Here is a 112,159-nt window from a genome sequence, read left to right as displayed (position 1 = left end):
CGCGAGGTCACCCCGGAGGAGGCGCCCGAGCTGCACGGCGTCGTCGACCGGATCTGCGCACTCGCCGACATGCCCAAGCCCAAGGTCGCCATCGCCGACAGCGACGTGCCCAACGCCTTCGCCACCGGCCGCAGCCAGAAGGCGGCCGTGGTCTGCGCCACCACCGGGCTGCTGCGCCGCCTGGAGCCGGACGAGCTGGAGGGCGTCCTGGCCCACGAGCTGTCGCACGTGGCGCACAAGGACGTCGCCGTGATGACCATTGCCTCCTTCCTCGGTGTCCTGGCCGGGCTGATCACCCGGATCGGCCTGTGGGGCGGCTTCGGACGCGGCGGCCGCGACCAGAACGCGCAACTCGTCGCGATCCTCATCCCGCTGGTCAGCGCGGTCGTCTACGCGATCAGCTTCCTGCTCACCCGGATGCTGTCCCGCTACCGCGAGCTGTCCGCCGACCGCTCCGCCGCGCTGCTCACCGGCCGCCCCTCCTCCCTGGCCTCGGCGCTCACCAAGGTCACCGGCCAGATGGCCAAGATCCCCACCAGGGACCTGCGCAAGGCCGAGCCCTTCAACGCCTTCTACTTCGCCCCGGCCTTCTCCTCCGGCGAGTCCCTGTCCAAGCTGCTGTCCACCCACCCCACGCTGGAACAGCGCCTCGAACAGCTCGGGCGGATCAGCGTCGAACTGGGCCGCCGCTGATGGGCCTGCTCGATGTGATCCTCGGCCGCAGCAAGCCCGTCAAGCCCGACCTCGACCAGCTCTTCGGGCTGCCCTCGGCCGCGGTCACCCTTGAGGCCGCCGCCGGATTCAGGCCCACCGGGCTCGGCTCGGTGTGCTTCGCCGCCGTCGAGGGCGGCGCCTTCGCGGAGGTCCAGCAGGACGTACGGGCCCTGCTCGACATGGACACGGCCGAGGGCGGCGCGCCGGTGGAGTCCAGCCGGGACGCGTACGGCTACACCTGGCTGCTCCTGCGCCATGCCCCCGACGACCTGACCTCCCTGGTCACCGACCTGCACGCGGTGAACTCCGGGCTGGAGAGCCAGGGCTTCGGGCCGCAGTTGCTGTGCTCGCTCGCCGGTTTCCGGGACGCGGACGGCCGCCCGCTCGCCCTGGTCTACCTCTACAAGCGCGGCGCCTTCTACCCGTTCGCGCCCCGGCCGGGGGAGGGCGAGAAGCGGGACAACGCGCTGGAGCTGCAGATCAAGGCGATGATCGGCAACGACCTGCGGGTCGAGGAGGACCTGTCCCGCTGGTTCCCGGTCTGGGGCGCGCCCGGGCTGTGAGGGCCGGGCGCGCCCCGGAGCGGGCGTGCGGGGGTCAGGACGAGAACACCCCGATCGCGTTCGGCACGGGCCGCTCCGCGCCGCCCGACGGATGGTTGCGTACGGTGACATGCGCGGCGCCCGCCCTGCGCGACACCAGGGTCGAGGAGCCGCCGCCGTCGAGGTCGACGGCGCCGGTCGCACCGATGTCGCTCATGAGGGAGGCGAGTTCGCGGACCGTCAGCCCGGCGCCGGTCTCGGTGTTGCCGTCCAGAGCCAGCAGATACAGCGTCCGGCCCGCGTCGCCGAAGCCCGCCGACGTGCGGGTGGCCGCCGTGGTGTCGTTGAGGCCGGCGAGCGGGCTGCCGTCGCGCAGGATGGGAAAGCCGCCGATCGCGAAACGGTAGGGCGTCCGGCTCCCGGTGGCGACCAGGGACGTGCTGACCGAGACCCGGTCGCCGACCTCCAGCTGGCGCAGGTCGTCCGCGCCCGCCTCGCGGCCGACCAGGACGACCGCCCCGGCCGGGATCGCGCCCCGGCCGGGGGTGGTGGCCACCCGGGACACCTTCCCCGCCCGCACCGTCACCTCGTACGTGTCGCCGCTGCACGCCGCCGCCCGATCGGTGTCGGTGCCGCAGATCGCCCGCACCCGTGAGGCCGTGCCCCAGGCGGGGGTGTAGGCGCCGACGCCGCCGACCGGGATGGCGTACTGGTTGAACCCGCGCAGCCGCAGCGTGCCCAGATCGGACGCCACGGTGCCGCTGAGGGTGAGCCGGTCGAGCCGCGCGGTCCGGTCGGTCCCGACGCCCAGCACGTCCTCGGTGGTGGTGCCGGGCGGCAGCGAGGGACCGAAGCGCTGGCCGTTCGGCACGGCGGCCTTCAGCTGCTCCCCGGAGGCGATCGCCGGGCCTACGGCGGCGCCGGTCGCCGCCACGCCGGGGTGCTGGGTCTCGGTCATGTCGAAGAAGTCCCCGTTGACCGCGCCCTGCGCGCCCCGCGCGTCGGCCAGCCGGGAGACCGGCAGGCGGGCCGCGACCGCGCCCGGCGTGAGCAGGTCCACGGAGACATGGCTGCTGCGCAGGTCGACCGTCAGCAGATGGCCGTGCGCCTGTCCGTGCGACGCGGCGAAGGTGAACTCCCGGTACTGCACCCCCGGCGCGAGCGCCGCCGCCCGGCTGTCGTAGCGCAGCGCCGCCGCCTCGGCGGTTCCCGTGCCCGCACCCCCGACCAGGGCGCCCCACGCGAGCAGTACCGTCAGTGCCGTGCGCGCCGCGCCGCGGTGGTGCCGGGTCACATGTTCCCCCAGATTCGACGATGAGTTGACGGAGCATCAATCATCGGCGGCGGTCGTGCGACAGGCCTGGCGCCACGCCGTTTCCAGCCCCGCGGTCGCACGGTGAACAGATGACTGATTACGACGAGAACACGGTGAAGCCCAGCGCGAGCGCTTGGGTGGCGTCCCACCGGAGGAGTACGTCCGGGACATCCCGGTGGCGCGGCTGAGCCGCGCCGGCGGCGGTACGCGGCAAAGTGCACGTAAACAACCGGGTTGTCCCATCCCTGGAGGGGTCCCGCGACGTACGCTCGCCATATGGCGGAAGCGGCGGTGGCGGTGAGCGGCCTGCGCAAGACCTACGCGGAGGTCGAGGCGGTCCGGGGGATCGACTTCGAGGTGGCGGCGGGGGAGACCTTCGGTTTTCTCGGTCCGAACGGCGCGGGCAAGTCCACGACGATCGGCATGCTGTGCACGCTGGTCACCCCGACCGGCGGCTCCGCGACGGTGGCCGGCCACGATGTCGTACGCGACCGGGGGACCGTACGCCGCAACATCGGCCTGGTCTTCCAGGACACCACCCTCGACGGCTATCTCAGCGCCGAGCAGAATCTGCGCTTCCACGCCGAGCTGTACGGGGTCCCGCGCGCCGTCCTGGGCCCGCGGATGGACCGGGTGCTGGAGATGGTGAACCTCGCCGACCGCCGCAAGGGCAAGGTGATGACCTTCTCCGGCGGGATGAAGCGCCGGCTGGAGATCGCCCGCGGCCTGCTGCACTCGCCGCGCGTGCTGTTCCTGGACGAGCCGACGGTGGGCCTGGACCCGCAGACCCGCAGCTCGATCTGGGAGTACATCGACGAGCTGAAGCGCACCGAGGACATCACGATCTTCATGACCACTCACTACATGGACGAAGCCGAGTACTGCGACCGCATCGCGATCATCGACCACGGGACGATCGTGGCGATCGACACTCCCGAGGCGCTCAAGGCCAGCGTGGGCGAGGACCGGGTGCGGGTGACGACGGCCGACGACGCCGCCGCGGCGACGGCGCTGCGGGAGCGCTTCGGGATCGAGGGGCGAGTCAGCGAGGGCCAGCTGACCTTCCATGTGGCCTCGGGGGAACAGTTCGTCCCCAAACTGTTCGACGGGCTGAATGTTCCGATCAGATCGGTCAGCGTCTCCCGTCCCTCCCTGGACGACGTCTTCATGGCCTACACCGGCAAGACCATCCGGGACGCGGAGTCCGCCGGCGGCGGTGACGCCTTCATGCGGGCCATGATGGCCAGGGGGAGGCGATGACCATGGAGGCGGTCGTCGCCGATGTCGTCGCGGTCGCCGTTCCGCGCGGCGGCTTCAGCAGCGGGATCAGGGCGGTGCGGATCGTCTGGCACCGCGAGCTGCTGCGCTTCTGGAGCGACCGGCTCCGGATCGTCACCGCGCTGATCCAGCCGCTGCTGTTCGTCTTCGTCCTCGGCACCGGGCTGGGCTCGCTCACCAGGGGTGTGCCCGGGGTGGACTTCAAGACCTTCGTCTACCCGGGCGCCCTGGCCATGTCGGTGCTGTTCACGGCCGTGTTCTCGGCCGGATCCATCGTCTGGGACCGGGAGTTCGGCTTTCTGCGGGAGATGCTGGTGGCCCCGGTCAGCCGGACCGCCATCGTCATCGGCAAGTGCCTCGGCGGGGCGACGACGGCCACCGCGCAGGGCGTGGTCGTGCTCGCACTGGCCGGGCCGGTCGGGGTGCCGTACGACCCGCTGCTGATGCTGAAGCTGCTCGGCATGATGGCGCTGCTCGCCTTCACCCTCACGGCCTTCGGCGTGATGATGGCGGCCAGGATCGCCACCTTCCAGGGCTTCATGGGGCTGACCCAGATGCTGCTGATGCCGCTGTTCTTCACCTCCGGCGCGATGTTCCCGCTCTCCGGCCTGCCCGCGTGGCTGACCTGGGTGACCCGGCTCAACCCGCTGACGTACGCCGTCGATCCCATCCGCCGTACGGTTTTCGATCACCTCGACATCACCGCCGCGGCGCGGGCCGCCTACGCGCCGGGCGTCAGCTGGGGGAGCTACCACGTGGCGGTCTGGCTGGAGCTGATGATCGTGGCGGCGGTGGGGCTGCTCATGCTGGGCGTGGCGAGCCTGGAGTTCCGTCAGGCGGAATGAAGCCGATAGCGCCGGGGCAGTGCGAAGCCGCGCTCGGCGAGGATCGCGCGCAGCCGGTCGGGATAGTCCGTGATGAGACCGTCGACCCCGTCATCGATCAGCTTGTTGACGGTCGGGGCGTCGTCGACGGTCCACGGGATCACCTTCAGGCCGAGCCCGTGCGCCTCGTCGACCATCTGCCGGGTGACATACGGAACGTAGCCGGGGTCGGTGACCTTGCCGTTCTGCGGGAAGCCGTGGACGGGCGAATAGGCGCTCGCACCGAAGGACTTGACGGCCTTGAGCGGGTCTCCGCCGAAGTCGTCGATGTCGATGCCGCCGAGCCACGGGGAGGCCCCGGGCAGGCCGGTCTGCAGGAAGTCGTGGTTGTCGAGGGCGACCAGCGGCAGCCTGGGCTCGACCTCGTGCATGCGGATCAGCGAACCCCAGTCGAAGCTCTGGACCGTGACCTGACGGATCATGTGCGCGCGGCGTATCTCGCGGGCGGTCACCTGGACGAACTGCTCGCGCGGCGCGGTCTCGCTGGGCGCCCCGGCCTCGACCTTGGTTTCCACATTGAGCTTGACGTCGTGCGCCCGGTACCGCTTCACGAGGCCGAACACCTCGCTGAGCAGCGGCATCCGGGCGCCGGGGGCGGGCACCTGCTCGGGGAAGTCCGTGAGGGTGAGGGTCCCGCAGTCCAGGGTGCGGACCTGGGCGAAAGTCAGGGTGTTCACGTACTTGCCGACGTAGGGATACTGCGGATCGCCGACGAAGGCGGGGCCGGTGTCGAGGCACTTGCGGCCGTCGACCTTGCGGTCGTGGGTGACGACGGCCTGGCCGTCCTTGGTGATCTGCACATCGAGTTCCAGCGTGCTGACCCCGGTCTCCAGGCCGTTGGCGAAGGAGGCGAGAGTGCTCTCGGGACGCAGGCCGAGTCCGCCACGATGGGCCTGCAGGTCGAATGCCCTGTGCTTCGCGGGCTGGTCGGAGGCTTCAGCGGGAGCTGTGGCCATGAGTCCGAGCGTAGTGCAGGCGACAGCCGTTGCGGTCAGAACGGTTCGTAAGCGGATCATCTGGGGGCAACCCTTCCCGATCGGTCCCGTCACGAGGGTCCGGGCGTCGGACCCGGGCAACAGCATCGGGCGGCTGGGCTGCGCGGGGATGGTGCCGGGGTGAGCGGCGGGCGAAGCCGAGGTGTCAGCCTGCGGCCTCGGCTTCGTCGGCCTCCGCCTCCAGCTGCCGCACCCGCTCCGAGTCGTCGATGCGCGGGCAGGTCAGGCAGGCCTCGGCCGGCCGGATCGCGTAGAACAGGCAGCAGCCGGTTCTGGTCCGGACGGGGTACGAACGGCCGGAAGGGCCCCGCAGGGTGCGGAATCGCGGTCCGTCGGGCACCAGGGCCGCCGCCTCGCGCATCGTCTGTGCCTCCTGGCCGATGGTGCGGCCGAGGTAGCAGAGCGCCGAGACGAGATCGTCGGCGGCCATGCCCCGCAGCGCGTGCGGGCCGCGCCTGATCTCGGGCCGGAAGGCGGTGAGCAGGGGATCCACGAACTCGTCGAACGCCCGGCGGAGTCCGTCCGGCGAGCCCGGCTCGCCGGGCGGGGAGGCGAAGCCGTCGGGGGAGACGGTGAAGCCGCCCCCGACGGGCTCGAACCACAGTCGTTCGGGCCGGAGTACGGGTATTCGGCCCTCCAGGTACCAGGGGCCGGCGAACAGCAGCCCGACGGTCCACAGGTAGTCGTGCAGCACACGCGAGGCGGCCACGTGGCGGCGCGCGACGTGCCCGTATTCGGCCAGGATCCGGGCGGCCTCGCCGTCGACGGCGGCGCGCAGGGCCTCGGGCCGGGTGGCCAACTCGGTTGCGTCCCACCATGTCCCGCCGAAGGTGCCGAAGGAGTCGGCGGGGTGTCTGTCGTCCGTGACCTCCACGGCCAGGGCGTCGCACAGTCCGGCGAGTCGCCGGTAGGCGTCGGCGGCCGGGGTGGGCACAGCGAGCATGGTGCTCCGATCAACTCGCGGGAATCAGCAGGTAGTTAAGGTGAGGCTAACCTTATATATATGCCCGGAGGAAGCAACTTGACACTGCAAGGTATGGCAACCCTAAGTTGATCTCGTGTCAAACCCCCGCAGGCGCCTGTATCTCATCGCGCTGAATCCCACCGACTCGGTCACCGAGGGCTTCCTCCCGGCCGCCGTCCGGCTCGGCCTCGATGTCACCGTCCTGACCGAGCCCGGCTACGCCACCGCCCACCGGCGGGCGTACGAGGCCGAGGGACTGGAGTGCGAAGTCCTGGACTGCGAAGTCCGGGACTTCCGGGAGGTGATCGGCCTGATCTCCCGGCATCAGGCCCCGGACGCGGTCTTCTCCAACAGCGACCACCTCCAGACCCAGACCGCCCTGGCCGCCGGCTACTTCGGCCTGCCCGCCAAGGAGTGGAGAGCCGCCCTGCGCACGAAGAACAAGGCGCAGATGCGCCGCCACCTCGCCGCCACCGGCGCGGATCCCGTCTGGTCCGTCGAGCTCGCCCCGGACCAGGACCCCGCCGACCTGACCGCGCGGGGTGTGCCCTGGCCAGTGGTCGTCAAGCCCCGTGAGGGCGTGGCCAGCGAGGACGTCGTACTGGTGGCGGACACCGCCGGACTGCTGCGGCACTGCGCCGGAATACGCGCCCGCCGGCCGGGAGCCGCCCTGGTCGTCGAGGAGTTCCTCGAAGGGGAGCTCCACACCCTGGAAACCCTCGGCGACGGCGACCTGCTGCACGTCCTCGGAGGCTTCCGCACCGAGCTGTCCGACCCGCCGTACTTCATCGAGGAGCGGCTCGACTTCGTGCCCGTCCACGACCCCGTTGTGACCGGTGCGCTGCTCGACCGGCTCAAGGCCCTGGGGGTGGGCCTCGGCGCCTGCCACACCGAATTCGTGCTCCAGGCCGACGGACGCCCGCGCATCATCGAGGTCAACTACCGTGCCATCGGCGACCAGTGCGACCTGCTGCTCGCCGAACTCCTCGGCATCCCCTACTTCGAAACCGTCCTGCGCACGCACCTGGGCGAGCCGCTCCCCGCGGACCTCGGCGCGCGCACCGACGGCCGCGCCCGGCTCGACTACCCCCTGGCCGACCGCCCCGGGACCCTGACCGCCGCGCCCGGAGCGCAGGAACTCGTCATCGGCGATGTCCGTCTGACGTACCGACCGCTGCGCGGCATCGGCGAGCGGCACGAGCTCCACCACACCAACCGGGACTTCCTCGGTGTGGTCCGCGCCACCGGAACCGACCAGGAACGCGTCAACCGAGCCGTAGCGAACTTCATCGCGGCCCAGCACTGGGAGATCACACCGTGACGACGACCGCCGAGGAGCAACTGCTCCTGCGCGTGCTCAGTGCCCTGCTCCGCGAGGACGCCGTGGGCCTGCGCACCCGCAGCACACCCCTGCGCCGCCCCGACGGACTCTGGCTGCGGCTGCCCCGGCCCGCCGGTGGGGCGCTGCTGCTGCCGGTCGCCGAGGACGGCTTCCAGTGCGAGTACGCCGCCCGTCGGCCCTTCCTGGAACGCGAGCCGGACGGAGCCCTGATCGCCGGTCTCGACCGCGTCATCGGCGCCCTCGCGGAACTCGCCGGCCCCGAGGACCGGGACGGCTACGCCGAATTCGCCGACGAGTGCCGCCAGGCGCTGGCCTGCATGCGCATGCAGGCCGAAGCCGCGGGGCCGGTACGCGACCGGCTGGCGGACGCGTACGGCGACGACCCGGCGGACTGGACCGGCCATGCCGCGTCGCTGGCCTTCGACACGCTCGCGGCCTACCAGGACCACCCCGTCTACCCGGCATCGCGCGGCCGGGCCGCGCTCGACGAGGCCCAACTGCGGGGCCATGCACCGGAATTCCACCCGTCGTTCGAACTGCGCTGGGCAGCCGTGCCGCTGGCCGACCTCACGCCGCGCGCCGTCCCGGCCCTCCCCGGCCCATGGCCCACCCCCGGCGCCCTCGGCCTGCCGGAGCTGGACGGCAGCCACATCGCCCTGCCCGTCCACCCTCTCGCCTTCGGCCATCTCCCCGAACGGGCCGTCCGCGCCGGACCCGCCCGGCTCACCGTCGTACCGACCCTGTCGATGCGCACCGTCGCTCTCGCCGACGCCCCGTCGCTGCACCTCAAGCTCCCGCTGCCCACCGCCACCCTCGGCCTGCGCAACCGGCGCACCATCAAGGCGGGCGTGCTGGAGGACGGGGCCACCACCCAGCGGCTCCTGCAGACCGTCATCGACCGCGAACCGCGCTTCGCCGGCCGCATCCTGCACGCCGACGAACAGCGCCACCTCCACGCCGGCCACGAACTCCTCGCCGTGCTCTGCCGCCGACTTCCGCCGGGCCTGGACGACGCCGTCATCGTGCCCCTGGCGGCACTGCTCGCCGAAGGACCGGACGGCCGGCGCGTGCTCGACCGGCTCGCGGACCGCTTCTACGGCGGCGACGTACCCGCCCTGTTCGACGACTGGCTGACGCCGCTCATCGACTGGCAGACCACCCTGTTCACCTATGGCATCGCCCTGGAATCGCACCAGCAGAACATCTCGCTGGTACTCGACCGCCCGGCCGGCCGGACCCGGGTGCGCCTGCTGTTCAAGGACAACGACGGCCCCCGCATCAACGCGCGCCGCCTGAAGGACACCCTCGGCGATGTCCCGGACTACGCCGACCCGCGCACCTTCACCGACGGGGACGGACCGCTCGCCGACCTCTTCACCACCATCACCGTGCACCTGTGCGCGGGAGCCTTCGCCTTCGCCCTGCCCGAGCACCGCGACCGGCTCCTCGCCCTCGTACGCGACCGCATCGACGCCCTGGCCGGCCCGGGGCTGCGCGCGCGTGTCCTGGAGACCGAACGCCTGCCCGTCAAGGCGATGGTCACGGCGGGCACGCTGCTCACCAAGGAGCGATCGGGGGCGTCGGACATCAACAAGCACTACACCACCGGGCCCAACTATCTGAGGCTCCCGCAGGGGGCGCGCGCATGAGCACCACAGCGCCCACCGGGCTCCCCACCGCCGGCCACGCCGTCGCGCACACCCTCCTCAACTGCCTGCTGCGTGAGGTGTGCGGGCCCGAACACCGCACCGCCGTCACCGACGGGCACCTGCTGCTGCGGCTGCCGGCGACCGGGACGCTGCTGCGCGTGGCCCTGCGCCGCACCTCCCTCACCGGGGCCCACCGCTTCACCGGGCCCGTGTTCGAGGAGCGGCACGGCGGCTGGACCGAGCTGGGCCGGGAACGGCTCGCGATGCGCGTGCACGCGGAACTGACCGCGCGCACCGGTGTCGCCAATGACGAGTTCCTGGAGCAGCTCGCCTCCAGCCACGAGGGTGTCGCGGCCGCCCTCGACCGGCCCGCCGCGCCACCGGATTCCGGCTACCTGGAGTCCGAACAGGCCCTGGTCTTCGGCCACCGCTTCCACCCCACGCCCAAGGCCCGCACCGGCGGCCGGGACGCCTGGTCCGCGTACGCGCCCGAGGCCCGCGCCGCCTTCCCGCTCCGTCATCTCGCCGTGCGGGCCGGGCTGCTCGCGCAGGACAGCTCCGAGCCCTGGGCGCCGGACGCGCTCGACCGGCTGCGCCCGGTGCCCGACGGATACCGGCTGCTGCCCGCCCACCCCTGGCAGTACGAACTGCTGAGCGGCCACCCCCGGCTGCGCGCCGCCCTCGCGGCCGGGGACATCCTCGATCTCGGTACCGGCGGCTCGCTCTACACGCCAACCTCGTCGGTGCGCACGCTGTACGGGGACGGGATGTTCCTCAAATTCAGCCTCAACGTCCGCATCACCAACTGCCTGCGCAAGAACGCCGCGTACGAACTGACCGGCGCCGTCGCCCTCACCCGGGCCCTGGCACCGGTCCTGGAGCGGCTCGCCGGGCGCTTCCCCGGCCACGCTGTGCTGCGCGAACCGGCCTACCGCAGCGTCGGGCTCGGCAACGATCTGCTCGAAGGCCTGGGGGTGATCGTCCGCGAGGGGCCCGCCCGTCACCTCCCGCCGGGGGTGACGCCGCTGCTCGCCGCCGCGGTCGCCGACGAGTACCCGACCTGCTCCGCGCACATCTCACGGCTGCTGGAGGGCGCCGGGCCGCAGGCCGCCCTTCAGTGGTGGTCGGCGTATCTCCGGCTGGTGGTGCCGCCGGTGCTGGCGGCGTACTTCGACCACGGGGTGGTGCTCGAACCCCATCTGCAGAATGTGCTGATCGGGGTGGACACCGACGGCTTCCCGGTCCGGGTGCTCTTCCGCGACATGGAGGGCGCCAAGCTGCTGCCCGAGCGCCATGCCGGGCTGCTCGCGTCGCTGCCCGCCGACGTGGCCCGGCCGATGACCTACGACGCCCGGCGCGGCTGGGACCGGGTGGTCTACTGCCTGTTCGTCAACCACCTGGCCGAGCTGGCCGCCGCCATCGCCGACCTGCACCCGCAGCTCGAACCCGCCCTGTGGGGCCGGGTCCACCGGACCCTGCGCGACCACGCCTCCGAGAACGGCTGCCCGCCCGGCCTGCGCGCCCTGCTCGACGGCGCCCCGCTGCCCGCCAAGGCCAACCTCCTCACCCGCTGGCGCCGCCAGGCCGACCGCAGCAGCGGGTACGTCCCCATCCCCTCGCCGCTGTCCTGGAAGGACGCATGATCACCGTCCCGGTCCGCGACCGCATCGCCGGGCTCACCGCCGACGACCTGCCCGCCTACCTCTACGACCTCGCCGCGCTGCGCGCGCATGCCGCCTCCGTACGGGCCGCGCTGCCTGCGCGCGTCGAGCTCTACTACGCGGCAAAGGCCAACCCCGAGCCGCCGGTCCTCGCGGCGCTGAGCGGCATCGTCACCGGCTACGAGGTCTCCTCCGGCGGCGAACTGGCCCATGCGCGTGCGGCCGTGCCCGGAGCGCCGCTGGCCTTCGGCGCTCCCGGGAAGACCCCCGCCGAGATCGCCACGGCGCTGCGGCTGGGCGTGGAGCGCTTCCACGTGGAGAGCGAGCACGAGCTGCGGCTGCTGGGTGCGCTCGCCGCCCGGCTCGCCCCGGAGCGGACCGTGGACGTGCTGCTGCGGGTGAACATCCCGGTCGCCCCGGAGGCGCTGGACGGCGTCGCTCTGGCGATGGGCGGCCGCCCGACCCCGTTCGGCATCGACCCGGCGGACATCGGCGGCTGCCTGCGTGTCCTCGATGGCCCGGACTGCGCCGCGCTGCGCCTGCGGGGCATCCACGCCCACCTCGCCAGCGGCCTTGACGCGGCCGCCCAGCTGGCGGTGGCCGGGCAGATCACGGACTGGGCGGCCGGCCTGTCCGCGCGGCACCGGATCCCGCTGCCCGAGGTCAACGTCGGCGGCGGTATGGCCGTCGACTACGCCGACCCGGCCGCCCGCTTCGACTGGGCGGCCTTCGGCGCCGGCCTGGCCGGGATCCTGGACCGGCACCCCGGCCTGACCCTGCGCATCGAGCCGGGCCGGGCCCTGACGGCGTACTGCGGCTGGTACGCGACCGAGGTGCTGGACGTGAAGCGCAGCCACGGCGAGGACTTCGCCGTGCTGCGCGGCGGCACCCACCACCTGCGCACCCCAGCGGCAAAGCAGCACGACCAGCCCTTCGCCGTACTGCCCACCGAGGACTGGCCGCACCCGTGGCCCCGGCCCGGCGTGCGGGACGCGAGGATCACCCTGGCCGGACAGCTGTGCACGCCCAAGGACCTGCTGGCACGGCATGCGCGGGTGGCGCGGCTGCGGGCCGGGGACCGGGTGGTCTTCGCGATGGCGGGGGCCTACGCGTGGAACATCTCGCATCACGACTTCCTGATGCACCCCCGCCCGGGGTTCCACTACCTGTGACCGACGGGCCGTGCCGGACAGGCCCTAGAGCTCCCGGCGCCGGGCGTTGAGGAAGTCCTGCGTCCGGTTCGCCGAAGGGGCCTGGGCGCTCATCCGGTCCAGGGCCTCACGGAAGGTCGACACGTCGTTGCGCTCGTCGAGGTAGATGGCGCCGACCAGGCTCTCGACGTAGACGACATCGGGCAGTTCGGGATGCTCGAAGCGGAAGACGTGGAACGGCCCGTACATCGCGGGGTGCGGTCCCGAGGCGAACGGCAGGACCTGGAGCCGCACCTGCGGCATGTCGCAGGCCTCGATCAGCCGGGTGATCTGCGCGCGCATGACGCCCGGGCCGCCGATCGGGCGGCGCAGGACCGTCTCGTCCATCACCACCCACAGCATGGGCGGTTCCTCGCGGGCCAGCAGCGCCTGACGCTGCCTGCGCAGGGCGACCGAGCGGTCGATCTCCTTCTGCGTCGCGCCCGGACGGCCCGCGCGCAGCACGGCCTGGGCGTAGTCGTCGGTCTGCAGCAGCCCGGGCACGTAGTGCGGCTCGTAGGCACGGATCAGCTCGGCGGAGCCCTCCAGGCTGACGAAGGCGCTGAACCACTCGGGGAGGACATCGCGGAAACGGTGCCACCAGCCGGGGCGGTTGGCGTCCTTGGTCAGGTCGAGGAACTTCTCGATCTCGAAGGGCTCGGTGACGCCGTAGGTCTGCAGCAGCTTCTCGACGTACGGCAACCGCAGGCCGACCTCGGCCTTCTCCATGCGGCGGATCGTGGCGTGGGTGACATCGAGAGCGCGCGCGGCCTGCTCGTAGGAGAGCCCGGCCTTTTCCCGGAGATCCTGCAGACGCCTGCCGAGCACCACTCTCAGGACGGTCGGCGCGGCGTTCGCCGGACGCGCATCGTTCACGACCCACTCCTTCAACTGCCCTGGTCCCGCTGCAGTCTGTCATGACGTGAGTACGGATCGCATCCTGCGCATACGATTCTGTAAATTGCAGATCGCATCTTGCCATCCCTTTGGCACGCCGCGCATAGTAGCGGAGTGGCTTCCTCCCATGACGCGTTCCGCCTGACCGCGCAGGGCGCCGCGGTCGCCGAGGCGCGACGGCGCGTCCAGGCGCGGCTGTGGGAGTGGGGTGTGGACGACGAGCTGTCCGATGACGCCGGGCTGATCGTGTCCGAACTCTTCACCAATGCCCTGCGGTACGGCGACAGCGAGAAGATAGCCTGCGCGGTCCGGGTCTGCGACGGCGTAGTGCGGATCGAAGTAACCGACGGGGGAACCGGTCTGACGGTTCCTCAGCCCAGGGTGGCGGGGCTCGACGAGGAGTGCGGCCGCGGACTGCTGCTGGTCAGCGTGCTGTCCAAGGCCTGGGGCGTGCTGGCCGGGGAGGGCGGCCGAGGGCGCGTGGTGTGGGCCGAGTTGGGACCGGCGGACCCGTGCCAATAGCATGGTCCGGGGCGGGGCCGTGATCCCATAGGATCCGGCAATGATCTTCAGAAAACGGCTGGCGGCGGGCCTGTGCGCCCTGTCCGCCACGCTGGCGGCGGGGCTCTTCCCGGCTGCGGCGATAGCGGACGAGACACAGACGGAGTCCCCCAAGGTCGAGCTGGTGCTGGACGTCAGCGGCTCGATGCGCACCGCCGACATCGACGGACAGTCCCGGATGTCGGCCGCCAAGCAGGCCTTCAACGAGGTCCTGGACGCAGTGCCCGACGACGTACGCCTCGGGATCCGCACCCTCGGCGCCAACTACCCCGGCAAGAGCAAGACCGAGGGCTGCAAGGACACCGAACAGCTCTACCCCGTCGGCCAGTTGGACCGCACCGAGGCCAAGACCGCCGTCGCCACCCTGGCACCCACCGGCTGGACGCCCATCGGCCCCGCGCTGCAGGCCGCCGGCAAGGACCTGGCGGGCGGCGACGCCACCCGCCGGATCGTCCTCATCACCGACGGAGAGGACACCTGCGCCCCGCTGGACCCCTGCGCCGTCGCCCGTGAACTGGCCGCCTCCGGCACCAGCCTGGTCATCGACACCCTGGGCCTGGCCTCCAGCGACAAGATGCGCGAGCAGCTCACCTGCATCGCCGAGGCCACCGGCGGCACCTACACCTCCGTCTCCCACAAGGACCAGCTCGCCGACCGCACCAAGCAGCTGATCGACCGGGCGGCCGACGCCCCCGCCGTGACCCCGACCGCCGTCGACGGCTCAGCGAGCTGCTCCACGGCCCCGCTGATCGGCGCGGGCGTCTACAGCGACCGCGAGAAGTTCGCCGAGCACCGCTGGTACCGCCTCAACGTCGCCGACGGACAGGAACTGCGCGCCTCGGTCAGCGTGGGCGCAGACCGGGCCGTCAACAACGACTACGGGGTGCTGCTGCGGGCCGTCACCGGCGACCGCGAGCTCGTGCGCGGCAGCGACGCGGACAGCGGGCGCACCGACGTGATCTCGGCCGGGCTGCGCTACGCCTTCGCCGAGCAGGACGACGCCGACACCCCGGCCTCGCACATCGTCTGCCTGGAGGTCAGCAACTCCTTCTCCGCCCCGGCCTCCGTCAAGACCACCCCCGGTCTGCCGGTCGAGCTGACCGTCGGCCTGGTGTCCGCCCCCGACGACGCCTCGGACGTGGCCTCGTTCGGGCTCGGCCGCGGCTGGATCCTGCTCGCGGTCCTCACCGTCACCGGTCTGCTCGCCGGACTGCTGTGGGGCTGGCTGTCCCGCATCCGCGTCGCCGTCTGGAGGACCAACTGATGCGTACCACCTCTCGCCTGACGGCCGCCGCCCTCGCGGCCGGCGCCGCCCTCCTCGCGGGCGCCGGACCGGCCCTGGCCGACGACACCGCGAGCCCGAGCCCCAGCCCCAGTGGCAGCGCCGCCGCGCCCACCGAGGCCGGGACGAGCTTCCGTACCGCCACGGCCGTCCAGCAGGGGCAGGCGGCCACCGCCACCGCCTCCACCGGCGACTACCTGTACTGGATGGTCCCGGCCGCGGCCGGCCAGAACGTCACTGTCAAGGCGACCGTCACCCTGCCCGAGTCCTCGTCCCGGCACGGCTCCGCCACCTGGCGGCTCGACGTCTACGACGGACTGCGGCGCCGCCAGGCCTGCGCCGCCGGCCACCCGTCGCGGACGGCCGCGGTGGACGACACCACCGTCGAGCTGCGCTGCAGGCTGCGTACCGTACGGCCGTGGTCCGAGGCCTGGGCCAACGACCCGCTGCCCGGGGCGTACTACGTGCGCCTGACGGTCGCCGACCTCCCCGACCAGGACCTCGGCCTCCCCGCGAGCGCCGAGATCCTGGCCACCGCCGCCGACGCGGGTGGCTCCAAGGCGGCCGACGGCGAACTGGCCGCCCCGCTCACCCCGGTCGAGCAGGCGGGTGCCACGCTCGACCCGAGCACGGAGACCGCTGCGTCCCCGTCGGCGAGCGCCTCCGAGGCGCCCGCCTCGCTCGCCGCGCCCGACGGCGGCTGGTCCCCCGGCTGGTGGTCCGACCGCTGGATCTGGACCGTGGCCGGGGGAGTGCTCGGCGCCCTGGCGGGCGTGGCCGGGTACACCTTCACCCGGCCTGCGCGCCGCCGTCAGCCCTAGGGCCTGTCCGGCGGATCTCCGTGGCGTCGCGTGCCCTGGCACCAGCGCTCGCGGCGTTGCCGGAGCGCCCACAGGAAACCACCCTGTGGGCGCTCCGGCGCCTTGCGATCGCAGGCACCAGACCCCGCTCCTTCACCCACGTAGATCCGCCGGACAGGCCCTAGGCGAGCAGATCGATCGCGTCGACGGAGACTCCGGGACTGAGATACGCGGTCCCGGAGGATCCGCTCGCGACATAGATCCTGAGCACGTTGTACTGGCTGGTGTCCGTCAGCCACGCGCTCGCGGGGACCGAGTACGTGAACGTCACGTTGTTGCCCCGGTAGGAGCCCACCGTGAGCGTGCGCGTGCTCGGTTCCGTCGGCGGGGAGGGGACGGACGAGGTCCAGCCGTTGACGGTCACCTGGGGGCGGCCGTTGATGTAGTTGGTGCTGATGCCGATGCGCAGGACGTGCGCGGCGGCCGCCTGCGCGGCGGTGAGTTTGAAGTAGACCGCTATCCCGTTGTTGACGTCCTTCCAGATGTAGGCGGGGAAGCTGCCCGCCGACGACGAGCCGACGGTGAAGTCGCCGGTCCAGGCACTCGCCCGGATGTCGGAGGGGTGCGCGTAGGTCATCAGGCCGGCGTTCTTGAAGCCGGCCGGGGTGCCGTTCCAGTCGCCGATCCGCCAGATCGCGGAGGCGGTGGCCGGGTCGTTCACGACCGCGATCGTGTTGAGGACGGTGGTCGCGCCGGCCGTCACCGTGACGCTGCCGGTGTAGACCCCCAGCTCGCCCTTGAAGACCGTGAGGGTGTACGTGCCGGGCAGCACCTTGGGGATGGAGAAGTAGCCGCTGCCCGCGTCGGCCGTCCCCCAGAACTGCGCGTCGGAGTTGGCCAGCCCGACCGTGTACGGATACGCGCTGTCGCGCCCCGAGATGCCGACGCCCGCGACCCTGCCCCGGCCGCTCGCGCCGGTCCAGCCGGTGAGGCCGAGGGAGTCCGCCCATGAGGTGTCGATGTTCCTGGCGTAGAGCGCGGAGGCGGGCGCGCCGCCGTCGGTGAAGGCGATGACGTACGGGCCCTGCAGGCCGAATCGCTGGGCCTCCGTCTGGTTCTCGCCGTAGTAGAGGATCTCGTACAGGCCGCCCCCGCCGTCGTTGTGATGGCGGAGCAGCGAGCGGTAGAACGGCCCGCCGGAGGCCTTCTCGTGGTTGCTGCGGACCATCCACAGGCCGACCGAGCCGGTACTCCAGCCGATGTAGTCGTAGTCGGTGACCCGGAGACCGGAGTAGTGCTTGGAGCGGGTGGTGCCGTCGGGCTTGACGAAGACGTCCGCCGCCTCGATGACGGTGTCGGTGGTCGAATCCCACGCGTCGGGATCGGTGTTGGGGAACAGGCCCGGCTTGACGCGGACGATGTACCGGGTGGCGGAGACCGAGGTGTCCGCCTTGTTGGTCCACAGGTAGACGTTGTTCTCGCCGCTGCGCGCCGCGTAGTAGTGGATCAGCGTCCCGTGGACGACCTTGACCAGGATCGTCGTCCCCGACTGCGAGATGGTGACGGTCGATGCGCCCAGGCCCGACTCGACGTGTGAGTTCTTGCCGTCGAAGCCCTGGTATTCGGTGCCCTTGTAGGCCAGCGAGGTCAGGTCGCCGTTGACATGGCTGACCTTGAACACCAGGCTCGCGCCGGTGTCGATGACGTAGTTCGTGCCGTCGTCGCTGTAGCCGAACGCCGCGGCGGACGCGGTGCCGGCGAGCGGCCCCTCGATCATCGCGCCCGCGCCGATAGCGCCGGTCGCTGCCAGTAAGGTGCGCCTGCGCAAGCGGGGCTCGCGCGTGCTCTCCTGCTCGCTCATGGTGCGGCTCTCCTTTGTGGTCGGCCCCCTCCTGAGAGGCTGTGGCCGGTCACGTCGGAAAGGTTGCCGGTCTAGCGCGAGAATTCCAGCCGCGCGATGCGGCCCAGCTCGCCCGCGGCCCAGCAGCCGCCGTCGGGGGCGCAGTCGACGGTGTCGAACGAGCCGGTGTCGAAGGTCCGCCAGGTGAGGCCGCCGTCGGTGGACAGGTCGCTGCCGGTCGGCCCGACCGCGACGGCGGCCGAGCGACCGTGCGGGTAAGGGGGAAGCCAGCTGACGCCCGAGCGGTACGTCTGAGGGGGCTGCCGTGAGGTGGTCCAGCTCGCCCCGCCGTCCCGGCTGACTGCGGCCGCGTCGGGTGAGGCCTGGTCGGCCCGGTAGTCGCCGCCGACGGCGATGCCGTGGCGCGGGTCGCCGGCGCGGAAGGCCAGGGCGAAGACGCCCTTCGCCGGATCGCCCGCCGGGACGGGGGTGCCGGCGGCGCTCCAGGTCAGGCCCCGGTCGCCGGAATGCAGCACGCGCGCGGTGGCGCCGCCGCCGGTCGCCAGCCATACGTCATGGCTGCCCGCGCTGACCAGGCACTGGCCGCTCGCCGCGAAGGACGCCTCGCCGTCGAGCGCGGCCGGCATGCCCTGCGCCGGCAGGACCGTCCAACTGCGGCCGCCGTCCCGGGTGGACAGGATGCGGTACTTGCCGTCGACCGGGTCGCTCACCGCCAGCCCGTGCCCCGGGTCGAAGAAGGTGACGCAGTCGTAGAAGGCCCTGGGATCGGTGTTGCGGAAGGTCTCCGTCCAGGTCGCGCCGCCGTCCTCGGTCCGGAAGATCCGCGAGGCCTCGCCCTCGCCGATCGCCAGCACCACGGCCCGCCTCGCGTCGAACGCCTCGATGTCGCGGAACAGCAGGTCGCCCGCGCCGGGCGGGGACACGTCCTGCCAGCTGCGCCCGCCGTCCAGCGTGCGCAGGACCGTTCCCGCCGAGCCCGCTGCCCACGCGGTGCCGCGGCTCACCGCCGACAGCCCCCGGAAGCGGGCGGTGCTGCCGGTGTCGCGGATCTCCCACGCCGGTCCTGATCGCGCATGCGCATGCGCCGGAAGGACGTTCAACGCCGCGAGCGCCACCGCGCACAGCCCGACCGACACCGCACGCGCACGCCGCAACATCCCCGTCCCCATCCCGCCGGCCGCCATGGCGCTGGAACCTAGCAGGTGTCAACCCGTCATGGACACACCACACTTCGCCAAGCCGGTCCGGTCGGTCAGTGATAGTCCGGCGTCCAGATCCGCACCTTGTAGAACTCCGCGCCGGGCCGCGTGCGGGAGAAGGCCTTCTCCCCGTCGGCGTCGAAGAAGTCGATCGTCGGCCCGCCCCAGTCGCGGGGGCCCGCGTAGTCCGCCATGGCGCGTACCCGGATGCCGGTGGGCTGGCTGATGTACGCCTTCACATGGTTCGCCGCGTCGACCTGCTCGTAGGTGTTCTTCGTGGCGTCCAGCCGGTAGACCCCGTACGAGTCGGTGAACCACAGCGCGTCCGGGTCCCCGTACACGGGCTGGAGGTCGTGCCCGGTGCCCTTGAAGCTCACGCGGCTGTGCACGGAGATCTTGGTGCCGGAGCCCTCGCCGGACAGGCTGTAGCGGACCAGCTGCTTGTCGCCGATCGCCCACAGGGCGGTGCGCTCCGGGTCGTAGAGGACACCGTGCGCCTTGGCGAGGCTGATCACCTTGAACGGGACGGTATGGGTGGAGTCTGCGTAGAAGCGCAGCCGGCCCGGACTGGTGCTGGCCGTGACGATCACGCCGCCCGGAATCCGCTCGATTGCGTGCGGATTGTCCTGCGGAGTGCTGACCTGCCACACGACGGTCTTCTTGTCCTTGCGCAGCATCGCGGTCTTCCCGCCGGAGGCGGCGACCAGCACCACCTTTCCGTACGCCTTGGTGTCGCGCAGCCGTACGTCGGACAGGTTGTACCAGACCGCCGAGCCGGCGGGCGGGCTCCAGCGCCAGGTGACCGACGACGAGGAGGACCAGTCGCCGTCCTGGTCGAAGACGATGATGTCGTTCGTCGTCTGTTCGGTCGTCGCTATCGGAAAGGTCTTCGACATGGTGCCCCCGTGTCGTCGAACTGCTCAGGAATATTCGGAGGATAGCCACGGCCGCCTCTGCCACGATGGCGCTGTGAAGGGATCAACACAAACTTCCGCGGGCTGGCTGGTCGCCCCGCTGGCCGTCGGGGACCCCGTCTCGGCCGGCCTGCTCCGGCAGTACTTCGAGGACATCGTCGGCCGCTACTACGACCGCCCGACGACCACGTCCGAGATCGACGGCATCCTCGCCGAATTCACCAGTGACGATCTCGCCCCGCCCGCCGGGCTGTTCCTGGTCGGGTACTACGACGGAGCCCCCGCCGGATGCGCGGGCATCCGCGTCCTGGACGCCGCCACCGGCACCGCGGAGCTGAAGCGGGTCTTCGTCCGGGGCTCCGCCCGCGGCACCGGCGGCGGGCCGGTCCTGGTGGCCGCGGCCGAGCAGGCGGCGCGCGAGGTGCTGGGCGCGGTGGCGATGCGGCTGGACACGAGAAAAGACCTGGTGGAGGCCAGAGCGCTCTACGCGAAGATGGGCTATGCGGAGATTCCGGCGTACCACGAGGATCCGTACGCGGACCATTTCTTCGAGAAGAAGCTGGACTGACCGCCCGGGCTGCCCCCGTCCTCGCGGCACTCGGCGATAATGCACGGGTAGTCCAGCGAGAAAGCAGGTCAGTACATCGTGACGATGTCTGTTCAGGGGTCGGTCGAACGCAGGATCGCCGAGGAGCTCGGAGTACGGGAAGGCCAGGTGCGCTCGGCCGTCGAGCTGCTCGACGGCGGTGCGACGGTGCCGTTCATCGCGCGGTACCGCAAGGAGGCCACGGGCACGCTGGACGACGCGCAGTTGCGCACGCTGGAGGAGCGGCTGCGCTATCTGCGCGAACTCGACGAGCGGCGGGCGGCGATCCTGGAGTCGATCGAGTCCCAGGGCAAGCTCGACGACGCCCTGAAGGCGCAGATCCTCGCGGCCGACTCCAAGGCGCGGCTGGAGGACATCTACCTGCCCTTCAAGCCCAAGCGGCGCACCAAGGCGCAGATCGCCCGCGAGGCGGGCCTCGAACCGCTCGCCGACCGGCTGCTCGCCGACCCGTCACTGGACCCGCAGGCGGAGGCCGCGGGATACGTGGACGCGGACAAGGGCGTCGAGGACGCGGCGGCGGCCCTGGACGGGGCCCGGGCCATTCTCACCGAACGCTTCTCCGAGGACGCCGACCTGGTCGGCTCCTTGCGCACGCGCATGTGGGAGCGCGGCCGTGTGGTCGCCAAGGTCCGTGAGGGCAAGGAGGAGGACGGCGCGAAATTCGCCGACTACTTCGACTTCGCCGAGCCCTTCACCAAGCTTCCGTCCCACCGGGTGCTGGCGATGCTGCGCGGCGAGAAGGAGGAGGTCCTGGACCTCACCCTGGAGCCCGAGGAACCGGTCGAGGGGCCGTCGAGCTTCGAGCGCAGCATCGCGCACACCTTCGGCATCACGGACCGGGGCCGCCCCGGCGACAAGTGGCTGGCCGACACCGTGCGCTGGGCCTGGCGTACCCGCTTCCTGGTCCGGCTCGGGATCGACCTGCGCGTGCAGCTCCGCCAGCAGGCCGAGGACGAGGCCGTGCGGGTCTTCGCCACCAACCTGCGCGACCTGCTGCTCGCCGCCCCGGCCGGCACCCGCGCCACGATGGGGCTGGACCCCGGCTTCCGTACGGGCGTGAAGGTCGCCGTCGTGGACGCCACCGGCAAGGTCGTCGCCACCGACACGATCTACCCGCACGTCCCGCGCAACAAGTGGGACGAGTCCATCGCGGCCCTGGCCCGGCTCTCGGCCGCCCACAAGGTCGACCTCATCGCCATCGGCAACGGCACCGCCTCCCGGGAGACCGACAAGCTCGCCGCCGATCTCATCAAGCGCCACCCTGGGCTGAAGCTCACCAAGGCGGTCGTCTCGGAGGCCGGGGCCTCGGTCTACTCCGCGTCCGCGTACGCCTCCGCCGAACTGCCCGAGCTGGACGTGTCGCTGCGCGGCGCGGTGTCCATCGCCCGGCGGCTGCAGGACCCGCTGGCCGAGCTGGTGAAGATCGACCCGAAGTCCATCGGCGTCGGCCAGTACCAGCACGACCTGTCCGAGCTGAAGCTGTCCCGGTCGCTGGACGCGGTGGTCGAGGACTGCGTCAACGGCGTCGGCGTGGACGTCAACACCGCCTCCGCCCCGCTGCTGCGCCGGGTCTCCGGCATCACCGAGGGCCTGGCCGGCAACATCGTCGCCCACCGCGACGCCAACGGGCCGTTCCGCACGCGCAAGGCGCTCAAGGAGGTGGCCCGGCTCGGGCCCAAGGCGTACGAGCAGTGCGCGGGCTTCCTGCGCATTCCGGGCGGCGACGACCCGCTGGACGCCTCCAGCGTCCACCCGGAGGCGTATCCCGTCGTGCGCAGGATGAGTTCGGTCGCGGGCACCGACATCAAGGCCCTGATCGGCAACGCCTCGGTGCTGCGCACGCTCCGGGCCCAGCAGTTCGTGGACGACAGCTTCGGCCTGCCGACCGTCACCGACATCCTGGCCGAGCTGGAGAAGCCGGGGCGCGATCCGCGGCCCGCGTTCCAGACGGCCACCTTCAAGGAGGGCGTCGAGGAGCTGAAGGACCTGCGGTCCGGGATGGTGCTGGAGGGCGTGGTCACCAATGTCGCTGCCTTCGGGGCCTTCGTCGATGTCGGCGTGCACCAGGACGGTCTGGTGCATGTCTCCGCGATGTCGAAGACCTTCGTCAGCGACCCGCGGGACGTGGTCAAGTCCGGTGACATCGTGCGGGTGAAGGTGCTCGACGTGGACATCCCGCGCAAGCGGATCTCGCTGACGCTGCGGCTCGACGACGAGGCCGCCCCCAAGGGCGCCGCGCCCCAGGGCGGCAACGAGCAGCGCGGCGGGCGGGGCGAGCGCGGTGAGCGCCGCGAGCGGCGGGGCAATCCGCCCCGCCAGGCCCGCGGCGGCGGCTCCTCGCAGCCGCCGGCCGGCGGCGCCATGGCCGAGGCCCTGCGACGAGCCGGTCTGGGCGGCAACGGCCGCTGAGCGGCACACAGCCCGCTGTGACGGCAGGCCTTAGGCCTGGCCGGGGCCCGCGCGCCCCAGCCGTCACAGCGGGCTCACAAGTTGACCGAGAACCTGCTGTTGGCATGGCTTCGCCAACCATTAGCCTCCGCCCGTGCTCTCACACGCGCGGGGGAACCGCACCCACTGGATATCCGTTGTGGCGGCGCTGGTCGCCGCCCTGATCGCTGTCATGACACTCCCGGCCGCCGCCGCCCAGGCCACCGCCAAGACCGCCACGACCAGCGGGACCGTACGCGGCGGACTGAGCCGGCCGGACTATTCCTACGCGGACGCGATCCGAGAGGCGGTCTGGGTCGACACCGGCCTGGACGGTGACGGCGACGGGAAGACCGACCGCGTCGCCGCCGACATCGTCCGCCCGAGCGAGCCCGCGAAGGCCGGCCGTAAGGTCCCGGTGATCATGGACGCCAGTCCGTACTACTCCTGCTGCGGGCGCGGCAACGAGAGCCAGCTCAAGACCTATGACGCCGACGGCAATGTGCTGCAGGCCCCGCTCTTCTACGACAACTACTTCGTGCCGCGCGGATACGCCGCCGTTCTGGTCGACCTTGCCGGCACCAACCGCTCCGACGGCTGCGTGGACATCGGCGGACCCTCGGACATCGGGTCCGCGAAGGCGGTCGTCGACTGGCTCAACGGCCGCGCCAAGGCCTATCGCACCCGCACCGGGGACACCCCCGTCAAGGCGAGCTGGTCCAACGGCGCGGTCGGCATGATCGGCAAGAGCTACGACGGCACCATCGCCAACGGAGTCGCCGCGACCGGCGTCAAGGGCCTGAAGACCATCGTGCCCATCGGCGGCATCAGCTCCTGGTACGACTACTACTTCGCCCAGGGCGCGGCCCTGTTCGACTCGGGCCCCGAATGGCTGTCCGCCGGCATCGAGAGCGACGCCGCGCGCGCACGCTGCGACGCCGTCCAGCAGAAGATCGTCGACGGCGCCCCGCGCAGCGGCGACTGGACCTCTTTCTGGTCGGAGCGCGACTACGTCAAGAACGCTGGCAAGGTCCGCGCCAGCGTCTTCGCAGTCCACGGCATGCAGGACCTCAACGTGCGCACCAAGCACTTCGGCCAGTGGTGGGACGCGCTCGCCAAGAGCGGCGTCGAGCGCAAGGTCTGGCTGTCCCAGAGCGGTCACGTGGACCCGTTCGACTACCGCCGTTCGCAGTGGGTGGACACCCTCCACCAATGGTTCGACCACTACCTGCTCGGCGTGCGCAACGGCATCGACCACGAACCCGGCGCCGATATCGAGCGCAGCCCCGGCCAGTGGACGCAGGACGCCCGCTGGGAGCCGTACGGCACCGCGCAGACCAGGCTGAGCCTGCGCGCGGGCGCCACGGCGGGTCTCGGCACGCTCGGCCTGAAGGCCGCGAAGCCGGGCAGTACCGAGTCCTTCACGGACGACCCCACGCTGTGGGAGGAGGACTGGGCGGCTGCCGCCGACACCGCGACCCCGGCGAAGACCGCCTTCACCACCGGGACGCTCACCAGGAACCTGCGGCTGTCCGGCAGCGGCACGGTGACACTCACGGCGTCCTCGTCGACCAGCAGTGCCCACCTGTCGGCGGTCGTGGTCGACCTCGGCCCGCAGACCATCCGCAACTACCTCGGCTACGAGAAAGGCATCGTCACCCTCGACACCCGCTCCTGCTACGGCGAGAGCACGGCGGGCGACAGCGCCTGCTTCCTCGACACCGTCCCCGACTCCGAGACCGTGGACCACCAGGTGGTCAGCCGCGGCTGGGCCGACCTCGGCCACTACGCCTCGGCACGGCACGGCAAGGCGCTGACGCCCGGCAAGAAGTACACGATCACCATCCGGCTGGCCGCCACCGACCATGTCTTCCCGGCCGGGCACCGGCTCGCGGTCATCGTGGCCGGCACGGACGGCGGGCTGATCGAGCCGGCCGACACGACCCCGGCCGTCACCGTCGACCTGGCCCGCTCCTCGGCCAGGCTCCCGCTCGTCGGCGGCTACGGCGCGCTGGCCACCACTGCGGCGACCGCCGCACCGACGGCCGCCGCACCGACCGCCGGAGACCTGACCGCCTCGCTAGCTCCGGCCCCACACCTCTTCGGCGGTCTCGACGATCAGTCCTAGCTTGGCGACCTGCTCGTCATAGGTGAGCGAGTTGCCCTCCGAGGTCGAGGAGAAGCCGCACTGCGGGGACAGGCACAACTGGTCGATGTCCACGTAACGGGCGGCCTCCTCGATCCGGCGCTTGAGGGTGTCCTTGTCCTCCAGCGCGCCGCGCTTGGTCGTGACCAGGCCCAGGACCACGTGCTTGCCGGGCGGGACGAAGCGCAGCGGCTCGAAGCCGCCGGAGCGGGCGTCGTCGTACTCCAGGAAGAAGCCGTCGACGTCCAGCCGGGAGAACAGCTCCTCGGCGACGAAGTCGTAACCACCCTCGGCGGCCCAGGAGGAACGGAAGTTGCCGCGGCACATGTGGGTGGTGACGGTCAGGCCCTCGGGCCGGCCGGCCAGCGCCGCGTTGATCTGGCTGATGTAGCGCTCGTGCTGGTGCTCGGGGTCGCCGCCCTGCTCGGCGACGAGCTTGCGCTGCCTCGGATCATTGAGATAGGCGAGGCTCGTGTCGTCGAACTGCAGGTAGGTGCAGCCCAGTTCGGCCAGCGCGCGCACCTCCTGGGCGTAGGCGGCGCTCAGGTCGTGCCAGAAGGGCTCCAGGTCCGGGTAGACCTGCGGGTCGATCGCGGCGCGGCCGCCCCGGTAGTGGACCATGCTGGGGGAGGGGATGGTCAGCTTGGGCACGGCGGTGGTGACCGTGTCGCGCAGGAAGCGGAAGGCGTCGGCGAAAATCGTCTCGCGCAGCGAGATGCGGTCGTGCACGCGCAGCGCGGCCGAGGAGAAGTCCAGCTCGCCCTGCTCGTTGTAGAAGTGGACGGCGAGCCTCTCGTCGGTGGGCCGGATGCCGCCCAGTTGGTAGATGAAGTCCATGTGCCAGGACGCCCGGCGGAACTCGCCGTCCGTCGCGGACCGCAGGCCGGCGTTTTCCTGCATGTGCACGACGTCCCGCACCGCCTCGTCCTCGACGGCGCGCAACTCGTCCTGTGTGACCGTGCCTTTGGCGTGCTCCTCGCGGGCGCGCAGCAGCCGTTGCGGCCTGAGCAGACTGCCCACATGGTCGGCACGGAAGGGCGGCTGGGTACGGGTGGTCATGGCGCCTCCTGTTCACTCGCACGAGTGAATCGCGTTGACACGAGCATCGTTGGTGTCCAGTGCCTGCCTACGTTTGACCGTATGACTCGAATACGCAGACGTGAAGAGACCCGCCGGGCATTCCTGCGCACAGCGGCCTCCCTCGGCGCGGCCGGCATGGTGGCGGCCGTCGCTCCCCTCGCCATGGCACAGGACGCGGTGGCGGCGGACCTGCCCGGCTTTCCGGACGGCGCCGGGCTCTACAAGTCCGCGTACCGCAACTGGGTGGGCGAGATCAGCGCCGACGGGCTGTGGGCCTGCGCGCCCAGCACCCCGGACCAGGTGGTCGCGGTCGTCAACTGGGCCCGGGAGAACGGCTGGACGGTACGTGCCCGGGGTTACGCCCACGGCTGGTCGCCGCTGACCATCCCGGCCGGGACCGGGCCCGGGGCACCGCTGCTGCTCGTCGACACCACCGCCCATCTCACCGGCCTGGCCCTGGAGTCCACCGGCCCCGCCGCCGTCCGGGCGGGCGCGGGCGTCTCGATGGAGACCCTGCTCGGCTACCTGGAGGAGCACGGCCTCGGCGTCACCGCCGCCCCCGCGCCCGGCGACATCACGATCGGCGGCGCGCTGGCCATAGACGCCCACGGCACCGCCGTACCGGCCGACGGCGAGAGCCGGCTGCCCGGCCAGACCTACGGCTCCCTCAGCAATCGGGTGCTGTCGCTGACGGCGGTGGTGTGGGACGAGGACAGCGGTGCCTACGCACTGCGTACGTACCAGCGCGACGACCCGGACTGCGCGGCGCTCCTCACGCACCTCGGCCGGGCCCTGGTCACCGAGGTCGTCCTGCGCGTGGGGGAGAACTCCAGCCTGCGCTGCCTCAGCCGCACCGACATCCCGGCCGCCGAGCTCTTCGCGGCCCCCGGCGGCGACGGCGACCGCACCTTCGCGAGCTTCCTGGACGAGTCGGGCCGGGCCGAGGCGATCTGGTTCGCCTACACCGAATTCCCATGGCTGAAGGTGTGGAGCGTGGCCCCGCACCGCCCGCTGACCTCGCGCCGGGTCACCTCGCCGTACAACTACCCCTTCTCCGACAACGTCCCGACGGCCGTGGCCCGGCTCGCCGGGACGCTGGTGTCCGACGCCGCCTGGTATCTCGCGCCGGTGCTGGGCCAGGCCCAGCTCGCCGCGTCCGTCCTCGGCCTCACCACCACCGTGTCCGCCGACATCTGGGGCCCCTCCAAGAACACCCTGCTCTACATCAAGCCGACCACCCTGCGGGAGACGGCGAACGGCTACGCCGTGCTGACCTCGCGGGACCAGGTGCAGCGCGTCGTAGCCGAGTTCACCGCCTTCTACCGGGAACGGCTGGCCGCGTACACCGCGCAGGGGCGCTTTCCCGTCAACGGCCAGGTCGAGATCCGGGTCACCGGCCTCGACGACCCCGCCGAGGCCGACTCGGCCGGTGCGCTGCCCCCGCTGCTGTCCGCGCTGCGGCCCCGGGCCGACCACCCCGAGTGGGACACCGCGGTATGGCTGGACGTGCTCACCCTGCCCGGCACCCCGGACGCGCCCGCCTTCTTCCGGGAGCTGGAGCGCTTCCTGCTCGACACCTACGACGGCGGCCACGCGCTCACCCGCGTCGAGTGGTCCAAGGGCTGGGCCTATACGGCCGAGGCCGCCTGGGCCGATCCCGAGGTCATCGGCACCGCCGTGCCCGCCTCGTTCACGGACGGGCAGGGCCCCGGGTGGGACGAGGCGGCGGAGATCCTGGACCGGCTGGATCCGCACCGGCTCTTCCGGAACCCCTTCCTCGACCGGCTGTTCACGTGACCGGTACTGTCTGCTGGGTCAGCGGATAGGTGTAAGAGGAAGCAAACGAAGTGCCAGTGGACGCGACGGCGGATGACGAAACCGACATAACACCTCACGAGGTGCCCAAGCGCTCCGGATGGCGGCGGTGGGTGATGGACACCCGGCCGCTGAGACATCCCGCCTACCGCCGCCTGTGGTCCTCGACCACCGTCACCGCCGTCGGCAGCCAGCTCACCGCCGTCGCCGTCCCCAAGCAGATCTACGACATCACCGGATCCTCCGCCTGGGTCGGCTACGCGAGCCTCGCCGGCCTCGTCCCGCTCGTCGTCTTCGCCCTGTGGGGCGGCGCGGTCGCCGACAGCGTCGACCGCCGCAAGCTGATGCTGGTCACCAACGCCGGTCTCGCCGTCACCGCGCTGCTGCTGTGGGCGCAGGCCCTGGCGGGAGCGCGGTCCGTGGTCCTGCTGATGGTGCTGCTCGCCGCCCAGCAGGCCTGCTGGGGCATGAACGCCCCTGCCCGCAGCGCCTCCATCGCCCGCCTCGTCCCCGCCGCCGAACTCCCGGCCGCCAATGCGCTGGGCTCCACCGTCATGCAGACCGGACAGATCGTCGGACCGCTGCTCGCCGGAGTGCTCATCCCGGTCATCGGCCTCGCCGAGCTGTATCTCATCGACGCGGTCGCGCTCTGCGTCACCGTCTGGGCCGTCTGGCGGCTGCCCGCGCTGCCGCCGCTGGGCGAGGCCGTCGCCCGCCGGGCGGGCTGGCGCGAAGTCGCGGACGGCTTCCGCTACATCACCGGCCACCGCATCCTGCTGCTGTCCTTCCTCGCCGACATCGTCGCCATGGTCTTCGGCATGCCCCGCGCGCTGTTCCCGCAGCTCGCCGACACCACGTACGCGGGCTGGGGCGGCGGCTTCGCCCTCGGTCTGCTCTACGCCGCCATTCCCATCGGCGCCGTCGCGGGAGGCCTGCTCTCCGGCACCTTCTCGCGGGCCCGCCGGCACGGGCTCATGGTCATCGCGGCCGTCGTCGGCTGGGGCGCCGCCATCACCGGCTTCGGGCTGAGCGCGGGCCTGTGGTGGGCGGCGGGCTTCCTCGCGCTCGCGGGGGTCGCCGACATGGTCTCCATGGTCTTCCGCGGCGCCATCCTCCAGTCGGTCGCCACGGACGACATGCGCGGCCGCATGCAGGGCGTCTTCACCGTCGTCGTCGCCGGCGGCCCCCGCCTCGCCGACCTCCTCCACGGCACCACCGGCTCCGCCCTCGGCCCCCGCACCGCCGTCACCGCGGGCGGCCTGCTCGTCGTGGCCACCATGCTCGGCCTCGCCGCCGCCGTCCCGGCCTTCCGCCGCTACCGGGCGGCTTAGGGCCTGCCGGGTGAACGTGTGCCGCGATCGGCGTACGACCGGCGGCGCCGGGGGCCGTACCCGGCTATGTGTGGAGGGTGCCGCCCGCCGCAGTCCGCCGCCGCGCAGTGCCGGTCCTGACCCCTCTGGGGGCGGGGGCGGTGCTGCTCGCGGCGCTCGTCTGCCTGCTGCACGCGTTGTGCGGGGGAGCGGCGCCGGGGGCGGGGCACGCGCAGGCTCCGCGGGTATCCGCGGTGGTCGCCGCCGCTGATCACCAGCCGGACGCCGGCTCGCACCAGCATCCGGCCTCCCTGGCCCGGCGCCCCGCCCCGCACGCGGGGCCGCAGCACCGAGCCCTCCTGCCCTTCGGGCACGCCTCCTGCGCAGGCGCCCGCATCCCGCACGCGCCCGCCGGATCGCCGCGCGCCCCCGGCCGCCGGGCCGCGCCCCCGGCCGGATCCGCTCTCCCGCACACCGTCCTGCGCTGCTGACAGGGCCCGGCCGCACGGCCTGGAGCAGCCCACACAGTCAGCAGGACGACACCGCAGGAGACACCCCATGCCCCTGGACATCTACGCCGCCCTGGGCGCGCTCGTACGCGCCGAGGCCACCCGTGAAACCGACCACGCCTGCGCGCCGCGCACAGCGGACGCCCCGTGCCACACTGAACGTGAGGCGCCAACGGCCGACGGCCACCCGGCATCCGCGGCCGACGCGGGCGAGTGAGCCGAAGCACTCAGCGCGGCGGAGGCGAACTCGCCTCAAAAAGAGGGAGTCCGGAGATGTCCAATCGCGCGAAGTACGCAGTGGGCGGGCTGGCGGTCGCGATCCTGCTGTTCGTCCTGCTTCCGAACTGGCTCGCCCTGCTCATCGTCATCGGCGTCCCGGTGGTCGGCTATGTGGCGCTCGACCCGTCGCAGCGGCGCCGCCTGCGCAAGTCGGGCCGGAAGCAGATCGACCGCTGAGGGGTCACCGCGCGAGCGTCACGTGGCGGAGCCGACGCCCGCTCCGGTCGCGCGGTCCGCGCCCCATCGGGCGACGTCCGCCCGGAGGTCGAGCGGGCGCGGCCGGGTGTCCTGCTCGCCGGTCGGCCAGTCCTCGCGCGGGACGCGCCACATGACCTCGAACTCGTTGCCGTCGGGGTCCTTGGCGTAGAGCGACTTGGAGACGCCGTGGTCGCTGGAGCCGACCAGGGCGCCCCGTTCGGTGAGCCGGCCGGCGGTGTCGCCCAGTTCGCCGAGCGTGGCCACCTCCCAGGCCAGGTGGTAGAGGCCGACGTGGCCGTGCTCGGGGCCGGGCGCGTCGGCGCCGAGGGCGAAGAGGCCGAGGTCGTGGTCGTTGTCGCTGCCGGGGGAGCTCAGGAACGCGGCGCGGCCGGGGATCTCGACGCTGATCTCGAAGCCGAGGGTGTCGGTGTAGAACTCGACGGAGCGGGTGACATCGCGGATGTAGAGCACGGCGTGGTTGAGACGGCGGACAGGCATGGTTCTGCTCCTTCGAGTGTGTCTGCTGCCAGCGTACGAGGCTTTGGTTGAAGATTCAAGAAGCGTGCTCGACGGGCTGGACGCGTAAAGGGTTGCCCTTATTGCCCGGCGGGGCGCGTCACCTGCGACTACCGTGCTGTTATGGGCGTCACGGGCACGCGCGAGCCGAACGGGGCCGGAGGTTCCGGCGGGCTGACGGTGGCGCGCTCGCCGCTGTGGCTGCGCGCCCTTCCGGTGGTCCTGCTCGCCGTACTGATCGCCGCCCAGGCGTTCACCCCGGGGGATGTCGAGCTCGGCGCCTACTACGCGGCCGTGCCGCCGCTGGCCGCGCTGGCCTACGCGGTGGCCGGCACGGCGGTCCTGTCGGCCACCGTCCTGGTCGTGATGCAGCTGCCGCTGATCGGCGCGGGCAGCCTGGCCGCGAGCGACACCGGAGCCGTGGCCCTCATCGGGGCCCTGAGCGTGGTGATCTCCTGGGTCCGCAGCCGCCACGTCGGCCGCCTGGTGCGGGTCAGCACCGTCGCCGAGGCCGCCCAGCTCGCCGTACTGGCCCCGCCGCCCGCCGTCGTGGGGCCGGTGCGCTGCGCCGCGCTCTACCGTGCCGCCCAGCGCGGCACGCTGGTCGGCGGCGACCTGTACGACGTGCGGCCGTGCCCGTACGGGGTGCGGGCCCTGGTCGCGGATGTGCAGGGGCACGGGCTCGCGGCCGTCGGCTCGGTGGCGGCGCTGCTGGGGGCGTTCCGGGAGGCCGTGCTGGACCTGCCGGACCTCGGCGAGGTGGCCGGACGGCTGGAGCGCAGGCTCAGCCTGGACTCGGCGGGCAACGGCGACATCGAGCTCTTCGCCACCGCGCTGCTGCTGGAGTTCCCGGTCGGCCGGGCCGAGGTCCGGGTGGTCTGCTGCGGCCATCCGCCCGCCCTGCTGGTCCGGGACGGCCGGGCCCGCGAGATCTGCAGCGAGCCCGCCCCGCCGCTCGGGATGGGCCTGCCCGGTCTGCCCTCGCCGGTGGCGGTCACCGAGCCGCTGCTGCCCGGCGATCTGCTGCTGGCCTACACGGACGGTGTGACCGAGGCCCGCGATGCCTCCGGTGCCTTCTACCCGCTGGCCGACCGGCTCGCGGCGCGGCTCAAGGACGGCACCCCGGCTGCGCCGGGCGCGGTCGTGGACGCGGTGTGGGAGGACCTGGCGGGGTACGCGGGGGCGGTCGCCGACGATGTCGCACTGCTCGCGCTGGCGGCGCGCTGACGTACCGCTGGGCGGTTGAGCGGTCGGCGGTTCAGTGGCGGCCCTGGAGCCGGGCGGCCTCCGCGCGGATCGCGGGCAGCTGTGCGTAGAGCTCCTCGCCGGGGCAGTCGGTGAAGAAGGCGTCCCGGTGGCCGGAGATGGCGTTGAAGTCCTCGTGGGTGCCCTTGCGGAAGCGGGACTTGTTGTTCGACGAGCGGAGCTTCTGCGTGCTGCGCGGATCGATCCCGGCCAGCCCGAGCTTCCAGGCGGAGAGCTTCGCGATGGCCTCGGTCATGACGTGCGGCACGCTGCCCGCCGCGTCGTAGCTGCCGATGGCGGCGATGCCCACGGTGTCGATGTTGAAGCCGACGGACTGCGCTCCGACGACCGGCCTGGTGACGCCGCCCGCCCGGCCCTCGTAGATCGTGCCGCACTTGTCGACGAAGAAGTTGTAGCCGACGTCGTCCCACTTCTGGTCCTTGACGTGGCCGGTGTAGATGCCCCGGATGATCTCGGGCACCCTGGCGCAGTCGTATCCGTTGCCGTTGTCGGTGTGGTGCAGGAAGACGACCCGCACGGCGTGCCCGTAGCGCGGTGCCTCGTGGAGCAGTGACTCGTCCGCGCCCCACCCGGCGCGGCTGACGATCGCAGGCCGCGCGGCCCCGTACAGCGAGACGGGGTGGGTGAGCGTGCGGTGCGAGAGGTCGGCCAGCGGCACCGGGCGGGGCTGGGGGCTGGGGCGGGGCAGCCGCCCGGCGGCAGGCGGCGGGTACGGGGCGGCGTGGGCGCCCCAGGCGGCGACGGCTGCGAGACCGATGATCCCGGCACCCGCGGCGCAAAGTGAGGCCGCTTGAATGGAGCGCATGAACGCATCGTCAGTTCATATGCCCGATGGTTATGGCGACACGCCGGGCGGGGCCGGAGCCTCACCCGGTCGTACGCCTTCCTTTTGCCTGTCCGAAATATCGGAAACCGCCTCAGTAGTAATCACGCATCAGTTCGGACGCCCAAGCGGGCTGGGATGCCGCGTCGGCTGTCGGCAGTGGGCCGAACTCGGCCATCCAGGGCTTGATGTCGAGCACGGGCGTGCCGTCCACCGCGTCGAGCCCTGAGACGTGGACAGCCAGGCCGTCCACTTTCAGGAGCCGGCAGCGCGAGACGCCGAGGCGGTTGGGACGGTTCTTGCCGCGTTGCGCGAAGATCCCGACAAGCGGCCAGTCCGTGTTGCCGCGCGGGTGCCGCGCCCCCGTCTCGATCTTCGCGGGCGGCACGCGGTCGAAGTGGAACACCACCTCGATGTGCGAGAAGCCGTCCAGTCCGTACAGCGCCTCCGGTCCGAACCGCTCCCCGTCCAGCCGGATCACCGCTTCGACGCCGCCCCATTCGTCGTCCTCGACGGGGACGCGGCCGCCCACCACATGGCCCACGGGGCGGACTTGGATCTCGGACATCCTGTGCCTCCAGGCTCTCGCTCATTCTCGTCTGTTCTCGCTATATGAGATATGAGTATCACGCTATGGACACGGGTGGGTAGCGTACGTCCCATGCCAAGGGAATGGGACGCCACGACGTACGACGCGCTGCCGCTGCCGCACCTGGAATGGGGCCGCCGGACCCTCGACCGCCTCAGCCTCTCCGGCGACGAGCGCGTGCTCGACCTGGGCTGCGGTACCGGCCGCGACACCGTCGCCCTGCTCGACCGCCTCCCCGGGGGCCGGGTCGTCGCCCTCGACGGCTCGCTGCGCATGCTCGACCAGCTGCGGGCCCGGCTCGACGGACGGCCGGACCGGGACCGCGTCGACATCACGCACGCCGACATCACGCGGCCGCCGCTGCCCGTGCGGGGCCTCGTCGACGCGGTCACCAGCGTCGCCACGTTCCACTGGATCCCCGACCACGCCGCGCTCTTCGCGGGTGTCGCCGCCGTACTGCGGCCCGGCGGGGCCTTCGTCGCCGAATGCGGCGGCCTCGGCAACATCGCATCCGTGTCCGCCGCGGTCGATGACGTCCTGGGCCCGCAGCCCGCCGTCTGGAACTTCGCCGGCACCGAGGAGACCGAACGCCGGCTGCACGACGCCGGCTTCACCGATGTACGGGTCGCCCTGCTGCCCGACCCCGCCCGTCTGGAGCCCGGCGACCAGCTCCTGAGCTATCTGGCCGTCGTGGTCCTCGGCGGCCAGCTGGAGCGGCTGCCCGCCGACCGGCACGAGGCCTTCGTCAGGGCGGTGGCGGACCGGCTGCCGGAGCCGGTCGTGGACTACGTCCGGCTCACGATCTCGGCCACCCGGGCTCTCGGATAGGCGTCAGGCGTCAGATGTCAGGCGTCGGGCAGGGCTGCCGGGACCTCCGGCGCGTTCGGCAGCACATTGCGTACGTAGTCGTCGACGGCGGCCTCCAGGCCGACATCGCGCTGCGCCTGTTCGGACATGAACCACCGGTGCTCCAGCAGCTCGTGGTAGACCTGCGCGGTGTCCAGGGGCCTGCGCAGCTCCAGCGGCACGGCCCGGACCGTCGGGCGGAAGACATCGCGGACCCAGCGGTGGGCCAGCACCTCGGGGCGGGCGCCGAGGGGGTCGCCGGGGGCGTAGTCGTCCTGGGTGGCCATCCAGGTCTCCAGGTCGTTGAGGAGGCTGCGGGCCTGGTTCTCCTCGGCGTCGAGGCCGGTGAGGCGCAGCAGCTGGCGCTGGTGGTGGCCGGCGTCGACGACCTTGGGGAGGAAGGTGACCTGGTCGCCGTCGGGCGACTTCTGGATCTGCATCTCGGCCACGTCGAAGCCGAGTTCGTTGAGGCGGCGGATACGCCGGTCGATGTAGTGCCGCTTGTCCACCGGGTAGACGGACTCCCGCGTGAGCTCGTGCCACAACTCGCTGTAACGGTCGGCGATGGCCTGGCCGAAGGTGATCGGATCCACTGACGGGTGCAGCGAGCCGCCCGCCTCCAGGTCGAGCAGCTCGCCCGCGATGTTGACCCGGGCGACCTCGATGTCGTAGTCGCGCTGGCCGCGGCTGAGCTGCGGCTGGATCTGGCCGGTCTCGGCGTCCACGAGGTAGGCGGCGTAGGCGCCCGCGTCACGCCGGAAGAGGGTGTTGGACAGCGAGCAGTCGCCCCACGCGAAGCCGGTGAGGTGCAGCCGTACGAGCAGCACGGCGAGCGCGTCGAGCAGGCGGTTGACGGTGCCCGGCCGCATCGTCGTCTCGAACATCGAGCGGTACGGCAGCGAGCCGCCCAGGTGCCGGGTGATCAGCACCGGCTCCAGCGGCTCCCCGGCGGCGTCGGCGCGCCCGGTGACGACGGCGAGCGGGTCCACGGCGGGTATGCCCATCCGGTCCAGGTCGCGCAGCAGCCCGTACTCCCGTACGGCGGCCCACTCGCCGACCTCCTTGACCGCGACGACCTCGTCGCCGGCGTTGGCGAACCGCACGACGTGCCGGGAGATGCCGCGTGGCAGCGACACCAGGTGTTCCTCCGGCCACTCCTCCAGGGGGATGCCCCAGGGCAGGTCGAGAAGGGCCGCCGGGTGCTCGGGCGAGGTCGCGGTGATCTGCAGCTCCATGACGCACAAGTGTGCGGCATGCGCAGGGCCGCATACGCTGCGGGTATGACGGAACGGTTGGTGGTCATCGGTGGCGACGCGGCGGGTATGTCAGCGGCCTCCCAGGCGCGCAGACGGCGGGGGCCGGAGGACCTGGAGATCATCGCGTTCGAACGCGGCCACCACACCTCGTACTCGGCCTGCGGCATCCCGTACTGGATCGCCGGGGATGTCGACGACCCGGACGCGCTCGTCGCCCGTACCGCGCAGGAGCACCGGGCCCGGGGAATCGACCTGCGGCTCGGTACCGAGGCCGTCGGGATCGATCTCGGGCGGCGGCGGGTGCGCACGCGCATGACGGACGGCGGCGGCGAGTCCTGGACCGGCTTCGACCAACTGGTCATCGCCACCGGCGCGGTGCCGGTCCGCCCGCCGATCCCGGGCATCGACGCGGACGGTGTCCACGGGGTGCAGAGCCTCGACGACGGCGAAGCCGTCATGCGCACGCTGGACGCGGGCGGGGTGCGCGACGCGGTCGTGGTCGGCGGCGGCTACATCGGCGTCGAGATGGCCGAGGCCATGCTGCGGCACGGACTGCGGGTCACCCTGCTCGAACGCGGCGAGCAGCCCATGGCCACGCTCGACCCGGACATGGGCCGCCTGGTGCGCGAGGCCATGGAGGGCATGGGCATCCGGGTGGAGACCGGCTCCGCCGTGCGCGAAGTGCTCACCGGCGACGACAAGCGGGTCCGCGCGGTGGCCACCGACAAGGGCGAGTATCCGGCCGACATCGTCGTCCTCGGCCTCGGGGTACGGCCCGAGACCACCCTCGCCCACGAGGCAGGGCTGCCGCTCGGCGCGTACGGCGGCCTGCTCACCGACCGCTCCATGCGCGTGCGCGGTACGGAGGGGATCTGGGCGGGCGGCGACTGCGTGGAGGTCCTCAACCTCGTCTCGGGCGCCCTGCAGCACATCGCCCTGGGCACGCACGCCAACAAGCACGGCCGGATCATCGGCACCAACATCGGCGGCGGTTACGCGACCTTCCCCGGCGTCGTGGGCACCGCGGTCAGCAAGGTCTGCGCCGTCGAGATCGCCCGCAGCGGCCTCAAGGAGTCGCAGGCCCGGGCCGCCGGGCTTCGCTATGTCACCGCCGTCATCGAGTCCACCAGCCGGGCCGGCTACTTCCCCGGAGCCGCCCCGATGACCGTCAAAATCATCGCCGAGCAGGTCACCGGACGGCTGCTCGGGCTGCAGATCGTCGGCCGCGAAGGCGCGGCCAAGCGGGTCGACATCGGCGCCGTCGCCCTCACCGCCGGCATGACGGCCGAGCAGATGACAGCGCTCGACCTCGGGTACGCTCCGCCGTTCTCCCCGGTGTGGGACCCGGTGCTGGTCGCGGCGCGCAAGGCGGCGGACAAGGTCGGTGCGGCGGCGGCAGCAGCGGCAGCGGCGTCCGGCTGACGGTCGGTCCGGCTCTCAGTCGGGCCGTACGGCCAGCTTCTCCAGTGCCTCCAGCAGCCCCGGCAGTTCCGCACCCCGGCCGACCGGCAGCACCTCGCCCGGATCCTCGTCCAGCAGCACGAACGCGATGTCGTCCGTGCGCGCCACCATGCTCCAGCCCGGCCCGTCCACGCGCAGCGTACGAGCCCCCTCCCCGGCGGGCGCGGACCGTATCCGGCCGACGGGCGGCGGCGTACGTACGTACTCCTCGGCGGCGTCCAGCGCTCGGCGTACGCCCTTGTGGAGGCCGGGACCGGAAGTGGCGGCGGGGCCGTCGGCCCCGCCTTCGGGCTCCGCACCGGGTCCGGTATCGGCACCGGGTTCGCCCAGCTGCTCCCGCCACACCCGCCACTGCAGGGCGATCTCGTCCGCGCCCAGCCGTCGCTGTGCGGGCCCCCAGTCCGCGGTGTCCGGCGGTGACAGTGCCGGCCGGCCGCCGTCCTCCTCCGTGGGGTCGTGCGGGGCGGGGACGCCCGGCGCGGTGACCGCGACCGGAAGCGGCCAGCCCGGCAGTGCGGCCACCACCGACCGGTCGTCAGGCGACAGGTCGTACTCCAGTCCGCAGTCCCAGGCCGCCAGCGCGCACGCGACCAGGGCCGTGTCGCTCACCGCCACCGTCCACCGGGCCCCCGCCCCGTCCTGCCCGAATACCAGCCCGTAGCCCTCCGACGCAGGCTCCAGCCCGAGTTGCGCGCATGCCGCCGGATAGTCGTCGGCCAGAACGCCCGGGAACTGCGCGGGCGTCAGCATCGCCGCGGTCAGCACATACAGCGCGTCGTCATCGTCCGTCGCGGTCACGGGCCTCCCCTTCCTGCTCCTGTCGGTGGTCCGCGCACCTTAACCAGCCGGTAACCCCCGCGTCGAGAGCCGCAGAGCACGTACGGAAGAACGGTTCGGCCACGGCGCGGTCAGGCGTTCGTGGGCAGCGTCGCCGATGCCAGCGCCAGGAAGCGGTCGTCGGTGTCCGTGTATTCGGTGAGGGTCCACCCGGAGGCGGCCAGCAGCGGCCGCAGATTGTGCTGCGCGCGCAGGTCGTCCTCCGTCAGTTCGCGCCCCTGGCGGGCGGCCAGCGCCGCGCGGCCGATGGGGTGGAACAGTGCGAGCAGACCGCGGGGCCCGGTGACCCGGGCCAGCTCGCGCAGGGCGGCGCCAGGGTCGGGGAGATGGCCGATGAGGCCGGCGGCGAAGACCGCGTCCACCCCGCCGTCGCACAGCGGCAGCCGCGCGACATCGGCCAGGAGCAGCGCCCCGTACCGGTGCCGGCCCTTGCCCGCGGCGGCGGCCAGCATCTCGGGCGTCAGGTCGGCGCCGATCACGAGACCGTCCGGCCCGACATCGGCGCGCAGGAAGGGCAGTGCCCGTCCCGTGCCGCAGCCCGCGTCGAGCACAGTCATGCCGTACCGCAGCCGCATGGCGGAGACCGCGGCCTCGTAGGCGGGTGCGTCGTCGGGATAGCGGGTCTCCCAGTTCGCGGCCCGGGCGGCGAAGAACTCCCGGACCTGTGCGGGGTCGGTGTGCACGGGGCTACCTCCGGGTTCCGGGCAGTGGGCGGGCATCATGGTCGCATGATCCCGCTCCGCTCCGTCGCCCTGTTCGTTCTCGCCGCGCTGCTGGAGATCGGCGGTGCCTGGCTCATCTGGCAGAGCGTCCGCGAGCACCGCGGCTGGGCGTGGGCGGGTGCGGGCATCGTCGCCCTCGGGCTGTACGGATTCGTCGCGACCCTGCAGCCGGACGCCGACTTCGGACGGATTCTGGCCGCGTACGGCGGGGTGTTCGTGGCCGGTTCGCTCGTGTGGGGGATGGTCCTGGACGGCTACCGTCCGGACGGGTTCGACGTGGCGGGCGCTCTGGTGTGCCTGGCGGGTGTGGGCGTCATCATGTATGCGCCACGTAGCGGCTGAACTACGCACCGTGCGCACAGGTTCGGGCGCTGGGTGATCGCATCGGACCGCAACCTGCCATCGCGCTGTCAATTTCCGCAGGGTCCGGTCATGCCCCCGGGCCGCTCCGCTGCCCGGACTAGCGTCCCTTGGCCATGGGACACATGGACCACGCCAGCTTCGGCTGGCTGACCCCGACGCTCTCGTACGCGATGGCATGCGTGGGCGCGGCCCTCGGCCTGCGCTGCACCGTACGGGCCCTGGCCACGACCGGACCGTCACGGCGCAACTGGCTGATCACCGCCGCCAGCGCGCTGGGCACCGGCATCTGGACGATGCACTTCATCGCGATGCTCGGCTTCAGCGTCTCCGGAACCGAGATCCGCTACAACGTGCCGCTGACCGTGCTCAGCCTGCTCGTCGCCATGCTCGTGGTCGGCGCCGGTGTCTTCGCCGTCGGCTACGGCAGGAAGCGGGCCCGGTCACTGGCCCTGGGCGGACTCACCACCGGGCTCGGCGTGGCCAGCATGCACTACCTGGGCATGGCCGCCGTACGGCTCCACGGCCGGGTCGGCTACGACCCCTGGCTGGTCGCGCTGTCCGTGCTGATCGCCGTCGCCGCCGCGACCGCCGCGCTGTGGGCGGCGCTGACGATCCACCGGCCGGTCGTCGTCGCCGGCGCTTCCCTGGTCATGGGCGCGGCCGTGAGCAGCATGCACTACACGGGAATGTTCGCGGTACGGGTCGCCGTCCACCCCTCGGCGGCGGGACTGCCCGGCGCAGGAGCGACCGCCTTTCTCTTCCCGCTCGTGGTCTTCCTCGGCTCCTACCTCTTCCTCACCTCCGCCTTCGTCGCACTGTCGCCGACCGCCAGGGAACGCGCGGCCTCGGCGACCGCCCAACGGCTCCACGAGGGGGCGATATGACCACCCAGCGCGATCGCGACATGACCGTGCCGCGCGGGCGGCGCGCGCATGCCGGACTGCCCGCCGACGAAACCCCGCAGCGCCCCGCGCTGGCCTCGGCGGTCTCCGACCGGGGGCCGGTGCCGCACCTGCGTCCGGGCCCGAGGCTGGTGCTGCGGCCCAAGTCGGTCCGCGCCAAGATCGTCTCCGTCCTCATGGTCCCGGTGGTCTCCCTGATGGCGCTGTGGGCCTTCGCCGCCGTCACCACCGCGCAGGAGGTCTCCGGCCAGCTCCGCGCCCAGCGGGTCGACCGCACCATCCGCCAGCCGGTCACCGCCACCGTCACCGCCCTGCAGGCCGAGCGTCACGCCGCCGCCCGCTACCTCGCGGCCCCCAGCACCGCCCGCGCCGACGAACTGGAGCGGCGGGTCGACGACACCGAACGCGCCGCCGCCCCGCTGCGGCTGGACAGGACCCACACCGTCGCCGACGGCACCGGCCTGTCCGCCCAGGTCACGGGCCGCGTGCGGACCTTCGTGGACGGCGTCACGGCGCTCACCTCGCTCCGGCCGCGCATCACCGCCCGGGCGGCCCGCTGGGAGGAGGCGTACGCCGACTACAACGCGGCCGTGGAGAAGGCCTTCGCGGTCGCCGGGGCGCTCGCGGCCACCCCCTCCGACCGGGTCGCCCTCGACATCGCCAGGTCCGCCGAACTCCTCTCCGCCGAGGACGCCCTGCTGTCCGCCGCGCAGACCGGCAGCGACTTCCCCGCCGACCGCCGCCGCGACTTCACCGGCGCGGTCAGCAGCCGCCTGCTCCTCCTGCGCGCCTCGGCCCCCGACCTGCGCGGCACCGACCGGGCGGCCTGGGACAGGCTCAGCCGCTCGGGCCCGTACGAGGACCTGCGCACCCTGGAGGAGCGGGTGGCCGCGGCCCCGCCCGGCCGGCTCGCCGCGCAGGCGGTGTCGGCCGACGTCTGGGAGCAGGTCTCCGCCCCGGTGCTGACCGGCCTGCGGGACATCGCGGCGTCCGCCGGCTCGACTGGACGCGCCGACCCCGTCACCCACAGCGTGCTCACCAAGTCCGGGGCCGCCGTGCTGCTGGGACTGCTGGCCGTGCTCGCCTCGCTGCTGATCTCGGTGCGCATCGGACGCGGCCTCGTCATCGAACTGGTCGACCTGCGCAACACCGCCCTGGAACTCGCCCGCCGCAAACTCCCGCGCGCCATGCGCAGGCTGCGCGCCGGCGAGGAGATCGACATCGACGCCGAAGTGCCGCGCGGCCGCCACGGCAGCGACGAGATCGGCCAGGTCGGCGAGGCGCTGGGTACCGTGCAGCGCGCCGCCCTGCAGGCGGCGGTGGAGCGGGCCGAACTGCTCAGCGGCGTCTCCGGGGTCTTTGTCAACCTCGCCCGCCGCAGCCAGGTTCTGGTCCACCGTCAGCTCGCCCTGCTGGACAGCATGGAGCGGCGTACGGAGGACCCGAACGAGCTGGAGGACCTCTTCCGGCTCGACCACCTCACCACGCGCATGCGGCGTCACGCCGAAGGCCTGATCATCCTGTCCGGGGCGGCCCCCGGACGCGCCTGGAGCCGGCCCGTGCCGCTCACCAATGTCGTCCGGGCGGCGGTCGCCGAGGTCGAGGACTACGCCCGCGTCGAGGTGCGGCGACTGCCGCAGGCCGCCGTGGCCGGCTCCACCGTCGCCGACCTCACCCACCTGGTCGCCGAACTCGTCGAGAACGCCACCCAGTTCTCGCCCCCGCACACCAAGGTCCGGGTCTACGGCGAACAGGTCGGCAACGGCTACGTCCTGGAGGTCGAGGACCGGGGGCTCGGCATGGGCAAGGAGGTCATGGCGGAGGCCAACCGCCGCATCGAGCAGGCGCAGGCGCTGGACCTCTTCGACAGCGACCGGCTCGGGCTCTTCGTGGTGAGCCGGCTCGCCAAGCGGCACGGTGTCAAGGTGTCGCTGCGCCCGTCCCCGTACGGCGGCACCACCGCTGTCGTCCTGCTCCCCACCGCCCTGCTCGAACTGGGCGCGCCGGAGGCCGACGCGGCCCGCAACGTCACCGGCCGGACGCCCGTCGGCGCCCGGCCCCGGCCCCGCGACGCCGAGCTGCCCACGCGGACCGCCGCGCCGCCACCGGCGGTCCTGGGCGCCGGGAGCGGCAACGGCGTGCCCCGGCCCGCCCTCCAGGTGCCCGACACACCGGCCGAGCCGCCGCCGGCGCCCGAGCCCGCCGCCGAGCACTCTGCCGGGCACGCCGCCGGGCCCGAGCCCGCGCCTGCCCCCGCCGCGCGCGCCGGCCGCCCCGAGACCGGGGAGCCGGCACCCGACGGCGGTGAACTGCCGCGCCGCGTGAGGCGGGCGAACCTCGCCCCGCAGCTCATGGACCCTCCGGCCGCACAGAGCCGGGGCACCCGGGACGTCGAGCGGCCGCCCGAGCCCGAGCGGTCGCCGGACGAGGTCCGCGCAACGATGGCCGCGTACCGCAGCGGCTGGATCCGTGGCGGCGGACCCGAGGCCCGCGACGCCAGGCCCGAACGCCGTGCGCTGCGCGTGGCGTCCCGCCGCGACGGCGGCCGGGACGGCGACCCCGACGACAGCACGGACACTCCGCAGACGCAGTCGCGGATCAAGCCGAGCGAAGGAGACCACGGATGATCGACACATCGCACCGGTCCGGAGAGCTCGACTGGCTGCTCGACGAGCTCACCGAGCACGTCGCCCAGGTACGCCACGCCGTGGTGCTGTCCAACGACGGCCTGGCGGTGGGCGCGTCGCAGGGGCTCAGCCGGGAGGACGCCGAGCACCTGGCGGCCGTCGCCTCGGGCTTCCACAGCCTGGCCAAGGGTGCCGGGCGGCACTTCGACGCGGGCGCCGTCCGCCAGACCATGGTCGAGCTCGACCGCGGCTTCCTCTTCGTGGCCGCCGCGGGGGAGGGCTCCTGCCTGGCCGTGTTCACCACGGCTGCGGCCGATGTGGGCCTCATCGCGTACGAGATGGCCCGGCTGGTCAAACGGGTGGGCGAGCACCTGCACACCCCGCCGCGCGCCAGGGGCGCCGACAGTCCGGTCGGAGGCTGACCGATGGGACAGGACCGAGTGTGATGACAATGGACGAACCGGCCATGAGTCCGCGGGAGGGCGGCCGCTGGTTCGACGACGAGGCCGGACCGCTGGTGCGCCCGTACGCGATGACCGGCGGCCGCACCCGCCCCGGCTCGGCGGGCGCCCGGCTCGACCTGATCGCCCAGGTCGTCGCCGAACGCGGTGCCGTGGACGACCCGTCCCTCGCCCCCGAGCACACCGCGATCCTCGCCCTGTGCCGCCGTGAACCCCTGTCGGTCGCCGAACTCGCCGCCGACTCCGACCTGCCCGTGGGCGTCGTACGCGTCCTGCTGGGCGACCTGCTGGCGCTGGGCAGCGTACGGGTGCACATTCCCGTACCGCCCGCCCAGCTCCCCGACGAGCGCATTCTGCGAGAGGTGATCAATGGACTCCGCGCCCTCTGACCGACCGGTCCGGGACCTGCCCGAAGAGCCGGTCATGGCCCTGAAGATCCTCATCGCCGGGGGCTTCGGCGTCGGCAAGACCACGCTCGTCGGCGCGGTCAGCGAGATACGCCCCCTGCGCACCGAGGAGCGGCTCAGCGAGGCGGGCAGGAACGTGGACGACACCGACGGCGTCGAGCGCAAGACCACCACCACGGTCGCCATGGACTTCGGCCGGATCACCATCCGGTCGGGCCTTTCGCTCTACCTCTTCGGCACCCCCGGCCAGGACCGCTTCTGGTTCCTGTGGGACGAACTGTCCAACGGCGCGCTCGGCGCGGTGGTGCTCGCCGACACCCGCCGCCTCGAGGACTGCTTCCCCGCGGTGGACTTCTTCGAGCACCGCGGCATCCCCTTCGCCGTCGCCGTCAACTGCTTCCCCGGGTCGCGCACCTTCCGTACCCAGGACGTGTCGCGCGCGCTTGACCTGGAGGCGGGCACGCCTGTGGTGCTGTGCGACGCGCGCAGCCGCGAGTCCGGGAAGGAGGTGCTCATCGCACTGGTCGAGCACGCCGGGCGGATGCACACCGCGCGCATGCTGGATTCGGTCGGGTGACAGACACCGGCGTCTAGGGCCTGTCTTGTGGATCTCCGCGGCGTCGCGTGCCCTGGCACCAGCGCTCGCCGCGTTGTCGTCGGTCGACAACGCTCCGCGTTGCCTCCCTCCTCCGCCTTGCGATCGCAGGCGCCAGACCCCGCTCCTTCACCCACGGAGATCCACAAGACAGGCCCTAGTCCGACACCCCCGCTTCGCTCACGACCTTGTCGATCCGCAAGCGCACCAGCAGCTCGCCGGGCACGCCGTTGCGCTCCCCGTACTCCTGCGCCCGGTCCTCGCCCATGTAGCGGCCGGCGATCCGGCCCGCCCACTCGCGCAGGGGGCCCGGCTCCTCGGTGATCTGCGCGCTGCCGTAGACGATCACATAGGAGAACGGCGGCCGGTCGTCGTCCACGCAGAGGGCCGCCCGGCCGTCGCGCGCCAGATTGCGGCCCTTCACCGTGTGCTTCCCGGTGTTGAAGACCAGATCGTCACCGTCGAGCACGAACCAGATCGGCGCGATGTGCGGGCTGCCGTCCGCCCGCACCGTCGACAGCTTCCCGGTCCGTGTCCCCGCGCTGATGAAGGCCCGCCACTGCTCGTCGCTCATCTTCGTTCCCATGGTGCCCATCGTGCCGTGCGCTGCCCACGACCCGCTGCTCACGACCCGCTGGAGGGATGCGCTTCGGCCTCCGGATACAACGACTCGTCCGGCAGCCCCCTGCGCAGCAACTGCCGCCACCGCACGGCGTCGTACTCCTGGGGCGTGGTCGTGTCGAGGAAGTCCTCCAGTACGGAGATGAAGCGCTCAGGCGCGTCATGGTGCGGGAAATGCCCCGCGTCCTCGAACACCTCCAGCCGGCTGCCCGGCATGGCACTGTGCGCGAGCCCCGCGTGCTCGACCGGGATCACCCGGTCATGCGCGCCCCAGACGATGAGAGTGGGCAGACCGGCGGTCAGATAGCTGCGGTCCATCATCGTGATGACCTGGCCCCGCAGATCGACCCCGGCGCGCAGCGTGCGCAGGAAGGCCTGGCGGCTGGTGGCGGTGGACAGCGCGAGATAGCGCTCCAGCACGTAGTCGAAGTCGTGCCGCCCGAGGCCGAGACCTCCGGTGAGGCGCAGCAGGGGGGCGGCGAGACCGAGCGCCTTGCGCACGGGCGCGGAGGTCGCCAGCGGCAGCGCGAGCTCGGCGCCGGGCCCGGCCGCGAGCCGCAGCAGCGGATGCACCTCCGGGCCGACCCCGCCGCCGCCCACGATCACCAGGCGCTCGCAGCGCTCGGGGAACTGGTAGGCGAACTGCATGGCGACGCCTGCGCCCAAGGAGTGGCCGACGACCGATACGCGCTCGATGTCCAGGACGCCCAGCAGGTCACGCATGCCGCAGGCGTAGGCGGCCACCGCGTAGTCGGCGCGCGGCTGCTCGCTGTCGCCGTGGCCGAGCAGATCGGGCGCGATGACGGTGCGGTGGCGGGCAAGCCGGGGCAGGATGTGCGACCAGGTCTCGGAGGAGTCACCGAGGCCGTGCACCAGGAGCAGCGGCGGACCGCTGCCCGCCATCCGGAACGCCCTGCGGTAGCCGTGGATGTCGCGGTAACGGACCGGCACCTCCGCCGGTTCGTTCACGGCGGCCGGAGCCGGACCGTACCCCCACTCGGCCACCAGTCGCCGTTCCATGCGTCCAGCGTGCGACAGGGGCGTTTCCCGGGCAATGCGTTCCGGTTAGCGGACCGTGAACGCGGCCGCCGACCGGCCCGGCGGATCAGCACCGGCGTATCACACTGCTGTGACTTGTCGAATGGGGGCGAAAGCAAGGCACCCCGTACGACATACTGTGCCTCCTCCGTATCGAGCAAACGGTCGAAACGGAGGCGTTCGCTCTCACGTACGCCACCGAGGAACAACCGCCCATGCGCTTGCGCCCCCGCACCATCCGCACTCAGCTCGTGACACTGCTTCTGGTGCCGCTGCTCTCCCTGGCGGGCCTGTGGACGTACAGCACTTACTCGTCGGTGCGCGACGGGCTCGCACTGCTCCAGGTCGCCGACACCTACCACTACTACGGCGACCCCACCGACAGCCTCGATCTCGCGCTGCAGGCCGAACGCCGCGCCGCCGTCGTCTACACCGCCTCGCACGGCAAGAAGGGCGCCGCCGAACTGGCCGCGCTGCAGAACACGACCGACGAACGCCTTGCCGTCCTGCGCAGCCACGCCCAGCGGGAGGCCCAGGGCGCGCAGCTGTCCGGTGACCAGAAGGAACATCTCACCTTGACGCTGAAGGGGGCCGCCGACGGGCTCGCCACCCTGCGCGACGAGGTGCGGGACCCCGCGGCGAGCTGGTACCACGTACTGGAGACGTACTCGTCCGTCATCGAACCCGGATTCCAGCTGCGCGAGTCGCTGGCCGCCCTCCAGACCGGCCCGCTGGCCCGGGAGGCGATCGTGGTCGTCGGAGCGGTCCGGGCCCGCGAGCTCCTCTCCCAGGAAGACGCGATGTTCGCCGCCGCGCTGGTCAATGGGACGATGAGCGACCTGGAGTACCGGGCCTTCACCAACCTGATCAGCGGCCGCCAGCTGCTGCAGCAGGCGTACGGAAGCGAGCTGCCGGAGTCCGCCCAGGAACGCCTGGAGGCGTTCGTGAACGGCAAGCTGGGCGGCGCGCTGAAGTCCGCGGAGCTGCTGACCAGCAGCTCCGGTGCCCAGGACGCCCCGTCCGCCATCCCGGAGACACTGTGGCGGCAGAGCGTGGACGACGCGCTCGACGAACTCGACGCCGTCAATGTCCTGGCCAGCGACGACATCGGGGCCGATGCCCGCCGCACGGGCATCGCGGTGCTGATGAGGACCGGGACGGTCAGCCTGGCCGGCCTGGTGCTCGTTGCCTTGTCGATCGGTGTGTCGCTGCGGCTGGGCCGCCGCCTCGTGCGCCGCCTCAGGCTGCTGCGCGACGAGGCGCTGGAGCTGTCCGGCAAGCGCCTGCCCGAGGTCATGCGCCGGCTGCGGGCCGGCGAGGAACTCGACGAGGAGGCGGTGTCGCGCGCGGCGCCCGCGCTGAAGCTGGGCGCGGACGAGATCGGCCAGGTCGGCCGGGCCTTCACCGCCTCGCAGCGGGCGGCGGTGCAGGCCGCAGTCGAGCAGGAGAAGCTGCGGCGGGGCGTCTCCTCGGTCTTCACCAACCTGGCCCGCCGCAGCCAGCTGCTGCTGCACCGGCAGCTCACCCTGCTCGACGCCATGCAGCGCCGCACCCAGGACCCCGCCGAGCTGGAGGACCTGTTCCGGCTCGACCACATGACCACCCGCATGCGCAGGCACGCCGAAGGACTGCTCATCCTCTCCGGCAACTCGCCCGGCCGCGCCTGGCGGCGTCCGGTCCGGCTCGCCGAGGTGGTGCGCGCGGCGGTCGGAGAGGTCGAGGAGTATCCCCGGGTGGCCGTCCGGCGCATGCCGCGGATCAGCGTGACCGGCGCGGCGGTCGGCGACATCGTCCACCTGCTGGCAGAACTGATCGAGAACGCCGCCGCCTTCTCACCGCCCGAGACCAAGGTCGTCGTGCGAGGTGAGGTCGTCGGCGGAGGCTATGTCGTCGAGATCGAGGACCGGGGGCTAGGCATGAGCCCCGAGCGGCTCGCCGATGCCAACAACGAGGTCGGCGAGGCGGCGGCGGGTGTCGAACTGCCGGAGACCGACCGGCTCGGACTGTTCACCGTCGGGCGGCTCGCGGCCCGCCAGGGCGTGCGGGTCACCCTGCGCAGGGGGGACTACGGCGGGGTGGCGGCCGTCGTCCTCGTCCCGAGCGCGATTCTGGTCGAGCCGGAGAACGACGAGCCCGAGACCGGTGAGGTGACACTGCGCCCCCGCTCGGTGCCGGACGCGGCCCCTTCGGCTTCGGCGCATTCGGCCCCGTCAGCCGCGCGCGCCGCCGGCCCGGCAACGCCGGGAGGCATGGGCGTGGCCGTTGTGTCCAGGCCTGCGCAGGAGACGAGGGAGGAGCGTAACGGCATGGGATTGCCGAAGCGGGTTCGACAGGCCAATCTCGCACCTCAGCTCAGGGAAGACACGGTGCACGACAACGCCGCGGAGACACCGAGTACGGGCGCCGACCGGGAACGATCTCCTGATCAGGCCCGTTCCACCATGGCGGCTTTCGCCCGCGGGCTGGCCCGCGGGCGCTCCGCCGAAGCACCGCGACCGACCGGGGAGGACGGGGGATGACGGTGAGCACTGGACTCACATGGCTGATGGATGACCTGACGGAGCGGGTGCCGCATGTGCGGCATGCGCTTGTGCTGTCCAACGACGGGCTGGTGACAGGAGCCAGCAGCAGTCTGGACCGCGCGACGGCCGAGCACCTGGCCGCCGTCTCGTCCGGTTTCCAGAGCCTGGCCAAGGGTGCCGGACGGCACTTCAACGCCGGTGGTGTGCGCCAGACGATGGTCGAGTTCGACGACGGCTTTCTCTTCGTCACCGCGGCCGGCGACGGCAGCTGTCTTTCGGTGCTCAGCGGGGTGCAGGCCGATGTCGGCCAGATCGCCTACGAGATGACCCTCATGGTCCATCGCGTCGGCGAGCACCTGGGCGTGGCCCCGAGACAGCACGACGCGGACCACCCGGGGGAGTGACGCAGTATGAGCCCGCCGGCGGACGAGGGCGCGCTCTGGTACGACGACGATGCCGGTCCGATGGTCCGCGCCTACACCATCACCGGGGGCCGTACCCGGCCTGAGAGCGGTCAGGAGATCGACCTGATCGCGGTGATCGTCGCGGACCCGGACGCCGATCCGGACGAGACCCTCGACGAGCAGCATCTCGCGCTGCTCGACCTGTGCCGCCCGGCTCCGCTCTCCGTCGCCGAACTGGCCTCGGAGGCGGACCTCGCGGTGGGTGTGGTGCGGGTGCTCCTCGGCGACCTGCTGCGGGACGGCCAGCTGCGGGTGATCCGCCCTGTGCCGCCGGCCGACCTGCCGGACGCCGGCCTGCTGCGGGATGTGATCGACGGGCTGCGGGCGCTGTGACGGGACGGGTCGTTGTGGCGGGCCGCCCGCCGTGACCGAGTTATCCACAGGTCGGAAGGAGCCGCTGGCCACTGTCGGACCCCCGGGCTACATTCGTGACTGTCAGTAGTTGATCGTCACAGGGGGATGACATGGCAGCCGTTCGGACTGTTGGGGAAGTGCTCGGAATGGAGCGGGCCCGGGAAGAACTGGAGCTCGACCTGGGGGAGTTCGAGGTCGCGCTGCAGCTCGCCGAGCTGCGTACGGTGCCGACCGGCGCGGGACGCCGCAAGGTGCCGTACGCGGAGGTGGAGCGGCTGCGGGCCGAGGAGGCGTTCCCGCAGGCGCTCCGGCGGCGGGTGGCCGTCGTGGGGAGCGTCGACGGGTCGGAACTCATCGGGATCAGCCGGGACCGTTTCGCCAAGCTGGCCAAGGGCGGACTGATCAGCCCCGTGCGCTGGTACGCCAACCGTTACCGGGCCGTCGTCTGGCTCTATCTCGCCGACGACGTACGGCGGTTCGCCCGGGACCACCCCGGGCTGCTCACCGGCCGGCTCCCGGCAGACCTGCGTGAGGCCCTCGCGGAGGGCGAGGACCACCGGGCCCGGAGCTGGCGGGCGCGCCGCGCCGCCGGCTTCCTCCGGCAGGCCGCCGACGGCTGGAGCGAGGCCGCCGTATGGGCCGAACTCCTCGGGCCCGAGGCGACGGCGCAGACCGTGCCCGACCTGTACGAGCGGACCTACCTGCGCAGACTGCGGCCCGGCTTTCCCCCGGGCGGCACCGGCTCGCACGCGCCGCGCGAGGTCGTCGAGGCCACGGTCGTCGCCGACCATCCGGACGAGATCGCCGCCGCCCGGGCCCGGCTCACCGAGGCGCTGGACCGGGCCAGGGCGGAGCGGGCGGCACCTCATCCGGAGCCGCCGCCGGAGCCGCCGCCGGAGCTGTCACCGGGGCGGCGACCTGAGCCGCCGCCGGGGCCCCAACCGGAGGCGCAGGCGCTGCCGTTTGCCCAGGAGCCGCCCGGGCGGTCGGCTCCGCCCGTGGGGCCGGCGTCCGCGCAGGTGCCGGATCCGGACCCGGAGCGCAGGGGATGGCGCAGGCTGCTGCGCCGCAGGTGACGTGCCGTCAGTCCGTGTTCTCCGTCTCTACGCGCGGGCCATAAGGCACATGAGGTCGAACAGGACGGTTGCCGCGGCAATGGACGTGATCTCGGCATGGTCGTAGGCCGGGGCCACCTCCACCACGTCCCCGCCGACGAGGTGCACGCCCGACAGCCCGCGCAGTACGCGCAGCAGCTCGCGGCTGGTCAGCCCTCCTGACTCCGGGGTGCCCGTGCCCGGGGCGAAGGCCGGGTCGAGTACGTCGATGTCGACGGACAGGTACACCGGAAGGCTTTCGACGCGCTCCGTGACGGCCTGGATCGCACCGGAGGTGCCGAGTATGTCGAGGTCGCTCGCCCGGATGGTGCGAAAGCCCAGCCGTTTGTCCTCGTCCATGTCCGCCCGCTCGTACAGCGGGCCGCGAATGCCGACGTGGATGGAGTGGTCCTCGACGAGAAGGCCTTCCTCGAAGGCGCGACGGAAGACGGTGCCGTGCGTCGTCGGCGCGTCGAAGTAGGTGTTCCAGGTGTCCAGGTGTGCGTCGAAGTGGACCAGGGCGACCGGCCCGTGCTCGCGCACCACCGCGCGGAGCATCGGCAGCGCGATGGTGTGGTCCCCGCCGATCGCCAGCACTCTGCGCCCGCCGGCCCCCACATCCCGGGCGTGACCCTCGATCCGGCCGAGGGCCTCGTCTATGGAGAAGGGGGAGACCGGGACGTCGCCGGCGTCGACGACCTGGATCTTGTCGAAGGGTGAGGTATCCAGTTCGACGTGGTGTCCGGGCCGCAGATGGCGGGACGCCTGGCGAACAGCCATGGGGCCGAACCGGGCCCCGGGGCGGTAGGACGTGCCGGCGTCGAAGGGCACGCCGAGCACGGCGACGTCGTAGTCGCCGACCCGGTCGATCTCGGGCACCCGGGCGAACGACCCGGATCCTGCGAAGCGCGGTACTTCGGTGCCGGACACCGGGCGGACCGGGCCGGAGGAACGGTCGGGCATGCGGCACTCCTGTCGTAGCTTGGCCAGCCGGCCCCAGAATTGTTCAACAAGTACGTGGTAGCTATGGTGATCTGTAACCATTTCGGACGCGTAACGCTACAGTTTTTGTTCAACAATTTCTGCGCTACCCTGCGTGCATGACGCAGTCCATCACAGGCGCCGGCCGCTTCGCAGGAGTAGCCGATGCGTTGCGGGAGCGGATCGTCGAGGGGGACCTGCCGCCCGGAACCCCTCTGCGGGATGTGGCGCTGGCCTCGGAGTTCGGGGTTTCCCGGAACACACTGCGGGAAGCTCTGCGCACTCTGCACGACGAGGGCCTGGTGGTGCAGCAGCTGCACAAGGGCACGGCGGTGACGACGCTGTCGGCGACGGACGTGCGGGACATCTTCATCGCCCGCCGTGCCGTCGAGCTCGCGGCTGTCGACGAGAGCCCGTTCGCTGCCGAACCGCTGGTCGACGCGCTGGAGACGAGGGTCGCCGCAGCCGAGGCCGCGGTCGCCGCCGAGGCGTGGAGCGAGGTCGGCACGTCCTCCCTGCGCTTTCACCAGGCGCTGGTCGCGCTGATGGGCAGCCACCGCGTGGATGCGTTCTTCCGTGTCATCGTCGCCCAGCTCCGGCTGGCCTTCGCTGTCATGGAGGACGAGGCCGGGTTCCAGGCGCCCTGGGTGGCCCGCGACCGCGAGATCTGCGATCTCGTACGCGGTGGTCGCCGCACGGATGCCAAGGGTGCCTTGCGGCTCTACCTCGACGAGTCCGAACGCCTGGTGCTCGACGCCGTGCGCGCGGACTCCCGGACGAAAGGCACGACCCCATGACCCCACAGCCTTCCGAGACCGCAGCCGCCTACCGGGCTACCGAGGGCGGCGCCCTCGACGTCGACCGTGCCTTCTACGACCGCTTCGCGGGTGTGCGGCACGAGTTGGTGGACTCCTTCGAGATACCGATCCGCTCCGGCCGCGCCTGGACGGTGCCTCAGGGTCACCTGTGCCGCATTGTCACGGTCGAGGGCCCGCAGGTCGGCGACCTCAACGTGTGGAACCTCCACGACCCACGCGAGCGCATGTGGGCCGCCCGCACCCGCCAACTGCAGCGCGCGCACATCTCCACGTACGACCGGGTCTGGTCCAATCTTCCCTTCCTGCGGCCGCTGTTCACCATCACCGCCGACAGCCTCGCCGACTACGGACTCGACGCCGACGGCGGGCGCGTGCACGACCTGCTGGGAACCCGCTGTGATCCGTACGTCAACCGGATGCTCACCGGCGAGGACTTCGATTTTCACTGCCACTCCAACCTGGTACGGGCCGTCCTGCCATACGGCCTCACCGAGTTCGACGTGCACGACGTCCTCAATGTCTTCCAGTGCACTGGACTGAACGACGCCGACCAGTACTTCATGAAGGACTGCCCGGCGCGCAGGGGCGACTACTTCGAGTTCTTCGCCGAGACCGACCTTCTGTGCGCCCTGTCGACTTGCCCCGGCGGTGACCTGTCCGTCCCCTTGTGGGGCCCCGACGCCCGTGACCCCTTGGACGTCTGCCGCCCCCTCGGCATCGAGGTCCACCGCCCGGACAGCGCTCTGCTGGACGGCTGGGCCCCGCCGAGCCGGGCCGCGTACCGCAATCTGCACGGCATCCGGCGGCCGGAGTGGGGCGAGGGGCGGCCGTCGACGGCCTGAAGAGCGGCACCTACGCCCTCTACGCGCACGGCAACTACACGCCGTTCGTGCCGTAGCCCTGCCGCTCGTCGATCTCAGCCATCAGTGCCTGGTGGCTGAGGCGTACGTGCTCGCGCATCACCCGCTCGGCGCCGTCGCCGTCCTTGGCGAGGATGAGGTTGAGCACGCGGTGGTGCTCGTTGTCGGACTCGGAGAGGCGGCCGGGGCGGGAGAGAGAGGTGCGTACCAGACGGGTGAAGGCGAGCTGGTTCATCAGAGTGCGGTAATGGGCCTCCAGCTTGCCGTTGTCGGCGCCGGCGACGATCAGGTCGTGGAATTCGTGGACCAGTTCCGCGTACCGCTCGGCGTCGCCGGCCCTGACGACCTCGTCGGCGGCGCGCATGTTGGCCTGAAGCAGCTCCAGTTCGGGTACGTTGCCCCGGAACGCCAGGAGCCGGGCGGCGGCGCCCTCCAGCAGCTCCTTCATCTGGAACAGCTCGGTCAGATCCCGGCGGGAGGGCACGGCGACGAAGGTTCCCACCCGCGGCCGGACCTCCACCAGGCCCTCGGTCTGCAGCTGCTTGAGCGCCTCACGGATGGGCGTGCGGCTCACCCCGAAGGTCTCGGAAAGGGCCATCTCAGAGAGGCTGGAGCGGGGCGCCAGCTCGCCGCTGATGATCATCTGACGGAGCTCTTCGGCAACGCGGGCCTGCATGCTGGTCTGGTTCAGCCGCTTCGAGGTGGGCTCTTGCATGGTACGAGACAGTAGATGTGACCCGGCTTCTTCGTCAATCGCCGGAGGTCTTTGACCGATGACTGCCATGCAAGCTCTGCTTCGGGACCTCGGGACCTCGGGACTTCAGGACTTCAGGATGAACGGGTCGCCGGCCGGCTCCTCGCTCGTGTTGATCCACACGCTCTTCAGGCGGGTGTACTCCCGGATGACCTCCGTGCCTTGCTCGGTGCCCACCCCGCTGTTCTTGAACCCGGCCCGGGGTGACATCGGCGACATCGAACGGTAGGTGTTCACCCACACCGTGCCCGCCTCCAGCCGGGACGCCATCCGGTGGCACCGGTTCAGGTCCCGGGTCCAGATGCCCGCCGCGAGGCCGTACGTGGTGTCGTTGGCGAGCGCGACCGCCTCGTCCTCGGAGTCGAACGGCATCACGGTGGCGACCGGACCGAAGATCTCCTCCTGGCAGATCCGCATGGAATTGTCGGTGCCGGTGAAGACGGTCGGGGAGAAGAAGTACCCGTCCAGATCCGTCGTCGGCCGTGCGCCGCCGAAGGCGATCCTGCCGCCCTCGGCCAGCCCCAGTTCCACGTACGACTCGACCTTCTCCAGCTGCGCTGCGATGGCCAGCGGCCCCAGCTCGGTGGTGTCCTCCAGCGGGTCGCCGATCCGGATCGTCGACGCCCTGGCGGTGACCCGGTCCAGGATCTCGTCGTACACCTCGCGGTGGACCAGGACCCGGCTGCCGGCCACACACGTCTGGCCGGCTGCCGCGAAGATGCCGGCGATGACGCCCATGGCAGCCGAGCCGAGGTCGGCGTCCGGGAAGACGATGTTCGGTGACTTGCCGCCGAGTTCGAGGGTGCAGCGTACGAGACGGTCGGCGCAGGTGCGCGCGATCCGGCGGCCGGTCTCGGTGGAGCCGGTGAAGGTCACCTTGGCCACGCCGGGGTGCTCGGCCAGCGGAGCGCCGGCTGTGGCGCCGAAACCGGTGACGACGTTGACGACGCCGGGCGGGAAACCCGCCTGTTCGAAGAGTGGGGCGAGCGCCAGCAGCGAGGCCGACGTGTGTTCCGAGGGCTTGACGACGACCGTGTTGCCGGCGGCGAGTGCCGGGGCCAGCTTGGTGGCGGTGAGCAGGAGCGGGGAGTTCCAGGGGGTGATGGCCCCGACGACGCCGACGGGCTCGCGCAGCGTGTAGTTGAGCAGTTCCCGGCTCGCACCGGGGATCACCTCGCCGTGGATCTTGTCGGCCAGGCCGGCGTAGTAGTAGAAGTACTCGGGCAGTCCGGCGAGCTGGGCGCGCATCTCACGCAGCAGCTTGCCGTTGTCGAGCGTCTCGGTACGGGCCAGCTCCTCGGCGTGCTCGCCGATCAGGTCGCCCAGGTTGCGCAGGAGCCGGCCACGCCGGGTCTGGCTGAGGTCACGCCAGCGCGGGTCCTCGAAGGCGTTGTGGGCGGCGGTGACCGCCTTGTCGATGTCGACGGACGTGCCGCTGGGGGCCTCGTACCAGGGCCGGGCCGTGGCCGGGTTGAGGCTTTCGAAGTACTCGCCGTCGGCGGGGGCGGTCCACTCACCGGCGATGTAGTGCTGATGACGCTTCATGGTGGAGACGCTCCCTGTCCGGTGTGCGCGAGGATCGTGGCGGTGAGGTCGTCGGGCCGCTCCAGCGGCAGCAGATGCCGTGCCCCGGGCACGACCGTCGCCCGGGCGCCGGGGATCCGTGCGGCGAGCCGCCGGGACATCTCCGGGGTCGAGCCCGGGTCCTCGGAGCCGGTGACGGCGAGGGTGGGGGCGGTGATCCGGGGCAGTTGCGGCCAAAGCTGCGCGTCCGCCGTCGCGAAGACGTCGTAACAGGCGAGGTACGAGGCGCGGTCGGTGCGCAGGAGCGTGCCCAGCACGGCCTCCGTCAGCGCGGGTTCCCTGGCCCGCCAAGCCGGCCCTATCCACCGGTCGACGGCAGCCTGCGCCGAGACTGCGAAGTCCTCGGCGGCCAGTCGTCTGCGGCCGGCGACCGCCGACCGCTCCTGGGCGGAACGGTCGGCTACGGAGCTGACAAGGGTGAGCGAGGCCACCGACTCCGGGTGGGCCACGGCGAGTTGCTGGGCAACCAGCGCGCCGAGCGAGAACCCGACGAGATGCGTCGGGCCGTCGAGCAATGCGGCCACATCCCCGGCCAGATCGCCGACGGTGACCCCCGCGGCCGCCGCCGGAGATGCCCCGTGACCCCGCAGATCGACCACCGTCACCCGGTGCCGGGTGGCCAGGGCGGGCAGGCACCGCTGCCACATGCTCCGGTCGAGGCCGACGCCGTGCAGCAGCACAAGATCGGAGCCGTGGCCGGGGCCGTGGGACTCGTGGGCCAGAGGGCTGGGCTCCTGGGTGCTCGCGCCACGCACGCCGGGCGCTGCCACCGGCCCCGCGCTTCCCGCGGACGCGGCTGCGCTCACCGTTCGCTCGACAGCGGGGCCAGCCGGGCCTGGGGGCGGCCCTGGGCGGCGGCGGCGAGGCCGATGACAATCTCGTCGGCACGCGGCCCGTCGGGCACCCGGACCTCGATGCTCTGGTGGTGCGAGCGGATCGTCGCGTCCGTGATGTGCTTGAGAGGGATGTCGAAGACCGTTCCGGCCGCCGCCCGCTTCTCCACCGCCGGGAGGAGGGTGGTGGCATGGGCCGCCTTGCGGAAGAAGTCGCCGAACTTGAGGGTGTGGATGAGCGCCGAGCCGTGCTCGATCTCGCCGTCCAGGCCGACGATCGCGGCTTTCCCGTACGCCTCGACGGGCGCGCCGAGCGCCGCAACCACCCTCGGGGCCAGCAACTCGCCCAATTTCGGGGCGACTTCGTCGATGCCGGGCATCAGGTCCACGACGAAGCCCTGCCCGGCCCACGGGTTCTCGACCACCGCGAGCACGACAGCGGTACGGGCCGGTGGGTCGACCGGGTGCCCGCCCTCGGTGTGGATGTCCTCGGTGTAGGTGATGATCTTCCGGATGTTCATGTCGCGGTCTCCAGATCGGCGAGGCGGACGGCGGGGTCGGTGGCGCGGTCCCCGATCCGCGCGTTGGGGCGGGGGCCGGACGCGCCGGCCGCGATCACGACGATCTCGTCCGGGCGGGGTGCGTCGGGGACGCGGATGTGCATGGTCTGGTAGTGGGAGCGGGTGGCGGCTGCCGTCTTGTGCCACAGCGGCACGGTCAGTGCCTCGCCGGCCGGGAGCCGGTCGTCACTGAAGACGATGATCGAGGTGCCGTGGACCAGCTCGCGGAAGACGTTGCCGAAGTACGGTGTGTGGATGAGGGCGCCGCCATGCTCGATCTCCCCGTCCAGCCCGACGATCGCGGCCTTGCCGAAGGACTCCAGGCGGTCCACCCCGCCCAGCGCCTCGGTCACCCGGCCGGTGAGCAGCCTGGCCAGCCCCGGGGCTATCGCCTCGACCTCGGGCTGGAGGTCGGCCACGAAACCGCGCCTTGCCCACGGGTTACGGATCACCGCCGCCGCGGCGACCCGCCGCACCGGCACCGCGACCGGACGGCCGAGCTCCAGGAGTACCTCGTCGACGACGGTGACCACCTTGCGCAGCCCGGCCACACCCGTCATGTGGCGAACTCCGGCATGACCTTCTCGGCGAACAGCTCCAGGCTGCGCATCGCCTTTCGGTGCGCGAGCCCTGGGTGGGTGGTCCACAGCAGCAGATGCTCGAGGCCGACCTCGTCGCGCAGCTCGGCGACCTTCTCGGTGACGTACTCCGGCGTGCCGACCAGCAGATTGCGCGAATGCAGGAAGTCGAAGGACAGCTCGTGCGCGCCGGTCAGCTGCTCACCCGCCTCCATCAGGTTGCCGAGCCCGCGCCAGTGCATGATCCACCGGTAGGTGGTCATCAGCGCTTCCTCGAAGTCGGCCCGCGCCTGCTCCATTGTGTCGGCGACGTAGACGTCGCGGACGAGGCCGATGCCCTCGCCGAGCGCGTACGGGCGCCCCGAGGCCTCGCTCGCCGTACTCCGGTACAGCTCGAAACGGTCCTTGAGCGCGGAGACCGGGGGCAGCCAGAACATGCCCTGGACACCGTCCGCGGCTGCCGAGCGGATCGACGTGGGGCTGTCGATGACCTGCCAGAGCGGCGGGTGCGGGCGCTGCAAGGGGGTGGGCGTGACCTGCATCTTCGTGATGACGCCGGCCTCGGTGTAGTCGGGGGTGGCGGGCGACAGCGGGTGGCTCCACTTCACGCCGGGGGCGGGGAACTCGTAGAACGGGCCCTTGTGCGAGAAGAACTCGCCGCTCCAGGCCTTGCGCAGGATCTGGACCGTCTCGTCGTACAGTGCGCGGTTTTGCTCCTGGTCGCGCGGGTCGGCGAGGGCGTTGAGGTTGCGCGCCTCCCGTCCGTACAGCCCGCGGCCGAGACCGACCTCGACGCGGCCGCCGGAGAGCTGGTCGAGCATGGCGATGTCCTCGGCGAGCCGCAGCGGATGCCAGAAGGTGGCGATGCTCGCGGCCTGGCCGATGCGGATGCGCTCCGTGCGGGCGGCGATGTCGGCGCCCATCAGCACCGGGTTCGGGGTGATCTCGATCGCCTCGTGCCCGAAGTGGTGCTCGGTGTACCAGGTGGACCAGAAGCCCGCGCGTTCTGCGGCGATTGCGAACTCCCGGGCCTCGTCCATGAGTCGGGCGTACTCGCCGAGCCGTCCGGGCGCTCCGAGGTTGTGGAATATCGAGAATCGCATACCGCGTCCTTTCCGCACTCTCCGCTCAGGCTGTGCCATGGCAGTTGAGGCTAGGAGCCTTACCTTGGGGCGTCAAGTGTTAACTTCGGTGAAACATAGCTGACCTGTGCATTTGATGACACGACGGCCCTGATCAGGCATCCCGGCGTGAGGGATTGACACCGACCGCCACTCTCCCTACCGTCCTCTGCCATACAAGAGGTGAGTGAGGGAACAGTCGATGACGGAAACCCTTGACCGCACGACGCACATCCGCTCCGCCTGGCGGGCCGCCTGGGACCACGGGCGGGTCGAGGCGCTCGACGAACTGCTCAGCCCCTCCTACGTAAGGCGCCGCGGGCCCGCCTCCGCGCCCCAGGACCGCGAGCAGTTCAAGGACTCCGTGCGCGCCGTCCGCCTGGCCTTCCCCGATCTGCGGACCGAGATCGAGGAGATCGTCGAGGACGGCGACCGGCTGGCCATCCGCTGGCGCAGCACCGGCCGGCACACCGGCACGTTCCTCGGTGTACCGGCCACCGGGAAAGCAGTGGAGGTGTCCGGTGCCACCTTCGCCCGCTTCGACGGGCCTGCGGTGGCCGAGGAGTGGGTGACCTTCGACTCGCGCCAACTGCTGGAGGCGCTCGGGGTCATCACGACCGCCAAGCAGGCCGCCGTGGACCCCGAGCTCGTACGCGGCGTGCACCGCAAGTTCATCACCGGGGTGACGGTGGTGACCACCGATGACGACGGCACGCCCAAGGGCCTGGCCGTCAACGCCTTCTCCAGCATCTCGCTGGACCCGCCGATGGTGCTGGTCTGCGTCCAGCGTGGCTCGGCCACCCATCCGGCGCTGCACCGGGCGAGCCATCTGGGCATCAACATCCTCGCCGCCGGCCAGCTGGACGTGGCGAAGGTCTTCGCCTCCAAGGCGGATGACAAGTTCGCCGGGCTGGCCTGGTCCCCGGGCGACTTCGGCGCGCCGCTGATCGACGGGTCGTGCGCCCAGCTGGAGGTGGAGATCGGCGAGCGGTTGCAGGCCGGCAGCCACACCGTCTTCACCGGCCGGGTGGTCTCCGCCCGCCATGACGACCTCGCACCGCTGGTCTACAGCGGCGGCGGCTTCTTCGACATCTCGCACACGGCCCCCCTGCCGTGGTGAGGTCAGCCGGCCGACCAGTGCCGCCCTCCGAGCGGCACCATCTCGGCGTGCTTTCTGCTGCGCAACGGCAATTGATAACAATTCAAGTGAAAGACCAGGTCAGTCGATCTTCCGGAACAGACCCTCCTGCACCACGGAAACCAGGAGCCTGCCCTCGCGGTCGTAGATACGGCCGCGGGCCAGCCCGCGGCCACCGGTCGCGATCGGCGACTCCTGGTCGTACAGGAACCACTCGTCGGTCCGGAAGGGCCGGTGGAACCACATCGCGTGGTCCAGGGACGCCATGTCGAAGCCGCGCGGTCCCCACAGCGGCTCGACCGGCACCCGTACCGCGTCCAGCAGGAACATGTCGCTGGCGTAGGCGAGCGCGCAGGTGTGCACCAGCGGGTCGTCGCCCAGCGGCCCGAGCGCCCGCATCCACACCGCGCTGCGCGGGTCGGCGTCCTTGACCTCCTCGGGGGTCCAGCGCAGCCGCTCCACATAGCGGATGTCGAACGGCTGGCGCCGGGCCATCCGCGCCAACTGCTCGGGAAGCGTGCCCAGATGCTCCCGGAGCTCATCCGTCAGATTCGGCAGGCTCTCCGGGTCCGGCACCTCGGGCATCGGCAGCTGGTGCTCGAACCCCGGCTCCGCCAGATGAAACGAAGCGGTCAGATTGAAAATCGTCCGGCCCTGCTGCACGGCCACCACCCGCCGCGTGGTGAACGACCGGCCGTCCCGCACCCGCTCGACCTGGTACACGATCGGCACGCCCGGGCGGCCGGGCCGCAGGAAGTACGCGTGCAGCGAGTGCACCGGCCGCTGGCCGTCCGTGGTCCGGCCGGCCGCCACCAGCGCCTGCCCGGCGACCTGGCCGCCGAAGACGCGCTGGATGCTCTCGTCAGGGCTCTGGCCGCGGAAGATGTTCTCCTCGATCCTCTCGAGGTCAAGCAGATCAACCAGCCGCTCGGCGGGGTTGGTCATCGGTTGTGCTCCTTCATCCGTACCGACTGCACCGTCTTCGTCCGCTTCGTACGCGCCGTCACAGCTCGCCCACGTCCGTCACCCGGACCACGGCGCGGCCCTCCTCGTCGGAGGCGTCGAGGTCGACCTCGGCGGAGATCCCCCAGCCGTGGTCGTCGTTGGGGTCGGCGAAGACCTGGCGGACCCGCCAGAGGCGGTTCGCCGGCTGCTCCTCGATCTGGAGCAGCTTCGGGCCGCGCGCGTCGGGGCCGGTGCCGAGATCGTCGTACTCGTCCCAGTAGGCGTCCATCGCCTCGGCCCACGCGTCGGCGTCCCAGCGGGAGCCCGATCCGCTCTCCTCCATCTCGGCCAGCTCCTGGAACCGGTCCAGGGCGGCGAGCTCCACGCGGCGGAACATCGCGTTGCGCACCAGGACCCGGAAGGCCCGCGCGTTGGAGGTGACCGGTTTGACCTGGTCGGCGCGCTCCTGTGCCTCCTCGGCCGTCATCACCTCGGGGTTGGCGAGCTGCTCCCACTCGTCGAGCAGGCTGGAGTCGACCTGCCGCACCAGCTCGCCGAGCCAGGCGATCAGGTCCTGCAGGTCCTCGGACTTCAGGTCGTCCGGGACGGTGTGCTCCAGAGCCTTGTACGCGCCCGCGAGGTAGCGCAGCACGATGCCCTCGGTGCGGGCCAGCTCGTAGTACGACACGAACTCGGAGAAGGTCATGGCCCGCTCGTACATGTCGCGCACGACCGACTTGGGGGACAGCGTGTGGTCGCCGACCCAAGGGTGGCTCTTGCGGTAGACGCCGTACGCGTGGAAGAGCAGCTCCTCCAGCGGCTTGACGTAGGAGACGTCCTGCAGGCGCTCCATCCGCTCCTCGTACTCGATCCCGTCGGCCTTCATGGCCGCGACGGCCTCGCCACGGGCCTTGTTCTGCTGCGCGGCCAGGATCTGCCGGGGGTCGTCGAGGATGGACTCCACGACCGAGAGCATGTCGAGGGCGTACGACGGCGACTCCGGCTCCAGCAGCTCGAAGGAGGCCAGGGCGAAGGTGGACAGCGGCTGGTTGAGCGCGAAGTCCTGCTGCAGGTCCACGGTGAGCCGCACGATGCGGCCCTCGGCATCCGGCTTCTCGAGCCGCTCCACGACCCCGCCCGCGACCAGCGAGCGGTAGATCGCGATGGCCCGCCTGATGTGCCGCAGCTGGGACCGGCGGTCCTCGTGGTTGTCCTCCAGGAGATGGCGCATGGCGTCGAAGGCGTTGCCGGGGCGGGCGATCACCGACAGCAGCATCGCGTGCGTGACGCGGAAGCGGGAGGTGAGCGGCTCCGGATCGGAGGCGATGAGCCGCTCGAAGGTGCTGTCCGTCCAGCCGACGAACCCTTCCGGCGCCTTCTTGCGGACCACCTTGCGGCGCTTCTTCGGGTCGTCCCCGGCCTTCGCCAGCGCCTTCTCGTTCTCGATGACGTGCTCAGGCGCCTGCGCCACCACGAACCCGGAGGTGTCGAAGCCGGCCCGCCCCGCGCGCCCGGCGATCTGGTGGAATTCCCGCGACCGCAGGGTGCGCACCCGGTTGCCGTCGTACTTGGTGAGGGCGGTGAACAGCACCGTGCGGATGGGCACGTTGACGCCGACGCCGAGGGTGTCGGTGCCGCAGATAACCTTCAGCAGCCCGGCCTGAGCCAGCTTCTCCACCAGGCGGCGGTACTTGGGCAGCATCCCGGCGTGGTGCACGCCGATGCCGTGCCGGACGTAGCGGGACAGGTTCTGGCCGAACTTGGTGGTGAAGCGGAAGTTGCCGATGAGGTCGGCGATCGCGTCCTTCTCCGCCCGGGTGCACATGTTGATGCTCATCAGCGCCTGCGCCCGTTCCACGGCGGCGGCCTGGGTGAAGTGCACGATGTAGACCGGCGACTGACGGGTCTCCAGCAGCTCGGTCAGTGTCTCGGTGAGCGGGGTGGTCACGTACTCGTACGACAGCGGCACGGGGCGGTTCGCGGAGCGGACGACCGCGGTCGGCCGTCCGGTGCGGCGGGTGAGGTCCTTCTCGAAGCGGGAGACATCGCCGAGTGTGGCCGACATCAGCAGGAACTGAGCCTGGGGCAGTTCCAGGATCGGGATCTGCCAGGCCCAGCCGCGGTCGGCCTCGGCGTAGAAGTGGAACTCGTCCATGACGACCTGGCCGACGTCGGCGTTCCTGCCGTCCCGGAGCGCTATGGACGCGAGCACCTCGGCGGTGCAGCAGATCACCGGGGCGTCCGGGTTCACGGAGGCGTCACCGGTCAGCATGCCGACGTTCTCGGTGCCGAAGAGCTTGCACAGGTCGAAGAACTTCTCGGAGACCAGCGCCTTGATGGGCGCGGTGTAGAAGGTGACCTCGTCCCGGGCCAGAGCGGCGAAGTGCGCACCTGCCGCGACCAGGCTCTTTCCGGAGCCGGTCGGGGTCGACAGGATCACGTTCGCCCCCGAGACAACCTCGATCAGCGCCTCCTCCTGAGCGGGGTAGAGCGCGATGCCTTGACTCTCCGCCCATGTCGAGAACGATTCGAACAGGGCATCGGGGTCGGCCTCGGAAGGCAGCTGATCGATAAGGGTCACCCCACCATCTTGCCTGCCTCAGGGACCAGGGAGGGAACCGGCGGCACAGCGGAAGATCAACCGGCGGTATGGTGTGCCGTCGATTACGCGTCAACTCCGCCTGCAGGCGGGCCGAAAGGGGCGGGGCCAGAACATGATGGGACCGGCGCACTCACTGTCCGGAGCGGCAGCATGGCTGGGGGTGGGCGCGGCGGCCGCGGCGCTGGACCACCCCATGCCCTGGCCGACGCTCGTGGTCGGTGCCCTGATCTGCGCGGGCGCGGCCCTCGCCCCCGACCTCGACCACAAGGCCGCGACCATATCGCGGGCCTTCGGCCCGGTCTCCCGCGCGCTGTGCGAGATCATCGACAAGATCTCCTACGCGACCTACAAGGCGACCCGGTCGACCGCCGACCCCCGCCGCTCCGGCGGCCACCGCACGCTCACCCACACCTGGGTCTGGGCCGCCCTGCTCGGCGGCGGCTGTTCGGCGGCGGCCTGGTGGGGCGGCCGCTGGGCGGTGCTGGCGATCCTCTTCGTCCACATGGTGCTCGCCCTGGAGGGCCTGCTGTGGAAGCAGGCCCGGGCCTCCAGCGACATCCTGGTCTGGCTGCTCGGCGCCACCAGTGCCTGGATGCTCGCCGATGTGCTGGACAGCACGGAGAACGGCAAGGGCTGGCTCTTCACCGACCCCAGCCAGCACTACCTCTGGATCGGCCTGCCCATCGTGCTGGGCGCCCTGGTGCACTGCATCGGCGACGCCCTGACCGTCTCCGGCTGCCCCATCCTTTGGCCCATACCGATAGGGCGCAAGCGCTGGTACCCACTGGGACCGCCGAAGTTCATGCGGTTCCGGGCCGGCAGCTGGGTCGAGATCAAGGTGCTGACCCCCGTCTTCTTCCTCCTCGGCGTCGCAGGCGCCGTGGGGGCGCTCAACGTGCTCGGCTAGGCCCGGACAGGGCCTGGACCCCGCAGCGCCGGCGCCCCTCGCGGTCACCTCATCAGCCGTGCCAGGAGCGCCACAGGGCCGCGTACGCCCCGTCCGCCTCGACGAGCTGGTGGTGGCTGCCGAATTCGCTGATCCGGCCGTCCTCGACCACCGCGATCACATCCGCGTCATGAGCGGTGTGCAGCCGGTGGGCGATGGCAACCACCGTGCGTCCGTCCAGCACCCGGGCGAGGGACCGCTCCAGGTGCCGGGCGGCGCGCGGGTCGAGCAGCGAGGTGGCCTCGTCGAGCACCAGTGTGTGCGGGTCGGCGAGGACCAGCCGGGCCAGCGCGACCTGCTGGGCCTGGGCCGGGGTCAGCGCGGCGCCACCGGATCCGACCTCGGTGTCCAGACCGTCGTCGAGGCCGCGGGCCCAGTCGTCGGCGTCCACCGCTTCCAGGGCCTCCCACAGCTCCGGGTCGTCCGCCCCGGCCCGGGCGAGCCGCAGGTTGTCGCGAAGCGTGCCGACGAACACATGGTGCTCCTGGTTGACCAGCGCCACATGCGCCCGCACCCGCTCGGCCGGCATCCGCGCCAGCTCGGCCCCGCCCAGCGTCACCTCGCCCGTCCGCGGGGCGTAGATGCCCGCCAGCAGCCGGCCGAGGGTGGACTTGCCGGCGCCGGACGGGCCGACCAGCGCCAGCCGGGTGCCGGGCCGCACCCGCAGGCTGACTCCGTGCAGCACGTCGCTGCCCGCGCGGTAGCCGAAGCGCACCTCGTTGGCGCGCACATCCCGGCCGTCGGGCGAGAGCCGCTCGTCCGCGCCGTCCGGCTCGATCTCACGCACCCCCACCAGCCGGCCCAGCGACACCTGGGCCACCTGGAGCTCGTCGTACCACCGCAGGATCAGATTGACGGGGTCCACCAGCATCTGCGCGTAGAGCGCACCGGTGGTCAGATCGCCCACCGACATCCAGCCGCGCAGGGCGAAGGTCCCGCCGATCATCAGCACGGAGCTCAGGATCAGGATGTGCGTGAAGTTGATCACCGGGAAGAGCACGCTGCGCAGCCACAGCGTGTAACGCTCCCAGGCCACCCACTGCCTGATCCGCAGCCGGGACATCTCCTCGCGGCGCGCGCCGAGCCGGTGCGCCTCGATGGTCCGTCCGGCGTCGACCGACTCGGTCAGCGCCGCCGACACCGCTGCGAAGCCCGCCGCCTCCGAACGGTACGCCGAAGGGGCACGCCGGAAGTACCAGCGGCAGCCGACGACCAGCAGCGGCACCGCGACCAGCACCGAAAGCGCCAGCGGCGGCGAGGTGACGGCCAGCGCCCCCAGCAGCAGACCCGCCCACACCACGGCGATGGCCAGCTGCGGAACCGCCTCGCGCATCGCGTTGGACAGCCGGTCGATGTCCGTGGTGATCCGCGACAGCAGATCCCCGGTGCCCGCCCGCTCCAGCACACCGGGTGGCAGCCCCACCGACCGTACGAGGAAGTCCTCGCGCAGATCGGCCAGCATCCGCTCGCCGAGCATCGCGCCCCGCAGCCTCACCAGCCGTACGAACGCCGCCTGTACGGCCAGCGCCACCGTGAACAGGGCGACGGTGCGCTCCAGATGAAGATCCCGGACGCCGGTCGACAGGTCCTGCACCAGCCGGCCGAGGAGGTACGGACCGGCCATCGAGGCGATGACCGCGACCGAGTTGACGGCGATGAGCAGCACGAAATCGCCACGGTGCCGCCGGGCCAGCTCGCCCACATACGCGCGCACGGTGGCGGGCGAGCCGACCGGCAGGGTCGTGCTCTGCTGCGGCGCGGCCGGATCGTACTCCGGCGGCTTGACGCCGATCATGCTGATTCCTCTGCTTTCTCGAGCTCAAGCTCGAGTTCGGTCTCGCGGGTGACGACGGCGCGGTAGCCCAGGTCGCCGTGGAGCAGCTCATGATGGGTTCCGACCGCCTGTACGGATCCGTCGGCGATGAACACCACCCGGTCGGCGCGGTCGAGCAGCAGCGGGCTGGAGGCGAACACGACCGTGGTGCGCCCCTCCCGGAGCTCCCTGAGGCCCTCGGCGATCCGGGCCTCGGTGTGTGAGTCGACGGCGCTGGTCGGCTCGTCGAGAACCAGCACCTCCGGGTCCGTGACCAGCGAGCGCGCCAGCGCGAGGCGCTGTCGCTGTCCGCCGGACAGAGAGCGTCCGCGCTCGGTGATCCGGGTCCGCATCGGGTCTCCTGAATGGTCCACCGAGGCCTGGGCCAGGGCGTCCAGGACATCGCCGCACTGCGCGGCGGCCAGCGCCGCCGAGGGATCCACCGTTCCGGACGAGGGGATGTCCAGCAGTTCCCGCAGGGTCCCGGAGAGCAGCACCGGGTCCTTGTCCTGGACCAGCACGGCGGTCCGGGCCAGAGCCAGCGGCAGCGTGTCCAGCGCGGTGCCGCCCAGAAGCACCGACGGGTCGTCGTCCTTGCGCTCCGGACTGTGCCCGCCGAGCCGGTCGGCCAGCCGTCCGGCCGCGTCCGGGTCGCCGCACACCACGGCGGTCAGCAGACCGGCCGGCGCCAGCAGTCCGGTCGCCGGGTCGTAGAGATCGCCGGCCGGCGCCGTGTCCTCGCCGGAGGGGGCCACGGTGGACGCCGCGGAGGGGGCCCCGCGTTCCAGGGAGAGCACCCGGGCCGCCCGCTTCGCCGAGGGCCGGGAGAAGGAGTACGCCATGGCGATCTCCTCGAAGCCGCGCAGCGGGAACATCAGGAAGCCCACGGTGCCGTAGACCGTGACCAGCTCACCCACCGAGATCCGCCCGTCCAGGGCCAGCCGGGCTCCGTACCAGGCGACGCCGACGAGCAGCAGACCCGGCAGCACGACCTGCACCGTGCTGATCAGCGCCCACATGCGCGCGCTGCGCACCGCCGCTGTCCGGACCTCCTGCGAGGCGTGCCGGTAGCGGGCGAGGAACAGCTCCTCGCCGCCGATGCCGCGCAGCACGCGCAGTCCCGCCACCGTGTCCGAGGCCAGAGCGGTGGCCTTGCCGGCCTTCTCCCGCTGCTCGTCCGCGCGCCGGGTGGCCCGGGGCAGCAGCGGCAGCACGGCGAACGCCAGGACCGGGATGCAGGCCGCCACCAGACCCCCGAGCGCGGGCTGGTAGACGACCAGGGCGACGGCGATACCGATGGTCGCGACGAGCGCGGAGGTGAAGCGGGCGAGGGCCTCCACGAACCAGCCGATCTTCTCCACGTCGCCGGTGCTCACGGCCATCACCTCACCGGCCGCGACCCGCCGGGTCAGGACGGAGCCCAGCTCGACGGTCTTGCGGGCCAGCAGCAGCTGCACCCGCGCGGCCGCCGTGATCCAGTTGGTGACGGCCGTGCGGTGCAGCATGGTGTCGCCCAGAGCGGTGAGCACGCCGAGAGCGAGCATCAGCCCTCCGGCCGTCGCGAGCCGCCGCCCCGAATGGTCGATCACGGCCTGGACCGCGAAGCCGACCACGGCAGGGAACGAACCCACGGCCGCCATGTGGAGCGTTCCCCACAAGGCGGTCGCGATCTGGCTGCGGATCTGGCGTTTCTCCAGCCAGAGCAGGAAACGGAAGCCGGAGCGGGTGTCGGGGACACCCGGATCGGCATGAGGAAGGGCGCGTAGCGACATGACGTCCCGACGTGAGCGATGAGGGAGACGGAGAGGTGGGGGGAAGAGGAGACGTGCAAGCCTCCCGTCGCCGGGGGCCCAATTTCAACCGGTTTTTCTCGGCCATGAGTCCGGATGCGACAATGGGCCGCGATGCGTGGATCCGGGAGAGCGCCGATGGCGGCAGCGGCCGCTGCCGCGGCACTGCTGCTGCTCACCGGCTGCGGCGCCGGCGTGTCCGCAAGTGGCAGCTCCGGCGGGCCCGCTGCCACGACGTCACCGTCCCCCCGCACCGTCACCCGCGAGATCCCCGGCGTGGGCGCGGCCCTGCGGTCGAGGATTCCGGCCGGTGCCCGGCAGATCGTGGCCGTCTACGGCGACAGCGTCACCTCCGCCGACTCGACCGTCGCGCTGTTCACCAGGCAGGGCGGCGGCCTGTGGAAGCGCGAGCGCACCTGGCAGGGGCACAACGGCAAGCGCGGCTGGACCACCGACCATCACGCGGGCGACAACAAGAGCCCGGTCGGCGTCTTCACCCTCTCCGACGCCGGCGGGGTCCTCGCCGACCCGGGCTCCCGGCTGCCGTACCACCGCAGCTCCGCGTTCAAGGCACCCCGCTCCTGGGCCAGGAGCCACTGGCATGACTTCGACCTGGTCATCGCCATCGACTACAACCGGGTCAGGGGCACCTCGCCCATCGACCCCACCCGCCCGCTGGGCGAGTCCAAGGGCGGCAGCATCTGGCTCCACATGGACCACGGCAGCGGCACCTCCGCGTGCGTCAGCCAGTCCAAGGCCGACATGGAGTATCTGCTGCGCACGATTGATCCGGCGAAGCACCCGGTCATCGTGATGGGCGACAAGGCGGACCTGGAGGCCTGACCAGAAGGGGCCCAGGCGCCCAGGGGCCCCGGGGGAGGGGCCCAGTGGCAGGCGCTCTGGCGCCCATCGCCCAACTCACGCTTCACTCCAGTCCCATGAGACAACGACGCGTCATGTCCATGGTCGCGGCCATGCTGGGCCTCGCCCTCCTCGCGGCCCCCGTCGCCGCCGCGCAGACACCCCCGGCCGAGTTCGGCTCCGACTGGCACGACCCGGTGACCGCCGCACCGCCCATAGCCACCCCGGACACCAGATCCTGCACGGTGACCGTCGCCGAGACCCGGTTCAAGGACTTCACCCCGTACACCGGCACCTACACCCCGCCCGCCGCCTGCGGCACCCGCTGGAGCAAGGTCGTCCTGCACCTGGACGGCAGTGTCGCCGGCCGCCAGTACGACCGCCTCGGCTACCTCCACATCGGCGGCGTCGAGGTCCTGCGTACGTCGACCCCCGAGCCGTCGCCCGACGGCATCTCCTGGTCCGTCGAGAAGGACGTCACCCGCTACGCCTCCACCCTGCGGGCCGAGCAGCCCGTCGAGATGCTCATCGGCAACGTCGTGGACGACACCTACACCGGGATCCTCGACGTCAAGGTGACGCTGACCTTCTACACCGCCGCAGGCCGTACGAAGGCCGCCGCCGCCCCCGACCGGGTGATCCCCCTGTCCGGCACCGCCCTCACCACCCCGCGCAACAGCGAGCGCATCGTCGCCGAGGTGTACGCGACCGGCTCCGGCGGCGGCTGCGAGGAGTTCTGGTACCTCGCCGTGCCGCCGGACGTCCCGTACTCCTGCCAGGCCGGCGACGACGGGCCCAACCGGGAGGTGCGGGTCACCGTCGACGGACAACTGGCCGGAATCGCGGCGCCCTTCCCGCACGTATGGACCGGCGGCTGGTCCAACCCCTTCCTCTGGTACGTGATCCCCGGCCCCCGCGCCTTCGACGTCCAGCCCGTCGAGTACGACCTCACGCCCTTCGCCGGGCTGCTCAACGACGGCAAGGAGCACCAGGTCGAGGTCTCGGTGGCCGGAGTGCCCGAGGGCCAGAGCGGCTGGAGTGCGCCCACCAACATTCTGATCTGGCAGGATGCTCACCGGACACACGTCACCGGCGCGCTCACCGTCCACAAGGAGAGCGACCCTGTCGCCGCCACCTCGTACGACCCGGGCGGCTCGGACACCGACCTGCGCACCCTGGACGCCGACGGCAGCCACTCCCTGACCCTCTCCGGGTACGTCAACACCTCGCACGGCCGGGTCACCACCACCGTCCGCCGCACCCTCACCGCCGCCTCCACCCACACCTGGAACGCCGACGAGACCACCGACGCCCTCACCGGCCGCTGGACCGACGACGAGACCCGCACCGTCGACGCCGCCACCACCCGCACCCGGCGCGCCTACACGATGGACGGCGAGATCACGATCGGCTCGGACAACCGGCTGCGCACCGTCATCTCCCTCGGCGACCACAACCGCACCGACACCCGCACCGACACAGGCGTCGTGCGCACCCGGCTCGACGACGCCTACACCGGCGACGCCACCTGGACCCTGGGCGTCCCGCGCGACCAGCGGCAGGCCGTGGGGACCTCCACCGAGCGCTACCGCCTCACCAGCGGCGGCAGTTGCTACGACCGCACCCTCGAGACCGAGCAGGGAACGCTGACCCAGGACCGGCAACGCTGCTGAGAGGGCGGTGTTTTCCTGGCCGTAACACGGGGCTCCTCCCCGGAAATGTCACTCCGGCAAAGTGCCCGGAGGTCGTAACGGAATACGGATTCCGTATTCCGCAAACCGGAAGAAACCCGCAGGAGGAGCCCCCGTGTTGATACGCCGCGCCGCAAGGCTGCTGCGCACCTCGCTGTTCACCCAGGTCGCCGTCGCGCTGGTACTCGGCGTCATCGTCGGCAGACTCTGGCCTGATGCGGGAACCTCGCTCCAGCCGCTGGGCGACGGCTTCACCCGCCTGATCAAGACGGTGATCGCGCCCCTGGTCTTCTGTGTGGTCGTCACCGGCATCGCCAAGGCGGGCAACCTCAAGGCCTTCGGCAGGATCGGCGTCAAGGCACTCATCTGGTTCGAGGTGGCCAGCACCTTCGCGCTGCTCATCGGTCTGCTCGCCGCCAATGTGATCGGCCCCGGCAACGGCATGCACGCCGACCCCGCCAAGCTCGACCCGTCCGCCGTGGACACCAAGACCGGCGGCGGGCACCTGCTCTCGACCTCCGAGTTCATCCTCAACGCCCTCCCGACCAGCGCGGTCGGAGCCTTCGCGGACAACGCGGTCCTCCAGGTCCTCGTGCTCGCCTGCCTGGTCGGGGCGGCCCTGCTGCACCTCGGCACCAAGGTCCCGGCCGTCCTCCCGGCCGTCGAGCAGGTCCAGGACGTCATCTTCACCGTGGTCGGCTACGTCATGCGCCTCGCGCCGATCGCCGTCTTCGGCGCCGCCGCGAGCCTTATCGGCCAGTACGGCCTCAAGGTCATCACCACCTACGGCAAGCTGATCGCGGTCTGCTACGCCGTCGCTCTCCTCTTCCTCGTGCTGCTCGCCGTGGCGCTGCGGCTGCTCACCGGGCTGAGCCTGTGGCAGTTCGTCCGCTACACCCGAGAGGAGATGCTGCTCGCGCTGGGCACCGCCTCCTCCGAGACCGTGATGCCGCGCATGATGGAGAAGCTGCGCGCGGCCGGCTGCCGCGACGACGCCGTGGGCCTGGTACTGCCCACCGGCTACTCCTTCAACCTCGACGGCGCGTCCATCTACCTCTCGGTCGGCACCCTGTTCATCGCGCAGGCCGTGGGCGTGGACCTGAGCCTCAGTCAGCAGATCACCGTCGTCCTCGTCCTGATGCTGACCAGCAAGGGCATGGCCGGCGTACCCGGATCCGCCTTCCTCGCGCTGTCCGCGACCGCCTCGACCCTCGGCGTCATCCCGGCCGGAGCGGTGGCGCTGCTGCTGGGCGTGGACCGGATCATGGACTCGATGCGGGTGGCGACCAACCTGCTGGGCAACTGCGTCGCCGTCTTCGTGGTCTCCCGGTGGGAGGGGGCGCTCGACACGGAGCGGGCCAGGAGCGTACTGGCGGGCGAGCCGGTCGCGGAGGCGCCGTCCGAGCCGTCCGAGCCTGCCGTGCCGGACGAAGTGCAGGAGGAGCAGCCGGTCACCACGGGAGGCTGAGAACGCTCCCTCCGGCTAGGGCCTGTCCGGGCGATCATGGGCGGTCCAGGCGTCGTCTGGTGTGGTGCATCGCAAGGCGCCGGAATGCCCGCAGACTGGTTCGTCTGTGGGCTTTTCGGCAACGCCGCGAGGTGCCGTGCCAGGCGGCGAAGGGGCCGTTCATGATCGCCCGGACAGGCCCTAGGCTCAGCAGCGGCCCGGTGCGGTGTCCAGGACGGCGAGCAGCGCCGTCAGGGACTCGCGCTGGGCCGCGTCCAGTGGTGCGAGCAGTTCCTCGGCGGCCTCCCGGCGCGCGCGGCGGAGGCCGGCCAGCAGATCACTGCCCGCATCCGTGAGCGTCACGCGCATGACGCGCCGGTTGGCCGGATCCTGCGTTCGGGAGGCGTAATGGGCCTCCTCCAGCGCGTCCACCAGTGTCGTGACCGCGCGCGGCACCACGTCGAGGCGCTCCGCGAGATCCGCCATCCGCGGCGGCTGCTCGCCGTGCCGCTGGGTGTGGTCGAGGATGCGCAGGACGTGCGCCTGGGCCGGGGTGATGCCGACCGGGGCGAGCCGTTGCGAATGGGCCCGGCGCAGCCGCTTGGTGAGGCGCAGCAGTTGGTCGGCGAGCTGGCCGGTGGTCTCGTCGGTATCGGCAGCCGTGGCACGGGGTTCCATGCGGGAATACTATCAGGACCAAGCTCATTGTGAGCATAGGTAACAATGCCCTATGCTCTGAATCGTTGCCCTGACACCCCCTTCCCTGGAGAAGCCTTTGCACCCCGATCAAGAACGTCCACCGAAGTGGACCCCGCCGGCCAAGGACCCCGGCAAACCCGCCGACGTACGCCGCGTCCTGCGGCTCTTCCGCCCCTACCGGGGCCGCCTCGCCGTCGTCGGACTGCTGGTCGCCGCGGCGTCCCTGGTCTCCGTCGCCTCGCCCTTCCTGCTGCGCGAGATCCTCGACGTGGCGATCCCGCAGGGCCGCACCGGGCTGCTCAGCCTGCTCGCCCTCGGCATGATCGCCACCGCCGTCCTCAACAGCGTCTTCGGCGTCCTGCAGACGCTGATCTCCACGACCGTCGGCCAGCGCGTCATGCACGACCTGCGCACCGCGGTCTACGCACAGCTGCAGCGCATGTCGCTCGCCTTCTTCACCCGCACGCGCACCGGCGAGGTGCAGTCGCGGATCGCCAACGACATCGGTGGCATGCAGGCCACCGTCACCTCGACCGCGACCTCCCTGGTCTCCAACCTCACCGCGGTCATCGCCTCCGTCGTCGCCATGCTCGCCCTCGACTGGCGGCTCACCGTCGTCTCTCTGCTCCTGCTGCCGGTCTTCGTCTGGATCAGCCGTCGCGTCGGCCGCGAACGCCGGAAGATCACCACCCACCGGCAGAAGCAGATGGCCGCGATGTCCGCGATCGTCACCGAGTCGCTGTCCGTCAGCGGCATCCTGCTCGGCCGCACCATGGGCCGCGCCGACTCCCTGACCAAGGACTTCGCGCAGGAGTCCGAGCAGCTCGTGGACCTCGAAGTGCGCTCCAACATGGCCGGGCGATGGCGCATGTCGGTCATCGGCATCGTCATGGCCGCCATGCCCGCGCTGATCTACTGGGCCGCGGGCCTGGCCGGCACCGCCGTCTCCATCGGCACCCTCGTCGCCTTCGTCTCGCTGCAGCAGGGCCTGTTCCGCCCGACCGTGAGCCTGCTCCAGACCGGCGTCCAGGTGCAGACCTCGCTCGCGCTCTTCCAGCGCATCTTCGAGTACCTCGAACTGCCGGTCGACATCACCGAGCGCCCCGACCCGGTCCGCCTCGCGCGTGTGCGCGGTGACGTCCGCTTCGAGGAGGTCGACTTCTCCTACGACCCCGCCTCCGGCCACAAGACCCTCGACGGCATCGACCTCACCGTCCCGGCCGGCGGCAGCCTCGCCATCGTCGGCGCCACCGGCTCCGGCAAGAGCACCCTCAGCTATCTCGTCCCCCGGCTCTACGACGTCACCGGCGGCCGCGTCACCATCGACGGCACCGATGTCCGCGACCTCTCCTTCGACACCCTCGCCGAGACCGTCGGCGTCGTCTCCCAGGAGACCTACCTCTTCCACGCCTCCGTCGCCGACAACCTCCGCTTCGCCAGGCCCGACGCCACGGACGCGGAGATCACCGCCGCCGCCCGCGCCGCCCAGATCCACGACCACATCGCCGCCCTCCCCGACGGCTACGACACCCTCGTCGGCGAACGCGGCTACCGCTTCTCCGGCGGCGAGAAGCAGCGCCTCGCCATCGCCCGCACCATCCTTCGCGACCCGCCGGTCCTCATCCTCGACGAGGCCACCAGCGCGCTCGACACGCGCACCGAGTACGCCGTCCAGGAAGCGATCGACGCGCTCTCCGCGGGGCGTACGACGATCACCATCGCGCACCGGCTGTCCACCGTGCGCGACGCCGACCAGATCGTCGTCCTCGACCACGGCCACATCGTGGAACGCGGCAGCCACGACGAGCTGCTCGCGCTGGACGGCCGTTACGCGGCGCTGGTGCGGCGCGACTCCGAGCTTGCGCCCACCCCTTGAACGCGCACGCCGTGGCCCCCGTACGGTGAACAACCGGTCCGCCCGTACCGGGAGATCGCCACGCCGCCGCTGAAAGGCCCCACCCGATGCCCATGTCCGACCGTTCCGCCCACCGGCTCGCCCGTCTGCTCGCCACGATGGGGACAGCCCACTTCGTCGTGCCCCGGCCGTTCGACGCGATCGTCCCGCGCTCCCTTCCGGGCGACGCGCGCACCTGGACGTATGTGAGCGGCGCGGCCGAACTGGCCCTCGCGGCGGGCATCGCGCTGCCCCGCACCCGCCGCGTGAGCGGGCTGCTGGCGGCGGGGCTGTTCACCGCGGTGTTCCCGGCCAACGTCAAGATGGCCAGGGACTGGCGCGACCGCCCGGCCCCGCTCAAGGCGGTCGCGTACGCCCGGCTGCCGCTGCAGGCCCCGCTGGTGCTGTGGGCCCTCCAGGTGAGCCGGGCCGCCGAACGCTGACCCGCCGGTGTCAGTGGTGGCACCTAGGCTCGAAAGGTGACCTCTCCGTCCAGCGCTTCCGTTGCCGTGGCCGCCGATGCCGTAGGACCGGGCGGGCTGCTGGTGCGGGTGCGCGCGGACGGCACACCCGAGGGCGTGCCCGAACGTGCGGCCGATCTGGCGGCGGCCGTCGCGCGGCGGGAGGAACAGGAGCGGCCCCGATGGGTGTGGGCCGCCACCGAGGATCTCTATCCGCGGCTGCTGGAGCGGCTGCCACGGCGTCTCGCGCGCTGTCACGACCTGAAGCTCGTCGAGACGCTGCTGCTCGGCCACGAGGAGCGCCACGGGCTGCCGCGCTCGCTCGGCGCGGCCTGGGCGCGGCTGCGCGGGCTGCCGGTGCCCGTCGATCCGTCGGAGGGAGCCGCCGACGACCAGCCGGTGCTGTTCGCGGCGGACCGGCAGCGGCTGCCGCCGGAAGCGGACCCGCTGGAGGCGGTCGTCGCGGTCCACGCGGACCAGCAGCGCCGGATCGGGCTCGCGGAGCACCCGGAGCGGATGCGGCTGCTGTGCGCGGCCGAGTCGGCGGGGGCACTGGCGGCGGCGGAGATGTCGTACGACGGGCTGCCCTGGAGCGCGCCCGCGCATGACGAGCTGCTCACCGCACTGCTGGGCCCGCGCCCGGCGGGCGGAGCGCGGCCCAAGCTGCTCGGTGAGCTCGCGACGCAGATCCAGGACGCGCTGGGCCGGCCGGTGAACCCCGACTCGCCCGCCCAGCTGCTGCCCGCCTTCGCGCGCGTCGGCGTACAGGTCACCTCCACCCGCTCCCACGTGCTGCGCGAGGTGGACCACCCGGCCGCCGCCCTCCTGCTGCGCTACAAGGAGCTGTCCCGGATCCACTCCGCTCACGGCTGGGCCTGGCGCGAACAGTGGGCGCCCGCAGGAAGGTTCCGCCCCGAGTACGTCGTCGGCGGCGTCGTCTCCGGGCGCTGGGCCACCCGGGGCGGCGGGGCGCTGCAGATCCCGCGCTCCCTGCGGGCCGCCGTGGTCGCCGAACCCGGACACCGGCTGGTGGTCGCCGACGCCGGGCAGCTGGAGCCCCGCGTACTCGCCGCGATGTCCGGCGACGCGGGCCTGGCGGCGGCAGCCGCCGAGGGCGATCTGTACGCGGCCCTGGCCCGCACCGCGTTCGACGGCGACCGCCAGCGCGCCAAGCTCGGGCTGCTGGGCGCCATGTACGGGCAGACCAGCGGCGAGGTCCGGCCGCTGCTCGACGTGCTGCGGCGGCGCTTCCCCGACGCGATGCGGCTCGTGGAGTCCGCCGCCCGCACCGGCGAGGCGGGCGGTCTGGTCCGCTCCCGGCTGGGCCGGACCTCGCCGCCGCCGTCCAGGGAACGCCAGGACATGAGCGATGGCGACGCCCGGGCCTGGGGCCGCTTCACCCGCAACTTCGTCATCCAGGCCAGCGCCGCCGAATGGGCCCTGGCCATGCTGGCGTCACTGCGCCTGCGCCTGGCCGCACTCGGCGGCGGTCCGCGTCTGGTGTTCTTCCAGCACGACGAGATCGTCGTCCACACCCCCGAGGAGCAGGCCGGCGCCGTCGAGGCGGCCGTCACCGAGGCGGCCGGCGAGGCCAGCCGGCTGGTGTTCGGCCCGACACCGGTGCTGTTCCCGCTGGAGACCCATGCCGTGAAGTGCTACGCGGACGCCAAGTAGCGCGAGTTCAGACCGGGTCCCACGGCGCGTCGTCGAACAGCCGCGCCAGCGTGCCCAGCAGCTCCGCGTCCACCGGCAGCCGATGGCCGTCGATGGCGCCGACCGCCGCCACGCCGTGCGAGTTGGAGACGAAAGCCCCCTCGTACGCCCCGGACTCCACATCGGCCATGCGCACCGGGCGGTGCGCCCACGGCACCCCGTGCAGGGTCAGCTGCCGTTGCAGCACCTGCATCGAGATCCCGGCCAGCGCGGGCGCGTCCGGCCACACGACCGTGCCGTCCGCCACGAAGCCGATATTGGTGATGGCACCCTCGGCGATCGTGCCGTCGGGCGCCACGAGCAGCGCCTCGTCGAAGCCCTCCGCCGCCACGCGGTCGCGGTAGTACCCCTGGGCGAACCCGCCGAGGGACTTCAGATGGGCGACGGGACGCTGGTACGGAACGGACCGCAGGCGCTGCGGCCCGCCGGGCGGCGCGGCGGGCCCACGCACGGTCACCATGAACGACAGGTCGTCACCGGGCCCGCCGGGGCGGAAGACGTGGACCCGCACGGACGCGTCGCTGATGCTGTCACCGAGGGCGTGCCGGATGTGCGCGCGGACGAGCTCGCCGTCCAGCCCGGTGTCCCACAGTTCCCGTGAGGCGGTGTCCAGCCGGGACAGATGCAGGTCCATCGCGCGCACCCGCCGGTCCCGTACCTGCATGGCGGTGAAGTGCCCGTAGCCGGAGAGAGCGGGGTGCAGTAACTGCCCGGCGGTGGCCGGCCGGCCGTCGATCTCGACGATGGGAAGGATCGGTTCAGTCATGGGTGACGAGTATGACCTCAAGGGTGCGCGGGCCGTGCACGCCCTCCACCCGGTCGAGTTCGATGTCGCTGGTCGCCGAGGGCCCCGAGATCCAGGTCAGCGGCCGTGCCGGGTCCAGCCGTTCCAGCCCCTGCGGCACCGAGTCGACGACCCGCTCCGGCACCCGTACGACGCAGATGTGGTGGTCCGGGACCAGGGTGATCCGGCGGCGGCCCTGGTCGGGAGAGGCGTCCAGGACGATGGTGCCGGTCTCGGCGATGGCGACGGCGCAGCCGGTGACCACGCTGTCCACGGCGTCGAGCTGCCCGTGGGTCAGCTCGGCGGTATCCGTCATGCGCGTGACGCCTTCCACCGCCGCGAGCCACTGCGGCGGCAGGCCCGGCGGCACGACGAGACTGCGGGCCCCGCGCCCGGCGAGCAGCGCCGCGATCCGGGCGGGGAGCTCGGCATCGGTGGTGCGGTGCACGACGGCCCGGTAGTCCGCGAGGTTCTCGGCGAGCAGATCGGCGGCCTGCGCGGCGTCGCGTTCGGCGTGCACGCGCAGGTAGTCGCGGACCACCGGCACGTCGTCGGGGGACTCCGAGCGCGGCACGTCCGCCAGCGCTCGGCGGATCCGTCCCAGAACCTGGTCGCGAGTGCTCATGCGGAGGGGCCCTCCTTGCCACGGGTGCGCTGCCACCAGTCGCGGAACGACTCGGCCGGCACGGCGGGGATGTCGCGGGTCTCGGTCCAGGCACTGCCGGGCCCGGGGAAGCCCTTGGGAAGGCGCTTGGGATGCAGCCGCCGGGTGCGGGCGGCCAGCCGCTGGCCGCCGCGCAGCGCGGCCGGGTGGTCCAGCGCCCAGCGGGCGGCGCGCATGGCGGCCCGCTCGGCGGCATGTCCCTTGGCGGGCTTGATGGTGGTCCTGTTGCCGCGCAAAGTCACCTCACCGCCCTGTACGACGCGCTCGCGCAGGTGGACCAGCACTTCCGGGATGTCGATGGCGACCGGGCACACCTCGTAGCACGCCCCGCACAGCGAGGACGCGTACGGCAGCGAGGCGTCCAGCTCGCTGCCGGTGCCGCGCAGTTGCGGCGTGAGGATCGCGCCGATCGGCCCGGGGTAGGCGGAGCCGTAGGCGTGCCCGCCGGCCCGTTCGTACACCGGGCAGACGTTGAGGCAGGCCGAGCAGCGGATGCAGCGCAGTGCCTGGCGGCCGACGGTGTCGGCGAGGGTGTCGGTGCGGCCGTTGTCGATCAGGACGAGGTGGAAGGTCTGCGGACCGTCCTCGGCGGTCGTGCCGGTCCACATCGAGGTGTACGGGTTCATCCGCTCGGCGGTGGACGAGCGGGGGAGCAGCTGGAGATAGACCTCCAGGTCCTGCCAGGTCGGCACGACCTTCTCGATGCCCACGACGGAGATCAGGGTCTCGGGCAGGGTCAGGCACATCCGGCCGTTGCCCTCGGACTCCACGACCACCATGGTGCCGGTCTCCGCCACCATGAAGTTGGCCCCCGAGATCCCGACCTTCGCCCGCAGGAACTTCTCCCGCAGATGCAGCCGCGCCGCCTCCGCCAGCTCGGCGGGCCGGTCGGTGAGCCCCTCGGGCGCCGGGCGGCCCCAGTTGCCCATCTCCTCGCGGAAGATGTCACGGATCTCGGAGCGGTTGCGGTGGATCGCCGGAACCAGGATGTGCGAGGGCAGATCGTCGCCGAGCTGCACGATCAGCTCCGCCAGATCCGTTTCGTACGCCCGGATCCCGGCTTCCGCCAGCGCGTCGTTGAGGCCGATCTCCTGGGTGGCCATCGACTTGACCTTCACGACCTCGGTCTCGCCGGTCATCCGGACCAGCTCGGTCACGATCCGGTTCGCCTCGTCGGCGTCCGCCGCCCAGTGGACATGGCCGCCCGCCGCTTCCACCGCCGCCTCGACCTGCTCCAGGTAGTGGTCGAGATGGCGCAGCGTACGGTCCTTGATCGCGGCCCCCGCGGAGCGCAGCTGAGCCCAGTCGGCCAGTTCGGCCACCGCCTTGGCGCGCTTGTCGCGGATGGTGTGCGTCGCATGGGTGAGATTGGCCCGCATGCGCAGGTCGCGAGTCGACTCCGACGCGGCCTTGGGGAAGGCCGGCATGCCCAGATACGTACCGCTCATCGGATGTCTCCCAGAACGTCTCCGAGCACGAAGGGCTGCTCCTCGGTGGAGGCGAGGATCTCGGCGATGTGCAGCGGCCTGGTCGGTGAGCCGAGCCGGGCCAGGGTGCCGCCGATGTGCATCAGGCACGAGTTGTCGACGGTGCAGACCGCCGCCGCCCCCGTCTCGCCGATGTGCCGGGCCTTGTCGGCGCCCATCGCCGCGGACACGGCCGCGTTCTTGACGGCGAAGGTGCCGCCGAAGCCGCAGCACTCCTGCGCGCCGGGCAGCTCGCGCAGCTCCAGGCCCTTCACATGGCTCAGCAGCTCCACCGGCCGCCGGCCGAGCCCCAGCATGCGCAGGCCGTGACAGGTCGGATGATAGGTGACGGTGTGCGGGAAGTACGCGCCCACGTCGGTCACCCCGAGCACGTCGACCAGGAACTCGGTGAGCTCATATGTCCTGGGCACGACGGAGTCGGCGATCCGCGCCAGCTCCTCTCCGCGCCCCTCGGCGGCCGCCTTCGCGCCGATCCGCGGATAGTTGTCCCGGACCATGGCCGCGCAGGACCCGGACGGCGTGACGATGTGGTCGTAGTCCGCGAAAGCCCGTGCGTAGCGGCGTACCAGGGGCTCGGTCTCATGGCGGTAGCCGGTGTTGAACTGAGCCTGCCCGCAGCAGGTCTGCGCCGCCGGGAAGTCCACCTCCACGCCGAGCCGCTCCAGAAGCGTGACCACCGCCCGCCCGGTGTCCGGGTAGAGCGTGTCGTTCACGCAGGTCACGAAGAGCGCAACGCGCATGCTGCCTCCTCCCAGAGTGTGCTGTCGCCCGAAGGCTCATACTGCCTCAGTGGCTGCGTGCTGTGAAGCAGAGATCGGATGTCTGCGAGTCCTCCGCTGATCACACCGGCCGCCCGGGCCTGCACCAGCACATTGCCGAGCGCCGCCGCCTCGGCGGGACCCGCCACCACCGGCAGCCCGCAGGCATCCGCCGTCAGCCGGCACAGCAGCTCGTTGTGCGCCCCGCCGCCGACGATATGGACCACGTCCACCTCCCGGCCCGAGAGGCGCTTCGCGTCCTCGATCGCCAGGCGGTGCGCCAGCGCCAGCGAGTCCAGGACACAGCGCACCGTCTCCGCCGCGTCACGCGGCACCGGCTGCCCCGTGCGGCGGCACGCCTGCGCGATACGGTCCGGCATTCCGCCCGGCGGCAGGAAGACCGGGTCGGCCGCGTCCACGACCGAGCGCAGGGGCGCCGCCTCTGCGGCCTGGGCGAGCAGATGCGGCAGATCGAAACGGATGCCCTGGGCCTCCCAGTCCCGCAGGCTCTCCTGCAGCAGCCACAGGCCCATGATGTTGCGCAGATAGCGGACCGTGCCGTCCACGCCCAGCTCATTGGTGAAGTTCGCGGCCCTGGACTCCTCGGTGAGGACGGGCGCGTCCAGCTCCAGCCCGGCCAGTGACCACGTGCCGCACGAGATGTACGCGAACCGGTCCGTGCGCGCCGGCACCGCGGCCACCGCCGACGCCGTGTCGTGCGAGCCGACCGCCACCACCGGCACCGGGCCTTCCAGCCCGGTCTCCGCCAGCACCTCCGGCCGCAGCTCCCCGGCCGGGTCACCCGGCCTGCGCAGCGGCGCGAACAGCGGCATCGGGATCCCGAGGCGCTCCGCGATGCCCTGCGCCCAGTCGCCCGTGCGCGGGTCCAGCAGCTGCGTCGTCGAGGCGTTCGTCAGCTCGGTCCCCGCCGTGCCCGTCAGCCAGTACGAGATCAGGTCCGGCATCAGCAGCAGCTGTTGCGCCGCCGCCAGCTGGGGTGTGCCGGCCGCCGCCACGAGCTGGTAGAGCGTGTTGAAGGGCGCGTACTGCAGACCGGTCGCCGCGTACAGCTCCTGCGGCGGCATGGTCTGCCACACCTTCTCCGGTACGCCCTCGGTGCGCGTGTCGCGATAGTGCACGGGGTTGCCGAGGAGCGTGCCGTCCGCCGCGAGCAGCCCGTAGTCCACGGCCCAGGTGTCGATCCCGACCGAGGTGACCGGGCCCGCCGCGCGCAGTCCGTCCAGTACGCCGCGGTAGAGGGCGAGCACGTCCCAGTGGAGCGTGCCGGCCGTACGCACGGGGCGGTTGGGGAAGCGGTGGACCTCTTCGAGGTCCAGTACGCCGGGTGCGACACGGCCGACCATGACGCGGCCGCTGGACGCGCCGAGGTCGACTGCCGCGAAGGCGGCGGGTGGGGTGGGTGTCACGTTCTTACCTCGGCTGTGTGGGTGATTGCGGTTCGTTGGCGGCTGCGGGCCGGTGGCCGCCAACGACCTTCTGGGGGTGCCCCCTCTGGGGGAGTGTCCTCAAACGCCGGACGGGCTGAATGCCTACCGCAGGAACGCAGCCGCGACGCCCGCGTCCACCGGGACGTGCAGCCCCGTCGTGTGGGTGAGGTCGCCGCCCGTCAGGGCGAAGACCGCGTTGGCGACGTGCTCGGGCAGTACTTCCCGCTTGAGCAGGGTCCGCTGCGCGTAGAACTCGCCGAGCTTCTCCTCGTCCACCCCGTAGACGGCGGCGCGCTTCGCGCCCCAGCCGCCCGCGAAGATGCCGGAGCCGCGCACGACGCCGTCGGGGTTGATGCCGTTGACGCGGATGCCGTGTTCGCCGAGTTCGGCGGCGAGGAGGCGGACCTGGTGGGCCTGGTCGGCCTTGGTGGCGGAGTAGGCGATGTTGTTGGGGCCGGCGAAGACGGCGTTCTTGCTGGCGATGTAGACGATGTCGCCGCCGAGGCCCTGGGCGATCATCACGCGGGCGGCCTCGCGCGAGACGAGGAAGGAGCCGCGGGCCATGATGTCGTGCTGGAGGTCCCAGTCCTTGGCGGTGGTCTCCAGGAGTGGCTTGGAGATGGAGATGCCGGCGTTGTTGACGACCAGGTCGATGCCGCCGAAGGCGAGCAGGGCCTCGTCGAAGGCGGCGGCGATCTGCTCCTCGCTCGTGACGTCGACCGTGACCGCGACCGCCTTGTCGGGGCCGCCGAGCTCTTCCGCCACCGCCGCCGCGTTCTCCGCGTTGAGGTCGGCGACGACCACGACCGCACCCTCGGCGGCCAGCCGCTGGGCGATGGCCTTGCCGATGCCGGAGCCGGCGCCGGTCACGAGGGCGATACGGGTCGCCAGCGGCTTCGGCGCGGGCATGCGCCGCAGCTTGGCCTCCTCCAGCTCCCAGTACTCGATGCGGAACTTCTCGGACTCCTCGATCGGCTTGTACGTGGAGACGGCCTCGGCGCCGCGCATGACGTTGATCGCGTTGACGTAGAACTCGCCCGCGACGCGCGCGGTCTGCTTGTCCTTGCCGTACGAGAACATTCCGACGCCGGGGATCAGGATGATCGCCGGATCCGCGCCGCGCAGCGCGGGGGAGTCGGTGGTCGCGTGCCGCTCGTAGTACGCGCGGTATTCGGCGCGGTATTCGGCGTGCAGTTCCTTCAGGCGCGCGATGGCCTGGTCCAGCGGGGCCCCGGCGGGGAGGTCGAGGACGAGCGGGCGGACCTTGGTGCGCAGGAAGTGGTCGGGGCATGAGGTGCCGAGCGCGGCGAGGCGCGGGTGCTCGGCGCGGGCCAGGAAGTCCAGGACGGGCTCGGAGTCGGTGAAGTGGCCGACCTGGGGACGGTCGGCGGAGGCGATCGCACGCAGCACGGGGGCCAGCGCGGCGGCCCGCGCGCGCCGGTCGGCGGCGGGCAGCGGCTCGTAACCGTCGAGTACGGGGCCGAAGGGCTCGGCCTTGCCGCGCTGCTGGAGGAAGGTCTCGGCGGTACGGATCATGCGCAGCGAGTTCGCCTCGCACTCGTCCGAGGTGGCCCCCCAGGCGGTGATGCCGTGGCCGCCGAGAACGCAGCCGATGGCCTGCGGGTTGGCGGCCTTGACGGCGGCGATGTCCAGGCCGAGCTGGAAGCCGGGGCGGCGCCAGGGCACCCACACCACCTCGTCGCCGAAGCACTCCTTGGTGAGGGCCTCGCCGTCGGCGGCGCAGGCGAGGGCAATTCCGGAGTCCGGGTGCAGGTGGTCGACGTGGGCGGCGTCGACCAGGCCGTGCATCGCGGTGTCGATGGACGGGGCCGCCCCGCCCTTGCCGTGCAGGCAGTAGTCGAAGGCGGCGACCATCTCGTCCTCGCGCTCCACTCCCGGGTAGACGCCCTTCAGCGCGCGCAGCCGGTCGAGCCGCAGCACGGCGAGCCCGCCCTCGGTCAGCGTCCCCAGGTCGCCGCCCGACCCCTTGACCCACATCAGCTCGGTCTCCTGCCCGGTGACGGGGTCGGTGGCGGAGCCCTTGGCGGACGTGTTGCCGCCCGCGTAGTTGGTGTTGCGCGGATCTGCGCCGAGCCGGTGCGAGCGCGTCAGGAGCGCGGCGGCCTCGGGGTGTGGTTCTGGGGTCATCTGCGGGTCCCTGGGGGTTCTGGTGCGGATTCGTTGGTGATGCGCATCGTGATGACGCGCGGGCCGTGGCGGGCTGGTCGCTCAGTTCCCCGTGCCCCTACGGGGCACGGTCACCGCGCCGGAGGCGCTACGCGCCCCAGCCCGCCTGCGTGCCGCCGACGCGGTCGGCGACGATGCGCTCGGCCCAGCCGGAGGCCTTGTAGGCGGCCATGGGCTCGGGGTCGATGCCGAGCTCCTCGCGGACCTCGCGCAGCAGCGGCCGGACGTCGGTGTTGTACGCGTCCATCAGGACGGCGTTGGCCTCCAGGACGTCACCGGACCGCTGGGCGGCGCTCAGCGCGTCCGCGTCGATCAGCAGGGCCTTGGCCGTGGCCTCCTGGACGTTCATCACGGAGCGGATGATGGCCGGGATCTTGGCCTCGATGTTGTGGCACTGGTCGAGCATGAAGGCCACGCCGGTCTCGGCCTTCAGGCCGCCGCCGCGCACGACCTCGTACATGATCCGGAAGAGCTGGAAGGGGTCGGCGGCGCCGACCATGAGGTCGTCGTCGGCGTAGAAGCGGGAGTTGAAGTCGAAGCCGCCGAGCTTGCCCTCGCGCAGCAGCGTGGCCACGATGAACTCGATGTTGGTGCCGGGGGCGTGATGGCCGGTGTCCACCACGACCTGGGCCTTCTCGCCGAGCTTGAGGCAGTGCGCGTAGGCGGTGCCCCAGTCCGGGACGTCGGTGGCGTAGAAGGCGGGCTCGAAGAACTTGTACTCCAGCAGCATGCGCTGGTCGTCGCCGAGCCGTGCGTAGACCTCGGCCAGGGCTTCGCCCAGGCGCGCCTGGCGGTCTGCGATGTCGTCCTGGCCGGGGTAGTTGGTGCCGTCGGAGAACCACAGCTTGAGGTCACGGGAGCCGGTGGCGTCCATGATGTCGACGCAGTCCAGGAGGTGGTCGGTGGCCTTGCGCCGGATCACGGGATCCGGGTTGGTGACCGAGCCGAGCTTGTAGTCGTCGTCCTGGAAGACATTGGAGTTGATCGTGCCCAGCCGCAGCCCGCGCTCCTTGGCGTAGGTGGCAAGGCCCGCGTAGTCGTCCACCCGGTCCCACGGGATGTGCAGGGCCACGGTCGGGGCGACCCCTGTGTGCTCGTGGACGCGCGCGGCATCGTCCAGTTTTTCGAACGGGTTACGCGGCACGCCCGCCTGGGCGAACACCTTGAAGCGGGTGCCGGAGTTCCCGTACGCCCAGGAGGGCGTCTCGACGGCCTGCGCCTTGAGCGCAGCCTTTACCGAAGACAGATCGGTCATGTCATCGCTCCCGCCATGAATCGTTTCACTCAGGGGAAGCTAGGCGTGCCCGGCCCGGGTGTCAAGGCGTCCGCAGAAGACTCCGTCCATCGTTGGATCACGGCTTAGAAAAGTTGAAACGAATGCATTGACGTTTCCCTCTTGATGGGCCTAACGTCCGTGAAACCTTGTTGAAACCTTTCATGCGAGGCTCAAATGAACCAGCCGGAGACGGCCGGACGGCCCGTGCTCGCACTGGCGGACGCGTCCAAGTCCTTCGGTGCCGTACGGGCTCTCCAGGGCGTGTCCCTGGAGCTCTTCGCCGGCGAGGCACACGCACTCGCAGGAGAGAACGGCGCCGGAAAGTCCACCCTCATCAAAATGCTCGCGGGAGTGCACCGGCCGGACACCGGCAGCGTGCTGATCGACGGCGAGCCCGTCGTCTTCCACGGGCCGTCCGACGCACGGGACGCCGGCATCGCGGTGATCTACCAGGAGCCGACGCTCTTCCCGGACCTGACCGTCGGCGAGAACATCTTCATGGGCCGCCAGCCGCGCCGCTCGCTCGGCCGCGTCGACCACAAGGCCGTGCACGCGGCCACCGCCGCCCTCATCAGCCGCCTCGGCGTCGACCTCGACCCCGACCAGCCCTGCCGGGGCCTGTCGATCGCGGACCAGCAGATCGTCGAGATCGCCAAGGCGCTCTCCTTCGACGCCCGCGTCCTCATCATGGACGAGCCGACCGCCGCCCTCACCGGCGCGGAGGTCGCCCGGCTCTTCGGGGTCGTACGCACACTGCGCGAGCAGGGCGCGGCCGTCCTCTTCATCTCGCACCGTCTGGAGGAGATCTTCGGGCTGTGCCAGCGGGTCACCACCCTGCGCGACGGCCGCTGGATCGCCAGCGAGCGGGTCGAGGGGCTGACCGACGAGGACCTGATCCGCCGCATGGTCGGCCGTGATCTGGACGAGCTCTACCCCAAGCAGGACGCCGAGGTCGGCGAGGTTGCCCTCAGCGTGCGCCGACTCACCCGGGAGGGCGTCTTCACCGACGTCTCCTTCGAGGTGCGGCGGGGCGAGATCGTGGGCCTGGCCGGACTGGTCGGGGCCGGCCGCAGCGAGGTCGCCCGCGCTGTCTTCGGTGTCGACCGCTGGGACGCAGGCGAGGTCGCGGTCGGCGGCAAGCCGCTGCCGACCGGCGCCCCCAGCCTGGCGATGGCCGCCGGACTCGCTCTGGTCCCCGAGGACCGGCGGGCCCAGGGCCTGGTGATGGACATGTCCATCGAGCGCAACATCGGTCTCACCGGGCTGCGGGCCTCCTCCCGCGCCGGACTGATGAACCGCGCCCACGAGCGCAGCCGCGCCCTGGACTGGGCGGTCAAGCTGCAGGTCAAGTACGCCCGCCTCGGCGACCTCGTCGGCACCCTGTCTGGCGGCAACCAGCAGAAGGTGGTGCTGGCCAAGTGGCTGGCCACCGCCCCCGACGTCCTCATCGTCGACGAACCCACCCGCGGCATCGACGTGGGCACCAAGGCCGAGGTGCACCGGCTGCTGTCGCAGCTCGCCGCCGACGGCGTGGCGGTGCTCATGATCTCCTCCGACCTGCCCGAGATCCTCGGCATGGCCGACCGCGTCCTGGTGATGCACGAGGGGCGGATCGCCGCCGAGATCCCGCGCGCCGAGGCGACCGAGCAGTCCGTTATGGCCGCCGCCACCGGCGTGGCAGCGGGAGGGAAAGCAGCATGACGACAACCATCGAACCCGTGAAACTCGCGCCGGACGGGCAGCGCGCCGGGCAACTGCTCGACCGCGTACTGAAGATGCGCGAGCTGGCCATCCTCGTGGTGCTGGTGCTCATGCTGGCCGCCACCCAGATCTCCAACTCGGCCTTCCTCAGCCACCAGGGCATCAAGGACCTGCTGCTCAACGCGACGATCCTGGTGCTGGTCGCGGTCGGCGAGGCCGTCGTCGTCATCACCCGCAACGTCGACCTGTCCGTCGGCTCGGTGCTCGGCATCTCCGCCTTCGCTGCCGGCACCTATCTGCACGGCGGCGGCAACCCGCTGGTCGCCGTCCTGATCGCGGTCGGCATCGGCGTGGTCTTCGGCGCGCTCAACGGCCTGCTGGTGAGCATCGGCCAGGTCCCCGCCCTCGTGGTCACCCTGGGCACGCTCTACATCATCCGGGGCATCGACTCCATCTGGGTCGGCTCCCGCGAGATCACCGCCAACGACCTGCCCGGCGGCTTCATCACCTTCGGCCACGACGGCCTCGGCCCGATCCCGTACCTCGCGATCCTGGCCGTGCTGGTCCTCGTCGGCGTCGGCTATTACATGAGCAACTACCGCAGCGGCCGGGAGCTTTACGCGCTCGGCTCCAGCCCGGAGGCCGCCCGCCTGGCCGGCGTCCCGGTGCGCAAGCGGATCCTGGCCGCGTACGTCGCCTGCGGCGCGCTCGCCGGACTCGCCGGCGCCCTGTACCTGGCGCGCTTCGGCAACGTGGACTCCGGCACCGGCAGCGGCTACGAACTGACCGTCGTCAGCGCCGTAGTGGTCGGCGGGGTCGCCTTCACCGGGGGCTCCGGCAGCGTCTACGGGGTGGCGCTGGGCGCGATGCTGCTCACCTCGATCAACAGCGTCCTGCCCTCGATCGGCGTCAGCTCGGTCTGGGTCCTGGCCATCGACGGAATCCTGCTGCTGCTCGCCATCGCCGTGGACCGCGTGGTGGCCCTGCGAGTGGCGAACGTCCTGCGCAAGCGTGCCGCGGAAGCGAGGAGTGCCCACCATGGCTGACCTGAGCCTGAGGAACTACGTCCGCTGGGACACCGTCGTGGGCGCGCTGCTGATCGCCCTGCTGGTGGGCTCCTTCTCCTTCGTCGACAACTTCGGCAACGCCCTCAACCTGTCGTTCCTGATCGGCAACACCCTGCCGATCGCGCTGATCGCGCTGCCCATGACGATGCTGGTGGTCTCCGGCGAGATCGACCTGTCGGTCGGCTCGACCGCCGGGCTGTCCGGCGCGGTGATGGGCGCGCTGTGGAACGGCGGGATGGCGATCGAGACCATCATCCCCTTGTGCCTGCTGCTCGGCCTGGTCTGCGGCCTGGTCAACGGCCTACTGGTGACCAAGCTGGGCCTGCCCTCGCTGGCGGTCACCATCGGTACGCTCGCCGCGTACCGGGGTATCGCCCAGATCGTGCTGGGCGCCAACTCCGTCACCGACTTCCCCGAGCAGTACCTTGACTTCGGGGCCGGCCGGATCGGCGACACCTTCATCCCCAAGGCCGCCGTGCTGTGGGTGATCCTGCTGGTCATCGCCGGGATCGTGCTGCACGCCACCCCGGTCGGCCGCTCCCTGTTCGCCACCGGCGCCTCGGAGGAGGCGGCCCGGTTCGCCGGGATCCGGGTGAAGCGCCTCAAGCTCGTCACGTTCGCAGTGACCGGGCTGATGGCCTCCCTCACCGGGATCTTCTGGGCCCTGCACTACGCCAGCGCCCGCTACGACAACGCCACCGGGCTGGAGCTGTCCGTCGTCGCCGCTGTCCTGCTGGGCGGGATCGACTTCGACGGCGGCAAGGGCACCATCGGCGGCGCGGTCGCCGGGGTGTTCCTGCTCGGCGCTCTGCAGAACGTCATGAGCCTGGTGAACGTCTCCGCCCAGTCCCAGATCGTGGTCACCGGCGTCCTGCTGGTGATCTCCGTACTCGGCCCGCGGGTGGCCAAGCAGATCGCCACCGCCCGTGCCCGCCGCCGAACAGCGGCAACCGCCGCGGCCGCACCGGCCTGACCGTCCCTTATCCGTGACTCCGTACTTCCGTACCGACCTCCCCAGTTCCGCGAGAGGAACCTTCGTCATGCCCATCAGCCAGAGAATCGCCGCGTCGGTCGCCGCCACCGCCGCCCTGTCCATCGCCCTGACCGCCTGCGGCGGCACCACCAAGAACTCCTCCTCGTCCTCGGACTCCTCCTCCGCGGCGGCCACCTCCGCCTCCGCCAACCCCGACGCGCCCACCAAGAAGGGCCTGACGGTCGCCTTCCTGCCCAAGCAGGTCAACAACCCGTACTTCACCATCTCCGACAACGGCGGCAAGAAGGCCCTGACCGCCCTCGGCTCCAAGTACAAGGAGGTCGGCACCAGCAGCGGCACCGACACCTCCGGCCAGGTCTCCTACGTCAACACCCTCACCCAGCAGCAGGTCAACGCCATCGCGGTCTCGGCCCAGGACCCGGGTGCGCTGTGCACGGCCCTCAAGCAGGCCATGAAGAACGGCATCAGCGTCGTCACGTACGACTCCGACACCAACGCTGACTGCCGCCAGCTCTTCATCTCCCAGGCCAGCGCCGAGGACCTCGGCCGCACCGAGGTGCAGCTGCTCGCCAAGCAGATCAACTACAAGGGCGAGATCGCGATCCTGTCGGCCGCCCAGACGGCGACCAACCAGAACACCTGGATCGGCTTCATGAAGGACGAGCTGAAGAAGCCGGAGTACAAGAACGTCAAGCTCGTCAAGGTCGCCTACGGCAACGACGACGCGCAGACCTCCTTCCAGCAGACCCAGGGCCTGCTCCAGCAGTACCCGAACCTGAAGGGGATCATCTCCCCGACCACGGTCGGCATCAAGGCCGCCGCCCAGTACATCGCCGGCTCCAAGTACAAGGGCAAGGTCGAGGTCACCGGTCTCGGCACCCCGAACGACATGCGCGCGTACGTCAAGAACGGCACGGTCACGGCCTTCGAGCTGTGGGACCCGTCCAAGCTCGGCGAGCTGGCCGCCTACGCTTCCGTCGCGCTCGCCTCGGGCCAGATCAGCGGCACTTCGGGCCAGACCTTCAAGGCCGGTGACCTGGGCACCTTCACCATCGGCGACAAGGGCACCGTGCTGCTCGGCAAGCCCACCGTCTTCAACAAGGCCAACATCGACTCGTTCGACTTCTGATCCTCTGGATCTCTGATCATCGGACAAGGAGCCCCACCAGCGTGCAGCGTGTCTGCTTCCTGCTGAAGGTCCGTCAGGACCGGCTGGACGAATACCGCGAACGCCATGCCGCCGTGTGGCCGGAGATGCTCGAAGCTCTCTCGGCCACCGGCTGGCACAACTACTCCCTTTTCCTGCGCGAGGACGGACTGCTCGTCGGTTACCTGGAGACCGACGACTTCGCCGCCGCGCAGGAGGCCATGGCCGCCACCGACGTCAACGCCCGATGGCAGGCGGAGATGGGCGGCTTCTTCGAAGCGCTGGACGGCGCACGGCCCGACGAGGCCATGCGCCCGCTGACCGAGGTCTTCCACCTCGCCTGAGGACGCAGCTGGGCCGCGAGCCCGAGGACTCTCCGAAATACGCGGAATGGCACACTCCGCGGAATCCGCTGATTCCGCGAACCACCAAGGAGCCGATGATGTCTCTCTCGCCCAACCGCCGTACCCTGCTGCGCAGCGCCGTCGGCGGCGCCGCCGCCCTCACCATCGGGGGAGTGACCATGGGCCGGGCCACCGCCGCCACCGCCCCGTCCGCCACCCAGATCTCCACCAGCGTGCTGGACTCCACCGCCCTGTACTTCGTCTCGTACGACGGGCTGGTCAACAACAACGCCTTCCAGAAGAACGGCATCCTCACCTACAACGGCTACCAGTACGCCGTCTGGTACGCCTCCGACCGCAACGCCACCGTCGCCCGCCGCGCCCTGGGCAGCACCACGTGGTCCAAGGTCACCGTCGGCCACACCCTCAAGGCCGACGACTCGCACAACGTCATATCGGCCGGCATCTCGCCCAGCGATGGCCGCCTCCACCTGGTGATGGACTCGCACAGCAACGGCTACTTCTACGTCAAGTCCGTGGCCGGCCTGGTCTCCAGCCCCGCCTCCCACTCCTGGACCGCCGCGCAGTTCGGCTCCGTTCAGACCAGCATGGACGGCGTCGCCCTCACCTCCACCTTCACCTACCCCCAGTTCATCGTCTCGCCGCAGAACCGGCTCCAGCTCAGCTACCGCACCGGCATATCCGGCAACGGCCAGGCGGCGCTGGCCGAGTACAACGGCAGCACCTGGTCCAACCTCGGCAACTGGACCAGCAACACGGGCACGTACACCAACACCCACGGCTCCAGCAGCTTCCGCAACCTGTACCTGCACGGCCTGGACTACGGCAGCGACGGCGCCCTGCACGTCTTCGGCACCTGGCGCGAGCAGAACGGTGCCGTGACCTGCGGCGCCGACCTCACCAACCACGACACGGTCTACTTCCGCAGCACCGACTACGGCCGCACCTGGAAGAACTCCGCCGGAACCACGGTCGGCACCACCGGCTCCTCCCTGGTCACGGTCAACTCCAGCGGCATCATCGTGGACTCCCTCAACCCCGACCACGCCCTGATGAACCAGGAGTCGCAGGCCGTCGACTCCAACAACCTCCCGCACGCCCTGATCTCCTACGTACCCGGCCGCTTCGGCCAGTGCATCACCAGCTACGAAGCAGGCCGCATCGCCTACGCCCGCCCCTTCCACATCTACAAGGACTCCTCCGGCACCTGGCACAAGACCGAGGTCCCGGTCGCCATGAACTCCACCCAGCGCTCGCAGCTGGTCCTGGACGCCTACAACAACGCGTACGTCATCATGCCGTTCGGCCGTATCGTGGCGGCCTCGGCGTCCTCCTCCTGGACCGACTGGGCCGTGCTCTACGACGGCACCAGCACCCTCAACGCCTTCGGCGAGGTCCTCGTGGACCACACCCGGATCGCCCAGGACGGCGTGCTCTCGATCCTCTACCAGGAGAAGTCCACCGGCACGACCACCCCGTCGCCGCTGCACGTCATCGACTTCCAGCTGCCCGTCTGAAAGGCCGGACCGACCCTGAACAGAACCGGTACGCACATAGGAATCAAGGACGTGGCCGAGCAGGCGGGCGTCTCGCTCGGCACGGTCTCCAACGTGCTCAACCGGCCTGACTCCGTGTCGGACCACACCCGGCAGCGCGTGCTCGCCGTCATCGAACGGCTCGGGTACGTGCGCAGCGAGTCGGCCCGCCAGTTGCGGGCCGGCCGCAGCCGGATCATCGCCCTGCTCGTCCTGGACATGGCCAACCCCTTCTTCGTCGAGATGGCGCGCGGCGCGCAGCAGGCCGCCCGCGCGGCGGGGCTGGCCGTGATGATGTGCAACAGTGCCGCCGACCCGGCCGAGGAGGCCGACTACCTCGCGATGTTCGCCGAGCAGCAGGTGCGCGGCGTCCTGGTCACCCCGACCGGCGACGACGCCGCCGACGGCAGGCTCCATGTCCTGCGCAGCCGGGGCATCCCCTTCGTCTACGCCGACCGGGACCAGCCCAGCGCCGAGGCCTGCTCGGTCTCCATGGACGACGTCGCCGGCGGACGGCTCGCCGTACGCCACCTCCTCACCGAAGGCCACCGCAAGGTCGTCTACCTCAGCGGTCCCGCCCACCTCGCCCAGTCCCGCGACCGGCACGCGGGCGCCCTGGCCGCCTTCGCCGAGGCAGGCCTGCCCCCGGACCGGCTGACCGTGCTGGAGGCCGCCCGCTTCGACGTCACCGCGGGCCGGGAGGCGGCGGGGCGCCTGCTCGGCATGGCCGACCGGCCCACGGCCGTCTTCTGCGCCAACGACCTGCTCGCCCTCGGCGTCCTGCAGGCGCTGTACGCGGCAGGCCTGCGGGTCCCGGAGGAGATGGCGATCGTGGGCTACGACGACATCGACTTCGCCTCCGCCGCGGCCGTCCCCCTCACCTCCGTACGGCAGCCCGCGCACCGCATCGGGCGTACGGCGGCGGAACTGCTCATCGCGGAGACGGACGAGGGCGCCCCGGCCGCGCACGCGCACCAGCGGATCGTGTTCCAGCCGGAACTGGTGGTCCGGGCCTCGTCACTGTCCGGGCACCGAAGGCCCTGATCACCCCCTGTGTGCGTAGCATGATGCGCGCGGCCGCAGCGAGCCGCGGAAGGCGGTGGGTCAAAGCCCGTGACACGCATGGTGGGCATCAAGGATGTCGCACGTCAGGCAGGGGTCTCGGTCGGCACGGTGTCGAACGTCATCAACCGCCCCGACATGGTCTCGGCGGACACGCGCGCCCGCGTGCTCGAAGTGATCGACGAACTCGGCTACGTGCGCAGTGAGTCCGCGCGCCAGCTGAGGGCCGGCCGCAGCCGGATCATCGCCCTGCTCGTCCTCGACATGGCCAACCCGTTCTTCGTGGAGGTGGCCTCCGGCGCGGAGCGCGCCGCCCGCGAGACCGGCCTCGGCGTGATGCTCTGCAACAGCGCCGAGAGCCCGGCCGAGGAGGCCGACTACCTCGGTCTCTTCGCCGAGCAGCGGGTGCGCGGCGTGCTGGTCACCCCCGCCGACACCACCGGGCGCAACCTGGAGTCCTTCCGCCGGCACGGCATCCCCTACGTCTTCGTCGACCGCGTCGTCCCCAGCGCCGAGGCCTGCTCCGTCTCCGTCGACGACATCGCCGGCGGCCGGCTGGCCGCCGAGCACCTCATCGAGCAGGGCCACGAGCACATCCTCTACATCAGCGGTCCCATGCACCTCACCCAGTGCCAGGACCGCCGCACCGGCGCCCTCGCCGCCCTGGCCGCCGCCGGGCTCCCGCCCGAATCCCTCTCCCACATCGAGGCCGACCGCCTCGACGTCCCCTCCGGCCGCGACGCCGGCGCCCGCCTCCTCGGCATGTCCCGCCGCCCCACCGCCGTCTTCTGCGCCAACGACCTGCTTGCCCTCGGCGTCCTCCAGTCCCTCTACGCCGCCGGTATCTCCGTCCCCCACGAGATCGCCCTCGTCGGCTACGACGACATCGAGTTCGCGGCGGCAGCGGCCGTGCCGCTCACCTCCGTACGGCAGCCGGCCTACCGGATGGGGCGGGCCGCCGCGGATCTCCTCATCGAGGAGACGGGCGACGAGGCGGACGCGCATGAGCACCGACGCATCGTCCTCCAGCCGGAGCTCGTGGTGCGCGGCTCGACGCTGAAGTCCCGCTGAGTCCCGGGCCGGTCAGCCGACCGGGGCCGGGGTGGGTCGCAGCAGCCGCCTGACCTCCCGCACCGCGCTGCGCCCGGCGCGATTCGCCCCGATCGTGCTGGCCGAAGGCCCGTACCCGATGAGATGCACCCGGTGGTCCCGGGCGACGCGGGTCAGGGAGTCCAGCCGGATGCCGCCGCCCGGCTCGCGCAGCCGCAGCGGAGCGAGATGGTCCAGGGCGGCCCGGAAGCCGGTGGCCCAGAGGATGACGTCCGCGTCGATGTGACGCCCGTCATCCCACACCGCACCGTCTTCCGTGAGCCGGTCGAACATGGGGAGCCGGTCGAGCACGCCCCGGGCCCGCGCCGCCGCCATGGCCTCGGTCATCGGCAGCCCGGTGACACTGACGACGCTCTGCGGCGGCAGGCCCTCGCGGACCCGCTGCTCGACGAGGGCGACGGCGGCTCGCCCCTGGTCCTCGCCGAAGGGCCCGGTGCGGAAGACCGGCGGCCGGCGGGTGACCCAGGTCGTGGCGGCGGCGACCTCGGCGATCTCCATCAGCAGCTGTACGGCCGACGTGCCGCCGCCGACCACGATGACGCGCTTGCCGGCGAAGTCCTCACGCCGCCGGTAGCCGGCCGTGTGGAGCTGGCGTCCCCGGAAGACCTCCTGGCCGGGGTAGCGGGGGACGAAGGGCCGGTCCCAGGTGCCGGTGGCGTTGATCAGGGCGCGGGCGGCCCAGGCGCCTCCGCCGGTGTCGACGAGCAGCCGGCCGTCACCGGAGTCCCGCACGGCGGATACGTTCACCGGCCGCCGCACCCGCAGGTCGAAGGTGCGCTCGTAGCGGTCGAAGTACTCCGCGACGACCTCCGCCGAGGGCCGGTCGGGATCGGCGCCTTCCAGCGTCATGCCGGGCAGTTCGTGCACGCCGTGGGCCCTGCCGTAGGTCAGCGACGGCCAGCGGAACTGCCAGGCGCCGCCGGGGCCGGGGGAGTGGTCGAGGACCACGAAGTCCCGCTCGGGCCGCAGCCCGGCCCGGTGGAGGAAATAAGCGGCGGACAGCCCGCCCTGACCCGCCCCGATGACGGCCACCTCGATGTCGTTCACGGTTGTACGAACTGCGCGGGGCGCCGGATCCTTCCCGGGTCGCCGGCCCACCGCCGCAGCCGGGCGACGCGCGTGGCCGCCTCGGCCAGCCGCGCGGCCGGGAGGTCGCCGTCCGCGACGGCTCGCGCGGCCGCGGTGTGGACGGCCCGGTGGACCCCGGGGCCGCAGCCGGGGCCGAGCCGCAGCAGGTCGAGACCGGCGATCCAGGCCAGGACGGCCGCGCCGGGGACGCCCCAGCGGTCGACCACGGCGGAGGCGTCCAGCGGGCCGCTGACGGCCACGCCGTCATAGCCGAGCTGCCCGCGCAGCAGCTCCGGGACGCAGGGCCCACCCAGCGCGGCGGCGGTGTCGACGGTGACCGCCCGCACCCCCGCCGCCACGCCCTCCGCGAACGGCAGCAGCGGCGGCTCCCCGTCGAATGGCCCGAGCGCCGCCGCCACACCATGGGCCTGCAGCCCCTCGACGTACGCCCGCGTCGCTCCGACACCCCGCAGCGGCCGTACGCCCAGATGAAGGTTGGCCTCGCCCTCCACCAGCCCCGACGCCGTCCCGCCCGACGGGATCCGGCCGATCAGGGCGTCCGGATACGCGTCGCGCAGCCCGGCGGGAGCCTGCCCGTACAGCACGACGCCGGGCATGTCTCCCGCCAGGCCCTCGGCGATCCAGCCGGGCAGCCGGTCCCCGTCGCAGGCCGGCAGCAGGCATGCGTCGACCAGTGCGGCGACTCGGTGCGGCGCGTACATGGGTCCCCCTTCGGCGCGCGGCGGGCAGAGGGACCTTACCCCGGGAACCCACTATTGGTCCAGACCAATAGTGGGTTCAGCGTCCGCCGGCCACCAGCAACGGCACAGCGGCGGCGCCGGCACCGGGAGCCGGGGCCCCGACGGACGGCGGCAGGAGCCCGCGCGCGGCCAGTTCGGGGCGTACGCCCTCCCCGAACCAGTACACCTCCTCCAGATGCGGATAGCCCGACAGCACGAAGTGCTCGATGCCCAGGGCGTGGTACTCCTCGATCCGGTCGGCGACCTCGGCATGGCTGCCGACCAGCGCCGTGCCCGCCCCGCCGCGCACCAGCCCGACCCCCGCCCACAGATTGGGCGAGATCTCCAGCTTGTCGCGCGAGCCGCCGTGCAGCGCCAGCATCCGCTGCTGGCCCACCGACTCGCTGCGCCCGAGCGCCTGCTGGGCCGCCGCGATCGTCTCCTCGTCCAGGTCCGCGAGCAGCCGGTCCGCCGTCGCCCACGCGTCCCGCGCCGAATCCCGCGAGATCACATGCATCCGGATGCCGAAGCGGACATCACGGCCCTCCGCCTCCGCGAGTCCCCGGATCCAGTCGATCTTCCGCTTGACCTGCTCGGGCGGCTCGCCCCAGGTGAGGTACACGTCGGCGTTCCTGGCCGCGACCGGCCCCGCCGCCGGCGACGAGCCGCCGAAGAAGATCTGCGGCCTCGGCTCGGGTGGCAGCGCGACCAGCCCGCCGTCCACCTGGTAGTGCGAGCCGTGGAAGTCGTACGGCCTGCCCTCCCACACCCCGCGCACCACCTGGAGGAACTCGTCGGTCCGGGCGTAGCGCTCGTCGTGGTCCAGATGGTCGCCGAAGCGCCGCTGCTCGGCGGAGTCGCCGCCGGTGACGACATTGAGCAGCAGCCGCCCCCGGGTGATCCGCTGGTACGTAGCCGCCATCTGCGCCGCCAGCACGGGGGAGATGACGCCCGGCCGGAAGGCCACCAGGAACTTCAGCCGCTCGGTGTGCTGGGACAGCGCGACCGTCGTCAGCCACGCGTCCTCGCACCAGGTGCCGGTCGGCGTCAGCACGGCCTCGAAGCCGAGCTGGTCGGCGGCGCGCGCGATCTGCGCCAGGTAGTCGATGTCGGGAGCGCGCACGCCCGGTGCGGCGGGCGCGTTGTGCGCGTAGGCGTGGCGGTCGACCAGGGTGCGGCCGTCGCCGCCCGTGGGCAGGAACCAGTGCAGGTGAACGGACATCAGCCGGCCTTCGGGTAGGTACGGGCAGCGGTGGTGGACGGCGGCAGATCACCGTTGAAGCGCTTGTCGACGACCTCGGCGAAGTCGACGTGCTTCGGGATGAGCTTCAGCTTCTCGAACGTGTCGGCGATCTTCTGCTCGGAGGCGATCGCGGCGTCGTCCACGGCCACCGGCACCCGGGTCCCGTTGCTGCGCTTGACCGAGGCCAGCGCCACGTCGTACGGCAGACCGGTGGCCTTCGCCCACACCTTCGCCCAGGCCTCCGGGTGCTTGTAGACCCAGTTCTGCGCGCGGGCCAGCCGCTTGAGGTAGTCGCCGATGGCGGCCGACTTCGCCTTGTCCGCCAGCGCCGAGGGCGCGGCGACCTGGAAGGCCAGCCCGTTGACCAGGCCCTGACCGGAGGTCAGGATCCGGCCGGACCCGTTGACCAGCACCTGCGAGGTGAACGGATCCCAGATCGCCCAGGCGTCGACCTTGCCGCTGCTGAACGCGGCCAGCGCGTCGGCCGGCTGGAGGTAGCTGACCTTCACGTCCGACAGCGTCAGCCCGGCCTGCTGCAGCGAGGCCACCAGCTGGAAGTGCGCGGAACTGCCCTGCGCGACCGCGATCGTCCTGCCCTTCAGGTCGGCGGTCTTCGTCAGCGACGAGCCCTTCGGGACGACGAGCGCCTCGCCGTACGACGAGCCGTGCGTGGCGCCCACCACCGCGATCTTCGACCCCGCCCCCGCCGCGAACACCGGCGGGGTGTTGCCGACGCCGCCGATGTCCACGGCCTTGGCGTTGACCGCCTCCAGCAGCGGCGGCCCGGACGTGAACGTCGACCACTTGATCTTGTACGTAAGGCCGTCCAGCTCGCCGGCCGCCGCCAGGATCGCCTCGGAGCCGCCCTTCTGGTCGCCGACGTTGAGCGTGACGCCGCCCGAGCCGCCCGACTTGCTGTCGGCGGACGAGGTACCACCGCAGGCGGTGAGAAGCAGAGCGAGGGGAAGCAGCAGGGCTGGGGCGAATCGTGCGGTTCTCATGGGATGCGTGGCTTTCTCGTGTGATGAAAATTCAGGTCGGGCAGCGGGGGGTCAGGCGGCGGAGGGAACGGCGTCGACGCCGAGTTCGGCGAGCAGCCGCGTACGCAACGCGATGAATCCGGGGTCGCCGGCGTCGCGGGGCCGGGGCAGGTCCACGGGCGTGTCGTACGCGATGACGCCGTCCCGCATCACCAGCGCCCGGTCGGCCAGCAGCAGCGCCTCCTCGACGTCGTGCGTGACCAGCAGCACCGCGCAGCCGCGCCGCTGCCACAGCTCGGCCACGAGCCGCTGCGCCTTGATCCGGGTCAGCGCGTCCAGCGCGCCGAACGGCTCGTCGAGCAGCAGCAGATCGGGCTCGCGCACCAGCGCCCTGGCCAGCGACGCCCGCTGCGCCTCCCCGCCCGACAGCGTCTTGGGCCACGCCCCTGACCGGTGGCTCAGCCCCACCTCCTCCAGCGCGCTCTCCGCGACGGCCCGTTCGGGCCTGCCCGGCAGCCCGAGCAGCACATTGCGCCACACCCGCTTCCACGGCATCAGCCGCGGCGCCTGGAAGGCCACAGCCCGCCGCTTCGGCACCAGAAGGGTGCCCGCGATCTCCCGGTCAAGCCCGGCCAGTACGCGCAGCAGCGTGCTCTTGCCACAGCCGCTGCGGCCCAGCAGCGCGGTGAACTCGCCCGGCCGCAGGGCCAGATCGAGGTCGTCGATGACCGGACGGCCGTCGAAGGACCGGCTCAGCCCTTCGACGCGTACCACCGGTCCCTCTACTGGCCCGTGAATGTCGGTCGCCATTGCAGCAACAGCCTTTCGAGAGTGCGGACCACGGCGTCGGCAGTGAGCCCGAGCAGTGCGTAGATGACCAGGCAGACCACGATCTGGTCGGTGCGGTAGAACTCCCGCGCCTGATTGAGCAGAAAGCCGATCCCCGCGTCCGCGTTGACCTGCTCGCCGAAGATGAGCGCCAGCCACGAGGTCGCCAGCGCGTACCGCAGCCCCGTCATCAGCCCCGGCAGCGCACCCGGCAGGACGACATGCCGCACCAGCCCCCAGCGCGACAGCCCCAGCGACGAACCGGCCTCCACCAACTGCTCGTCCACGCCCCGGATGCCCGCGTACACGTTCAGGTACAGCGGGAACGTCACCCCCAGCGAGATCAGCGCGATCTTCGGCGCCTCGCCGATGCCCAGCCAGATGATCAGCAACGGGATCAGGCCCACGAAGGGCACCGTCCGCAGCATCTGCACCGTCGCGTCGACCGTGTCCTCCCCCAGCCGCGACAGTCCCGCCACCAGCGCCAGCCCGGTCCCGGCCACCCCGCCGATGGCCAGCCCCGCCAGCACCCGGCGCAGCGACACCCCCATGGCGGTGGACAGCTGACCGCTCGACACCAGATCGGCGGCGGCCCGGGCGACCGTGCCCGGCGACGCCAGCACCGTGGGATCCAGCGCCCCGGTGCTGCTCAGCAACTGCCACAGGCCCAGCAGCAGAAGGGGGACCACGGGCCGCCGCAGCCACCGGGGAACGGAGCGGCGGCGCGCGGAGACGGGGACGACGCGTTCGAGCGGGAGTTGGGATGGCGAGGGGACGGTATCCGGTATGACGGATATGTCCGGCGGTGCTTTGCTGATGGTCATCAGGGGGCTCCACGGCGGAGAGCGACAGCGGCGGAAGGGTGACGGCACGTGACGGCCCGCGAGAACCGGTCAGGCGGTCAGAAGCGCGGCGAGAACCGCGAAAGGAAGGGAGAGTGAGAAGGCGTCAGCAGCCGCGGGGACACGCGGCGGAGGCCACCCGCAGCAGGTCGATGTGACCGCGCGTGGTGAGCAGAACGGGACGCAACATGCCACAAAAGCTAGCCAGCTCGGCAGACCACGGTCAATGCCGTCTCGCCACGCGGACACGGTAATGGACACGGATGTCCGAGGAGTGGGCGACCATGTACCCATGGCCGACGCTTTCACCACCCGCACGATCGACATCGCGACCGGATCCAAAGAGACGGTCCACGACCTCACCGCCGCCTGCACAGCCTTCCTCCGCGACGCCGCCCACGGCCGTGACGGACTGCTCAACGTCTTCGTCCCCCACGCCACCGCCGGCATCGCCATCATCGAGACCGGCTCCGGCAGCGACCACGACCTCCTCTCCGTCCTCCAGGACCTCCTCCCCGACGAGGAAGACCGCTGGCGCCACCGCCACGGCACCCCCGGCCACGGCCGCGACCACGTCCTCCCCGCCTTCGTCCCGCCGCACGCCACCCTGCCGGTCATCGGCGGAACACTGGAGCTGGGCACGTGGCAGTCCGTCCTCCTGGTGGACACCAACGTGGACAACCCCAACCGTCAGGTCCGGCTGAGCTTCCTGGGCTGAGCAAGATCGTCCCAGGCGTGGCCGCCACGTCTCCGTACGGGGTCCGTACGACGGCCTCGTCAGGGAGGATGTCCATCATGGAGAGCATGGGGAAGAAGAAGCCTCGGCCTCGCTGTTCGGCCCCGCCTGGGTGGCGAAGAGCTGGGCATGCGGGTCGGCACGCGTTGTCAGCCGGCGTTGGCGCCTGGCGAGGCGGCCGCTCGGTGTCCGTCGTGGAGTGCGGCGAGCGCGGCGGCGAGTCTGCCACGGCTGGTGATGCCCAGGCGGGGATAGATGCGGTACAGATGGGCTCCGACGGTGCGGTGCGAGATGAACAGGCGCTGGCCGATCTCCCGGTTGCTCAGCCCCTGCGACGCCAGCACCCGCGATCTGCATCTCCTGGGCTGACAGTCGGTCGCTGGTGTTCGCATGCCGCCGGCTGCTCGACTCGCCGGCGGCGCGTAGTTGCTCGCGAGTCATCTCGGCCCAGGGCAGCGCGCCGACGCGGTCGAACTCGTCGCGAGGCTGCGCAGCGGGTTCCGGGCGTCGACATTGCGCCGTTGCCGACGCAGCTGGCGGCCGTGGTGCAGGTGCAGCCGGGCCCGCGACAGGGCCCAGCCGGCGGGCAGCGCGGCCAGCGCCGCGGTGTAGCGCTCCTCCGCCGTGTCGTCCGGCGCCAGCACCGCGTCGGTGTAGGCCTGGGCCACCACCATCATTTCCGAGGGCAGCCGGGCGGCCAACTCGGGGAGTCCGTCCAATAGCTCCCGGGCCTGCTGCACGGTGCCCGCGGTCACTGCGGCGTCCGCCAGGTCCGGTGCGAGCAGCCAGCGGCTGACCGAGTGGTAGTGCGGGTCGGCCGGATCGAACGCGCGCGAGAGTGCGTCGTACGCCTCGGTCGTGCGGCCGTCGAAGAGCGCGAGCAGGCCCTCGACCTGCTGCGCCATCACGGCGGCGAACGGCATGCCGGGGAACAGCCGGTGGGCGCGGAGCTCGCCGAGCATCCGCGCCGCGGCCTCGGTCTCCCCACGCAGTGCCGCCACCAGGCTCCCCGTCGCCTTCACCCCCGGCCAGACGATCCATTCCCCGGTCTCCTCGGCCAGGGCGAGTCCTTCGCCGGACTCCTCGCGGGCCCGATCGAGCTGACCGAGATACACCCGCGGCCAACTGCCCGCAAGTGACCGGGCGAGCAGCCCGAGCCTGCCCTGCGACCGCCACACCGCGGCCGCCGGCGACAGGTACCGGGCGGCGCGGGTGACATCACCCAGGACCATCGCGCCGCTGCCGAGGAAATGCATGATCCGGCCGTCCTGGCGGTCCGGCCGGAGGCTGTCGAGCCGTGCGATCACCTCGGCGCCGTGCCGGTACGGTTCGGTGTACGCCCGTACCGTCAGGCCGGAGCCCACGCGCACACGGTGGAGGTCCGGGCCTCGCACGCCGTGAGCGTCTTCCGCCCCGACACCGTCGCCGACATCATCGAGAAGGCGGCGCGGACGGTCCGCGGACCGGCGTCCGCCACCGCGCCGAAGGATCGCCGGTCCAGGCCAACGCCGCCTTGCCCGCGAGCCGCATGGTGGCGAATGCCTCGGCCTCCCTGCGGGTCTGCATGTCGTGGGCGTTGCCCAGTTGGGCGCGTGCGTCGGCTCCGGGCACGGGCGAGGTCCATGCCCCAGGACGCGCCGGTGGCCAGGGCGACCTTTCCGTCACAGGGGTCGCTCACGTTCTCCCCCCGGAAGTCATGGGGGCGAAATCCGGTACAGAGCCGCCGAAATGGCTGTCACACGGTCGTTGACGTCGACCAGTTCCTGCCGCAGTTCGGCGACCCGGGTCTGCAGCTCCGCCGCTTCGGCGGCCAGCGCCATGACGGTGGCCGCGATGTCGGTGCGTCCCTCATGGGTTTTATTCATTGTGCTCCTTGTGCTGTCGCCGCGTTCTCTTGGGCGGCAGACGACACATGTCGATTTCCTTGCGATGGAATCCGGCGAGCCGTTTCCGGAACGGTGTCTACTTCTGCTGTGCGAGCCAGTCGGCGAACCTCGTCCCGGCGATGTGTGCGTCCGGACCCGGCAGCAGTGTGGTCTCCTGCAACTCGGCGCCCCAGTACGTCGCCTGCGGGTCTGTGACGATCTTGCGGGGATCGTTCTGGGCGCTGAGCCCCATGCGAATGAACTCCTCGAGCTGGAACGCCTCGGGACCGGCGACCTCCACCACGCCGCCCACCGGATCCCCGACCGCGGTGCGGCCGACGGCAGCGGCCACGTCGTCGGAGACGATGGGCTGGATCTTGGCGTCGGGCAGGTGCACGGTGTCACCCTCGGTGACCCCGTCGGCGAGTCCCTTGGCGAACTCGAAGAACTGGGTGGCGTGGACGATGGAGTAGGGGTTGCCGGACGCCTTGATCAGGTCTTCCTGGGCCTGCTTGGCGCGGAAGTACCCGCTTCCCAGGAGGCGATCGGTGCCGACCACGGACAGTGCCACGTGATGCGCCACGCCCGCCTCGGTCTCCGCCTTCAGCAGATTGGTCGTCGAGGTGCGGAAGAAGTCCATGACGGCCTCGTCCTCGAACGAGGGCGAGTTCGACACGTCGACCACCACCGACGCACCCTGCAAGGCCTCGGCCAGCCCCTCGCCCGTCAGCGTGTTGACGCCGGTGTTGGGCGCCGCCGCGACCGCCTCGTGCCCGTGCTCGCCGAGCCCGGCGACCACCTTGGAGCCGATGAGCCCGGTTCCACCGATCACTACGACCTTCATGACGGAATTCCTTTCGAGTTTTGCTGATGCCTGTACCAGTAAAGACCGGGCACGGGCTCTGTTTGTGACACCGCACCGCCTATTCGGCGAGTTTCCCCACGGACGAGATTTCCTCCATCAGGGAGGAAATCTCGTCGGGGACTGCCGGAATGCTCTCGCGGGTGATGCCCGTCGTCGGGGACCACACGAGATTCACCTGCAGTGCGGAATCCATGCCGGGGTAGTCGCTGCGGTTGTGGCAGCCGCGCGTCTCGCGACGCTCCAGGGCTGATTCGAGGGTGGCCCGGGCCGCCAGGGCGGCAGACTTGAGATCGAAGGCGTGTGCGAGGTCCTGATAGCCCGCGATGTCCGGGTGGATGCCGACGGCCTCCATGCGCTTCTCGATCACCGCGAGTTCCGCCAGTCCGGCGCGCAGGCCGTCTTCGTCGCGTACGACGCCCGCATGCTCGGTCATCGTGTTGCGGATGGCGCGTTGCAGGGCACGCACGTTCTCGGGCCCGTCGGCGGCGAGGAGCTCGTCGACCTCCGCGCAGGCCTCCGCGACGGCCGGCGCCGACCGCGGCTGTGCCTTCAGGGACTGCGAATACGCGGCGGCCGCCTGGCCGGTGAGGCGGCCGAACACCAGCAGTTCGATGAGGCTGTTACCGCCGAGGCGGTTGGCGCCGTGCAGCCCGCTCGATGCCTCGCCGATGGCGTACAGGCCACGTACGTCGGTGCTGTGATCCTCCGGGCGCACCCACACACCGCCCATCGAGTAGTGCGCGGTGGGCGCGATCTCGATCGGTTCGCGGGTGATGTCCAGCATCTGCAGGTCCAACAGGGTGTGGTAGACGCGGGGAAGGCGCGTCATGATCGTCTGCCGGGGCAGGTGGGAGACGTCGAGCCACACGCCTCCCTTGGGCGTGCCGCGCCCTTCCTTGATCTCCGTGTACGCGGCCAGAGCCACGCGGTCGCGGGTGGACAGCTCCATGCGCTCGGGGTCGTAGCGGGCCATGAAGCGTTCCCCGAGCGCGTTGCGCAGGATGCCGCCCTCGCCGCGGGCGGCCTCGCTGACCAGGGTGCCGGCCGCGTTCTCCGGTTCGATGATGCCGGACGGGTGGAACTGCACCAGCTCGGCGTCGCGCAGCCTGGCCCCGGCCTCCACGGCCAGGCGGAAGGAGTCCCCTGTGTTCTCGTCGCGCCGCGAGGAGGTGCGCCGCCAGATGCGGGTGTGGCCGCCGGCGGCCAGGACGACCGCGTCGGCGTGGATCAGGTAGCGCCTTCCGCTGGTGAGGTCGAAGCCGTACGCGCCGAACACGGCGCCCTCGTGCACCAGCAGCCGGGTGATGTACACCCCTTCCAGCACAGGGATGTCGAGCTGCTCCGCGCGCCGGACGAGGGTGCGCTGGATCTCCAGGCCGGTGTAGTCACCGGCGAAGGCGGTCCTGCGGAACTTGTGCGCGCCGAAGAAGCGCTGCGAGATCCGGCCGTCGCCCTCCCGGGCGAAGGTCATGCCGTAGCGCTCCAGGTCGTCGATGCCCCGGGCAGCGCCCTGGGTGACGATCTCCACGGTGCGGGGATCGGCGAGGAGGTAACTCTCCTTGAGTGTGTCGGCGGCGTGCTGCTGCCAGCTGTCCTCGGGGTCCATGGTGGCCAGCGCCGCGTTGATGCCGCCGGCCGCCAGTGCCGTATGGGCGTCCTCCTTGGGGCGCTTGCCGACGGCCAGGACGTCGATGCCGGCCTCGGCCAGTTCGATCGCCGCTCGCAGGCCGGCACCTCCGGTGCCGATCACCAGCACCATGGTGGCAAGACGTTGTTCGGTGACAGCCACGGTCCACTCCGATCGCTGGGGTCTTCATCCAGTACGACCGGGCAGTCCCGCGATCTGTGACGCCTCCGAGCGGCCGTGCGCTTAGGAGGCCAGCGTGATGGTGGTCGGCGTGCCGTGCCAGGCCACCCTCGCGTAGGGGCACAGCGCGTCGGCCCGCTGCAGGAGCTGGGTGGCGACGTCAGGGGTGACGCCCGGCCATCTGACGACCAGATCGATGTGCAGGACGTAGCCACCGTCCTGCGGATTGCGGTCGAACGCCACGGTCACCTCGGCGGATATCATGGTGGGATCGAGTGCGGCCTGTCGTGCGATGAGGCTCAGCGCCCCGTGGAAGCAGGCCGCGAACCCGGCGGCGAACAGCTGCTCGGGGTTGGTTCCCCGGCCGTCTCCGCCCAGTTCGGCGGGCAGGCGCAGATCGAGGTCGAGGACTCCCTCGTCCGAGCGTGCCCTCCCCGAGGCTCTCCCGTGGGCCGCCGTCCCGCCGGTCACGGTCACCGTCGTGGTGTAGAGGGGAGCGAAGGCCTCTCCGTCGAAGTCCTTCTCGGTGGACAGGTCGGGCGGCTGGATCGGCCCGGTCACCGCGTGACTCCCGCGGTGCTGCGACGTACCGGACCAACTGTGCTGCAAGCCATGGTGAGCGCACCTTTGCGTCGTGGCGTCACGGATACCGGACGACTGGATGACCGACGAGTACCCGCTCTTGTGACGCGCACGGCGGCGTTCAGGAGGAGAACGTGGTGCCGCCGTCCAGGGAGGCCACATAATGTGCCAGTTTCTCCGGATTCATGACCCACATGGCCCGCTCGATGCCGCGTTCCGAGATGTCGAGGGTCAGCAGAACCACGGCCGTCCCGCCGGCCGAGACGAGGGCGGCCGGCCCGCCGTTGGCCTCGACCCAGGCGATCTCCTTCTGCGGCCAGAAGCGCGGGGCGAAGGCGGCAAGGTACCTGGAGACGTGCACCAGGCCGACGACCGGAATCCGGGACGCCCCGCGCAGCCCGTTTCCGTCGGTGTAGCTGACCACGTCCTCGGCGAGGATGCCTTCGAGCACGGCCAGATCGCCGGTCTGTGCCGCGGTGAGGAACACCTCCATCAGCCGTCGGTGCTCGGTGGCGTCGACGGGCTTGCGGCGCTCCGACGAGATGTGCTTGCGCGCGCGGCTCACCAGCTGGCGCGTATTGGTCTCGCTGGTCTCCAGCATGTCCGCGATCTGCTGGTAGGGGTAGTCGAAGGCTTCCCGCAGCACGTAGGCGGCGCGTTCCACGGGGTTGAGCCTCTCCAGCAGGAAGAGCACCGCCGTGTCGAGTGCCTCGGCCCGCTCGGCGCCCAACTGCGGATCCGCGCGCGTGTCGACCGGCTCCGGCAGCCAGGGGCCGATGTACGACTCACGCCGCACCCTGGCGGACTGGGCCACGTTGATCGCCAGACGGGCGGTGACGGTGGCGAGGAACGCCTTCGGCTCGCGGACGACGTCACGGTCGGTGTGCTGCCACCGCAGCCACGCCTCCTGGAGTACGTCCTCGGCCTCCGTGGTGCTGCCGAGCACACGGTAGGCGATGCCGAAGAGCTGGGGACGCGCCGCCACGAAGACCTTCGTCGCCTCGTCGAGGGAGTCCGTGCCGTCCCCGGTACCCATGGCGTCCCCTTTCAGCTCCGACCTGGCTCGCGCAAGCGCTTGCCCATGGTACGGCGGGCGGGGCACGACCTGGCAGAGCATGTCATGGCCGTGCGAGTCGTACAGCCATGACGGAAGGGTCCGGCCGTTCGGGCAGCGCCACGAAACCGCCTTCCTCCAGTTCCGCGATCATCCACATGCTTCCGATGATGCATCACGTGGAGTTCGCCTCCGGGTACCCTTGACGGTTGTCTCAGCGGAGGTTGGCGGACACCAACGTCGACAATCCCAACCGCCAGGTCCGGCTGTCGTTCCTTGGGTGGGGCATCGTGGTGTCGCGACTGCAGACCGAATACTTGGGGCCGCTCCAACCGAACCGGCCTCCGGCCAGACCTCGTTCCCGCGCCCGAACCGGGCCTCGCTGAGCCGGAGCCTGACCGCCGGCCCGGTCGAGGCCAGTACGGGAGGGCCGCCCTGCCGTCAGGCCCGGAGCGACTGGTGCACCGATCGCACGGTCCTCGTCAGGCAAACGACCCGTGACGAGCCGGCTCCCGGTATATGCGACGCTGCTGGTCGCGGGCTTCGACGCACTCGGCTACGCGCCGAGGCACAAGACCCTCATGGAGAATCTGGATCTGTAGCCCCGTCCGGAGCCAGGTAGGCCGGCGCGACCGCCGAAGTCATCAGCCGCCGGGCCGTGCCCGTGCCGTCGGCGGGGACGGTCCACAGGTCCGAGCCGTAGTCGCCGGGGAGGGAGTAGACGAGGGTGGAGTTGTCGGCCCACAGGGCCTGGTCGTCGATGTCGCGCTTCTCGGCGGTGGCGGTCTCGGCCATGGTGCGCAGGTCGAGTACGTACAGCCGCCAGGGGGCGTCGGCCGGGGCGCCCGGGACGCGCTTCTTGTAGGCGATGCGGGTGCCGTCGGGGGAGAGGGAGGGGCATTCGACGTTGCGGTGCAGGGTGGTGAGGGTGCGGGAGGTGGAGTCGCCCCGGACGAGGTAGGTGTGGCCGCCGGTCGCCAGGGTGGCGTAGAAGCGATGGTCGTCGGCGAAGGTGACGCCCCAGATGTTGGTGTCGGAGGCACGGTAGGGTCGGCCGTCCTTGGTGACGGAGTACGTCTCCAGGTTGTCGTCGATCGCCCAGGTGCGGGTGTCGACGATGGCGGTGCGGGTGGAGAAGTTGGTGCCGGCGTAGGAGTCTCCGCTGACGAAGACCGTCCAGGCGACCATGTGGCCCGACGGCGAGACCCGGGCCCGGGTGGGGATGCCGGCGGCCGGGTAGCGGTGCAGCTCGCGCAGGTGGGAGTCGAGGACCACGGCACGGTAGGTGTCCTCCAGGGCCCCGTGCACGGCCTGGAGGCAGATGCCGGTGCCGGCGGCGGCGTGGAAGCGCAGGCACTTGACGCCGGAGACGGTACGCGGCCCGTCCGGCCGGTCGGCGGGCACCGCCGCGATCTCGTCGCGGTGCGGACCCCAGGCCAGGTTGCGTACCAGCAGCTCACGGCCGTCACCGGAGCCCGGCCGCAGCGAGACGGTCCCGGTGCGGACCGGCGGGCCGCCGGCCTGTTCCTGGTCCCGTTCGCCGGACCGGTTGGCGGCGTAGATCACCGCCCCGGTGCCGACCGTCCCGAGCAGTAGGACGGCGGCCAGCAGGATCAGCAGGCGGGCACTTCGGGTCATGTGGGCACCTCATCGGCAGTAGTACGCAGGACGAACGCGGCCACGACCGCGCTGACCGCCAGCGCGACGGCGGTCACGGCGAGCGCGCTGCGCCCGCCCCACAGGCTCCAGGCGGCACCGAAGGCGAGCGAGCACGCGAACCGCCCCAATGCCTGGCCGGTGCCGACCAGCGCCTGCCCGGCGCCCTGGTGCTCGGCGGGGACGGCCCCCGCGGTGGCGGCCGCCAGCACCCCGTCCGTGGCCGCGTAGAAGGTGCCGTGCAGCACCAGCACCAGGACGGCGATCACGGCCGGGCCGCCGGGCGTCGGGGCGAGCATCAGGCCGTAGCCCAGCAGCAGAACGCCATGGCCGGCCAGGAAGAGCCGGAGCCGGCCGCCCCGGTCCGCCAGCGCGCCCATTGGGACGGCGATCAGCAGGAAGGTGGCGGCCGTGCCCAGCGGCAGCAGCGGGAACAGATGGACGGGCAGCCGCAGTTCGCGCTGGAGCAGCAGATACAGGAAGGAGTCGCTGACGGTGGTCAGGCCCAGCAGGGCCGCGCACAGCGTGAGCCGCCGTAGCCCGCGGCGGCGCAGCAGGCCGACCGAGTCGCGCAGCGTGGGGCGGCGGACCCCGGTCGGCGGCGTGGTGCCCTCGGGCACGATCGGGGTGATCCGGCCGGGCACGAACAGCACCAGTACCAGGACCCCGAGCACGGCGAAGCAGCCGCTGACCGCGAACACCGCGTCGTAGCCGTCGACGGTGGCCCGCAGCACCGCGAACGCCACCAGCGGCCCGACCAACGCCCCGGTGGTGTCCATCGCCCGGTGCACCCCGAACGCCCTGCCCCGGTGCTCTGGTGGCGTGGCCAGCGAGATCATCGCGTCCCGCGGCGCGGTTCGCAGTCCCTTCCCAGTCCGGTCGGCCGCGAGCACGCCGCTGATCACGGGCAGGCTGTGCGCCAGGAGCAGCAGAGGCTTGCACACCGCCGACAGGCCGTAGCCGAGGCCGGCCACCGCCTTGTGCCGCCGTCCGCCCCGGTCCGCGAGGTGGCCGCCCGCCAGCCGAACCAGGGCCCCGACGCCGTTGTTGATGCCGTCCAGCAGCCCGAACCCGAGCGGCGACAGGCCCAGGCCCGCAACCACGTAGAGCGGCAGCACGGCCGTGACCATTTCCGACGACACGTCGGTGAGAAGGCTGACCATCCCCAGAGCCAGCACAGTGCCCGGCACAGCGGCCGGCCGCCGCCCCGGACGGCTGTCCGGGGCGACGGCGGCCTTGCTGCTGCGGGAGTCCGCGAGATACACGGGCCTCAGTTCCAGATGCCGCTGATGTCGGACGCGGACGCGGCGTTGCCCGCGTGCGCGCTCAAACCCGCCAGGTCCTCCAGGGTGCGCAGCACGTTGTAGTGGTTGTAGGTGGTGCCGCTGGAGCTGCCGGCGGTGACATGCTGCCCGTACAGGACGGTGGGGATCCGGTTCCCCGACAGCTTGTTGTCCTCGTCGAAGGTGACGGCCAGGATGCTGTTGTGGGTCGCCGCCCAGGTCGCGTACGCCCCCAGCTTGTTCTTGATCCACGTGTCGCCGGTGCTGACGGAGCAGTCGTGCATGTCACTGCACAGGTTCGGCACCACGAAGGAGACCTTCGGCAGCGTGGTGTAGTCGGTCGGGAACTGCGTCATGGTCTTCGCCGTGCTGGTGGGCACGTTGGAGAAGCCGAACCACGGGTTGTGCTTCTGCGCGTAGTTGCCGCTGCTGCAGGTCGTCGAACCCTGGCTCGGCAGCGACTCGTTGTAGCTCGCCCATGTCTTCCCGGCGGCGATCAGCTCCGACCCGAGATTCGGCGCGGATATCGAACCGACGCCCACACAGCTGTCGTCGGTCCGGCCCTGCGCCGAGCCGGAGAACAGCATGTAGTAGTTCGGCTCACTGGGGTGGGTGAGGCCGTAGGACTGGGTGAGGTTCGCACCGCCCGCCTTGAGGGTGTTGTTGATGTACGGTGCGCTGGAGCTGCCGATCACCTGGGTGTAGGCGTGGTTCTCCATCACCACGACCACCACATGGTCGGGGGTCGGAAGCCCGGCGGCGTGAGCGGTCGAACCCGTGGTCGCCCACAGGCCGACCGAGGCGACGGCAAGGGCCATCGCCCCGGCCAGCGCGGTGAGCGAGCGGCGGTTGCGCGGGGGAGCCTGGACTGCGGTCATGACTGTCCTCCGGACAGAAGTGACGATCTTACGAGGGCTTGAGCGCCGCAACCCTATGAGCGCCCTGTGGAACCCAGCCGCGCCCCGCGGGTGAAGAGAAGACGAACGCTCCCCATCCTCATCCCTCGCCGGGCAGGTCAGCCGCAGTCTGTCGAGCGCCGCGGCCGGGCCGGGCCGGGGCGCGGCGGTGAGGCCGGGGCCGGCCATCGCCCAAGCGCCGGATTCGGCGTCCGCTACGAGGGCTTCGCACCGAGCGGCGGATCCAGGGGAATGTGACGCCGAAAATGCGGCGGGGCACGCTGTTTGAGATCGAAGGGTTCCGCGTCCACAGCGGGCGCTGACTCTGCTGCTCGATTCCTGTCAACTGCCCGGTGGGCAGGTGCCTTGCTGGCCTCTGCGCACCGCCCTGCCTGATGCGGAGGTGGTGCGACGGGCTCCCTTCCGAGCCTGTTTGACGTTGGGTCAGCGTGGCCGCAGGGCGTCGAGCGCGGTGAGGGCTACGTGGAGTTCGGTGCGCTGGCCGCCGGATTCCAGGTTGCGGCCGAGCAGATGCTCGATGGTCTGCAGGCGGTGGTAGAGGGTCTGGCGGGAGAGCTTGCCCTGCCGGGCGGCAGTTGTCTTGTTGCCTGCGGAGTCCAGGTAATGGCGAAGGGTGGCCACCAGGTCGGTGCCGTGTCTGGCGTCGTGGTCGACCAGTCGGCCGACCTGGCGCTCGACGTAGTCCTGGATTCGTATGTTGTCGCGCAGCGCGTAGAGGAGTTGCGGCAGTCCGATGTCGGACAGTTCGTAGAAGGGTTTGCCGGCCGAGCCGGGCAGGGCTGCTTCGGCCACGCGAGCTGCCTCGCGGAAGGCGCGGGCGGTGTGCGCGATGTCCGTTGTCTCGGATGCGACGGACACGACCGCGCTCGGGTTGAGGTCCATGGCGAGGTGGCCCAGTCGTTCGGCTATGGGAGGCCAGGGCTGCGAGGGGCGGAGGGCGAGCAGGATGCCGATGCGCCCGGGGGCGAGTTCGCCGACGAGGGCGGGGCCGACTGCCGACGTGAGCTCCTCGGCGAGTCGGTCCTCCAGCCGGGTGCCGTCCTGCTCGTTGGCGTCCGTGCCGGTGTCCACCAGGATGGCGAGGAAGCGCTCGGTCTGGGGCGGAAGGCCCAGTGCCGCAGCGCGGTTACGGGCTTCGCCAGGTGAGCGATAGCGCTGTTCGGCGAGGTCGCGAAGGGCGTTGCGGTGAGCTCCGCGCTCCCACGTCACGGGGTGGATGAGGCGGGCGATGGCCAGGGTCATCGCCGTCCGCTCCAGTATGGTCACGTCATCAGGTCCGAAGCTCCGGATGCGGGACGGGTCGGGGAGCATGGCCACGCGGCCCCACTGTTCGCCCTGGTATTCGACGGGGACGAGCAGCCAACCCTCGGGGCCGACCACGGCGGGCTGGTCGGAGGGCGGCGTGGCCCGGGAACGCTGGTCCCAGTCGCAGAGTGCCTCTTCTACGTTGCGATCGGCGGGCGCACAGATCACGGCCTGGTGCACCAGGTTCTCCAGGACGACCGCGTGCCCGCTGATCTCCGCCGCCGTCCGCATCACCTCCTCGGGGCCGGCACCGCGCAGCGTCAGGGCTGTGAAGGCCTCGTGGATGCGCTGGGTCCTGCGGATCGACTCTGTCTGGTTGCCGAGGATGAGGGTGTGGACGACCTGGGTGACCTCCAGGAAGTTGACGTCCCTGGACAGGGTGACCAGCGGCAGGCCGCGGTTCCGGCAGGCGCGGACCAGCGCGTCGGGCGGTCGGTGATAGCGCCGTACGAGTTCGATGACCAGCGCTGCTGCCCCTACCCCGGCGAGTTCGTCGACGTACCGGCGCACCTGGGCGGGTTCCTCGGGCAG

The 112,159-nt window shown here is 71.5% G+C and carries 105 protein-coding genes (2 of these 105 cut by a window edge); 51 read left to right on the top strand and 54 right to left on the bottom strand.

The features are described from left to right. Together htpX and OG607_RS04440 are read left to right on the top strand one after the other, a co-directional pair. Window positions 1-693, top strand: partial view of a zinc metalloprotease HtpX gene (htpX, locus tag OG607_RS04445; protein ID WP_405719017.1) — the 3' portion only. Its footprint begins 216 nt before the window's first position; only the last 693 of its 909 coding nucleotides appear in the window; its start codon lies beyond the left edge, outside the window; the stop codon is at window positions 691-693. After that, complete coding sequence (locus OG607_RS04440; RefSeq protein ID WP_405719014.1) at window positions 693-1,277, top strand: hypothetical protein; 585 nt, start codon at window positions 693-695, stop codon at window positions 1,275-1,277. The genes htpX and OG607_RS04440 overlap by 1 nt, the downstream gene beginning before the upstream one ends. 34 nt (window positions 1,278-1,311) lie before the next feature. Here the strand turns inward: OG607_RS04440 and OG607_RS04435 are convergent, their stop codons facing one another. Continuing rightward, window positions 1,312-2,550 (bottom strand): phosphodiester glycosidase family protein, encoded by a 1,239-nt coding sequence (locus OG607_RS04435; protein ID WP_405719012.1) that lies wholly within the window; start codon window positions 2,548-2,550, stop codon window positions 1,312-1,314. A gap of 297 nt (window positions 2,551-2,847) precedes the next feature. Between OG607_RS04435 and OG607_RS04430 the strand changes: the two genes are divergently transcribed. Both OG607_RS04430 and OG607_RS04425 read left to right on the top strand, forming a co-directional pair. Further along, on the top strand, window positions 2,848-3,831 hold the full coding sequence (locus OG607_RS04430) for an ATP-binding cassette domain-containing protein (RefSeq protein ID WP_405719009.1): 984 nt from the start codon (window positions 2,848-2,850) through the stop codon (window positions 3,829-3,831). Next, window positions 3,828-4,694: an ABC transporter permease gene (locus OG607_RS04425; protein WP_405719007.1), complete on the top strand. Its 867-nt coding sequence runs from the start codon at window positions 3,828-3,830 to the stop codon at window positions 4,692-4,694. The genes OG607_RS04430 and OG607_RS04425 overlap by 4 nt, the downstream gene beginning before the upstream one ends. On the opposite strand, the gene OG607_RS04420 is transcribed toward OG607_RS04425, so the two are convergent. Together OG607_RS04420 and OG607_RS04415 are read right to left on the bottom strand one after the other, a co-directional pair. Beyond that, window positions 4,682-5,689: a glycerophosphodiester phosphodiesterase family protein gene (locus OG607_RS04420; RefSeq protein ID WP_405719005.1), complete on the bottom strand. Its 1,008-nt coding sequence runs from the start codon at window positions 5,687-5,689 to the stop codon at window positions 4,682-4,684. The genes OG607_RS04425 and OG607_RS04420 overlap by 13 nt on opposite strands. Window positions 5,690-5,873: 184 nt before the next feature. Beyond that, window positions 5,874-6,671 carry a (2Fe-2S)-binding protein gene (locus OG607_RS04415; RefSeq protein ID WP_405719003.1) on the bottom strand — a complete coding sequence of 266 codons (798 nt, stop codon included), beginning with the start codon at window positions 6,669-6,671 and terminating at the stop codon, window positions 5,874-5,876. Between the two features lie 115 nt (window positions 6,672-6,786). On the opposite strand from OG607_RS04415, the gene OG607_RS04410 reads away from it, so the two are divergent. The 4 genes from OG607_RS04410 to OG607_RS04395 are packed head-to-tail and all read left to right on the top strand — an operon-like array spanning window position 6,787 to window position 12,516. Then, complete coding sequence (locus OG607_RS04410; RefSeq protein ID WP_405719000.1) at window positions 6,787-8,013, top strand: acetyl-CoA carboxylase biotin carboxylase subunit family protein; 1,227 nt, start codon at window positions 6,787-6,789, stop codon at window positions 8,011-8,013. Next, on the top strand, window positions 8,010-9,683 hold the full coding sequence (locus tag OG607_RS04405) for an IucA/IucC family protein (protein WP_405718997.1): 1,674 nt from the start codon (window positions 8,010-8,012) through the stop codon (window positions 9,681-9,683). The genes OG607_RS04410 and OG607_RS04405 overlap by 4 nt, the downstream gene beginning before the upstream one ends. Continuing rightward, window positions 9,680-11,326, top strand: coding sequence for an IucA/IucC family protein (locus OG607_RS04400; RefSeq protein ID WP_405718994.1), 1,647 nt, complete (start codon window positions 9,680-9,682; stop codon window positions 11,324-11,326). Before OG607_RS04405 ends, OG607_RS04400 begins: the two co-directional genes overlap by 4 nt. Beyond that, on the top strand, window positions 11,323-12,516 hold the full coding sequence (locus OG607_RS04395) for a type III PLP-dependent enzyme (RefSeq protein ID WP_405718992.1): 1,194 nt from the start codon (window positions 11,323-11,325) through the stop codon (window positions 12,514-12,516). The genes OG607_RS04400 and OG607_RS04395 overlap by 4 nt, the downstream gene beginning before the upstream one ends. A 24-nt stretch (window positions 12,517-12,540) precedes the next feature. On the opposite strand, the gene OG607_RS04390 is transcribed toward OG607_RS04395, so the two are convergent. After that, window positions 12,541-13,410, bottom strand: coding sequence for a helix-turn-helix domain-containing protein (locus OG607_RS04390; RefSeq protein ID WP_405718990.1), 870 nt, complete (start codon window positions 13,408-13,410; stop codon window positions 12,541-12,543). 135 nt (window positions 13,411-13,545) lie between these two features. On the opposite strand from OG607_RS04390, the gene OG607_RS04385 reads away from it, so the two are divergent. Genes OG607_RS04385 through OG607_RS04375 form a run of 3 tightly spaced genes read left to right on the top strand, consistent with a single transcriptional unit; the run spans window position 13,546 to window position 16,095 of the window. Beyond that, window positions 13,546-13,953 (top strand): ATP-binding protein, encoded by a 408-nt coding sequence (locus tag OG607_RS04385; protein ID WP_405718988.1) that lies wholly within the window; start codon window positions 13,546-13,548, stop codon window positions 13,951-13,953. Window positions 13,954-13,993: 40 nt separating this feature from the next. Continuing rightward, on the top strand, window positions 13,994-15,256 hold the full coding sequence (locus tag OG607_RS04380; RefSeq protein WP_405718986.1) for a VWA domain-containing protein: 1,263 nt from the start codon (window positions 13,994-13,996) through the stop codon (window positions 15,254-15,256). Further along, window positions 15,256-16,095 carry a hypothetical protein gene (locus OG607_RS04375; RefSeq protein WP_405718984.1) on the top strand — a complete coding sequence of 280 codons (840 nt, stop codon included), beginning with the start codon at window positions 15,256-15,258 and terminating at the stop codon, window positions 16,093-16,095. The genes OG607_RS04380 and OG607_RS04375 overlap by 1 nt, the downstream gene beginning before the upstream one ends. A 160-nt stretch (window positions 16,096-16,255) precedes the next feature. On the opposite strand, the gene OG607_RS04370 is transcribed toward OG607_RS04375, so the two are convergent. The 3 genes from OG607_RS04370 to OG607_RS04360 form a co-directional block, all read right to left on the bottom strand. Next, entirely contained in the window at window positions 16,256-17,935 is a 1,680-nt protein-coding gene (locus tag OG607_RS04370) for a rhamnogalacturonan lyase B N-terminal domain-containing protein (protein ID WP_405718981.1), read from the bottom strand. Between the two features lie 71 nt (window positions 17,936-18,006). Continuing rightward, on the bottom strand, window positions 18,007-19,092 hold the full coding sequence (locus OG607_RS04365) for an oxidoreductase (RefSeq protein ID WP_405718978.1): 1,086 nt from the start codon (window positions 19,090-19,092) through the stop codon (window positions 18,007-18,009). Between the two features lie 95 nt (window positions 19,093-19,187). Further along, complete coding sequence (locus tag OG607_RS04360) at window positions 19,188-20,030, bottom strand: DUF6528 family protein (RefSeq protein ID WP_405718975.1); 843 nt, start codon at window positions 20,028-20,030, stop codon at window positions 19,188-19,190. A 73-nt stretch (window positions 20,031-20,103) separates the two neighbouring features. On the opposite strand from OG607_RS04360, the gene OG607_RS04355 reads away from it, so the two are divergent. The 3 genes from OG607_RS04355 (at window position 20,104) to OG607_RS04345 (ending at window position 25,210) form a co-directional block, all read left to right on the top strand. Then, window positions 20,104-20,616 (top strand): GNAT family N-acetyltransferase, encoded by a 513-nt coding sequence (locus OG607_RS04355; protein ID WP_405718973.1) that lies wholly within the window; start codon window positions 20,104-20,106, stop codon window positions 20,614-20,616. Window positions 20,617-20,700: 84 nt separating this feature from the next. Continuing rightward, on the top strand, window positions 20,701-23,064 hold the full coding sequence (locus tag OG607_RS04350) for a Tex family protein (RefSeq protein ID WP_405718971.1): 2,364 nt from the start codon (window positions 20,701-20,703) through the stop codon (window positions 23,062-23,064). A 211-nt stretch (window positions 23,065-23,275) separates the two neighbouring features. Next, entirely contained in the window at window positions 23,276-25,210 is a 1,935-nt protein-coding gene (locus tag OG607_RS04345) for a Xaa-Pro dipeptidyl-peptidase (protein ID WP_405736545.1), read from the top strand. Here OG607_RS04345 and OG607_RS04340 read toward each other — a convergent pair. Then, on the bottom strand, window positions 25,163-26,287 hold the full coding sequence (locus OG607_RS04340) for a 5-methyltetrahydropteroyltriglutamate--homocysteine S-methyltransferase (protein ID WP_405718968.1): 1,125 nt from the start codon (window positions 26,285-26,287) through the stop codon (window positions 25,163-25,165). The two genes, OG607_RS04345 and OG607_RS04340, sit on opposite strands and share 48 nt — an antisense overlap. Window positions 26,288-26,368: 81 nt before the next feature. Here OG607_RS04340 and OG607_RS04335 point away from each other — a divergent pair, with 81 nt between their 5' ends. From OG607_RS04335 to OG607_RS04315, 5 genes are all read left to right on the top strand, one after another. Then, the gene (locus tag OG607_RS04335; RefSeq protein ID WP_405718965.1) at window positions 26,369-28,105 is read left to right on the top strand and encodes a cholesterol oxidase substrate-binding domain-containing protein; all 1,737 of its coding nucleotides are present in this window, start codon (window positions 26,369-26,371) and stop codon (window positions 28,103-28,105) included. A 50-nt stretch (window positions 28,106-28,155) separates the two neighbouring features. Further along, a complete protein-coding gene (locus OG607_RS04330) occupies window positions 28,156-29,454 on the top strand; it encodes an MFS transporter (RefSeq protein ID WP_405718962.1) in 1,299 nt (432 codons plus the stop codon). A 77-nt stretch (window positions 29,455-29,531) separates the two neighbouring features. Next, a complete protein-coding gene (locus OG607_RS04325) occupies window positions 29,532-29,924 on the top strand; it encodes a hypothetical protein (protein WP_405718959.1) in 393 nt (130 codons plus the stop codon). Window positions 29,925-29,991: 67 nt separating this feature from the next. Further along, window positions 29,992-30,159, top strand: coding sequence for a hypothetical protein (locus OG607_RS04320; protein WP_405718957.1), 168 nt, complete (start codon window positions 29,992-29,994; stop codon window positions 30,157-30,159). A 56-nt stretch (window positions 30,160-30,215) separates the two neighbouring features. Next, window positions 30,216-30,398: a hypothetical protein gene (locus OG607_RS04315; protein WP_405718954.1), complete on the top strand. Its 183-nt coding sequence runs from the start codon at window positions 30,216-30,218 to the stop codon at window positions 30,396-30,398. A gap of 18 nt (window positions 30,399-30,416) precedes the next feature. Here OG607_RS04315 and OG607_RS04310 read toward each other — a convergent pair whose 3' ends face one another. Further along, window positions 30,417-30,917: a VOC family protein gene (locus tag OG607_RS04310; RefSeq protein WP_405718952.1), complete on the bottom strand. Its 501-nt coding sequence runs from the start codon at window positions 30,915-30,917 to the stop codon at window positions 30,417-30,419. Window positions 30,918-31,058: 141 nt separating this feature from the next. Between OG607_RS04310 and OG607_RS04305 the strand changes: the two genes are divergently transcribed. Further along, on the top strand, window positions 31,059-32,162 hold the full coding sequence (locus OG607_RS04305) for a PP2C family protein-serine/threonine phosphatase (RefSeq protein WP_405718950.1): 1,104 nt from the start codon (window positions 31,059-31,061) through the stop codon (window positions 32,160-32,162). Window positions 32,163-32,193: 31 nt separating this feature from the next. Here OG607_RS04305 and OG607_RS04300 read toward each other — a convergent pair whose 3' ends face one another. Together OG607_RS04300 and OG607_RS04295 are read right to left on the bottom strand one after the other, a co-directional pair. Beyond that, a complete protein-coding gene (locus OG607_RS04300; RefSeq protein WP_405718948.1) occupies window positions 32,194-33,006 on the bottom strand; it encodes a peptidoglycan recognition protein in 813 nt (270 codons plus the stop codon). Between the two features lie 112 nt (window positions 33,007-33,118). After that, window positions 33,119-33,592 carry an SAM-dependent methyltransferase gene (locus OG607_RS04295; protein WP_405718945.1) on the bottom strand — a complete coding sequence of 158 codons (474 nt, stop codon included), beginning with the start codon at window positions 33,590-33,592 and terminating at the stop codon, window positions 33,119-33,121. A 93-nt stretch (window positions 33,593-33,685) separates the two neighbouring features. On the opposite strand from OG607_RS04295, the gene OG607_RS04290 reads away from it, so the two are divergent. Beyond that, window positions 33,686-34,441 (top strand): class I SAM-dependent methyltransferase, encoded by a 756-nt coding sequence (locus tag OG607_RS04290; RefSeq protein ID WP_405718943.1) that lies wholly within the window; start codon window positions 33,686-33,688, stop codon window positions 34,439-34,441. A gap of 17 nt (window positions 34,442-34,458) precedes the next feature. On the opposite strand, the gene OG607_RS04285 is transcribed toward OG607_RS04290, so the two are convergent. Beyond that, the gene (locus OG607_RS04285; RefSeq protein ID WP_405718940.1) at window positions 34,459-35,694 is read right to left on the bottom strand and encodes a DUF4032 domain-containing protein; all 1,236 of its coding nucleotides are present in this window, start codon (window positions 35,692-35,694) and stop codon (window positions 34,459-34,461) included. A 45-nt stretch (window positions 35,695-35,739) separates the two neighbouring features. On the opposite strand from OG607_RS04285, the gene OG607_RS04280 reads away from it, so the two are divergent. After that, window positions 35,740-37,137, top strand: coding sequence for an FAD-dependent oxidoreductase (locus tag OG607_RS04280; protein ID WP_405718937.1), 1,398 nt, complete (start codon window positions 35,740-35,742; stop codon window positions 37,135-37,137). 15 nt (window positions 37,138-37,152) lie between these two features. Here the strand turns inward: OG607_RS04280 and OG607_RS04275 are convergent, their stop codons facing one another. Both OG607_RS04275 and OG607_RS04270 read right to left on the bottom strand, forming a co-directional pair. Next, entirely contained in the window at window positions 37,153-37,926 is a 774-nt protein-coding gene (locus tag OG607_RS04275; protein WP_405736542.1) for a hypothetical protein, read from the bottom strand. A gap of 158 nt (window positions 37,927-38,084) precedes the next feature. Then, window positions 38,085-38,732: a class I SAM-dependent methyltransferase gene (locus OG607_RS04270; RefSeq protein WP_405736539.1), complete on the bottom strand. Its 648-nt coding sequence runs from the start codon at window positions 38,730-38,732 to the stop codon at window positions 38,085-38,087. Between the two features lie 9 nt (window positions 38,733-38,741). On the opposite strand from OG607_RS04270, the gene OG607_RS04265 reads away from it, so the two are divergent. The 6 genes from OG607_RS04265 (at window position 38,742) to OG607_RS04240 (ending at window position 44,072) form a co-directional block, all read left to right on the top strand. Then, window positions 38,742-39,077, top strand: coding sequence for a YnfA family protein (locus OG607_RS04265; protein ID WP_405718934.1), 336 nt, complete (start codon window positions 38,742-38,744; stop codon window positions 39,075-39,077). A 134-nt stretch (window positions 39,078-39,211) separates the two neighbouring features. After that, window positions 39,212-39,982 (top strand): MHYT domain-containing protein, encoded by a 771-nt coding sequence (locus OG607_RS04260; protein ID WP_405718931.1) that lies wholly within the window; start codon window positions 39,212-39,214, stop codon window positions 39,980-39,982. Beyond that, on the top strand, window positions 39,979-42,627 hold the full coding sequence (locus tag OG607_RS04255) for a nitrate- and nitrite sensing domain-containing protein (RefSeq protein WP_405718929.1): 2,649 nt from the start codon (window positions 39,979-39,981) through the stop codon (window positions 42,625-42,627). The genes OG607_RS04260 and OG607_RS04255 overlap by 4 nt, the downstream gene beginning before the upstream one ends. Continuing rightward, window positions 42,624-43,049 (top strand): roadblock/LC7 domain-containing protein, encoded by a 426-nt coding sequence (locus OG607_RS04250; RefSeq protein ID WP_405718926.1) that lies wholly within the window; start codon window positions 42,624-42,626, stop codon window positions 43,047-43,049. The genes OG607_RS04255 and OG607_RS04250 overlap by 4 nt, the downstream gene beginning before the upstream one ends. A 23-nt stretch (window positions 43,050-43,072) precedes the next feature. Beyond that, on the top strand, window positions 43,073-43,477 hold the full coding sequence (locus tag OG607_RS04245; protein ID WP_405718924.1) for a DUF742 domain-containing protein: 405 nt from the start codon (window positions 43,073-43,075) through the stop codon (window positions 43,475-43,477). Continuing rightward, window positions 43,458-44,072, top strand: a complete 615-nt coding sequence (locus OG607_RS04240) for a GTP-binding protein (protein WP_405718921.1) — start codon at window positions 43,458-43,460, stop codon at window positions 44,070-44,072. The genes OG607_RS04245 and OG607_RS04240 overlap by 20 nt, the downstream gene beginning before the upstream one ends. A gap of 175 nt (window positions 44,073-44,247) precedes the next feature. Here the strand turns inward: OG607_RS04240 and OG607_RS04235 are convergent, their stop codons facing one another. Beyond that, window positions 44,248-44,676, bottom strand: coding sequence for a PPOX class F420-dependent oxidoreductase (locus OG607_RS04235; protein WP_405718919.1), 429 nt, complete (start codon window positions 44,674-44,676; stop codon window positions 44,248-44,250). Window positions 44,677-44,714: 38 nt separating this feature from the next. Continuing rightward, the gene (locus OG607_RS04230; protein WP_405718916.1) at window positions 44,715-45,731 is read right to left on the bottom strand and encodes an alpha/beta fold hydrolase; all 1,017 of its coding nucleotides are present in this window, start codon (window positions 45,729-45,731) and stop codon (window positions 44,715-44,717) included. Between the two features lie 233 nt (window positions 45,732-45,964). On the opposite strand from OG607_RS04230, the gene OG607_RS04225 reads away from it, so the two are divergent. The 4 genes from OG607_RS04225 to OG607_RS04210 all read left to right on the top strand — a co-directional run bounded on the left by OG607_RS04225 (window position 45,965) and on the right by OG607_RS04210 (window position 50,165). Next, complete coding sequence (locus OG607_RS04225; protein ID WP_405718913.1) at window positions 45,965-48,268, top strand: nitrate- and nitrite sensing domain-containing protein; 2,304 nt, start codon at window positions 45,965-45,967, stop codon at window positions 48,266-48,268. After that, window positions 48,265-48,675 (top strand): roadblock/LC7 domain-containing protein, encoded by a 411-nt coding sequence (locus OG607_RS04220; protein WP_405718911.1) that lies wholly within the window; start codon window positions 48,265-48,267, stop codon window positions 48,673-48,675. The genes OG607_RS04225 and OG607_RS04220 overlap by 4 nt, the downstream gene beginning before the upstream one ends. Before the next feature lie 6 nt (window positions 48,676-48,681). Continuing rightward, a complete protein-coding gene (locus OG607_RS04215) occupies window positions 48,682-49,068 on the top strand; it encodes a DUF742 domain-containing protein (protein ID WP_405718909.1) in 387 nt (128 codons plus the stop codon). Window positions 49,069-49,235: 167 nt separating this feature from the next. Then, window positions 49,236-50,165: a DUF6397 family protein gene (locus tag OG607_RS04210; protein WP_405736536.1), complete on the top strand. Its 930-nt coding sequence runs from the start codon at window positions 49,236-49,238 to the stop codon at window positions 50,163-50,165. Between the two features lie 27 nt (window positions 50,166-50,192). On the opposite strand, the gene speB is transcribed toward OG607_RS04210, so the two are convergent. Continuing rightward, on the bottom strand, window positions 50,193-51,146 hold the full coding sequence (gene speB / locus OG607_RS04205; protein WP_405718906.1) for an agmatinase: 954 nt from the start codon (window positions 51,144-51,146) through the stop codon (window positions 50,193-50,195). A 137-nt stretch (window positions 51,147-51,283) separates the two neighbouring features. Here speB and OG607_RS04200 point away from each other — a divergent pair, with 137 nt between their 5' ends. Together OG607_RS04200 and OG607_RS04195 are read left to right on the top strand one after the other, a co-directional pair. After that, entirely contained in the window at window positions 51,284-51,961 is a 678-nt protein-coding gene (locus OG607_RS04200; RefSeq protein ID WP_405718903.1) for a GntR family transcriptional regulator, read from the top strand. Continuing rightward, a complete protein-coding gene (locus tag OG607_RS04195) occupies window positions 51,958-52,824 on the top strand; it encodes an urea carboxylase-associated family protein (RefSeq protein ID WP_405718901.1) in 867 nt (288 codons plus the stop codon). The genes OG607_RS04200 and OG607_RS04195 overlap by 4 nt, the downstream gene beginning before the upstream one ends. A 34-nt stretch (window positions 52,825-52,858) precedes the next feature. Here the strand turns inward: OG607_RS04195 and OG607_RS04190 are convergent, their stop codons facing one another. The 6 genes from OG607_RS04190 to OG607_RS04165 all read right to left on the bottom strand — a co-directional run bounded on the left by OG607_RS04190 (window position 52,859) and on the right by OG607_RS04165 (window position 58,254). Continuing rightward, entirely contained in the window at window positions 52,859-53,557 is a 699-nt protein-coding gene (locus tag OG607_RS04190; RefSeq protein WP_405718899.1) for a GntR family transcriptional regulator, read from the bottom strand. Window positions 53,558-53,662: 105 nt separating this feature from the next. Beyond that, entirely contained in the window at window positions 53,663-55,141 is a 1,479-nt protein-coding gene (locus OG607_RS04185; protein WP_405718896.1) for an aldehyde dehydrogenase, read from the bottom strand. Further along, complete coding sequence (locus OG607_RS04180; RefSeq protein WP_405718893.1) at window positions 55,138-55,950, bottom strand: alpha/beta fold hydrolase; 813 nt, start codon at window positions 55,948-55,950, stop codon at window positions 55,138-55,140. Before OG607_RS04180 ends, OG607_RS04185 begins: the two co-directional genes overlap by 4 nt. 32 nt (window positions 55,951-55,982) lie before the next feature. Continuing rightward, the gene (locus tag OG607_RS04175) at window positions 55,983-56,534 is read right to left on the bottom strand and encodes an amino acid synthesis family protein (protein ID WP_405718891.1); all 552 of its coding nucleotides are present in this window, start codon (window positions 56,532-56,534) and stop codon (window positions 55,983-55,985) included. After that, window positions 56,531-57,133 carry an amino acid synthesis family protein gene (locus OG607_RS04170; RefSeq protein WP_405718888.1) on the bottom strand — a complete coding sequence of 201 codons (603 nt, stop codon included), beginning with the start codon at window positions 57,131-57,133 and terminating at the stop codon, window positions 56,531-56,533. Before OG607_RS04170 ends, OG607_RS04175 begins: the two co-directional genes overlap by 4 nt. Next, entirely contained in the window at window positions 57,130-58,254 is a 1,125-nt protein-coding gene (locus OG607_RS04165) for an LLM class flavin-dependent oxidoreductase (protein ID WP_405718885.1), read from the bottom strand. The genes OG607_RS04170 and OG607_RS04165 overlap by 4 nt, the downstream gene beginning before the upstream one ends. 220 nt (window positions 58,255-58,474) lie before the next feature. Between OG607_RS04165 and OG607_RS04160 the strand changes: the two genes are divergently transcribed. Then, complete coding sequence (locus OG607_RS04160) at window positions 58,475-59,392, top strand: flavin reductase (protein ID WP_405718882.1); 918 nt, start codon at window positions 58,475-58,477, stop codon at window positions 59,390-59,392. 99 nt (window positions 59,393-59,491) lie between these two features. Here the strand turns inward: OG607_RS04160 and tesB are convergent, their stop codons facing one another. After that, window positions 59,492-60,355 carry an acyl-CoA thioesterase II gene (gene tesB / locus OG607_RS04155; protein ID WP_405718879.1) on the bottom strand — a complete coding sequence of 288 codons (864 nt, stop codon included), beginning with the start codon at window positions 60,353-60,355 and terminating at the stop codon, window positions 59,492-59,494. 58 nt (window positions 60,356-60,413) lie between these two features. After that, window positions 60,414-62,936 (bottom strand): DEAD/DEAH box helicase, encoded by a 2,523-nt coding sequence (locus OG607_RS04150; protein WP_405718875.1) that lies wholly within the window; start codon window positions 62,934-62,936, stop codon window positions 60,414-60,416. 133 nt (window positions 62,937-63,069) lie between these two features. On the opposite strand from OG607_RS04150, the gene OG607_RS04145 reads away from it, so the two are divergent. Further along, window positions 63,070-63,864 (top strand): metal-dependent hydrolase, encoded by a 795-nt coding sequence (locus OG607_RS04145; RefSeq protein WP_405718873.1) that lies wholly within the window; start codon window positions 63,070-63,072, stop codon window positions 63,862-63,864. A gap of 52 nt (window positions 63,865-63,916) precedes the next feature. Here the strand turns inward: OG607_RS04145 and OG607_RS04140 are convergent, their stop codons facing one another. Beyond that, on the bottom strand, window positions 63,917-65,698 hold the full coding sequence (locus tag OG607_RS04140; RefSeq protein WP_405718871.1) for an ABC transporter ATP-binding protein: 1,782 nt from the start codon (window positions 65,696-65,698) through the stop codon (window positions 63,917-63,919). Then, a complete protein-coding gene (locus tag OG607_RS04135; RefSeq protein ID WP_405718869.1) occupies window positions 65,695-67,488 on the bottom strand; it encodes an ABC transporter ATP-binding protein in 1,794 nt (597 codons plus the stop codon). The genes OG607_RS04140 and OG607_RS04135 overlap by 4 nt, the downstream gene beginning before the upstream one ends. A 156-nt stretch (window positions 67,489-67,644) precedes the next feature. Between OG607_RS04135 and OG607_RS04130 the strand changes: the two genes are divergently transcribed. The 3 genes from OG607_RS04130 to OG607_RS04120 all read left to right on the top strand — a co-directional run bounded on the left by OG607_RS04130 (window position 67,645) and on the right by OG607_RS04120 (window position 71,526). After that, window positions 67,645-68,349, top strand: a complete 705-nt coding sequence (locus tag OG607_RS04130; protein WP_405718866.1) for a hypothetical protein — start codon at window positions 67,645-67,647, stop codon at window positions 68,347-68,349. Between the two features lie 95 nt (window positions 68,350-68,444). Next, complete coding sequence (locus OG607_RS04125; protein WP_405718863.1) at window positions 68,445-70,040, top strand: peptide-N4-asparagine amidase; 1,596 nt, start codon at window positions 68,445-68,447, stop codon at window positions 70,038-70,040. A gap of 133 nt (window positions 70,041-70,173) precedes the next feature. Next, window positions 70,174-71,526 carry a cation:dicarboxylate symporter family transporter gene (locus tag OG607_RS04120; protein WP_405718860.1) on the top strand — a complete coding sequence of 451 codons (1,353 nt, stop codon included), beginning with the start codon at window positions 70,174-70,176 and terminating at the stop codon, window positions 71,524-71,526. Window positions 71,527-71,712: 186 nt separating this feature from the next. Here OG607_RS04120 and OG607_RS04115 read toward each other — a convergent pair whose 3' ends face one another. Further along, entirely contained in the window at window positions 71,713-72,183 is a 471-nt protein-coding gene (locus OG607_RS04115) for a MarR family winged helix-turn-helix transcriptional regulator (RefSeq protein WP_405718857.1), read from the bottom strand. A 97-nt stretch (window positions 72,184-72,280) separates the two neighbouring features. Here OG607_RS04115 and OG607_RS04110 point away from each other — a divergent pair, with 97 nt between their 5' ends. The 3 genes from OG607_RS04110 (at window position 72,281) to OG607_RS04100 (ending at window position 76,233) form a co-directional block, all read left to right on the top strand. Next, the gene (locus tag OG607_RS04110; protein WP_405718855.1) at window positions 72,281-74,080 is read left to right on the top strand and encodes an ABC transporter ATP-binding protein; all 1,800 of its coding nucleotides are present in this window, start codon (window positions 72,281-72,283) and stop codon (window positions 74,078-74,080) included. 86 nt (window positions 74,081-74,166) lie between these two features. After that, window positions 74,167-74,541 carry a hypothetical protein gene (locus tag OG607_RS04105; RefSeq protein ID WP_405718852.1) on the top strand — a complete coding sequence of 125 codons (375 nt, stop codon included), beginning with the start codon at window positions 74,167-74,169 and terminating at the stop codon, window positions 74,539-74,541. A 36-nt stretch (window positions 74,542-74,577) separates the two neighbouring features. Next, window positions 74,578-76,233, top strand: coding sequence for a bifunctional 3'-5' exonuclease/DNA polymerase (locus OG607_RS04100; protein ID WP_405718850.1), 1,656 nt, complete (start codon window positions 74,578-74,580; stop codon window positions 76,231-76,233). Window positions 76,234-76,240: 7 nt separating this feature from the next. Here the strand turns inward: OG607_RS04100 and OG607_RS04095 are convergent, their stop codons facing one another. From OG607_RS04095 to rhaI, 7 genes are all read right to left on the bottom strand, one after another. After that, the gene (locus OG607_RS04095) at window positions 76,241-77,038 is read right to left on the bottom strand and encodes an aminotransferase class IV (protein ID WP_405718848.1); all 798 of its coding nucleotides are present in this window, start codon (window positions 77,036-77,038) and stop codon (window positions 76,241-76,243) included. Further along, the gene (locus tag OG607_RS04090) at window positions 77,031-77,681 is read right to left on the bottom strand and encodes a lactate utilization protein C (protein WP_405718845.1); all 651 of its coding nucleotides are present in this window, start codon (window positions 77,679-77,681) and stop codon (window positions 77,031-77,033) included. Before OG607_RS04090 ends, OG607_RS04095 begins: the two co-directional genes overlap by 8 nt. Further along, window positions 77,678-79,168, bottom strand: coding sequence for a lactate utilization protein B (locus OG607_RS04085; protein ID WP_405718843.1), 1,491 nt, complete (start codon window positions 79,166-79,168; stop codon window positions 77,678-77,680). The genes OG607_RS04090 and OG607_RS04085 overlap by 4 nt, the downstream gene beginning before the upstream one ends. Then, the gene (locus OG607_RS04080) at window positions 79,165-79,947 is read right to left on the bottom strand and encodes a (Fe-S)-binding protein (RefSeq protein ID WP_405718840.1); all 783 of its coding nucleotides are present in this window, start codon (window positions 79,945-79,947) and stop codon (window positions 79,165-79,167) included. Before OG607_RS04080 ends, OG607_RS04085 begins: the two co-directional genes overlap by 4 nt. Further along, complete coding sequence (locus OG607_RS04075; RefSeq protein ID WP_405736534.1) at window positions 79,926-81,329, bottom strand: rhamnulokinase family protein; 1,404 nt, start codon at window positions 81,327-81,329, stop codon at window positions 79,926-79,928. Before OG607_RS04075 ends, OG607_RS04080 begins: the two co-directional genes overlap by 22 nt. Window positions 81,330-81,515: 186 nt before the next feature. After that, window positions 81,516-83,561, bottom strand: a complete 2,046-nt coding sequence (locus OG607_RS04070) for a bifunctional aldolase/short-chain dehydrogenase (RefSeq protein WP_405718837.1) — start codon at window positions 83,559-83,561, stop codon at window positions 81,516-81,518. 127 nt (window positions 83,562-83,688) lie between these two features. Further along, a complete protein-coding gene (rhaI, locus tag OG607_RS04065) occupies window positions 83,689-84,855 on the bottom strand; it encodes an L-rhamnose isomerase (RefSeq protein WP_405718835.1) in 1,167 nt (388 codons plus the stop codon). Between the two features lie 195 nt (window positions 84,856-85,050). Here rhaI and OG607_RS04060 point away from each other — a divergent pair, with 195 nt between their 5' ends. The 8 genes from OG607_RS04060 to OG607_RS04025 all read left to right on the top strand — a co-directional run bounded on the left by OG607_RS04060 (window position 85,051) and on the right by OG607_RS04025 (window position 93,818). Beyond that, complete coding sequence (locus OG607_RS04060; RefSeq protein WP_405718833.1) at window positions 85,051-86,577, top strand: sugar ABC transporter ATP-binding protein; 1,527 nt, start codon at window positions 85,051-85,053, stop codon at window positions 86,575-86,577. Further along, entirely contained in the window at window positions 86,574-87,623 is a 1,050-nt protein-coding gene (locus OG607_RS04055; RefSeq protein ID WP_405718830.1) for an ABC transporter permease, read from the top strand. The genes OG607_RS04060 and OG607_RS04055 overlap by 4 nt, the downstream gene beginning before the upstream one ends. Further along, window positions 87,616-88,617, top strand: coding sequence for an ABC transporter permease (locus OG607_RS04050; protein ID WP_405718828.1), 1,002 nt, complete (start codon window positions 87,616-87,618; stop codon window positions 88,615-88,617). Before OG607_RS04055 ends, OG607_RS04050 begins: the two co-directional genes overlap by 8 nt. Window positions 88,618-88,684: 67 nt before the next feature. Beyond that, a complete protein-coding gene (rhaS, locus tag OG607_RS04045; protein ID WP_405718825.1) occupies window positions 88,685-89,767 on the top strand; it encodes a rhamnose ABC transporter substrate-binding protein in 1,083 nt (360 codons plus the stop codon). A 41-nt stretch (window positions 89,768-89,808) separates the two neighbouring features. After that, window positions 89,809-90,129: an L-rhamnose mutarotase gene (locus tag OG607_RS04040; protein WP_405718822.1), complete on the top strand. Its 321-nt coding sequence runs from the start codon at window positions 89,809-89,811 to the stop codon at window positions 90,127-90,129. Window positions 90,130-90,224: 95 nt separating this feature from the next. Continuing rightward, window positions 90,225-91,667, top strand: coding sequence for a BNR repeat-containing protein (locus tag OG607_RS04035; protein ID WP_405718819.1), 1,443 nt, complete (start codon window positions 90,225-90,227; stop codon window positions 91,665-91,667). Window positions 91,668-91,718: 51 nt separating this feature from the next. Further along, window positions 91,719-92,729, top strand: a complete 1,011-nt coding sequence (locus tag OG607_RS04030; RefSeq protein ID WP_405718816.1) for a LacI family DNA-binding transcriptional regulator — start codon at window positions 91,719-91,721, stop codon at window positions 92,727-92,729. A gap of 78 nt (window positions 92,730-92,807) precedes the next feature. Next, window positions 92,808-93,818 (top strand): LacI family DNA-binding transcriptional regulator, encoded by a 1,011-nt coding sequence (locus OG607_RS04025; RefSeq protein WP_405736532.1) that lies wholly within the window; start codon window positions 92,808-92,810, stop codon window positions 93,816-93,818. A gap of 12 nt (window positions 93,819-93,830) precedes the next feature. Here the strand turns inward: OG607_RS04025 and OG607_RS04020 are convergent, their stop codons facing one another. The 7 genes from OG607_RS04020 to OG607_RS03990 form a co-directional block, all read right to left on the bottom strand. Beyond that, window positions 93,831-94,904, bottom strand: a complete 1,074-nt coding sequence (locus OG607_RS04020) for an NAD(P)-binding domain-containing protein (protein WP_405718813.1) — start codon at window positions 94,902-94,904, stop codon at window positions 93,831-93,833. Further along, the gene (locus OG607_RS04015; RefSeq protein ID WP_405718810.1) at window positions 94,901-95,647 is read right to left on the bottom strand and encodes a hypothetical protein; all 747 of its coding nucleotides are present in this window, start codon (window positions 95,645-95,647) and stop codon (window positions 94,901-94,903) included. The genes OG607_RS04020 and OG607_RS04015 overlap by 4 nt, the downstream gene beginning before the upstream one ends. A gap of 76 nt (window positions 95,648-95,723) precedes the next feature. Then, window positions 95,724-96,887 carry an LLM class flavin-dependent oxidoreductase gene (locus OG607_RS04010; protein WP_405718807.1) on the bottom strand — a complete coding sequence of 388 codons (1,164 nt, stop codon included), beginning with the start codon at window positions 96,885-96,887 and terminating at the stop codon, window positions 95,724-95,726. After that, window positions 96,887-97,909: an ABC transporter substrate-binding protein gene (locus tag OG607_RS04005; RefSeq protein WP_405718804.1), complete on the bottom strand. Its 1,023-nt coding sequence runs from the start codon at window positions 97,907-97,909 to the stop codon at window positions 96,887-96,889. The genes OG607_RS04010 and OG607_RS04005 overlap by 1 nt, the downstream gene beginning before the upstream one ends. 51 nt (window positions 97,910-97,960) lie before the next feature. After that, on the bottom strand, window positions 97,961-98,698 hold the full coding sequence (locus OG607_RS04000) for an ABC transporter ATP-binding protein (protein ID WP_405718801.1): 738 nt from the start codon (window positions 98,696-98,698) through the stop codon (window positions 97,961-97,963). Further along, window positions 98,671-99,540 carry an ABC transporter permease gene (locus OG607_RS03995; RefSeq protein WP_405718799.1) on the bottom strand — a complete coding sequence of 290 codons (870 nt, stop codon included), beginning with the start codon at window positions 99,538-99,540 and terminating at the stop codon, window positions 98,671-98,673. Before OG607_RS03995 ends, OG607_RS04000 begins: the two co-directional genes overlap by 28 nt. Before the next feature lie 124 nt (window positions 99,541-99,664). Next, complete coding sequence (locus OG607_RS03990) at window positions 99,665-99,748, bottom strand: putative leader peptide (protein ID WP_384631905.1); 84 nt, start codon at window positions 99,746-99,748, stop codon at window positions 99,665-99,667. A gap of 102 nt (window positions 99,749-99,850) precedes the next feature. Here OG607_RS03990 and OG607_RS03985 point away from each other — a divergent pair, with 102 nt between their 5' ends. Beyond that, entirely contained in the window at window positions 99,851-100,276 is a 426-nt protein-coding gene (locus OG607_RS03985) for a secondary thiamine-phosphate synthase enzyme YjbQ (RefSeq protein WP_405718797.1), read from the top strand. A gap of 167 nt (window positions 100,277-100,443) precedes the next feature. Here the strand turns inward: OG607_RS03985 and OG607_RS03980 are convergent, their stop codons facing one another. The 12 genes from OG607_RS03980 to OG607_RS03925 all read right to left on the bottom strand — a co-directional run. Continuing rightward, complete coding sequence (locus tag OG607_RS03980) at window positions 100,444-100,638, bottom strand: response regulator transcription factor (protein WP_405718796.1); 195 nt, start codon at window positions 100,636-100,638, stop codon at window positions 100,444-100,446. Window positions 100,639-100,731: 93 nt separating this feature from the next. Then, window positions 100,732-101,658 (bottom strand): hypothetical protein, encoded by a 927-nt coding sequence (locus OG607_RS03975; RefSeq protein ID WP_405718794.1) that lies wholly within the window; start codon window positions 101,656-101,658, stop codon window positions 100,732-100,734. A gap of 67 nt (window positions 101,659-101,725) precedes the next feature. Then, window positions 101,726-101,905 carry a hypothetical protein gene (locus OG607_RS03970; protein ID WP_405718792.1) on the bottom strand — a complete coding sequence of 60 codons (180 nt, stop codon included), beginning with the start codon at window positions 101,903-101,905 and terminating at the stop codon, window positions 101,726-101,728. 83 nt (window positions 101,906-101,988) lie between these two features. After that, window positions 101,989-102,159 (bottom strand): hypothetical protein, encoded by a 171-nt coding sequence (locus OG607_RS03965; protein WP_405718790.1) that lies wholly within the window; start codon window positions 102,157-102,159, stop codon window positions 101,989-101,991. A 97-nt stretch (window positions 102,160-102,256) separates the two neighbouring features. Next, window positions 102,257-103,003: an SDR family oxidoreductase gene (locus OG607_RS03960; protein ID WP_405718788.1), complete on the bottom strand. Its 747-nt coding sequence runs from the start codon at window positions 103,001-103,003 to the stop codon at window positions 102,257-102,259. 79 nt (window positions 103,004-103,082) lie between these two features. Continuing rightward, on the bottom strand, window positions 103,083-104,783 hold the full coding sequence (locus OG607_RS03955; RefSeq protein WP_405736528.1) for an L-aspartate oxidase: 1,701 nt from the start codon (window positions 104,781-104,783) through the stop codon (window positions 103,083-103,085). Between the two features lie 111 nt (window positions 104,784-104,894). Beyond that, entirely contained in the window at window positions 104,895-105,392 is a 498-nt protein-coding gene (locus OG607_RS03950) for an Ohr family peroxiredoxin (protein ID WP_405718786.1), read from the bottom strand. Between the two features lie 142 nt (window positions 105,393-105,534). Further along, on the bottom strand, window positions 105,535-106,449 hold the full coding sequence (locus OG607_RS03945) for an RNA polymerase sigma-70 factor (protein ID WP_405718784.1): 915 nt from the start codon (window positions 106,447-106,449) through the stop codon (window positions 105,535-105,537). 597 nt (window positions 106,450-107,046) lie between these two features. Beyond that, complete coding sequence (locus tag OG607_RS03940; RefSeq protein WP_405718781.1) at window positions 107,047-108,105, bottom strand: TolB family protein; 1,059 nt, start codon at window positions 108,103-108,105, stop codon at window positions 107,047-107,049. After that, window positions 108,102-109,388 carry an MFS transporter gene (locus tag OG607_RS03935; protein ID WP_405718778.1) on the bottom strand — a complete coding sequence of 429 codons (1,287 nt, stop codon included), beginning with the start codon at window positions 109,386-109,388 and terminating at the stop codon, window positions 108,102-108,104. The genes OG607_RS03940 and OG607_RS03935 overlap by 4 nt, the downstream gene beginning before the upstream one ends. 5 nt (window positions 109,389-109,393) lie before the next feature. After that, on the bottom strand, window positions 109,394-110,284 hold the full coding sequence (locus tag OG607_RS03930) for an alkaline phosphatase family protein (RefSeq protein ID WP_405718776.1): 891 nt from the start codon (window positions 110,282-110,284) through the stop codon (window positions 109,394-109,396). Between the two features lie 462 nt (window positions 110,285-110,746). Then, window positions 110,747-112,159, bottom strand: partial view of a PucR family transcriptional regulator gene (locus OG607_RS03925; protein ID WP_405718773.1) — the 3' portion only. The gene runs 228 nt beyond the window's last position; the window shows 1,413 of its 1,641 coding nt (coding positions 229-1,641); the start codon falls outside the window, past its right edge; its stop codon occupies window positions 110,747-110,749.

It is taken from the genome of Streptomyces sp. NBC_01537, assembly GCF_045040445.1.
In the GTDB taxonomy this organism is placed as follows: Bacteria; Actinomycetota; Actinomycetes; order Streptomycetales; family Streptomycetaceae; genus Actinacidiphila.
Note: the sequence above shows the minus strand (reverse complement) of the source record. Positions and strands in the feature narration are given on the sequence as shown.

Excerpts from the sequence above, each read along its gene's own strand:
- OG607_RS04440 (WP_405719014.1), top strand. The coding sequence starts at position 693 with ATGGGCCTGCTCGATGTGATCCTCGGCCGCAGCAAGCCCGTCAAGCCC.
- OG607_RS04430 (WP_405719009.1), top strand. The coding sequence starts at position 2,848 with ATGGCGGAAGCGGCGGTGGCGGTGAGCGGCCTGCGCAAGACCTACGCG.
- OG607_RS04425 (WP_405719007.1), top strand. The coding sequence starts at position 3,828 with ATGACCATGGAGGCGGTCGTCGCCGATGTCGTCGCGGTCGCCGTTCCG.
- OG607_RS04420 (WP_405719005.1), bottom strand. The coding sequence starts at position 5,689 with ATGGCCACAGCTCCCGCTGAAGCCTCCGACCAGCCCGCGAAGCACAGG.
- OG607_RS04415 (WP_405719003.1), bottom strand. The coding sequence starts at position 6,671 with ATGCTCGCTGTGCCCACCCCGGCCGCCGACGCCTACCGGCGACTCGCC.
- OG607_RS04400 (WP_405718994.1), top strand. The coding sequence starts at position 9,680 with ATGAGCACCACAGCGCCCACCGGGCTCCCCACCGCCGGCCACGCCGTC.
- OG607_RS04395 (WP_405718992.1), top strand. The coding sequence starts at position 11,323 with ATGATCACCGTCCCGGTCCGCGACCGCATCGCCGGGCTCACCGCCGAC.
- OG607_RS04380 (WP_405718986.1), top strand. The coding sequence starts at position 13,994 with ATGATCTTCAGAAAACGGCTGGCGGCGGGCCTGTGCGCCCTGTCCGCC.
- OG607_RS04375 (WP_405718984.1), top strand. The coding sequence starts at position 15,256 with ATGCGTACCACCTCTCGCCTGACGGCCGCCGCCCTCGCGGCCGGCGCC.
- OG607_RS04370 (WP_405718981.1), bottom strand. The coding sequence starts at position 17,935 with ATGAGCGAGCAGGAGAGCACGCGCGAGCCCCGCTTGCGCAGGCGCACC.
- OG607_RS04365 (WP_405718978.1), bottom strand. The coding sequence starts at position 19,092 with ATGTTGCGGCGTGCGCGTGCGGTGTCGGTCGGGCTGTGCGCGGTGGCG.
- OG607_RS04360 (WP_405718975.1), bottom strand. The coding sequence starts at position 20,030 with ATGTCGAAGACCTTTCCGATAGCGACGACCGAACAGACGACGAACGAC.
- OG607_RS04350 (WP_405718971.1), top strand. The coding sequence starts at position 20,701 with ATGTCTGTTCAGGGGTCGGTCGAACGCAGGATCGCCGAGGAGCTCGGA.
- OG607_RS04345 (WP_405736545.1), top strand. The coding sequence starts at position 23,276 with ATGACACTCCCGGCCGCCGCCGCCCAGGCCACCGCCAAGACCGCCACG.
- OG607_RS04340 (WP_405718968.1), bottom strand. The coding sequence starts at position 26,287 with ATGACCACCCGTACCCAGCCGCCCTTCCGTGCCGACCATGTGGGCAGT.
- OG607_RS04335 (WP_405718965.1), top strand. The coding sequence starts at position 26,369 with ATGACTCGAATACGCAGACGTGAAGAGACCCGCCGGGCATTCCTGCGC.
- OG607_RS04320 (WP_405718957.1), top strand. The coding sequence starts at position 29,992 with ATGCCCCTGGACATCTACGCCGCCCTGGGCGCGCTCGTACGCGCCGAG.
- OG607_RS04315 (WP_405718954.1), top strand. The coding sequence starts at position 30,216 with ATGTCCAATCGCGCGAAGTACGCAGTGGGCGGGCTGGCGGTCGCGATC.
- OG607_RS04310 (WP_405718952.1), bottom strand. The coding sequence starts at position 30,917 with ATGCCTGTCCGCCGTCTCAACCACGCCGTGCTCTACATCCGCGATGTC.
- OG607_RS04305 (WP_405718950.1), top strand. The coding sequence starts at position 31,059 with ATGGGCGTCACGGGCACGCGCGAGCCGAACGGGGCCGGAGGTTCCGGC.
- OG607_RS04300 (WP_405718948.1), bottom strand. The coding sequence starts at position 33,006 with ATGCGCTCCATTCAAGCGGCCTCACTTTGCGCCGCGGGTGCCGGGATC.
- OG607_RS04295 (WP_405718945.1), bottom strand. The coding sequence starts at position 33,592 with ATGTCCGAGATCCAAGTCCGCCCCGTGGGCCATGTGGTGGGCGGCCGC.
- OG607_RS04290 (WP_405718943.1), top strand. The coding sequence starts at position 33,686 with ATGCCAAGGGAATGGGACGCCACGACGTACGACGCGCTGCCGCTGCCG.
- OG607_RS04285 (WP_405718940.1), bottom strand. The coding sequence starts at position 35,694 with ATGGAGCTGCAGATCACCGCGACCTCGCCCGAGCACCCGGCGGCCCTT.
- OG607_RS04280 (WP_405718937.1), top strand. The coding sequence starts at position 35,740 with ATGACGGAACGGTTGGTGGTCATCGGTGGCGACGCGGCGGGTATGTCA.
- OG607_RS04275 (WP_405736542.1), bottom strand. The coding sequence starts at position 37,926 with ATGCTGACGCCCGCGCAGTTCCCGGGCGTTCTGGCCGACGACTATCCG.
- OG607_RS04270 (WP_405736539.1), bottom strand. The coding sequence starts at position 38,732 with ATGCCCGCCCACTGCCCGGAACCCGGAGGTAGCCCCGTGCACACCGAC.
- OG607_RS04265 (WP_405718934.1), top strand. The coding sequence starts at position 38,742 with ATGATCCCGCTCCGCTCCGTCGCCCTGTTCGTTCTCGCCGCGCTGCTG.
- OG607_RS04260 (WP_405718931.1), top strand. The coding sequence starts at position 39,212 with ATGGGACACATGGACCACGCCAGCTTCGGCTGGCTGACCCCGACGCTC.
- OG607_RS04255 (WP_405718929.1), top strand. The coding sequence starts at position 39,979 with ATGACCACCCAGCGCGATCGCGACATGACCGTGCCGCGCGGGCGGCGC.
- OG607_RS04250 (WP_405718926.1), top strand. The coding sequence starts at position 42,624 with ATGATCGACACATCGCACCGGTCCGGAGAGCTCGACTGGCTGCTCGAC.
- OG607_RS04245 (WP_405718924.1), top strand. The coding sequence starts at position 43,073 with ATGACAATGGACGAACCGGCCATGAGTCCGCGGGAGGGCGGCCGCTGG.
- OG607_RS04240 (WP_405718921.1), top strand. The coding sequence starts at position 43,458 with ATGGACTCCGCGCCCTCTGACCGACCGGTCCGGGACCTGCCCGAAGAG.
- OG607_RS04235 (WP_405718919.1), bottom strand. The coding sequence starts at position 44,676 with ATGGGAACGAAGATGAGCGACGAGCAGTGGCGGGCCTTCATCAGCGCG.
- OG607_RS04230 (WP_405718916.1), bottom strand. The coding sequence starts at position 45,731 with ATGGAACGGCGACTGGTGGCCGAGTGGGGGTACGGTCCGGCTCCGGCC.
- OG607_RS04225 (WP_405718913.1), top strand. The coding sequence starts at position 45,965 with ATGCGCTTGCGCCCCCGCACCATCCGCACTCAGCTCGTGACACTGCTT.
- OG607_RS04220 (WP_405718911.1), top strand. The coding sequence starts at position 48,265 with ATGACGGTGAGCACTGGACTCACATGGCTGATGGATGACCTGACGGAG.
- OG607_RS04215 (WP_405718909.1), top strand. The coding sequence starts at position 48,682 with ATGAGCCCGCCGGCGGACGAGGGCGCGCTCTGGTACGACGACGATGCC.
- OG607_RS04210 (WP_405736536.1), top strand. The coding sequence starts at position 49,236 with ATGGAGCGGGCCCGGGAAGAACTGGAGCTCGACCTGGGGGAGTTCGAG.
- speB (WP_405718906.1), bottom strand. The coding sequence starts at position 51,146 with ATGCCCGACCGTTCCTCCGGCCCGGTCCGCCCGGTGTCCGGCACCGAA.
- OG607_RS04200 (WP_405718903.1), top strand. The coding sequence starts at position 51,284 with ATGACGCAGTCCATCACAGGCGCCGGCCGCTTCGCAGGAGTAGCCGAT.
- OG607_RS04195 (WP_405718901.1), top strand. The coding sequence starts at position 51,958 with ATGACCCCACAGCCTTCCGAGACCGCAGCCGCCTACCGGGCTACCGAG.
- OG607_RS04190 (WP_405718899.1), bottom strand. The coding sequence starts at position 53,557 with ATGCAAGAGCCCACCTCGAAGCGGCTGAACCAGACCAGCATGCAGGCC.
- OG607_RS04185 (WP_405718896.1), bottom strand. The coding sequence starts at position 55,141 with ATGAAGCGTCATCAGCACTACATCGCCGGTGAGTGGACCGCCCCCGCC.
- OG607_RS04175 (WP_405718891.1), bottom strand. The coding sequence starts at position 56,534 with ATGAACATCCGGAAGATCATCACCTACACCGAGGACATCCACACCGAG.
- OG607_RS04170 (WP_405718888.1), bottom strand. The coding sequence starts at position 57,133 with ATGACGGGTGTGGCCGGGCTGCGCAAGGTGGTCACCGTCGTCGACGAG.
- OG607_RS04165 (WP_405718885.1), bottom strand. The coding sequence starts at position 58,254 with ATGCGATTCTCGATATTCCACAACCTCGGAGCGCCCGGACGGCTCGGC.
- OG607_RS04160 (WP_405718882.1), top strand. The coding sequence starts at position 58,475 with ATGACGGAAACCCTTGACCGCACGACGCACATCCGCTCCGCCTGGCGG.
- tesB (WP_405718879.1), bottom strand. The coding sequence starts at position 60,355 with ATGACCAACCCCGCCGAGCGGCTGGTTGATCTGCTTGACCTCGAGAGG.
- OG607_RS04145 (WP_405718873.1), top strand. The coding sequence starts at position 63,070 with ATGATGGGACCGGCGCACTCACTGTCCGGAGCGGCAGCATGGCTGGGG.
- OG607_RS04140 (WP_405718871.1), bottom strand. The coding sequence starts at position 65,698 with ATGATCGGCGTCAAGCCGCCGGAGTACGATCCGGCCGCGCCGCAGCAG.
- OG607_RS04135 (WP_405718869.1), bottom strand. The coding sequence starts at position 67,488 with ATGTCGCTACGCGCCCTTCCTCATGCCGATCCGGGTGTCCCCGACACC.
- OG607_RS04130 (WP_405718866.1), top strand. The coding sequence starts at position 67,645 with ATGGCGGCAGCGGCCGCTGCCGCGGCACTGCTGCTGCTCACCGGCTGC.
- OG607_RS04125 (WP_405718863.1), top strand. The coding sequence starts at position 68,445 with ATGAGACAACGACGCGTCATGTCCATGGTCGCGGCCATGCTGGGCCTC.
- OG607_RS04115 (WP_405718857.1), bottom strand. The coding sequence starts at position 72,183 with ATGGAACCCCGTGCCACGGCTGCCGATACCGACGAGACCACCGGCCAG.
- OG607_RS04105 (WP_405718852.1), top strand. The coding sequence starts at position 74,167 with ATGCCCATGTCCGACCGTTCCGCCCACCGGCTCGCCCGTCTGCTCGCC.
- OG607_RS04095 (WP_405718848.1), bottom strand. The coding sequence starts at position 77,038 with ATGACTGAACCGATCCTTCCCATCGTCGAGATCGACGGCCGGCCGGCC.
- OG607_RS04090 (WP_405718845.1), bottom strand. The coding sequence starts at position 77,681 with ATGAGCACTCGCGACCAGGTTCTGGGACGGATCCGCCGAGCGCTGGCG.
- OG607_RS04085 (WP_405718843.1), bottom strand. The coding sequence starts at position 79,168 with ATGAGCGGTACGTATCTGGGCATGCCGGCCTTCCCCAAGGCCGCGTCG.
- OG607_RS04080 (WP_405718840.1), bottom strand. The coding sequence starts at position 79,947 with ATGCGCGTTGCGCTCTTCGTGACCTGCGTGAACGACACGCTCTACCCG.
- OG607_RS04075 (WP_405736534.1), bottom strand. The coding sequence starts at position 81,329 with ATGGTCGGCCGTGTCGCACCCGGCGTACTGGACCTCGAAGAGGTCCAC.
- OG607_RS04070 (WP_405718837.1), bottom strand. The coding sequence starts at position 83,561 with ATGACCCCAGAACCACACCCCGAGGCCGCCGCGCTCCTGACGCGCTCG.
- rhaI (WP_405718835.1), bottom strand. The coding sequence starts at position 84,855 with ATGACCGATCTGTCTTCGGTAAAGGCTGCGCTCAAGGCGCAGGCCGTC.
- OG607_RS04060 (WP_405718833.1), top strand. The coding sequence starts at position 85,051 with ATGAACCAGCCGGAGACGGCCGGACGGCCCGTGCTCGCACTGGCGGAC.
- OG607_RS04055 (WP_405718830.1), top strand. The coding sequence starts at position 86,574 with ATGACGACAACCATCGAACCCGTGAAACTCGCGCCGGACGGGCAGCGC.
- OG607_RS04050 (WP_405718828.1), top strand. The coding sequence starts at position 87,616 with ATGGCTGACCTGAGCCTGAGGAACTACGTCCGCTGGGACACCGTCGTG.
- rhaS (WP_405718825.1), top strand. The coding sequence starts at position 88,685 with ATGCCCATCAGCCAGAGAATCGCCGCGTCGGTCGCCGCCACCGCCGCC.
- OG607_RS04035 (WP_405718819.1), top strand. The coding sequence starts at position 90,225 with ATGATGTCTCTCTCGCCCAACCGCCGTACCCTGCTGCGCAGCGCCGTC.
- OG607_RS04025 (WP_405736532.1), top strand. The coding sequence starts at position 92,808 with ATGGTGGGCATCAAGGATGTCGCACGTCAGGCAGGGGTCTCGGTCGGC.
- OG607_RS04015 (WP_405718810.1), bottom strand. The coding sequence starts at position 95,647 with ATGTACGCGCCGCACCGAGTCGCCGCACTGGTCGACGCATGCCTGCTG.
- OG607_RS04010 (WP_405718807.1), bottom strand. The coding sequence starts at position 96,887 with ATGTCCGTTCACCTGCACTGGTTCCTGCCCACGGGCGGCGACGGCCGC.
- OG607_RS04005 (WP_405718804.1), bottom strand. The coding sequence starts at position 97,909 with ATGAGAACCGCACGATTCGCCCCAGCCCTGCTGCTTCCCCTCGCTCTG.
- OG607_RS04000 (WP_405718801.1), bottom strand. The coding sequence starts at position 98,698 with ATGGCGACCGACATTCACGGGCCAGTAGAGGGACCGGTGGTACGCGTC.
- OG607_RS03995 (WP_405718799.1), bottom strand. The coding sequence starts at position 99,540 with ATGACCATCAGCAAAGCACCGCCGGACATATCCGTCATACCGGATACC.
- OG607_RS03990 (WP_384631905.1), bottom strand. The coding sequence starts at position 99,748 with ATGTTGCGTCCCGTTCTGCTCACCACGCGCGGTCACATCGACCTGCTG.
- OG607_RS03985 (WP_405718797.1), top strand. The coding sequence starts at position 99,851 with ATGGCCGACGCTTTCACCACCCGCACGATCGACATCGCGACCGGATCC.
- OG607_RS03965 (WP_405718790.1), bottom strand. The coding sequence starts at position 102,159 with ATGAATAAAACCCATGAGGGACGCACCGACATCGCGGCCACCGTCATG.
- OG607_RS03960 (WP_405718788.1), bottom strand. The coding sequence starts at position 103,003 with ATGAAGGTCGTAGTGATCGGTGGAACCGGGCTCATCGGCTCCAAGGTG.
- OG607_RS03955 (WP_405736528.1), bottom strand. The coding sequence starts at position 104,783 with ATGGTGCTGGTGATCGGCACCGGAGGTGCCGGCCTGCGAGCGGCGATC.
- OG607_RS03945 (WP_405718784.1), bottom strand. The coding sequence starts at position 106,449 with ATGGGTACCGGGGACGGCACGGACTCCCTCGACGAGGCGACGAAGGTC.
- OG607_RS03940 (WP_405718781.1), bottom strand. The coding sequence starts at position 108,105 with ATGACCCGAAGTGCCCGCCTGCTGATCCTGCTGGCCGCCGTCCTACTG.
- OG607_RS03930 (WP_405718776.1), bottom strand. The coding sequence starts at position 110,284 with ATGACCGCAGTCCAGGCTCCCCCGCGCAACCGCCGCTCGCTCACCGCG.